This is a genomic window from Bradyrhizobium sp. NBAIM18 (genome assembly GCF_020193825.1).
Taxonomy (GTDB): domain Bacteria; phylum Pseudomonadota; class Alphaproteobacteria; order Rhizobiales; family Xanthobacteraceae; genus Bradyrhizobium; species Bradyrhizobium yuanmingense.
This window is the reverse complement of record NZ_JADYVO010000020.1, coordinates 1-112,251: the sequence shown is the minus strand read 5'-3', so window position 1 is coordinate 112,251 and position 112,251 is coordinate 1. Positions and strand designations below refer to the sequence as shown.

Genomic DNA, 112,251 nt, shown 5'->3' with positions numbered 1-112,251 from the left:
GAAGGGGCCCATCCCATCGCCAGCAAGACGCTGTTCGAGGTGCTGCTGCCGGTTGCTCCGCCGCGGGCGCCTACCTAAATACGCGGGATGCACGCCACCACGTTGCTGACGACGCCCTCGATCACGGCATCCGAGTTTCGCTGCGATGCGGGCCCGGACGACAGGCCGTTTGCGGAATGCCGCACCGGCCATTCCATCGCCTATGTCCGCTCCGGCAGCTTCGGCTGCCATTGCCGCGCCGGCTTCTTCGAGCTGGTGGCGGGCTCGATGCTGATCGGCGCCCCCGGCGAGGAATACACCTGCACGCATGAGCACGTGTCCGGCGACGTCTGCCTCGGCTTCTTCTTCAGCGAGGACCTGGTCGACGCCCTCGGCGGGCGGCGCGAGGTCTGGCAGATCGGCGCGACGCCGCCGCTGCCCGAGCTGATGGTGCTCGGCGAGCTGGCCCAGACGGCAGCAGATGGCAACAGCGATCTCGGCCTCGACGAGATCGGCCAGATCCTGGCTGGCCGTTTTGTCGACGCCGTCTCGGACAAAGCGCGCAAGCCGGCCACGCCCACCGCACGCGACCGCCGCCGCGCGGTGGAGGCGGCGCTGTGGATCGACGACAATTCGCATGCCGAGCTCGACCTCGAGCAGGCAGCGAAGCAGGCGGGATTGAGCCCGTTTCATTTCCTGCGGCTGTTCTCGGCCGTGCTCGGCGTCACCCCGCATCAATATCTGGTGCGCTCGCGGCTGCGCCACGCGGCACGGCTGCTCGCCGACGACGACATCGCCGTCACCGACATCGCCTATGACGTCGGCTTCGGCGATCTCTCCAATTTCGTCCGCACCTTCCATCGCGCCGCCGGCGTGTCGCCGACCAAGTTCCGGCAGGCGTCGAAGGGGGAGCGCAAGATTCTCCAAGAGCAGCTTGCCCTCAACTGACTAGGGTCGTCTCCGGCGCGTGCCCTTCGCGGCACGCTTCTTCGCAATGGAGACGAACATGTACGACCACATCGGATTGCGCGTTGCCGACCTCGACGCCGCCACGCGCTTCTACAGCGCAGTGCTGGCGCCGCTCGGCTTTGTCCTGTGCTCGAGCGGCGACGGTTATGCCGGCTTCGGGCCGAAGGGCGAGCCGGCGCTGTGGCTGCACCTGAACAAGGGCCGCAAGGCAGATGGCGTCCACATCGCCTTCCGCGCCCGGGATCATGATGCGGTCAAGGCATTTCACAGCGAAGGCCTCAGGAGCGGCGGCCGCGACAATGGCGGCGCCGGCCCGCGCAGGGATTACAGCCCGACCTATTACGCAGCGTTCCTGATCGATCCTGATGGCAACAATGTCGAGGCTGTTTGCGTGTGAGCGCTAGCCACTCGCTCCGTCATTGCGAGGAGCCCGTGACAAAATTGCGAAGCAATTTTGCACTGGTGCGACGAAGCAATCCAGACTGCTTCCGCGGAAAGATTCCTGGATTGCTTCGCTACGCTCGCAATGACGGTGTTTGTTGCAATCACTGGACATCATCAAGGACACCTTCATGGCCTCCATCCACAACGACACCTCCCTCCCCGCCCCCGCGCGCGACGTCTGGGACGCGGTGCGTGATTTCGGCGCGCTGCATCAGCGGCTGGTGCCGGGCTTCGTCACGGCGTGCACGCTCGACGGCGATGCGCGCATCGTCACCTTCGCCAACGGCTCGGTCGCGCGCGAAGTGCTGGTCGACTGCGACGATGCGCGGCGGCGCCTCGTCTATGCCATCAGCAACGAGCGGCTGAGGCATTACAGCGCCTCTGTGCAGGTCATTGCCGAGGGCGAGACGAGCTGCCGTCTCGTCTGGATCATCGACATGCTGCCGAACGAGCTCGCGCCTTACGTTCAGGGGCAAACCAAGGAGGCGGTGGCCGCCATGCATAAGGCGTTTCCGCCCGCTTCGGCCTGATCATTCACTGTGAGTTGTCTCACAGAAGCCCGTCCTCGCCGGCCGTAACCATGTCCGCGTGCGTCCGGTTGGCTCTGCTCTCCCGGCGGCGCCACGCACGCGAGGAGCATGCCATGAGAGGTGCGGACAAGGTGATCTGCCAGGCGGCCGCCGTGCTGCTGCTGTTTTCGATCTCGAGCGTGCCGGCAAAGGCGCAATTCCTCGGCGGCGGCGGTGCCGGCGGCGAGGACATGATGACCCAGATGGCGCCGATGCTGGAGATGATGAAGGCGAAGATGGGCAAGCGCCGCTTCGCCATGCTGATGCAGACCATGGGTCCGATGATGAGCCGCATGATGGAGAACGGCGGCGGCGGGCTCGGCGGCATGATGGGCGGCGGCAATTTCGGCGGCGGATTCGGTGCACCGAGCTATGGCGGCTACACACCGATGGGCGGCGGCACCATGCCGGTCGGGATCGGCAGCATGGGCGGCGGCGACATCATGGGCATGCTCGGCGGCAGCGGCGGCAGCGACATGATGGCGATGATCCCGCAATTGATGCGGCTCGCCAATACCGGCGGCGGCCATCGCCGCCACAAGCACCGTTAATCGGCAGCCGAAAGCGCCGGCTTGATCGCAGGCGTCTCGCGCGGTCCCCAGCGTGTCAGCACGACGCTGGAGCACGACAAGAGGCCGAGCACGACCATCGAGCTCGCGGCGAGCCAGAAGAAGCTCTGCGCGCTGGCGCCGTGCGTCGACAGCCACCAGCCGATGCCGGCGATGTAGATCAGCCGCGCGGTCTGCGCCAGCACGGGGCCGATCACCTTGGCCGCGCCTTGCGAGGAGAAATACATCGTCGTCGCAAGGCCGAAGAAGGCGTAGAACGGCCCGACCGTCGAAAGATATTGATGGCTCGCCGCGCGCACCGCCACACTGTCGGTGAACATGTTGACCCAGAGATCGGGGAAGATCGCAACGAGGCACGCCGGCACGCCGACCGCCACGAAAGCAGCAACGCTGGCGGTCCAGGCGATGCGCCGGGCCCGCGCGATGCGGCCGGCGCCGATCGCCATCCCGACCATCGGCACGCAGGCGATGCCGAACGAGAACGCGATCGAGGTCAGCAGGAATTCGAGCCGCGCGCCGACGCCATAGCCGGCGAGGATCGCCGTGCCGAACTGCGCCAGCATGTGCGTGAAGATCGAGATCGTCAGCACCGATTGCAGCGGCGAGAAGCAGGCGATGGCGCCGACCTTGAGGATGTCGAAGAACATCGCCCATTGAATGCGCAGGCCGCGCAGCTTCAGCGTGATCCGCGCGCGGCCGGAGAACAGGTACCAGCTCATGATGCCGATGTTCATAGTATAGGCGATCAGCGCGCCGGCGGCGACGCCGCGCATGCCGAACTGCGGCACTGGCCCGAGCCCGAGACCGAGCGTGCCGCCGAGCACGATCTGCCAGGCCGCGGAGTTGAGGATCAGGAAAGACGGCAGCTTCATGTTGCCGGTGCCGCGCAAGATGCCCGCCATGGTGTTAAGCAGCCAGGGCAGCACGGCGCCGCCGAAGAACACCTGCGTGTAGGCGATCGCATGCGTCAGTACATCGCCGCGGCCGCCGAGCATCTCGAGCAGCCTCGGCCCGAAGATCAGCATGCCCAGCATGAAGACGAGGCCGAAGCTGATACCGATCAGCATCGCGTGCACGGCCAATGCGCCGGCACGCTCGCGGTCCCCGGCGCCGAGCGCACGCGCGATGGCCGAGGCCACCGCGCCGCCCATGGCGCCGCCGGACATCGTCATGGTCAGAATGATCGTCGGAAACACCAGCGCCATCGCGGCCAGCGCCTCGACGCCGAGCCGGCCGACATAGGAGGTCTCGGCGATCACCACGCAGATACCGGCCGACAGACCGATCGCGTTCGGCCAAGCGAGCGAGAGCAGCGTGCGCAGGATCGGCCCGTCGGTCAGGGCGCTTCTGATCGGCGGCGGAGGCGGCGGCAGCGGGCGCTCTTGCTCATCGACCGGGATTTCGGCGATGTCGGACATGTCCTCTCCCGGGCGCAGGCGCCGTTTGCGGCGCAGCAATCACTTGGTGTGCCAATGGCGTCGTTCGTGCGAATGCCGCGGCTGAGGCGTGTTAGCACGGCGTGCTCCGATTCTGCCTGCGCCCGATGCAGGCGTGCCCTGCGGCAGCGCATTTCAAGCGGTGGAATTACTCGATCGTCCACACCAGCGGCGGCCGCCCGCCTACCGCGGTGCGCATCTGCACGCCGATGTGCCGGCCGCAGCCTGCGGCGAGACCCTCGAACAATCCCTCCAGCACCTTGGCGCAGGCGCGATGATAATCGGCGATGTCGTCCATCAGCTTCCAGCTCTGCTGCCGGATCTCGAACGTGCCTTCCGATTGCGTCATCTCGGCCGCATCATCCTGCGCGACGAGCAGCGCGTTCAGGAACGATGCGAATTCTCGCGCGCCGCCGCGGGTCGTCGCCAGTGCCGCTGCGACCTCGTCGAAATATTGCATGCCGATCAGCTTGCCGGTGAGGTGCAGCAGATAGCCGGCATCCTCCGGGCCGAACAGCTGCACCATCACGGGCGCGGCGGTGCGGACATATTCCATCGCGTAATTGCGATAGGCCTTTTCCAGCCGCGGTCTTGGCCAGCTCGCGACCGGCAAGGCGGGCGCCGTCTTCGCATCGAACAAAGGTGCTTCAAGGTGGCGCGCGAACACGAGGCGCTGGTCGAGCTCGAGCGGATGGTCGTAGAGATGGTAATAGCCTTCGAGCCCGTCCTGGCCGTCGACGCTCTGCTTGGTGCAGACGAAGCCGAGCCTGAGGTCGCCGAGGGCCGCGCCATTGTTGGCGTGCCAGCCGCGCAGCATGGCGCGTGAGACTTCGCCCGGCACGCCACAGATCGCAGTGCCCTTCCAGATCCAGCGCGGCGGCGGATAGCGGATCCAAGCCTTGGTGTCGCTCTCGTACATGTATTCGACATGCACGCCGCCGATCCAGTTGGAGAGATAGTGGTATTGCGCAGCCGCGACCGCCGGCGGCAGATGGTGGATCCCGAGCTTCCTGAGCCCCGGCAGGAAACGCTCCTGCTGCTGGCGACGAAACACGCGGAAGACGAATTCTGCGGCATCCGCCGTGCCGCGGCGCGTGACGACGGTGAGGATCAGCCCGGTGAAACAGGCGTGATAGAGATCGGCGATCGCACGCCAGCGCTTCCATTGCGCTTCCTGCGCGAGGTCTGGTGCGGTGGTCATGTTCGCTCCCTGATCATGGTTTTGATGGAGTGTGTCACCGCCGCCGGTGACAGGCAACATGACGCGCGTGCAGGCCTCCCTGCGCGGCTTTCCGTCAATTCCGCATCACGAATTTCGCGCCGCCTTGGCCGTCCGTTCGCGCTCAACGCGCTCCGTGACGTCGCGAGCCATCGCCACCGATCCCTGCACCGCGCCATCGTTGTCTCGCACCAATGCGAAGGTCATCTCGATGTAGAGCTTGCGCCCGCTCTTGTGCAGCGCGCGAGTCAGCGTCGGCTTGCCCGCAAGCTTCATGGTGCCGCTCGCGAGCGCGGCGTCGAAGCCTTTCCAGTGCGCGGCGCGAAGATGTTCGGGAATGATCAGATCGAGGTTCTCGCCGAGCGCTTCGTCGGCCGTGAAGCCGAACAGCGCGGTCGATGCGCGATTCCAGCGTGTGATCGTGCCGGAGCGATCGGAATAGATCAGCGCGTCCGCGACGTCGTTGATGATCTGTGCGTCGAGTTGGGATGGCTCAATCATGTCACCACCTTGTAGCCCGGATGGAACAAAGCGTAATCCGGGATCGCGCCACAAGTGAGACCTTCCCGGATTACGCTTGCGCTCCATCCGGGCTACAGGATCGGGCTACACCCGAAAATGCTTCGAGAGCTTGAGGCCTTGCGCCTGGTAGTTGGAACCGATGCGCTGGCCGTACATCGCGTCGGGGCGGGCCAGCATCTTTTCGTAGACGAGGCGGCCGACGATCTGGCCGTGCTCGAGGATGAACGGCACCTCGCGCGAGCGCACCTCCAGCACGGCGCGCGATCCCAGCCCGCCAGCGCCGGCATAGCCGAAGCCGGGATCGAAAAATCCGGCATAGTGCACGCGGAATTCGCCGACCAGGGGATCGAACGGCACCATCTCAGCGGCGTAATCGGGCGGCACCTGCACCGCTTCCTTGGAGGCGAGGATATAGAACTCGCCGGGGTCGAGGATCAGGCTGCCGTCGGGGCGCGCCGAAATCGGCTCCCAGAAATCCTCCACCGCGTAGCCCGCGCGGCGGTCGACATCGACGACGCCGGTGTGGCGCTTGGCGCGGTAGCCGACGAAGCCGCTCGCCTTCTCGCCGGAAAGATCGACCGAGACGGCAACGCCGCCCGAGAGATCGGCATCGTCGATGTCGACGAGACGCTCGCTGGCGTGCAGCGCATCGAGCTCGTCGGCATTGAGGATGGCATCGCCGGTGCGGAAGCGCACCTGGCTGAGACGCGAGCCCTCGCGCACCAGCACCGGAAACGTCTTCGGGCTGATCTCGGCATAGAGCGGGCCGTGATAGCCGGCGCCGATCATGTCGAAGCGGCGGGTGCCGTCGGCGATCACGCGGGTGAAGACGTCGAGCCGGCCGGTCGAGCTCTTCGGATTGGCGGCAGCGACGATCTCCGGCGGCAGCGCGAGGCTCTCGAGCAGCGGCACGATGTAGACGCAGTTGGTCTCGAGCACCGCGCCGTCGGCGAGGCTGAACTCGTGCAGCTTCAGCTCGTCGATGCGCTCGGCCACGGTGGCACCGGGCCCGGGGAGGAAGCTGGCACGGACGCGATAGGCGATATCGCCGAGGCGCAGATCGAGGCTCGCCGGCTGGATCTGGCTCTCGACGAAGTCGTACGCGGGCAGGATGAGACCTTCTTCCGCCATCGCCGCGATCATGCGGTCGGGCAGGATACCATTGGCGTCGGCGGCGACCGTGAACGTCAACCGGAGGGTCCTCATCAGGGGTCGAATGCATCCGGACATGCCGGAAATACAAGTCTTTTACGGCTATCCGATGGACGCCTTGACGGAAAGGGCATTGCGGAATATGAGCATCACTTATCCCGTGGTGATTTGAGCCGGCCGGCTTGCAGCCACGTTAAATAAGTCGCTAAACAGGCCGGGGACCTCTGTGATCCCGGCCCGTGGAGATATCCAGGCCGGTTTTTTTGTGACCGTTTTCGCCTCGACGGTCATGTCGGAGAGGGTCCTATGTCGAAGTCGTCTGCCACTTATCGTCCCGAAACCCGCCTGGTCCATTCCGGCACCCTGCGCTCGCAATATGGCGAGACCTCGGAGGCGCTGTTCCTGACGCAAGGCTATGTCTACGCCAGCGCGGAGGAGTGCGAGGCGCGCTTCAAGGGCGAAGATCCCGGCTTCATCTATTCGCGCTATTCCAACCCGACGATTGCAATGTTCGAGCGCCGCATGATCGAGCTCGAGGGCGCCGAGGCCGCGCGCTCGGCGGCAACCGGCATGGCGGCGGTGACGACCGCGATCCTGGCGCCGCTCAAGGCCGGCGATCACGTGGTCGCCTCCCGTGCGCTGTTCGGCTCCTGCCTCTACGTCATCCAGGACCTGTTGCCGCGCTACGGCATCGAGGCCACGCTGGTCGATGGGCTCGATCTCGACCAGTGGCAGCGCGCGCTGAGGCCCAACACCAAGACGTTCTTCCTGGAGAGCCCGACCAACCCGACGCTGGACGTGCTCGACATCCCCTCGATCGCCGAGATCGCGCACAAGGGCGGCGCGCGGCTCGTCGTCGACAACGTGTTTGCAACCCCGATCTGGCAGAGCCCGCTCGCGCTCGGCGCCGACGTCGTCGTCTACTCTGCGACCAAGCACATCGACGGCCAGGGCCGCTGTCTCGGCGGCATCATCCTGTCCTCCGAAGCCTTCATCGCCGAGCACATCCACAATTTCATGCGCCAGACCGGCCCGTCGATCTCGCCGTTCAATGCCTGGGTCCTGCTCAAGGGCCTGGAGACGCTGGGCGTGCGCGTGCGCGCGCAGACCGACACGGCCGCGCGCGTCGCCGAGGTGCTGGCGAGCCATCCCAAGATCTCGCGACTGGTCTATCCCGGCCGCGCCGATCATCCGCAGGCGGCGCTGGTGAAGAAGCAGATGCGCGGCGGCTCGACGCTGGTCGGCTTCGAGGTGAAGGGCGGCAAGGCGGCGGCGTTCCGTGTGCTCAACGAATTGAAGCTTGCCAAGATCTCCAACAATCTCGGCGACGCCAAGAGCCTCGTCACGCATCCGGCGACGACGACGCATCAGCGCCTCAAGCCGGAAGACCGCGCCGCGCTCGGCATCAGCGAGGGCTTCATCCGCTTCTCGGCCGGGCTGGAGCACGCGGATGACCTGATCGAGGATCTCACCGCGGCGCTGGAGAAGGCGTAGGGGCGAATGGCGAATAGTGAGTGGCGAATAGATCAAACCCTATTCGCTACTCGCCATTCCCTCCTCGCCTCTACATCGGCCGATACGTTCTCACATCGGCGGGCACGCTCACACCGAGCTTGATCTGGCCGACGGAGCGGATGATGTCGTCGCCGAGCAGCTGGGCGAAGCAGGCATAGCCCCAATCGTTCATGTGCAGGCCGTCGGCGATGACGAAGCCCTCGACCGGGATCGACTGGTTCTCGTGCCAGTCGCGCATCACCTCGAAGCGGGGGAAGATGCCGACCTTGCGGAGCTCGGCGACGTTGCCGAGCAGCTTGATCATCTTGCCGGCGCTCTCCTTGCGCTGGTTGACGGCCGGCGAATATTGCGGATCGACCAGCACGATGTCGGTGCCACCGGCGGCTTGAATGCGGTTGATGCCGTCCTCCACCAGCTTGACGGTCTCGCCGGGATCGAGATTGCGCAGCACGGCGTTGGTGCCGACCTGCCAGATCACGAGATCCGGATGCCTGTCGATCACCTGCGTCTGCAGACGCTTCATCATCTCGGGGGCGTCCTCGCCGCCGACGCCGGCATTGATGACGCTGATGTCGGCGGTCGGATAGTGCCGGCGCAGCTGCGCGGCAAGACGATTGGGGTAATTGAACTCCGGCGAGCTCGCGCCGAACCCTTGAGTCGACGACGAGCCGAACGCGACGATGACGACGGGCTGGCCGGCGACCAGCTTGCTCGCGACATGCGGCAGCGAGCCCATCGCCTTGGAGCCGCCCTTCGGCGGCAGGCAGGGCACCCGGCTGAAGATGTCGGCGGCGGACTTCGCGACCTCCTTCACCTTGTCGATGGCACGCGAGGTGACGCCACGCTGCTCGGGCGACCTCGCGGCGACGGTGGTCTGGGACGGCGCAGCGGGCGCGGGATCAGGCGACTGGGCGGGTGCGGGGGTCGCCGGCTGAGCGGCCGGCGTCTGCGCATGCGCGGCGGGCGTCAGCAACAACAGCACTGCTGTTGCAGGCACGGCCAGCCATGACGTCAGGCAAAAAGGGCGGAGAGAACTCATTAACGCTAGACCTCAATTTTGCTGCTGGGCCGGCTCCAGATGGGCAGCGTCAATCACGAACTGTGCCAACGCCCGGCCAAGGCAATCATGGACCTGCTTCGCCAGCTCAGGCCCGCGGGACGGGTTGAACAGGTCGAACTGGCCCTGTTCATTCCACTGCCGCATGATCGCGAAACGATCGAACAGCGGGATGTCGTGCTCCTGTGCCACGACGCGCATATTATCGAGAAAAGGCTGCGCCGAGATCATCGTCTCGGTGCGCGGGCTATATTGCAAATTCATCAAGACGACGTCCGCCCCTGCCTTTTGCAGCGCAACAACCCCGTCGGTCACCGCGCTACGAAATTCGTCGGGATCGATGGATCGGATAGCATCCACGGTCCCGGTCTGCCAAATGACCAAAGTAGGCGTTTTTGCTTCCATCAGCTTAACGAAGGTGGACGCGGTCTCCTCTGCCGTTTTCTTGCTCTGTATTTCTACGGAGACGTGCACCGGCTCGGAGGGCGGCAGCTTCTCCTTGAGGATCGCCTCCATGCGCGCCGGATAGGAGCTGCTCTCCGACGACGGAATCGTGGTCGAGCGGCTGCCGATCACCAGGATGTCGAGCGGTTTGCCGGCCTTGATCGCCTCGGCGACCTTAGGCAGCTGGCTTTCGCTGGTCAGCAGATAGGACGGCAGTTCGCAGGCCGCAGGCATAGGGGATGCGGCAGACGCGGCATCGCCCGCGCGCGCCGTGGGCGCGGCGAGGTTACCGCATAGCAGGACCAGGCTCAGGAGAACCTTCGCCTTCATCAGCCCCCTCCCGCCAGATCGGCGTTGCCGACGGCGTTTTTCGTTTTCGCACCGCTCTTGTCAGCCACACGCTTGTACCACGAAATGACCCAGGCCACCCCCCACATGATCAGGATTCCGGAGAGGCTAATCAACGCATGCATGACCGGCCCGCCGGAGATTTCGGCGAGGACGAAATGGCCGGCAAAGGCCAGGAAGACGCCGAGGCAGAAGATCTCGAGCGAATGCTGACCACATAGAATCAATGGTCGCAGCCAGCGCGATTTCAAGCCCGGCCAATCGCGGGGCAGGAAGCGCACGGTCAGCGCAGCCAGCGCCAGGAAGTGCGCGAAGCGCAGCACGTCGAGGTCGGTCTTGTCGATCGGATACATCCATTGCTCGATCTGCTTCGGCATGAACTGGGAGAGCTGGGGCACGTACCAGGTCAAGGTCACATAGAACGCCGCGATGAGGTAGGCGATCGAGATCCACATCGTCACGGGCGAGGCCAGGATGCCCGACATGCGACGCGCACCTCCGAGCGCGCACCAGGCCCCGAACACGAACAGCAATTGCCAGGCGAAAGGATTGAAGGCCCAGAAGCCGTTCGGATAGGCCGACAGGTAAAGGTCGTACTCCCAGGTCACCGCGTAGAGCAGGACCGACAGCCCGAGCGTGACGTCCGGCCGCCATTTCATCGACCACAGGATCAGGGGCAGCGCCAGCATCAGCACGATGTAGAGCGGCAGCACATCCATGTTGACGGGACGGAAGCGCAGCAGCAGCGCCTGCACGATGGTGACGTCGGGCTGCTTGAGGAAGTCCATGATGCCCATCTCTTCGGTGTAGAGCGGGTTCTCGAACCTGGTCGCGACATAGGAGATCTCGGCGAGGAAGATCGTGAACAGGAAGACGTGGGCGACGTAGATCTGCCAGACCCGGCGCAGGATGCGCGCGGTGGCGATGAGAACGCCGCTCTCCAGCATGGCCCGGCCATAGACGAAGGCCGCGGTGTAGCCGGAGATGAAGATGAAGATCTCGGTGGCGTCGCTGAGGCCGTAATTGCGGATCGTGAACCAGGTCAGCAGACTGGGCGGTAGATGGTCGATGAAGATCAGCCACAGCGCGAGCCCGCGGAACAGATCGAGCCGGAGCTCGCGCTCGCCGATGGCGGGCAGCGTGATGGCCGGCGCTGCGGCGCGCGCCTTGGTCCCTGCGGGCTTGGCGCCCGCGGTTCCTGCGATGGTCGATCCCGTCACTTGGTCGGCAATGGTCATCGGGGCCTGGAAACCCTTCCGCAAATCGCGACGTTGAAGCAGTGTAATGGTCCGGCTGTCGTCTCGCAAAGCGTCCGGATCACATCAGGGTGTCTCCCTCGGTGGTGTGCTTTCCCGCCAATTCTGGCGGGACGATGTCGCCAAGGCGCCCGCGGGGGGTTTGGTTCCCGGGGCGGATTTCGGTATGATGACAGCCATGTACCGCGCCGTGACCCGCCAGATCGAAGTGACCGTCGAGCCGAACTTTGTTCCGGAGCAATCGTCGGCCGACCGCTCGCGCTACTTTTGGTCCTACACCATCGTCATCACCAATTCGGGCGAGGAGACCGTGCAGCTCAAGACGCGGCACTGGATCATCACCGATGCCTCCGGCCGCCAGCAGGAGGTGAAGGGCGAAGGCGTGGTCGGCGAGCAGCCGATCCTGGCCCCCGGCGAGCGCTTCGAATACACCTCCGGCGTGCCGCTCTCGACCGCCTCGGGCTTCATGACCGGCCGCTACCAGATGGTCAGCGAAACCGGCGAGCGTTTCGAGATCGACGTGCCGACGTTTTCGCTGGACAGCCCCGACAACAAGCGGGTGTTGAATTAGAGAGGCGAGTTCGCCGTAACACTCACAACTGTCATGCCCCGGCTCGACCGGGGCATCCAGTACGCCGCGGCCTCTCGTTTCGATCAGCATCGTCTCGGAGTACTGGATCGCCCGATCAAGTCGGGCGACGACACCGCGCGTGTGGCAGCTCCACTCGACATTGCGAGTGCAGCGACGCGGGTAGGCTCAGGCGTCCTCGACGCCCGCCTCGTGCGGCGTGAACTGGTACACCGACGAACAGAATTCGCAGGTGACGACGACCTTGTCGTCCTTGACCATGGCGGCGCGGTCGTCGTGCGAGAAGCTCTTGAGCATCGCAGCGACCGCATCGCGCGAGCAGGAGCACCGCGCCTCGAGCACCTGCGGATTGAACACGCGCACGCCGCGCTCGTGGAAGAGGCGGTAGAGCAGCCGCTCGCCGGAGAGCTCGGGATCGATCAGCTCGACGTCTTCGACCGTCTCGATCAGCGAGCGTGCCTCGACCCAGGCATCGTCTTCCGCGACGCTGTGCACCTCGGTGCCGTCAGGCGCATCGCCGGGATGCAAGTCCGCCTGCCGCGCGCGCTCCGGCGCCTTCGGCAGAAATTGCATCAGCATGCCGCCGGCGCGCCAGCGATGCTTGCCGCCATCGCTCGAGCGCCACTCCTCGCCGACCGCGAGGCGCACGCGCGTCGGGATCTGCTCGGAGCGCAGGAAATATTCGTGGGCGGCGTCTTCCAGGCTGCCGCCGTCGAGCGCAACCAGGCCCTGGTAACGGCTCATGTCGGGGCCCTGGTCGATGGTCATGGCGAGATGGCCGCGGCCGAGCAGCGTGCCGGAATCCTTGGCCGTGCCCAGGCGCGAGGCATCGAAGCGCGCATAGGCGCGCAGGCGGTCCGGGGCCTTGTAGTCGACCACCAGGAACGACACCGGACCGTCGGTCTGGGCCTGAAGAATGAAGCGGCCCTCGAATTTCAGCGTCGAGCCGAGCAGCGTCGTCAGCACGATGGCCTCGCCGAGCAGCTTGCCCACGGCTGCGGGATAATCGTGCTTGGTGAGGATGTCGTCGAGCGCAGGACCAAGCCGCACCAGGCGCCCGCGCACGTCGAGCGCGTCGACCTCGTAAGGCAGCACGGCGTCATCGATCGGAACCGATGATGGCGCGCGAACCGGGCCTTCAGGCCCGGTTTTCATGTCAGGAGATTGGGAAACCATGGCGCTTTATCTGGGGTCGGAGGGCGGAAATGGAAGGGGGCGCGTTCCGGATGCGATGAGGGTGCACAACGCTACAGCAAACTCGGTGTCGTCCCCGGGCGCGCAACGCGCGAGCCCGGGACCCATAACCACAGGACCACGTCATCGAGCGAGATGGCAACTCCGAGTCTTCGCCAAACGACTTCCTGTGGTTATGGGTCCCGGATCTGCGCGCGCTTTTGGCGCGCTTGTCCGGGACGACAATTGCGTGTGAGGCCGCAGCGGGGCCTCTGGCGGGCCTACTTCACCGCGTCGAAGCACCAGGCCAAAATGCCCTTCTGCGCGTGCAGGCGGTTTTCGGCCTCGTCGAACACGACCGATTGCGGCCCGTCGATCACCTCGTCGGTGACCTCCTCGCCGCGATGGGCCGGCAGGCAATGCATGAACAATGCGTCCGCCTTGGCCAGCGACATCAGCTTGGCATTGACCTGGTAGGGCTTGAGCACGTTGTGGCGGTGCTCGCCCTCCTTGTCGCCCATCGACACCCAGGTGTCGGTGACGACGCAATCGGCGCCGCGCACGGCGGCTTCCGGATCGGTGCCGAGCACGATCGGCGCGCCCGTCGCCTTGATCCAGTCGCGCATGGCCTTTTTCGGTGCGAGCTCCGGCGGCGTTGCGACATTGAGCTGGAATTTGAAGCGCTCGGCGGCATGGGCCCAGGACGCCAGCACGTTGTTGTCGTCGCCGGTCCAGGCCACCGTCTTGCCCTCGATCGGGCCGCGATGTTCCTCATAGGTCATGAGGTCGGCCATCACCTGGCAGGGATGCGAACGCCGCGTCAGGCCGTTGATGACGGGCACGGTGGCGTTGGCCGCAAGCTCCAGCAGCGCATCATGGTTGAGGATGCGGATCATGATGGCGTCGACATAGCGCGACAGAACCCGCGCGGTGTCGGCGATGGTCTCGCCGCGGCCGAGCTGCATCTCGGCGCCGGTGAGCATGATCGCCTCGCCGCCGAGCTGGCGCATGCCGACGTCGAACGAGACGCGGGTGCGGGTCGAGGGACGCTCGAAGATCATCGCCAGCGTCTTGCCTTCGAGCGGCCTGACCGGCTGCTGCGCCTTCTGCTTCGCCTTCATCGCCGAAGAGGCGGCGAGCATGCTCTTGAGCTCCGAGAGCGGCAGCTCGTTGATGTCCAGGAAGTGCTTGGGAGCTTTGTTGGGCGTCGTGCTCATCAGCTTGCCGCCCGCTTGGTCTGGCTGGACGAGATCGCAGTGCAGGCACGCTCGAGCCTGATGACGCTGTCCTCGATCTCCGCTTCGGTGACGATCAGGGGCGGCAGGAAGCGGACGACATTGTCGCCGGCCCCGACGGTGAGCAATTTCTCGGCGCGCAGCGCCGCAACCAGATCGGCGGAGGGCACCACGGCCTTGATGCCGATCAGGAGGCCCTCGCCGCGCACCTCGCTGACGACATCAGGGTGACGATCGATCACGGAGGCGAGCTTCTGCTTGAGCAGCAGCGACATCTTCTGCACGTGGTCGAAGAAGCCGGGCTTGAGCATGACATCGAGCACGGCGTTGGCAGCCGAGATCGCGAGCGGGTTGCCGCCGAAGGTCGAGCCGTGCGAGCCGGGCCCCATGCCGGCCGCCGCATCCGCGGTCGCCAGCACCGCGCCGATCGGAAAGCCGCCGCCGAGCGCCTTGGCGAGCGACATCACATCCGGTGTGACGCCGGTGCGCTTGTAGGCAAAGAGCTCGCCGGTGCGGCCCATGCCGGTCTGCACCTCGTCGAAGGCGAGCAACAGGCCGCGCTCGTTGCAGAGTTCGCGCAGCGCCCTCAGGAAGGCGTGAGGTGCAGAACGAACGCCACCCTCGCCCTGGATCGGCTCGATGAGAATGCCGGCGGTGTGCGGACCAATCGCCTTCTTCACGGCGTCGAGGTCGCCGTGCGGCACCTGATCGAAGCCGTCCATCGGCGGACCGAAGCCCTCGAGATATTTCGCAGAGCCGGTGGCGGCGAGCGTCGCCAGCGTGCGGCCATGGAAGGCACCCTCGAAGGTGATCATGCGGTAACGCTCCGGATGCCCCTTGGAGAAGTGATGGTGGCGCACCAGCTTGATCACGCCTTCCAGCGCCTCGGCGCCGGAATTGCAGAAGAACACGAAGTCCGCAAAGCTCTCATTGCAGAGGCGGCTTGCGAGCTTCTCGCCGTCAGGGCTCTGGAACAGGTTCGACATGTGCCAGAGCTTGGTCGCCTGCTCCTGCAATGCCTTGACCAGCGCGGGATGGACATGGCCGAGCGCATTCACCGCGACACCCGAGGTGAAATCGAGATAGCGATCGCCGTTGGTCGCGATCAGCCAGCAGCCTTCGCCGCGCTCGAAACCGAGGTCGGCCCTGGCGAAAACGGGGAGCAAATGCGGCGCTGCGCTGTTAGTCATGACGTCACTTGAATGTTGCGGACGGTGTGAGGCATGCATTGCGCGACGCACCATCGACCGGCCCCGGAAAACGAAACGTGCCGCCTTTTAAGGGCGGCACGTGGCACTATCTTATGCCTGGCAAGACGGGTGTCAATGCCGGCCGGAAAGCCTCGCGAAACGCTGATTCCGTAGTCTTGCGGTGCCGATTTTGCGGGTTTTTCACCACGGAACATGTGGAAGCGAGTCGGCGGACTCTTGCGCGGGAGTCACGCCATATTGTAGCGTTTGGACTGTCAGATACGACATCTCGTGCAGCAGTTCTGATCCCAGAAGTCCTCATGTACCGGCGTAAACGTTCGGGCGTCTTGAGCGCGCCCGGCGAGCCTTAAGGGATTCTGACGGCACGGGTTTTTCAAGGCTAAAGCATTCGCTGCGAAGGCCCCAGGATGGCAGGCGCGCAGCGAGGGAAAGGGTGCAATGACGGTTTTGACCTGGTCCGATGATCGCGTCGAGCAGCTGAAGAAGCTCTGGGAGGCCGGACTTTCGGCCAGCCAGATCGCGGCGGAGCTCGGCAATGTGACCCGCAATGCCGTGATCGGCAAGGTGCACCGGCTCGGCCTGTCCGGCCGCGCCAAGAGCCCTTCATCGGCAGCGCCGCGGCCGCGCAAGGCACGGCCCGCGCAGCATATGATGCGGGTGACCCGCCCCGTCGCGCGCGGCAACACCGCGTTGGCGCAGGCCTTCGAGGTCGAGTTGGAAGCTGAGCCGGTTACCTACGACAACGTGGTGCCGATGAGCCAGCGGCTGTCGCTGCTGGAATTGAACGAGGCGACCTGCCACTGGCCGGTCGGCGATCCCTCGAGCCCGGATTTCTTCTTCTGCGGCGGCAAGGCGCTCTCCGGCCTGCCCTATTGTGCCCAGCATTCGCGCGTGGCCTATCAGCCCGCAGCGGATCGCCGTCGCGCAGCACCGAAACCGGGCACGCGGTGAGCTTGCGGACTTAGTTGATCGCCAAGCTTGATCGAAGACTGCAGCCGTCACACGATGACGGCACCAATCACTCGGTGTCATCCCCGCCTAGTGCGCGATTGCGCACAGGGGGCGGGGATCCATAACCACAGGGCGCAATCGTTGCGCCAGATGGTCACTCCGAGTCTTCGTCAAACCACGTACTGTGGTTATCGCGACGAGCGCAAGCGCTCGCGCTGAGATCCCGGGCTCGCGCTGCGCGCGCCCCGGGATGACGGCCTAGATTTGTAGCCGCAGCTCGCTAAACCAGCTTACGTCTGCTCAGCCTTCGCGAAGCGATCGTCCAACGCGTAGCCGGCGCCGCGGACGGTGCGGATCGGGTCCTGCTCGCGGCCAAGATTGAGCAGCTTGCGCAGGCGGCCGATATGGACGTCGACGGTGCGCTCGTCGATGTAGATGTCGCGGCCCCAGACGCTGTCGAGCAGCTGCTCGCGCGAGAACACGCGGCCGGGATGCTCCAGGAAGAACTCCAGCAGGCGATATTCGGTCGGACCGAGATCGATCGGCCGGCCCGAGCGCGCCACGCGGCGCTTGTCGCGGTCGAGCTCGATATCGCCATAGGCGAGCACGGTGGCGAGGCGCTCGGGACTCGCACGCCTGAGCAGGCCCTTCACGCGCGCAAGCAGCTCCGGCACCGAGAACGGCTTGACGATATAATCATCCGCGCCGGTCGCGAGCCCGCGCACCCGTTCGCTCTCCTCGCCGCGCGCGGTGAGCATGATGATCGGCAGCTGCTTGGTCTCGGGGCGGGTCCGAAGCCGCCGGCACAGCTCGATGCCTGACAGGCCCGGCAGCATCCAGTCGAGCACGATCAGATCGGGAATGTGCTCCTTGAGGCGGGTGTCGGCATCATCGCCGCGCATCACCGTCTCGACGTCATAGCCGTCGCCTTCGAGGTTGTAGCGAAGAAGCTCGGTGAGAGCTTCCTCGTCCTCAACCACCATAATGCGTGCGCCCATGTGGTCGTAGCTCCTTAAGTCGTCAGGTGTTCGGCAGCGTCGTGGCGAAGGTCGTCATGTCGCCCTTCGGCCGCTTGTCGGTGATCGCCTGGCCCTCGATCATGTAGAACACGGTCTCGGCGATGTTGGTGGCGTGGTCGCCGATCCGCTCGATGTTCTTGGCACAGAACATCAGGTGGATGCAGAACGAGATGTTGCGCGGATCTTCCATCATGTAGGTGAGGAGCTCGCGGAACAGCGAGGTGCAGATGGCGTCGACTTCCTCGTCGCCCTTCCACACCGCCATCGCCGCCGGCAGGTCGTGCGCGGCATAGGCGTCCAGCACCGACTTGACCTGCTGCTGCACGAGGTCGGTCATGTGCTCCAGGCCGCGGAACAGCTTGAGCGGATGGAAATCCGTCTCCAGCGCCGCGACGCGCTTGCCCATGTTCTTGGCGAGATCGCCGATGCGCTCGAGATCGGTCGCAACGCGCATCGCGCCGACGATCTCGCGCAGGTCGACGGCCATCGGCTGGCGGCGGGCGATGGTGAGCACGGCGCGCTCCTCGATGCGCTTCTGCAGCGCGTCGAGTTCGACGTCGGTGGCGACGACGCGCTGGCCGAGCGCGACGTCGCGGCGGATCAGCGCGTCGACGGAATCGACGATCATGCGCTCGGCGATGCCGCCCATCTCGGCGACCAGGCGGGTGAGCTCCTGAAGGTCGCTGTCGAAAGCCTTTACGGTATGTTCAGAACCCATGTTCCGTCTCCTCAGCCGAACCGGCCGGTGATGTAATCCTGCGTGCGCCGATCGCTCGGCGACGTGAAGATCTTGCTGGTGTCGTCGAACTCGATCAACTCGCCGAGATACATGAAGGCGGTCTTGTCGGAAACGCGCGCCGCCTGCTGCATGTTGTGGGTGACGATCGCGATCGTGTAGTTCTCGGACAATTCCTGGATCAGCTCCTCGACCTTGGCGGTCGAGATCGGGTCGAGCGCCGAGCAGGGCTCGTCAAACAGGATCACCTCGGGCCGCACCGCGACGGTGCGGGCGATGCAGAGGCGCTGCTGCTGGCCGCCGGAGAGCGACAGGCCGGAGGCATTGAGCTTGTCCTTGACCTCGTTCCACAGCGCGCCACCGCGCAGCGCCTTCTCGACGCGGTCGTCCATCTCGGACTTGGAGATCTTCTCGTAGAGACGAATGCCGAAGGCGATGTTCTCGTAGATCGTCATCGGGAACGGCGTCGGCTTCTGGAACACCATGCCGACCCGGGCGCGGAGCAGGTTGAGGTCGAGCTTGGGGTCGAGGATGTTGGTATGGTCGAGCAACAGCTGACCGTCGGCGCGCTGGCCCGGATAGAGGTCGTACATCCGGTTGAAGATGCGCAGCAGGGTGGACTTGCCGCAGCCGGACGGGCCGATGAACGCCGTGACGCGGTTGGTGCCGAGCGCCAGGTTGATGTTCTTCAGCGCGTGGTGGTCGCCGTAGTAGAAGTTGAGATTGCGCGCCGTGACCTTGGCGGGCGCCTCGGGCAGGGGCTGCGAGCCGGGATGAACGGTCGGTGCGGTGACGGAAACAGACATTTCACTCATTTTGCAGTCCTCTCGGCGCCAAGGATGCGCGCGCCAATGTTAAGGGCAAGCACGGTCAGGGTGATCAACAGCGCGCCGCTCCAGGCGAGTTGCTTCCAATACTCGTAGGGGCTCTGCACGAAGTTGTTGATGGTGACAGGCAGGTTCGCCATCGTCTTGTTCAGGCCGAGGCTGAAGAACTGGTTCGACAGTGCCGTGAACAACAGCGGCGCGGTCTCGCCGGCGACGCGGGCGGTCGCCAGCAGCACGCCGGTGATGAGGCCGGAGCGCGCGGCACGATAGGCGATGCGCTTGATCACCAGCGAGCGCGGCAGGCCGAGCGCGCTGGCTGCCTCGCGCAGCGGGTTCGGCACAAGCAGCAGCATGTCTTCTGTGGTGCGCACCACGACCGGGATCACGATCACGGCGAGCGCCAGCGCGCCGGCGATGGCGGAGAAGCCCCGCATCGGCATCACCACCGCGCCGTAGATGAAGAGGCCGATGATGATCGAGGGTGCCGACAGGAGAATGTCGTTGATGAAGCGGATCACCGAGGTCAGCTTGTCGTTGCGGCCGTACTCGGCGAGATAGGTGCCGGCGAACAGGCCGAGCGGCGCGCCGATGCCGACGCCGATCACGGTCATGATCAACGAGCCGACGATGGCGTTGCGCAGGCCGCCCTCGGTCGATCCGGGCGGCGGCGTGTCAGCTGTGAAGACCTGGAGGTTGAGCCCGGCCAGGCCGTTGTAGAGCAGCGTGACCAGGATCAGCGCGAGCCAGGTGACGCCGAAGGCGGCGGCTGCGACGCAGAGACCGCGAATGACGATGTCCCAGCGGCGGCGGCGCGAATAGATCGGGTTCATGGCTTCACTTCCCGGCCTTGGTTTCGAGGCGCAGCAGCATCAAACGGGCGGCAGCGAGCACGAAGAACGTCAGCACGAACAGCAGGAGGCCGAGCAGGATCAGGCCGGACTGGTGCAGGCCGTCGCTCTCGGCAAATTCGGAGGCGATCGCCGCCGAAATCGTCGTGCCCGGCGCGAAGATCGACGAGGAGATCCGGAACGAGTTGCCGATGATGAAGGTCACCGCCATCGTCTCGCCGAGCGCCCGGCCCAGCGCCAGCATGACGCCTCCGATGATGCCGACGCGGGTGTAGGGGATCACCACGCTGCGGACGACCTCCCAGGTGGTGCAGCCGACGCCGTAGGCGGCTTCCTTCAGCACCGGCGGCACCGTCTTGAACACGTCGACCGAAATCGAGGTGATGAAGGGCAGCACCATGATGGCGAGGATCAGCGCGGCGTTGAACAGGCTGAGATAGGACGGGGGCCCTGCGAAGATCGCGCCCAGCACGGGGACGCCGTCGAACACCCTGATCATGAAAGGCTGGAAGGTGTTGGCCAGGAACGGGCCGAGCACGAAGAAGCCCCACATGCCGTAGATGATCGAGGGGATGCCGGCGAGCAGCTCAACCGCCATGCCGATCGGGCGGCGCAGCCATTGCGGGCAGAGCTCGGTGAGGAAGATCGCAATGCCGAGACCGACGGGAATGGCGATCAGCATCGCGATGAAGGAGGTGACGAGCGTGCCGTAGATCGGCCCGAGCGCGCCGAGCACCGGCGGATCGGCCGAGGGCGCCCAGCGCTGCGTCCACAGGAAGGAGATGCCGAACTCCTGGATCGCCGGGAAGGCGCCGACGATCAGCGAGATGATGATGCCGCCGAGAATCAGCAGCACCGAGATCGCGGACAACCGCGTGATCCAGTAGAAGGTGACGTCGCCGAGCTTGAACGCGCTCAAGGCCTTGGCGCGATCATATGGACCGGCAGCATCAATCACATTGCTCTCAACAGCCATCTCAGCCACGCCGATCCCCTATACCCGTTTTATGTACGCTTGTTGTTGGTGGCGCGCTCCGGATGCGGCAGGAGGCCGATCCGGAGCGGAGATCTTGCAGCGTCCCGGAACCGTGTCCGGGACAAATAGCGCCTTAGCTCTTGATCTCGGCAGCCCAGGTCTTCTCGATCTGCTGGACGACGCTGTCCGGCATCGGAATGTAGTCGAGCTCCTCGGCCATCTTGCCGCCGTTCTTGAAGGCCCAGCGGAAGAACTTGATCGCTTCCTGCGCGGCCGCCTTGTCGGTGGCGGACTTGTGCATCAGGATGAAGGTCGCCGCCGTGATCGGCCAGGACTTCTCGCCGGGCTGCTCGGTCAGGATGACGTAATAGCCGGGAGCCTTGGACCAATCGGCGTTGGAGGCGGCCGCCTGGAAGGCCTCGACGGTCGGCTGCACCGGCTTGCCGGCCTTGTTGACGAGACCGGCGTGGGTGAGCTTGTTCTGCTTGGCATAGGCGTATTCGACATAGCCGATCGAGTTCTTGGTCTGGCTGATGTTGCCCGACACACCCTCGTTGCCCTTGGCGCCGACGCCGACCGGCCACTCGACCGCGGTGCCCTCGCCGACCTTGCTCTTCCAGTCCGCGCTGGCCTTGGAGAGATAGTTGGTGAAGTTGAAGGTGGTGCCCGAGCCGTCCGAACGACGGACCACGGTGATGGCCGCCGACGGCAGCTTCGCGCTGGGATTGAGCTTCTTGATCGCGGCATCGTCCCACTTGGTGATCTTGCCGAGATAGATGTTGGCCAGGGTCTCGCCGTCGAACACCAGCTCGCCCGGCTTCACGCCCTCGATGTTGACGACGGGGACTATGGCACCCATCACCATCGGCCACTGGACGAGGCCGTCCTTCTCGAGCTGCTCGGCCTTGAGCGGCGCGTCGGTGGCACCGAAGGTCACGGTCTTGGCCTGGATCTGCTTGATGCCGCCACCCGAGCCGATCGACTGGTAGTTCAGACCGTTGCCGGTCTCCTTTTTGTAGGCGTCAGCCCACTTCGAATAGATCGGGAACGGGAACGTCGCGCCGGCACCGGTGATGTCGGCCGCAAAGGCTACCGTCGTCGATGCGGCGACCAAGCCGGCAGCGACCATGGTTTTGAGGAAATTCATGCTGGTCTCCATACAGGGGAGCGAAGCGCCATCCGCGCCCGATCGCGCTCCCCGCGCCGCCGCTTTAGGGGCGGCCGGCTGTGCTTTTACGAAGGTTTCGTGACAGTTGGATGACGACACCAAGCAATTGAAATTGCTTGCGTTTTCGATCAAGCCGGAGCCTTGCCCTGGGGAAAACAGGCAGTGAACGTGGCGCCCTGCCTGGGCACGCTTTCGATCAAAAGGCGGCCGCGATGACGGTTAAGAATATGTTTCACCAGCGATAACCCGAGCCCGGTGCCGCCTTGCGAGCGGCTGTCGCCGACGTCGACCCGGTAGAAGCGCTCGGTCAGCCGCGGCAGGTGCTCCGGCGCGATGCCCGGGCCGAAATCGCGGACCATGACCCGGATTTCCTGAGTTCCGTCAGCGGCGGCGCTCGAGGTCAGCGACACGATGACGCGCCCGCCGGAGGCGCCGTATTTGAGCGCGTTCTCGATCAGGTTCTCGAACAGGCGGAGCAGCTCCTCGCGATCCCCTGCGATCATCACCGGCGGCTCCGGCAAGTGGATTTCCACCTCGACCTGACGCTCGCGCGCCAGCGGCTCGAGCCCATCGGCGACCTGACGGATGATCGGGACGAGATCGACCAGGGTGTCGGGCCGGACATGGGCCGACAGCTCGACCCGCGACAGCGACAAGAGATCGTCGATCAGGCGCGCCATGCGCGTGGCCTGGTTGTGCATGATGCCGAGAAAGCGCTCGCGCGCCTTGGGATCGTCCTTGGCCTGGCCCTGGAGCGTATCGATGAAGCCCGACAGCGCCGCCAGCGGCGTGCGCAGCTCGTGGCTGGCATTGGCGACGAAGTCGGCGCGCATCTCCTCGACCCGGCGCAGCGGCGTCTGGTCGTGGAAGGTCATCAGCATGCATTTGTCGGCGCCGCCGAAGCTGGTCGGCACCGGTACCGGCGTGATGATCAGCTCCATCCAGCGATCAACCGGAACATGATCGAGATAGGTCGCGCGCCGCGGCTCGGTGGTCGCGATGGCCTCGCGCAGCGCGGTGATGATCTCCGGCGAGCGCAGCGCGAACTGGGCGAGCTCGTTCTTGCGCAGCGCCGGCGCGAGCTGGGCGGCGACGGCGTTGAGGTGGATGACGCGGCCGGCCCGGTCGAGCAGCACCGCCGGATCCGGCATGCCGGCGACCACTGCGGCCACCGCCGCGCTCTCGACCGGGTTGATGCGTCGGACGTCGTCGCGGGAGGTGGCGGGATCGTGCAGCCGCCACGGGATCAAGGCAGCCGCAGCGATGCAGAGGAACACGATTGCAGCGTGCAGCGCCGACAATTCGCCGAGCGAGACCACGACGGACAGCGCCAGCGCCGCGGCGATCAGGATGATGGTCGAGTGCCGCAGCCGATCGGACCAGGGCTGGGCGGAGGGAGAAGAGGGGGCGTCGATCGCCATCGGGGCGGACTTCTCCTGGGGACTGTCCTTAAGGACCTGACACCGGTCAGGCGCCGCTGTCTCTGCGCTCTCTCACATAGGCGGCTTCAGGCGCCGGGCCGGGGTCCAGCTTGAGCGCCGCCTGTTGCAAGCGCTTCGATCGGGCGCCGATTATAACCTCTCGAAACGTCAGCAAGATTACAGATAAGACGAACGGAGACAGATAATAGAGGACGCGGAACAGGAGCATGCCGCCCAGCAGCTCCTCGCGGTCCATCTGCCAGAGCCCGACCAGCATGGCGGCATCGAACACCCCCAAGCCTCCGGGTGAATGGCTGGCGAAGCCGAGCAGGGTCGCCGAGACGAAGATCACCGCGACCATCACGAAGCCGAGATTGGGCTCGTCGGGGACCAGCACATACATCGCCAGCGCGCAGAAACCGAGATCGACGATGCCGATCGCGATCTGGAGCAGCGTCAGCGGGCCGCCCGGCAGCACCACCGTCCAAGGGCCGCGGCCGACCACCCGCGGCTGGCTCCAGACCCAGATCACGTAACCGATCAGCGCCACGATGATCATCAGCGCCAGTGTCCGGTTCAGCCATACCGGCAGCTGGTCGATCGAGGCTGCCGCCTCCGGATGGTAGGCGATGCCGAGGCCGAGCACCGCGGCATTGCCCAGCCAGAAGGTCAGGCCGGCGAGAAAGCAGATTTTTGCGACGTCGATCGCGTTGAGCCCATAGGCCGAATAGATGCGGTAGCGCACCGCCCCGCCGGTGAAGACGGAGGCGCCGACATTGTGGCCGATCGAATAACTGGTGAAGGCCGCGAGCGCGTTGATGCGATAGGGCACATGGGCATGCCCGATCGCGCGCGTGGCGAAGAGGTCGTAGAAGGTCAGCGTGAAATAGCCCGCAGTGACGAATAGCGCCGCCATCGCAATCTGGCTCGGCTCAGTGCTCTTGATCGCTTCGAGGACCTCGTTGAAATCGATGCCGCGCAGCATGTGGTAGAGCACGTAGCAAGCGATGCCGATGACCGCGATGCTGATCACGACTCCAAGCTTATGCAGGACTTGCTTCTGGCGCAGAAACGTCGTCGCCCTGCGTATGGCTTCCAGCATCTAGACCTCGAACAACGCTTCAGCGGCCAGGGTGGCCGGCGGACAGGCGGACGCGCAGGCATTCAACGAACCCTCGCCGCCGGCGCCGGAATCGCGCATGCCCCCTGCCCCTCCACTAGCGCGTTTTCGGCCGAAGTGGAATTCGCCAATTCGAACAAAAACACGTGCCTTCAATATTTTAGGCAGGGTTGCAGCTCCCAGTGCAGGGTTTGGCGCTTTCGTCGGCAAGGCTTGGCGCGAATCTCCAGGCGATCCTGCGCAGGGGCCATGAAGTTTTGATGATTTCGGCCGCACAATGTTCCGTCACGCCTTAAGCCAACGTCAATCTATGGAGCCGGCCTGCCTGTTGAAAGAGGGGTGACTGGAGCGGCCAGGTCCCGGTTTTCCAATGCGCCGAAAGGCCGCGGCGGAGCACACCCCGCCCCGCGCGTGAGGGTGCATAGCAACATCACACAGCGGCTGGCGGCGCGGTACGCGAGACCACCCGATCGCGCAGCCACGCTCCGATCGTGCCGCCGACGAGATAGCAGGCGAACATGATCAGGCCGAGGTCGAGCCAGTAGCCGAAGCGACCGGGGACCACATGGGTGAGAGAGGCCGCGACCAGGGCGGCGGCAAGCACTGCGAGCCACCGCGCAATCACCTTCGAGGTGCCGTTGCCGCGCTGGACCACCGAGATCCAGCCCATGCAGAAGCCCAGCAGCAGCGAGCCGATCAGCCAGCCCAGATGGAACGAGACGAGATAGGGCATCGTCACCTCACCAGAAATTCGATGCGGCGGTTCTGCGCCCTGCCTTCATCGGTGTCGTTGCCGGCGACGGGCTGCGTGCTGCCATGGCCGACCGCGGTGAAGCGGCTGGCAGGAAGGCCCGCCTTGACCAGATAGTCGATCACCGCCTGCGCGCGCTTTTCCGAAAGGGCCTGGTTGAAGGCATCCTCGCCATCGGCGTCGGTATGTCCGACGACCTCGATATTGGTGGTGGGGCAGCGCAGCGCGGTCTCGATGAGGCGATCGAGAATGCCGGCCGAGTCAGGATCGATGTCCGCGCGCCTGTTCGCGAAACGGATCTTGCCCTTGGTCAGAAGCTCCGAGAACAATTGCTGGCACACGGTGCCGTCGACCGGGCCTGCGGCGGGCTTCACCGTGATCTCCGGCTTGTACTGCCAGTTCTTCGGGAAGTCCTTGCCGAGGCCTGCGCGGATCTCGTTGGCGGCGGCCTCGTAGAGCGCATCGCCCGAGAGCTTCACCTCGCGGTCGGAGACGACCAGCGTGCCGGTCGACAGCCGCGACAGCGCGCCGAGCGCAGCGATAACAGCCGTGCTGAAGGAGCCGGGGGCGCCGATGCTGGCCTTGAGATTGTCGACGACCTTTTCGGTGAAGAACTTTCGCGAGGCGCTGGTGCCGATCGCGGCGTGGACGTTGTTGTCCGGAACATAGCCGGTCAGCGTCACCGTCGCAGCCACCGGATCCTTGTAGGCCTGGAAGATGTAGGGCGGCGCCTTGATCTCGTTGGCCGCAATAGAAAAACCCTCGGGCAGGTTCTTCAGCGCAGCGGCGATCGCCTCACGGCCGCCGAGCTCGCGCGCCATGCCCGACAGATTGACCTTGGTGTCGGTGATCGTGATCTTGCCGTCCTTCAGCTTGCCGATCTGATCCAGCAGCAGCATCGCGGCGGCTTCGAACCGAGGCGGCGCCCCGCGCGCCAGTCCCATCTGGTCGGCGACCTCGACGCCGCCGACTTCCTTGCGGGCCGCCTCGGTCAGCCGGGCCCTCATCGATGGAAGCGGCGCGGAGCCCGACAGCGTCACCCGCACCACGTCGCGCTCGGCATTCCAGACGAAGGGCTTGGCCTCGGCAACGAGGCGAGTCCGGTCGTCGACCAGCCGCACGCCGGGCACAATTTCGACCGCCATCACGGCGTCGCGGCGCCCCTCCTCGGAGAAGGCGTCCGCGGCCAGGCTGACGTCGCGGCCGTCGACCGCGATCCGGGTCTTGTCCAGAACGGTGTCCTTGAGCGCAGCCGAGCTGCGGGCCGACAGATCAGCCTCGACCGGTAAGGTATTATTCCAGGCCGCAAATCCCCACATGACGGCAAGGGGGATCAACCCCGGCCACCATTTGCTGGCCCACGAGAAAAGCTTCTGCATTCGACGACCCGAACTCTGGAAACGGAGACAAAACAAACCCTTGGCAGGCTGTCAAACCGGAAATGGCCCTGGTCCCAAGGCCCGGGTGGGACAATTGGAATAACTTTTTCTTCAAGGGTTCTTCCGTAAGTTGAGGCCGGAATGCCAAAGTCCCCCACCCGGTCATGAAACAACTGCGTAACAACGTCATCCGCGCCGGGCTGGGAGCACTCTATTTCAGCGGGGCGCACCACCTGTTGCGCCCGCTTTTGTCGGGCGTGGGCGCCATTTTCATGCTGCACCACGTGCGGCCGGCGCGCGAGGCCGCGTTCCAACCGAACCGGCATCTCGAGGTCACCCCCGACTTCCTGCGCGCCACGCTGTGCCATTTGCGCTCGCGCGACATCGACATCGTCAGCATGGACGAGCTCCATGAGCGGCTGGTGCAGGGCCGGTTCGACCGTCGCTTCGCCGCCTTCACCCTCGACGACGGTTACCGCGACAATCTGGATTACGCGCTGCCGGTGCTGCGCGAATTTGACGCGCCGCTGGCAGTCTATGTCACGAGCGATTTTGCCGACGGCACCGGGCGATTGTGGTGGAAGGCGCTGGAGGCCGTGATCGCCAAGGCCGAGCAGATCGACATTCAGATCGGCAATTCCGCCCTGCGGCTCGATGCGACCAGTGTCGCGGCGAAGCAGGCGGCGTTCGACCGCCTGCACGACTGGCTGCGCGCGCTGCCGGGCGAGCACGATCTTGCGCGCGAGATCGGGGCGCTGTGCAGGACTCACGGCGTCGACATGGAAGCGCTGTGCCGCGGCCTCTGCCTGTCCTGGGCCGAGCTCAAGTCCTTTGCCGCCGATCCGCTGGTCACGATCGGCGCGCACAGCGTCAGCCATTGCAACCTCGCCAAGCAGACGGAAGGCATCGCCGCCCAGGAGATGGCCGCGAGCCGCGCGCGGATCGAGCAGGCGCTGGAGCGCCCCGTGCTGCACCTCGCCTATCCCTATGGCGACCGCGACGCCGCGGGCGCGCGCGAATTCGCCCTTGCCGCATCCGCCGGTTTCAAGACCGCGGTGACGACGCGGCCCGGCATGCTGTTCGCCGAGAACGCCGACCACATGACCGCGCTGCCCCGCGTCTCGCTCAATGGCAATTATCAGGACGCGCGGATCCTGCCGGTGCTGACCTCGGGCGCCGCGACCGCGATGTGGAACGGCTTCCGCCGCATCGCGGCGGCGTAGGCCTCAATCTGCACTGGTCGAGGACAAGCGCGCCTTTCTTGACTCCCCTCCCTGCTCCGCCCACAACCGGCGGCAACCAAGGGAGGAACGCATGTTCAACGATCTGTTCTCGCTCAAGGGCCGCATCGCGCTGGTGACCGGCGGCTCGCGCGGCATCGGCAAGATGATCGCGGCGGGATTTCTCAGCGCCGGCGCGGCGAAGGTCTACATCACCGCGCGCAAGGCCGGACCGTGCGAGGCCACCGCCAAGGAGCTCAGCGCACAGTATGAAGGCGAATGCATTGCGCTGCCGATCGACATGTCCACGGTCGCCGGCTGCGAGCTGCTCGCGAGCGAATTCAAGAAGCGCGAATCCAGGCTCGACATCCTCGTCAACAATGCGGGCGCCGCCTGGGGCGCGGAGTTCGACGAATTCCCGGAGAGCGGCTGGGACAAGGTGATGAACCTCAACGTCAAGGCGCCGTTCTTCCTGACCAAGGCACTGGCGCCGACGTTGCGCGCCTCGGCAAGCGCGGAACGGCCGGCGAAGGTGATCAACATCGCCTCGATCGACGGCATCTTCGTCAATCCCGGCGAGACCTATTCCTATGCCGCGAGCAAGGCCGGGCTGATCCACCTGACGCGGCGCATGGCGGTGAAGCTCATCCCGGACCACATTGTGGTCACCGCGATCGCGCCGGGCCCGTTCCAATCGGACATGAACCGCGCCGCGCGCGACCACGCCGACGAGGTTGCAACGCGCGTGCCCGTGGGCCGCATCGGCACCGACGAGGACATGGCAGGCGCTGCGATCTACCTCGCCTCGCGCGCCGGCGACTATGTGGTCGGAGCGACCATCGCGGTGGATGGCGGCATCGTCTATGCGAACCCCGGGATCAAGGGCAGCGGGTGGGATAGCGATTGATCGGCGATCTCCCGAACCAAAATGTCGAAAACAACCCCATGCACAGTAGAAAGGCTCTTGATCGGCAAGGGATTTTCGAGCGTCACAGGTGACGACGATTGCAGCCGCGATGCGGTTGACACGTCGGGCAAAACACGTGTCGAGCTGGGACGTATACTCATCCGCATCGATGCAGGCACAGCGACGTCCGCTTTCCGCTCGAAAACGCATTGGCGGCCCCAGATGTGCGTGTCCGCTAAGGGCCCACAAGCAGAAAGGACGACTTCGGTTCACTATTCAGCGGTTGAAGGGAGAAGCCCACCGTCCGTCGTGAAATTGGACCGGCACGGGGCCCCATCGACTTGGTTGTCGTTCGCAGTGGATCCGAGAGCTCCTGGATTCCTGCTTAGCGGTGCGTTGCGACGGAGACGGACAGACAGGGCGCGCGGCTCACGACTTCGAAGGTGTTGCGAAGCATGAGGTGCCGAGCATAATGCATGCGGACCGCGCACCTTTCGCTCTGCTTTTTCGACTAAACCTCGAAGATCTTCCAACTCTGCGAGCTCAGAACTGAGGTTGCTAAGTCGTTGGGCGTAAAGCATTGACCGAGAGCTTCGCATAAATGTCCTCCCCAGCACAAATTGGTAATATCGGCTTTCAATAAGATCAGGCTCACTGGTTCAGCGAGGGATGACGCCTTCGAACGCCTGCAACGACGCGATTCTAATTTCTGATGGCATCAGAAACCTTGCACGGCTTAAGACCGCGCAACCAGCCTTTGATCTCCTCGGACTTCTTGGGGTCTTTAACAGCGCCCACTGAATGGCGAGACGACACGGTATTTAGGGCATCCGACACACACCGTCAGCTCAAAGGCGCACCAATTCTCAGCGGCAGATTTGGATAAATGCCTGACGCACATAACCCAAGGTAGCTCGGATACGCCCATACGTTCCTCAATCCTTACCGGTCTGCGCCGGAGCTCTACGGTTTTTCCTGCGAGCGATCGTTGTTGCAGGCTACTTGCAAGCCATGGCATGCGTGGCAGTCAGGACAAGATTCCCGCACCTTCTCGATGGCACGGCGACCTAGATTGATCGGGTTCTCTTGGCCGTCAGCCGCCGAGGCCAAAATCCTCTCAGCGAGGCACGCCATCAAGGAAGGTGTCCGTTTGGCTTCGGGGATAGTCTTTGCAGCGTCCGCCAGAACGCCCCGCAATACGGCGTGAGGATAACTTTGCGACCAATCGCTCTTCGTCGGCACCATCGGCTCCTCCACAGGCAGACTACTTAAAACGAGAGTTCTCTGTTGAGCTTCTCACGGATTCATACGGTAGGCGTGTGTGCGATGTAGAACGATCCTCAACGGCCAAATTCTGCAGACATTGCTCAGATTTTGATTCACACTGGCTGATCTAGATCACAATCCATCACTTGATTGGGATTTGCTACCCGGCACATGACATGACGAGGGGCCCGTTTGATTTGGATCATGGATCTTCCAGAATACCCGCTCAGCCAGTCGCCGGTGGTTCGCACCCGCGATTCGGATGAAATGACGAATGCGCTGTTTGCGGTGTATGGAGCAACTGGATCTAAGGGCGCCAAACCGGCCGACTTGACGGTTGTCGGACAACGTGACGAGGTTGGCTGTGGGCCAATACCAGTAGTCAGGCATCCAGCCTTGCAAGTTCGTCGCGGTCGAGCAGTTCGACCCGTCGCTGGGTCGCCCCGCCTAAACGCAAGAGATTCTGGTCTCGCAATATGGAAAGGGCGCGAGAAACGGTTTCCAGCGTCAGCCCGAGATAGTCGCCGATGTCGCGGCGGTTCATCGGCAAGATCATCATGTCGGGGTGATCCTGCCGCTGGTCCATTTCAAGCAGGAATGCCGCAACCTTCTCCAGAGATGTCTTCCGGCCCAGCAGCAGCATGCGGTTCTCGGCGTGCTGGAGGTTTTGCGTGACGAAACCGATGAGGTTCATTGCACCCTTCTCTCGGCTTGTCATCGCGTCTAGCACGCTGCGTCGCCGCGTGATCCGCACTGACGTTTCAATGATCGCTTCGGCGTTGAAGCGATGCGTTGCCCCGTTCTCAAAACCAAACATGTCCCCGGGTAGATGAAACGAGTTGATATGACGACGACCATCGGGAAGCATTTTGCAAGTACGCACTGCGCCGGAGGTGATCTGGTAGACGTACTCCGCGTCCTCGCCTTCGCCGAAAATCTCCATGCCCCGACGGTATTTGAACTCGCTGCAGAAAGTGCGCTCGCCCGTCAGTGCTGCAAGATGTCCGTCGATGGGACGACGGCTTGCCGGGTTGATCCGCACCAGCATTCGGGTTCTCCCTTTTTCCCGCCAGAGTACGGAACTCGGAGTGGCCGGATTTGATGTAGCGCAACTTTGGCGGCCCAGGTATTTGCATGTAGGTCGCACGGCCAACACGGCCGTCCGGGGCGAAAATGAGCCGCCAGCCCTTGGGGAAACTGACGGCTCACGGGTAGGGCTCGTAGTTGGGGACTACGCAGTATGCACATACGCCTGCAACAAAACCGCATATTGATCAGGGTCAATAGTCGCAGCCATGTGTTGGGCAGCTCGCTTAGCCGAGGCCTCGCGTCGCTCTCGAACTAAGGTCGCCACGGGCCAGAACGAGACATCACACTTGACGGCGAGCTCCAGCGAAGGTGCTTCGAGCCAAGGCGCGCAGATATTCGAGCTTGGCTTGTAGCTCCAGGAGCTCGTTATTCAATTCACGCCTCCGTTCACCCGCAGGACAGCTCGCGATCAAGCTGGCAGTCCGAACGAGGGAAATGTCGAGAAGGAGGATGGCGCGCCGAACATCTCCTTCCAAGTCGGGGCGAGGGCGCGTGCCTGGAAACTGCACTACGTTGTACATAGCTAATCTCTGACACTAGGTTACCAGGTATTTCGCCGTCCTGATCAACTCGACCCGCTGTTCAGGTTCGGGAAGTTTGGCCAGTTCAGCTGCAAGACGGTCGAGTATTCTGCTGCGCATTTCCGGGTGCCTTTCCCTGCTTAATTGTTCTCTGAGCTGGCTGACGTTTGGAGTAGCCGGGAAAGTATCGTCCACCGCGCAAACAACGTCGCTTCTCCCTTTCGGATCACCAAGAATGCTAAGCAAGTTCGGGCCACAGCGAACAGCCATCCAAGATCGCTCCGCTAAGTGTGCTAAGTTAAGCAGCGCGAAGCGCTCACCGTTGAAGTTGCGGAAAAATGGACCGTCGAAAACATTCGACGGTCAGTGTTTCGTTCGGTGCAGCCATGCCAAAGCCGTCAGCGGACGAAATGAAAATATTATAGTTAGGTCATCGAAAGCTGTTTCGGTTTAGCCAAGTCCGTAGGAACACTGCTATTCACTGCTGAGAACGCAGGCGCGCTCTTGCAGAACTCGCAAGGTCACCGGAGCCGGATGTTGTATGAGCACCCCCGCTCCATCCCGTAAGCATCTCTTACCTGCTACGCCGGCACAACGATTTCTCATGGCCTAATTCTGCAATCATTGCTCAATTTCGGCATCGAAGCACTTCTTGATCCAGATCAGTGCCAAATGCGTTTCCTGATCAAAAGATCACCAATTGATCCGGCTTTGCGATTGTCAAATGGATGAAATCGATTACCCGCTTAACCGCTCTCCGGTCGTGCGCACACGCAACCCCGAAGAGATGAGGGATGCGCTGCGCACCGTCTATGGAGCAACCGGTTTTTCTGTCGCGAATTCAATCGATTTCGAGGGGGTGGCAAATTACCTGATATTGCCCCATATCGGGCTCGGCTTTTGTGGATATGCTGCCAAAACGATCGTCGATTTTCCCGAAGGCGATTTTGCAAGACTCCAAGTCGGTCTCAAGGGGAAAGCGAGCGTCATTTTAGACACCGCGACGACGGTGCCCGTGGACGAGCAGCACCTCGGCATCACCTCGCCGGGGCAGCCGAGTACCATCATATTCGAAGCGGGGTTTGAGCAGTTAATCCTTCGTATCAAAACGGCTGCGCTCGATAAGGCGTTAGCAACACTCCTCGGAGCGCCACCTCGTGGGACGCTGTTGTTCAACTCCACCACGCCGCCGAAGCAGCCTGCGGCCCATCTGTTGCGTCAGCTGACCATGTTCTTGGCCGACCAGCTGAATTCAACGGCAGCGCAGCTCCCTAAACCGGCGCTGGTCGAGCTCGAGCAAGCGCTCATCATGACCTTCCTCTCGGCTCACAGACACAACTACACGGAATTGTTGGAGAGTCCCGCCACCGAGCCAGCGCCTCTCGCAGTCCGCTTGGCCGAGGAATACATCGAAGCAAATTGGGCTCGTGCTGTTCTCGTCGAGGAGTTGGCAGCACAAACGAACACCAGCATCCGCAGTCTTTATGCAGCTTTCAAGAAGAATCGCGGATATTCGCCGATGCAATTTGCAAAGTCCGTGCGGCTCCGACGCGCCAGGCAAATGCTCCTGGAAGGAAATCCGAGAACATCAGTGTCTCAGATCGCCTTCAAATGCGGCTTCGCCAATCTAGGCCATTTCGCCAACGACTTCCGGAAAATGTTCGGAGAACTTCCATCGGAGGTCTTCGCGCGGGGACGGCGTTTGAAATAGCAGCTGTCAGCTAAGGGGCCGCAAGCTGACGTTCTCGCAGCTTTCGAATATGCCCGCTCCATTTTCCGAAACCGGACGTCACGCGTCTAGGAGTACACGTCCTAGGCTCCTCCACGTCACGCGCCGCTCGGCCCGGACAAGCGAACGAGGTGAGCGCAGATCCCGGACCCATAGCCACGGGTCAGCGTGTGACAGGAAGTCCCACTCCGAGCCCTCGGCGAACTCCTTCCTGTGGGTCTGGGTCCTCGATCTGCGCAAAGGCCTGGCAATGCGATGCGTTGCCAGGCCTTTGCTTGTAGGGGGGACACTGAGAGTGTGGAGCAGCGTCGTAGCCCTCACGACTCGATCTTCACGTACTCGAAATCGCCGGGCTTGTTGTCGATACCGACCTTCGGCGGCGAGATCCAGGAGGCGAACTGGCCGATCTCGGTAACGGGCTGCATCAGCGAGGTGATGAAGTCGCCATCGCTCGCCGACGGCAGCCATTCGTCCTTGCGCTTGGCCCAGGTGGCATCGTCGATCAGGATGCCGTCGGGCGTCGCGTGCACGTCCTTGAACTCGCCGATGTGGCGGTGGAAGGCGACGTTGGGCAGCGTCAGCTTGAAGTCGTAGCCGGCGGTCGAGATCACCTTGTTCCAGCGCAGCATGCCCTTGACGCAATCCTGGCTGTAGTCGTCGCGCAGGCGCATGTTGAGCGCGGTCAGCGCGGGCTCGTCGACCAGCTTGATCTCGCCGTTGATCAGCTTGAGCACCGGATAGGTGGAGTTCTTGAGCTGGTGATCGTCGTCGATCTGGGTCTCGTGATAGCGGCCCTTGATGCCCGCGTTGAACGCGTTGGCCGCGTTGGTCGAGACTTCCGAGCCGAACAGATCGAGCGACAGCGTGTAGTGCAGGTTCAGCTTCTTCTGGATGGTCGGAAGATCGATGACGCCGAGCGCGCGGACCTTCGCGATGTCGTTGGGATCGGTGATGCCGGCCGCGCGCATCGCATCGCAGGTGCGCTGCACGACGCGGGTGATGCCGGTCTCGCCGACGAACATGTGGTGCGCTTCCTCCGTCAGCATGAAGCGGCAGGTGCGCGACAGGGGATCGAAGCCGGACTGCGCCAGCGAGTGCAGCTGCATCTTGCCGTCGCGGTCGGTGAAATAGGTGAACATGAAGAAGGACAGCCAGTCCGGCGTCGCTTCGTTGAACGCGCCCAACATGCGCGGCGCGTCGGCATCGCCGGAGCGGCGGCGCAAGAGATCGTCGGCCTCCTCACGGCCGTCGCGGCCGAAATACTTTTGCAGCAGGTAGACCATCGCCCAGAGGTGACGGCCTTCCTCGACATTGACCTGGAACAGATTGCGCATGTCGTAGAGCGAGGGCGCGGTCTTGCCGAGATGGCGCTGCTGCTCGACCGAGGCCGGCTCGGTATCGCCCTGGATCACGATCAGGCGGCGCAGCATGGCGCGATGCTCGCCCGGGACTTCCTGCCAGGCCGGCTCGCCATAGTGCTCGCCGAACGGCACGACGCGGTTCTCCTCCTGCGGCGCAAGGAGAATGCCCCAGCGATATTCGGGCATGCGGACATAGTCGAACTTGGCCCAGCCGCGCGGATCGACGGAGTAGGCGGTGCGCAAATAGACCAGGGATTCCTGGAAGCCTTCCGGCCCCATGTCGCTCCACCAGTCCATGTAGCCGGGGTGCCAGCCCTCCAGCGCTTTGAGCACCTGGCGGTCTTCGGCGAGATTGACGTTGTTCGGAATCTTGGTCGAGTAGTCGACGTTCATGATGTTCATGTTCATGGCCGTGCTCCTTGATCGGTCTCGTGTCCCGGACGCAGTGCGGCGCGAAGTGCTGCACTGCTGAGCCGGGACCTATTGTCTCGTCTTGCTGGGTCCCGGTTCGGCGCAGCGTCACTTCGTGTCGCAGCGCGCCCGGGACACGATCGTCATCAAACCCGCGTCATATCGAATTTCGGTTTCTGGCCGCTGCCGTAGCGGCGCAGCGCGCCTTCCTCGCCGACGGCATTCGGGCGCTGGAAGATCCAGTTCTGCCAGGCGGTGAGGCGCGCGAAGATCTTCGATTCCATCGTCTCGGGGCCGACGAAGCGCAGGCTCGCTTCCATGCCGGTAAGGCTGTCGGGCGAGAAGCTGGCGCGCTCCTCGAGGAACACGCGGACCTCGTCGTCCCAGTCGATGTCGTCGAGCGCGAAGGTAACGAGGCCGAGTTCTTCGGCCTGCTCCGCATCGAGGCTGGTGCCGAGCGTTGCTTCCGCGCGCTCCAAATCGGACGGATCGGCCTGAAAGCGCGATTCCAGCCGTGTCAGGCCGTGGCTCATCGGATAGGGGCCGAAATTCATGGCGGACAGCTCGATCGACGGCGGCGGACGATTGTCGCCCTGGCGGGTGCCGATCAGCATGTAGGAGCGGTCGGCGGCAAAGACGAGCTCGGCGAGCGTGCCCGCAAAGCAGGAGCCGGGCTCGACTAGCGTCACCAGCGTGCGCGAAGTGACGTCGACGCGCTTGAGCACGCGCTTCCAGTAATGCCTGATCTCGTTGACCAGCCAATGCGCCTTGTTGGCTTCGAGGAAAGCATCGCTGGCGAGCACATGGGCGCGGTCGCCATGACTCTTGAAGACGAGCATCGCGATCTCGAGCTCGTTGATGCGTAAGTGCAGGATGGCGTCGTCGAGCTCGCGCGCCACTTGCAAGGGCCAGAACGAGGCGCCTTGCGCCATCATGCCGTCGATGTCGGCGGGCGGCGCGGTCTCCGGCGCCTTGATCGAGATGGTGGCGATGCGGGCGGTGCGATCGATGTCGACGGTGACGAAGCCGTAGCGGATGCTGTTTTGGTCGATCAACCGCTTGAGCGGCGTCAGCGCGATGCCCTTGCCGCTGCCCTTGCGCTTCGATTGGCCTGCGAATTCCTTGGCCCGCTCGGCGATCTTGGCCTCGAGCTTGGAGTTCGGCGCGATCTCGTCGACGAGGCGCCATTGCACGGCGCGCTTGCCCTTCACGCCCTCTTCGATGGTGCAGAAGACATCGGCGTGGTCGCGCCGCACCTTGCGCTTGTCGACCACCCGCGTGAGACCGCCGGTGCCCGGCAGCACCGCGAGCAGCGGCACTTCGGGCAGCGCGACGGCGGACGAGCCGTCGTCGGCGAGGATGATGTGATCGGTCGCGAGCGCCAGCTCATAGCCGCCGCCGGCGGCGGAGCCGTTCACCACGGTGATGAAGCGCTGGCCGGAATTCTCCGACGAATCTTCCATGCCGTTGCGGGTCTCGTTGGTGAACTTACAGAAGTTCACCTTGTGCGCGTGGGTGGAGCCCGCGAGCATGCGGATGTTGGCGCCCGCGCAGAACACGCGGTTCTTGGCCGAGCGCAGCACCACGACCTTCACCTCGGGATGCTCGAAGCGCAGGCGCTGGATCGCGTCGGCGAGCTCGATGTCGACGCCGAGATCATAGGAATTAAGCTTGAGCTGGTAGCCCTCGAACAGGCCGCCGTTCTCGTCGACGTCCATGGTCAGCGTCGCGACGTTGCCGTCGACCGCGAGCTTCCAATGCTTGTAGCGGGACGGTTCGGTCTGAAAATCGATGAATGTCGCGCCGCCTGCGAGGCGCCGATCTTCCCCGGCCATGAGCCACCCTTAGCTTGGTTATGCATTTGGAGCGTTAGATGCACAATAGTGCATCTTACTGGGTTAGTCTAGCCCGAATCGCGACCTCATATGCACTTTGCTTCATCTAGGCGCATCGGTTTCATGCAGCCTGAAGCCCCGGATCGTCCCGCAAGGCGGCTTTTGCGAACTGCATGATGGCATCGAGGGTCGGCCCCGCGGCCTCGCGATGCGGGGAATGCGCCGCGCCGGCAATGAGTTTCAGGTCGACCGGGCAGTAACATTCCTCCTGCGCGATCTCGGCCTGGCGCAGGGTCCCATATTGATCATCTGCGCCTTGCACGATCATCACGGGCACGCGGATGTAGGCGAGGTATTCGGAGATATCCCAATCGCGGAATTTTGGATCGAGCCAGGCGCCGTTCCAGCCATGGAAGGCGTTGTCGACGTCCTTGTGCCAGCGCGCGAGCTTTGACCTGAGGTCCGTGGTCTCGAACGTCGTCTTGATCGCAGCGATCGATTTGATCGAGATGTCCTCGACGATGAAATGCGGCGCGATCAGCACGAGCCCATTGAGGCGATGATCCTGATGCGCCCCGGCATAGATGGCGGCGATCGAGGCACCGTCGGAATGGCCGAGCAGGAGGCCGCGCTTGAAGCCGATCATGTCGAGCAGCTGCGGCAGCACGTCCAGCGCCTCGCGATGCATGTAGTCGAGCGGCCGCGGCAGCGCGACCGGGCTGGATTGGCCGTAGCCGGCACGTGAATAGGCGAAGATGCCGGCGCCCGTGGCCTGCTGCAGCTTCTCCGGGAAATCGCCCCAGAGGCCGACCGAGCCGAGGCCCTCATGCAGCATCACGATGGTGGGCGCGTCGGGGACTGGCGGCGCGAGCCATCCGTATTCGAGGCTGGCACCGCCGATGTCGAGGAAGCCGGTGGGGGTGAGGTTGGTCATTTCTGCACTCTTCTCTCTCGATCGTCATGCCCGGGCTTGACCCGGGCATCCACGTCTTACGGCAATCGCGGTGACACGTGGATGGCCGGGTCAAGCCCGGCCATGACGAACCATCGTGCCTGGTCGATCAATGCGCGCCTTCCCGCAGCTTGAACCTTTGGATCTTTCCGGTCGCGGTCTTCGGCAGCGAATCCACCACATCGATCCAGCGCGGATATTTCCAGGGGCCGATCTTCTGCTTGACGTGCTCCTTGAGCATCTCCTGCAAGTCCGTCGTCTTTGCGCCCGGGCGCAGCACGACGAAGGCTTTCGGCTTTAGGAGTCCTTCCGGATCGGCCTCCGGCACGACGGCAGCTTCCAGCACCGCCGGATGCGTGATCAGCGCGCTCTCCACTTCGAACGGCGAGACCCAGATGCCGGAGACCTTGAACATGTCGTCGGCGCGGCCGCAGAAGGTGTAGCGGCCATCGGCGTCACGAATGTATTTGTCGCCGGTGCGGGTCCACGGCCCCTCGAAGGTGCGGCGGCTCTTGTGACGCTGGTTCCAGTAGCCCTCGCCGGCGGAGGGCGCATCGACCAGGAGCTCGCCGACCTCGCCGTCGGCGACGTCCTGGCCCGCTTCGTTGACGAGCCGCACCGCATAGCCCGGCACCGGCTTGCCGGACGAGCCGTATTTGATGTCGCCGGGCGCGTTCGACATGAAAATGTGCAACAGCTCGGTCGAGCCGACGCCGTCGAGAATGTCGACACCGAACCGTGCCTTCCAGCTGTGGCCGACGGATTCCGGCAGCGCCTCGCCGGCGGAGGTGCAGATGCGCAAAGCCTTGCCGCCGCGCTCGTTCTTCATGGTCTCGTCGTTGAGCATCGCCGCGAACAAGGTCGGCACGCCATAGAAGATCGAGGGATTGTAGCGGTTCATCAGGTCGAACATGCGCGCCGGCGTCGGCCGCTCGCTGTTGAGGATCACGCTGGCGCCGACCGACATCGGGAAGGTCAGCGCATTGCCGAGGCCATAGGCGAAGAACAGTTTCGCCGCGGACAGACACACATCGCTCTCACGGATGCCGAGCACCTGCTTGGCATAGGTGTCGGCGGTCGCCTGCAAATTGGAATGCAAATGACGCACGCCCTTCGGCATGCCCGTCGACCCCGACGAATAGAGCCAGAACGCCGGCTCGTCCGGATGCGTCACGGCGGTGGTGAACTGATCGTTCTCGCCAGCGAGCTCTTCGGCAAGCTGCTTGTGGCCGTTCTGCTTGACGCCGGAGACCACGACGTGCTCGAGATCCGGCATGCGGCCGACGACGTCCTTGATGACGGGATAGAGCGCTTCGGACACGAACAGCACGCGCGCGCGGCAGTCGGCGAGGATGTAGGCGTATTGGTCCGCAGTCAGCAGCGTGTTGAGAGGCACCGGCACGATGCCAGCACGGATCGCGCCCAGGAACACGATCGGGAAATCGATCGTATCCAGCATGATCATCGCCACGCGCTCCTCGCGGCGGACCCCTAACCGGCGCAGCATGTTGGCGGCGCGCCGGGTCTGTTGCTGGAGCTCGCCATAGGTGAGCCGCGAGACGGTGTCGTCGAAGGCGAGCTTGCTGCCCCTGCCCTCCTCGACATTACGGTCGAGCAGCCAGGTCACCGCGTTATAGGATCCCTCGCTCACGGACATCTCCCCGGAATTTAGAATTATAATTCATAGAAAGACACCACGGCGGCTTGCTGTCAATGCCAGCAGGCACTATGTTTCATTAAAACGCGCCGCAGGACCCCTGTAAAGAAGACTCATGACCGAAAGTCCCGACGCCGAAGCCCGCTTCCTCGAACAACTCGGCCAGCGTGTGCGCACCATGCGCGCGCTGCGCGGCATGTCGCGCAAAGTACTCGCCAAGGTGTCGGGAATTTCGGAGCGCTACATCGCGCAGCTCGAGAGCGGCAAGGGCAATGTCTCGATCGTGCTGCTGCGCCGCGTCTCCGATGCGATGGGCGCGCATCTCGAAGATTTGCTCCCCTCGCCCGATCCGACGCCGGACTGGCAGATGTTTCGCGACCTCCTGCGCAAGGCGACGCCCGCGCAGATTGCGCAGGCAAAGGATCTGCTCGCCGGCGGCAGCGCCTCCGCGCCGCGGCGCGCGCCATTCTGCGGCATCGCGCTGATCGGCCTGCGCGGCGCCGGCAAGTCCACACTTGGGCGTATGCTGGCGAAGAAGATCGGCTGGAGTTTCGTCGAGCTGAACAAGGAGGTCGAGCAGCAGAATGGGCTCTCGGTCGCCGAGATCATCGCGCTGTACGGCCAGGAAGGCTTTCGCCGCATGGAGCAGGCGGCGCTGCAACAGCTGCTCGCGCGCAACGAGCTGATGGTGCTGGCCACCGGCGGCGGCATCGTCTCCGAGCCTTTGACCTTCGACCAGGTCCTGAGCTCGTTCTACACGATCTGGCTGAAGGCCGAGCCCGAGGAGCACATGGCGCGCGTGCGTCGCCAGGGCGATCTACGCCCGATGGCGGATGATCGCTCGGCGATGACGGAGCTGCGCAACATCCTGCTCAGCCGCGAGCCGCTATATTCACGCGCAACCGCGGTGGTGGATACCGCGGGGCTGTCGGTCGACGCCGCCGCCGTGCGCCTGATCGATGCGGTGCGGCCGGTGCTGCAGAACGAAGCCCGCAGCTTCGGCCTGCGCAGCGTGGCGCTGTAGGTGCTTGGACCTCGCTAAAGCGACACACTCGGCTGTCGTCCCGGACAAGCGTAAGCGCAGATCCGGGACCCATACCCCCAGGGAGAAGTTGTTGCGCAAGCTGGCAACCACGAGTCTTCGCAAAACAACTCCCTGTGGTTATGGGTCCCGGATCTGCGCGCGCTTAGGGCGCGCTTGTCCGGGACGACAGCGAGGGCTTTGCGCGACCTCCGGCAACACTATATCGACGCCGAACAGCAAGCCTTGGAATCAATGATGACGTCCACCGACATCACCACCTCCATGTTCGAGCGGATCGGCGGCCGTGCCACGATCGACGCCCTGGTCGACCGCTTCTACGACCGCATGGACACGCTGCCGGAGGCGAAGATCATCCGGGCCATGCATGCGGACGACCTTGGCCTGATCAGGGACGTGCTGAAGCGCTATCTCACCGAATGGACCGGCGGCCCGCGCCTCTATACGCCCGAGAAGGGTCATCCGCGGCTGCGCCAGCGCCATTTCGGCTTCGCCATTGGGGACGCCGAGCGCGACGCCTGGATGCTCTGCATGCGCGGCGCGCTGGAGGAGACGATCACCGACGCCGCCGCGCGCCAGGATCTCGACAAGGCGATAGCGGGCCTGGCCGACTGGATGCGCAACCGGCCGTGACGGGGCGGCAGCGCTTCGGCGCAATTCGACGGCGTGCCACGCACCGGGTCATTTGAGTTCCGCTGCGATCGCCTGCTAAGCTCCAGGCATGACCGACATGCTCCGCAACACCATACGCATGGAGCGCGAAGCGACGGAGCGTTAGCGCGTGATGGACGCACCTCCCGATGTCATCCGTCGACCGCCCTCGCCGCGTCTTGCGCGGCTGATCTCCAGCATTTCCTTCTACCGCGAGCGCGGGATCGGCTTGGCCGCCTTCCGCCACGCCGCGCCGCTTGCACTGCCTCTGCTGGTGAATTTGGGGACGCCCTTCCGCATTGCGCTCGGACACCGACCGGACACCGCCGATGCGCGGCCGAGTTTCGCAGCGGGTCTGTTTCCCGGGCCGGTCGTGATCGAATCCGACGGGCGCGCCGAATGCGTTCAGGTCGATTTCACGCCGCTTGGGGCGTATCGCTTCTTCGGAGGCGCCGTGCCCGATCTGACCGCGCGGATCGTCGGCCTCGACGACATTCTGGGACGGCACGGCAGGGAGCTCCGCGCCAGGGTGGCCGAGGCGGCCGGCTGGCAGCGACGATTCGAGATCGTCGAAGACTTCGTGCTTCGCCGCGCCATACACGAGCCCTCGCCTGAGGTCGCTTTCGCGCTGGACACGCTCTGGCGAGGCGCGGGCGCGGTCAGGATCGCCGACATTGCCTCCGACATCGGCTGGAGCCGCAAGCATCTCACGCGCCGCTTCCACCACGAGATCGGCGTTCCCCCAAAGGTGCTGGCGCAGATGCTGCGCTTTCATCGTGCTTGCGTCCTGGCCCGGACGGATGGCGCAGGCGGCTGGGCGGCCATTGCCGCGGACGCCGGCTATGCCGACCAGGCACATCTTGCTCGCGATTTCCGGATGTTCAGCGGAGAGACGCCGACCGGATGGGCCGCGCGGCTCGATGTCGTCGATTCACGCCTGATGCGGGACGGCGGGGGCTAGCGCCAAAACAGCGGCAAGACGGCGCGAGGCACGGTCAGGTCCCATTTGTTCAAGCCGGCCGCCATGATCCGAACTAGGGTCGGCTTCGCAACAAGCTTGCACCGAACCTGGAGAGTGTCATGAACCAGCCGAACGGCTACGAAGCGCCGCGCCTCTACCACACCATGCGCTGCAAGGATGCCGAGGCGATGATCGCCTGGCTGAAGAACGTTCTCGGCTTCACCGAACGGGTGGTGTACCGCAAGGAGGGCACGGTCGTTCACGCCGAGCTGGCGTTCGGATCGTCAATCCTCATGCTGGGCGCGCATCGCGACGACGCCTACGGCAAATTGGTTGGCGACATCGGCGGCCGGCGGACGGATGCCGTCTATCTGGCCGTGGAGGATCCCGACGCCCTCTTTCAAAAGGTGAAAGCCGCCGGGGCGCAGATCGAGATGGAGCCCTACACGACCGATTATGGCAGCCGCGATTTCGCCGCACGCGATCCGGAGGGCGGGCTCTGGAGCTTCGGCACCTATTGGCCCAAGGTCGGCGAGCAGCCGCTCGCCGGATAGCGGGGGCTCGCGTCTGAGAACGCTCGGCCACCGCTCGAGCCAGCCGCATTCGCGCCGAGCATGCGAGCTGGCCGGCCGTTTCCCCGCTAGACCGACCAGTAATGCGGATGCGGGTACGGCCGCGAGCGGTCGCCCCAGTCGAACGCGTCGCCATCGAACTCGCACGGGCCGCTGCTGAGTTCGTCCAGCGTCTGCTCGGTCTGGAACGCCTGCCGTGCTGGATCGTATTTCAGCGCGCTCCACTGCAGCGGATAATGGTGACGCGTACCGAGCAGCCCGCCGGTCTTGATCACGGCATAGGCGACCGTTCCGCTCATCTTGTCGAGCATCAACCGCTCGATCGTGCCGAGCTTCGTGCCGTCGCGTCCGTAGACGGCGACGTGCTCCACGCGATCACTGGGAACCATGGTGTGGTTCATGGTGTCCTCCCTGTTCTCGTCTGTTCACGATATTATAGCACCGGTTTCGCGGCGGCGGGAGCAGCTACAACTGCTGTAAGCGGCCCGCACCGACCACCAGAGCGTCACTTCAGCCGAATCGTGTCGATGCGACGGCACTGGACGCAATGATAAACGTGCTCCGCAGGCAGCGTGACTATTCCAGGTAGTGTCGCCAGGAACTTCATTGGCCGCCTGCATTTTGAGCAGATGAGGATCGGCGGATCGTCTTGGCGATCGGAACTCATACAATAACCGGGGCTGAAGGCCGCCCGCACGTTACTGCCGCGCTGCGCGCGCTTCATCCCGGGAGAACTACCGGCCTTGATCGGAATCCGATCGGCCCCGTTCGGCGCGCTGCTTCACGCCCGCGTGAGGCGACTTCTTCCGGACTGCTGCGACGACATCGCGCCGCCCCCGGACGAAGTCATTTTCCTCACCCGGCGAAAAACGCCGGAAAGGCAGGCGGTCTAGAATTCTCTGCATTGATCAACAACGGAGTTCGGTCATGTGGGGTCAACTTTTCAGCCTGATCTATCGCCTGTCCTGCCGGACCACCCTGATGGAGATCGGCGCGCACCGCCTCGCGCGTTAGGTCCATGAAGCCCAGGGGAATTGGGTAAGATCGATTGACCAGATGACGGGGATTGCCATGCGCAAGCTAATCCTGATCGCCGCGATGTCGCTGCTCGCAAGCCAGGCCCATGCCGGAGGCTCGCGGAGCCTTAGTCTGGCGGCCAGCAATGCAAGCCAGCAGGCGGAACAGCCGGCCACTGCGACGCCAATTCCAGCGCAGACGCCTCAAGCCCCGCCAACAACGAATGGGCCGACGGCGACCGCACCAGCTGCATCGACGGCGCCTGCCTCGGCAATTCCGGCCGCCACAACGTCGGCCCGGTCCGCAACGGCGTCGAGGGCCGAAACCGCCAAGCCGAAGCGCCGGCAGCCGTCCACCGAGGCGCGCGTGATCCGCGAGCTACATCGGCATGGGATCTATTGGTGAGAGATCGCGTCTATCTCTTCCCGCATTGCGCTGCGGTTGGAGCGGAGCTCAAATTCCCAGATATTTGTGCTGCAGGTCCGGCGCGGCCATCAGCTCGTCGGAGGTGCCGCTCCACACCGTCTTGCCGCGCTCGATGATGTAATGGCGATCGCAGATGCGGGCGAGATGGTCGACGTTCTTGTCAACGACCAGGATCGACTGTCCGCGGCTCTTGAGCAGCGACAGGCAGCTCCAGATCTCCTCGCGGATCAGCGGGGCGAGGCCCTCAGTCGCTTCGTCCAGGATCAGCAGCTTCGGATTGGTCATCAGCGCGCGGCCGATCGCGAGCATCTGCTGCTCGCCGCCGGAGAGCTGGTTGCCCATGTTGGACGCGCGTTCGGCGAGGCGAGGAAACATCACGTAGATTGCGGCCAGCGTCCAGGGATTATCGCTGTTGAAGCGATCCGCCGCGGCCGCGACCAGGTTTTCGCGCACGGTGAGGTTCGGGAAGATCTGGCGTCCCTCGGGCACGAGACCAACGCCGAGTTTGGCAATTCGGTAGGACGGGAGCTGCCGCACCTCCGCGCCCGCGAAGCGAATGGTGCCTGCACGCGCCGGCGTCAGGCCCATGATGGAGCGGATGGTCGTGGTCTTGCCCATGCCGTTGCGGCCCATCAGCGAGACCATCTCGCCGGGCTTGATCGACAGCGACAGGCCGAACAGCACCTGGGACAGGCCGTAGCAGGTCTCGATGCCGTCGACCTCGAGCAGCGTGTCAGCCATGATGCGTCACCACATGCTGATCGCCGAGATAGGCGCGCTTGACGTCCTCGTTGGCGCGGATCGCGGCCGGATCGCCGGAGGCGATGACGCGGCCATAGACCAGCACGGTGATGCGGTCGGCGAGCGCAAACACCGCCTGCATGTCGTGCTCGACCAGCACGATCGACACTTCCTTCCGCAGCTCCTGGAGCAGCTTCACCATGCGCTGGGATTCGGTGACGCCGAGGCCGGCCATCGGCTCGTCCAGCAGCAGCAATTTCGGCTTGCTCGCGAGCGCGACCGCGAGCTCGAGCTCGCGCCGCTCGCCATGACTGAGCCTGGAGACCACGACGTCGGCGCGATGGCCGAGGCCGACGCGATCGAGCACGGCGTGGGCGGCATCGCGCAGACCCTTCTCTTTCCGCGCATTGGCGAAGAAGCGGAACGAGGTGCCGGCATGCGCCTGCGCCGCCAGCGCGACATTGTCCGCGGCGGTGAAGTCGAGCAGCAGCGAGGTGATCTGGAACGAACGCGCCAGGCCCAACGCGCAGCGGCGATAGGCCGGCAGATAGGTGATGTCGCGCCCGGCCAGCGAGACGCTGCCGGAATGCGGTTCGAGATGCCCGGTGAGCTGGCTAATCAGCGTGGTCTTGCCGGCGCCGTTCGGGCCGATGATGGCGTGCAGCTCGCCGGATGCGACGTCGAGCGAGACGTGGTCGGTGGCGATGATGCCGCCGAAGCGGCGCACCAGTTTTTCGACGCGGAGCAAGGGTTCAGCCACGGCCAGCCCTCCCGAGTGCGCCCATGATGCCGCCGCGGCCGAACAGGACGATGAGCAGCAGCAGCGGGCCCAGGATCAGCGCCCAATATTCGGTGATCTGCGACAGCAGTTCTTCCAGTAGCAGGAACACCACCGCACCCATGACCGGGCCGAACAGCGTGCCCATGCCGCCCAGGATCACCATCACCATGAGATCGCCGGAACGGGTCCAGTACATCACGGCCGGGCTGACGAAATCGGTGTTGTTGGCGAGCAGCGCGCCGGCAAGGCCGCACATCGTGCCTGATATGACGAAGCAGACCAGTTGGTAGCGCTTGGCCGGGAAGCCGATGGCCTGCATGCGCTGCTCGTTGGAACGCAGGCCCTGCACGACAAGACCGAAGCGCGAGTTGACGATGCGCCATATCAGGAGCATGACGCCGAACAGGCAGGCGAGGCAGAGATAGTAGAACTGCGTGCGGTTGCCGAGATCGATCAGGCCCGAGAAGTCGCTGCGCTTGTAGATCGTGAGGCCGTCATCGCCGCCGTAGCGGGCCAGCCCCGAGGCGACGTAATAGGCCATCTGGGCGAAGGCCAGCGTGATCATGATGAAGTAGACGCCACGGGTGCGCAGCGACAGCGCGCCGATCACCAGCGCATAGATCGCCGAAGCCGCGACCGCGACCGGAAACTGGATGAAGCCGGATCCAACGCCTTCCTGCGCCAGCATGCCGACGGCATAGCCGCCGATGCCGAGATAGGCGGCATGGCCAAAGCTCATCAGGCCCGCAAATCCCATGATGAGGTTGAGGCTCGCCGCCGCCAGCGCCAGGATGATGATGCGGGTGAACAGCGTCAGGATGAAGATGTTGCCGGTCAGCTGCGAATAGAGCGGCAGCAGCACGAGGCCCGCCAGCATCAGGGCCGTGACGGCCTTGCTCACGCTCAAACCCTTCATCGACGATTGGCCGGAAACAGCCCCTCCGGCCGCACCACCAGCACGATCGCCATGAGCAGATAGATCAGCATGGACGAGAGTGCGGGCGCAGCGGTGGAGGCGGCGGCGCCGCTCAGCACCTGGCGGAGCAGGTTCGGAAGGAAGGCGCGGCCGAGCGTGTCGATCATGCCGACGAAGATCGCGGCGAGGAAGGCGCCGCGGATCGAGCCGATGCCGCCGATCACGATGATGACGAAAGCGAGGATCAGGATGTTCTCGCCCATGCCGATCTGCACGGTCAGGATCGGCGCCTGCATCAGCCCGGCAAGGCCGGCGAGCGCCGCGCCCAGGCCGAACACCAGGGTGTAGAGCAGCTTGATGTTGATGCCGAGCGCGCCGATCATCTCGCGGTTGGAGGCGCCGGCGCGGATCAGCATGCCGATGCGGGTGCGCATTACGCCGAGATAGAGCAACAGCGCGACCAGCAGCGCCACGACGATGATGGCGAGGCGATAGGCGGGATAATGAATGCCGGGCAGGATCGGCACCGGCACGGTCAGCCAGGCCGGCAGCGGCAGCGCCAGGCCCGCCGGGCCCCAGATCAGCCGCACGGCTTCATTAAAGAACAGGATCAGGCCGAAGGTCGCGAGCACATGGTCGAGATGGTCGCGGCCATAGAGATGCCGCAAGGCCGTCACCTCCAGCACGATGCCGAGCACGAGCGTGGCGCCGAGCGCCATCAGCGCGCCGAGCAGGAAGCTGCCGGTCCAGGCCGCGAAGGTCGCGGCGAAATAGGCGCCCATCATGTAGAGCGAGCCGTGCGCGAGGTTGACGAGATCCATGATCCCGAACACCAGCGTCAGGCCGGCGGCGAGCAGGAACAGCAGCAGACCGAACTGCAACCCATTCAAGAATTGTTCGACGACGAGCAGCATCAGGGCTCTTTCAGGCGCATACAGGCGCGCGCCGATGTTCGAACACTGTCGCCATCAGTGAAAGAGCTCCCCCTGCCTGTTCAAGGCCGAAAAATGGGTAATGGCAGTATCGTTCCGAGGCAAGAGCGATTCGACATCAAACATGCACTTTGTTGCATCTCGGCACGTGCGGATTGCGCGTAGCAGCACGATCTGGAAAACATTTTAGGCTTAAAACAATTCGGGGCAATAGAGTATTTTAGGCATCCGCGCTTCTTCATGCAGCAAAGGGGCGCCGATGTGCGTCTCGCAATGCGAAAAGGCCGTCGCGCGGCATGAGGCGACCTGCCGCACCCCCATGGCGGCACCCTCTCTCCGGCTGGCGGTGAGAGGGTGCGATCGTCCTGGACGAGAGCAGCGTTGCGCCTAGTGCGACGTCATCTGCTGGGAAAAGTCATCAGGTTCGGCGAGCACGCTGTTTGCGGTCGATGCCTCCAGGGCCGCCATCCGAAACAGATAGGCAAGCGTCGTCAGCCCGGTGTCCTCCGCCATTTGCGCCAGCTCGAGCGCCATGTCGGACATGTAGCCGAGATTCTCGTCTTGCATTTGCGCCATGATCTGGCTGTCCCGCATTATGTTCGACATCTCAGGCGCTCTTTCGTTGCGCGGCAACATGACCGCAGAGGTTGGCACGGGCGACGGCATCCAGATGCGGGCCGTCCTGGCGCACGACCGAAGTCATGCCGATCCGACGATGCAGGGCATCGAGCGTCTCCCGGCGAATGTCGATGGTCGCCGCCATGGTCCATGCGTTCTCGACCAGCGCTGGCAGGCCGAGCGGAGTTACGACGAAGCCGGCTTCATGGAAGCGCGGCAACCACCAGGTCTCCATGATCGCGCTGACCTGCGCGATTCCCTGACCGAGACAGAACTCCTGCACCGCAGCCATCAGTTCCAGGTTGAGCGCGCCGTCGCGGCGATCGCGCACGACGAAGTAGCGCGACCATTCCCACACCAGCGGATCGGCGGGCCAGCCGCGAACCGAGGCCAGATGCGGAAACACCTCACTCATCATCGAGGGCTTGGTGGTCGGATAGAGCCGATGACCGCCCACGACGCGGCGGCCTTCCAGCGCCAGCAGATAGACGGTGTCCTCGTCGTCGTAGGAATCGATCTCACGGCCATCCGGCCTGCGCAGTGTCTCCCAGCGCCGCTCCTCGACGAAGATGTCGTGACGCAGCCGGAAATGCTGCTCGATTACGTCTTCATAAAGGTGGCGATTTACCGCGGAAACTGCGTGAATCATGAAACCCCCCATTCATCCTCAATGGAGGGAGATTCTGCGAAAAGACGCAGCTTCGGTATTGGGAAATTTCCCAGTAAGGCGGCTTAAGGATTGATGATCTTGTTCCGAATCGCCAGCGCAACCGCATGCGTACGGTTGACCGCGCCGAGCTTGCGCGCAGCAGTTGCAAGATGCTCTTCGGCGGTGCGCTGGGTGATGTGCAGGATCTCGCCGATTTCCCAGGCCGACTTCCCCTGCGAAGCCCAGGCGATCACCTCGCGCTCGCGCGGAGTGAGGCGCGTCGACGAATGGGGGATCGGCTCGAGCAGACGGCGAATGTGGTCGAAGCCATACATCGCCATCAGGTGCAGCGCCGGCTTGCTGCGCGCATTGAGGTCGAGATGGACGCCGCCGAGCGAGACGGCTGCCTCGTAGCCGGTGAGCCCGTGGATCGGCACGATGAAGCCGCGCGACATGCGGAACTCGCTGGCGCGGTTCATCACCTCGGCTGCATTCGGCTCGAGCTCCGCATCATAGGGCGCTTCCGACCACTCGAACGGATTGACCGACTGCCGGCACAACCGCACCACGGGATCGAAGCGATCGTAGTTCTTCTCGGTGTAGAGGCTGAACCATCCCGCAGGCCAGCGCTTGGCGAGCACCATCTGCGCAAACTGCTGATCGGGATTGGGCAGCCCCGTCACGATGATGGTTTCGAAGCCGAAGCGGCCGAACGCGGCTTCGAGTGCATTCATGGCCTCTGGCACCTTGCGGTAGGTCTGCAGGCCTTCGATGAAGTCGAGCGCCTCCCGGCCATAGTCTACGGCGGACATCGTACGTTTCCTGACCCTCGCCGCTTCCGTATAGCACGTATTCGCAGACTGCCTCAATTCGCCGTGGCCGTAGTTTCCCGGTGCTCAACCGATCTGAAGATTTAACTACTTGTGGCAGAATTGACGCCACGATACACCTGAAAGCGTCCGAAGCGGGAAACCAACGATGGAAGACGAGGACATCGCCCTCAACAGCGTGCTCGGCCTGGAATTGAACCGCGTGTTTTTTTCCGTCCGCGAGACGGCGAACAAGCAGAAGATCATCGAGTTTGCGCGCGAGGTGCTGCAGAGCGAGCGCACCGAGCTGGCCGAGAGCGTGTCGCCGGAAGGGCCGGCGAGCTGAGTTGTGTCGTGTGATGTTGAGTGCCGTCACGCGCGAACCTGCGCATGCCTGTCGATACAGGCGCATCGAGTCGATTGAAGAAGCTCGGCAGCTATTTTACCTTTCGGGCTCACACCCGCCCGACGAAGAGGACGCGGACGTGGCCGTCCCAACCAGACGCGGCAAGGCCGTATGTTCACTAATGAACGAACAAAGCTGAACCTGCTATTTGCAATCTAGCGTCGGCTGAGATGATTGGCTCGCGCGCACGCTATTGATGCGGGGGGAGCCTGGCCAACGGCGATCAACCGCATTTGTTCCGTAGCAGGGGCGACAAATTTGCAGAAGTCCCCCTCTATGCGGGCTGCCATTCTTTGCTTAGAAAATGCCCGGAACCAGGACAGGGCATGACTGAAGGCATCACGAAATCCGCAACTGGCATCGACGGCTTTGACGATCTGACACTTGGCGGCCTTCCCACGGGACGGCCAACGCTTGTCTGCGGCTCGGCCGGCTGCGGCAAGACATTGTTCGCTTCGACCTTCCTCTTCAACGGCGCGAGGCTGTACGACGAGCCCGGGGTCTTCGTGACCTTCGAGGAGCGTCCGGTCGACATTGTCGCGAATGTGGATTCGCTCGGCTTCGATCTCCAGGGGTTGATCGACCAGTCGAAGATCCATATCGAGCATATCGAGATCGACCCATCCGAAGTCGCCGAGATCGGTGACTATGATCTCGAGGCGCTCTTCCTGCGGCTCGAATTTGCGGTCGACCAGATCGGCGCCAAGCGCATTGTGCTCGACACGATCGAGAGCCTGTTCTCCGCGTTCTCCAATCCGGCGATCCTGCGTGCCGAAATCCGCCGCCTGTTCGACTGGCTCAAGCAGAAGGGCCTGACGGCGGTCATCACCGGTGAGCGTGGCGATGGCAGCCTGACGCGGCAAGGTCTCGAAGAATACGTCTCTGATTGCGTCATCCTGCTCGATCACCGCGTCGACAATCAGATCTCGACGCGGCGCCTGCGCATCGTCAAATATCGCGGCACAGCGCACGGCACCAACGAATATCCGTTCCTGATCGACGAGGACGGCTTCTCGGTGCTGCCGGTCTCCTCGCTCGGTCTCGGCCACAAGGTCTTCGACGAGCGCATCTCGACCGGCGTACCAGACCTCGACGCCATGCTAACCGGCGGCGGCTTCTACCGCGGCAGCAGCATCCTGCTCACCGGCGTCGCCGGCTCCGGCAAAAGCTCGCTCGCCTGCATGATGGCGGACGCCGCCTGCACATGCGGCGAGCGCGCGCTCTACCTGTCCTTCGAGGAGTCCGAGGCGCAGACCGTTCGCAACATGAAGTCGATCGGGACTGATCTCGCCAAATGGCTGAAGAACGGTCAGATGCGGTACATCGCAGCGCGCCCGACTTTCTATTCGCTGGAGATGCATCTTGCGATCATGTTGCGTGAGATCAGCAAATTCAAACCGCAACTCGTCGTGCTCGATCCAATCTCGGCTTTTACCGGGTCGGCCGACATCAGCGAAGTTCAGGCGATGCTCTTGCGCATCGTCGACTACCTCAAATCCAATGGCATCACGGCCGTCTTTACCCACCTTGCCAGTGTCCAGCAGGCTGAAACCGACGCGGGCCTGTCGTCACTGATGGACGGATGGATCCTCCTGCTGAACCGTGAAGCGAACGGTGAGTTCAACCGGGAACTCTACTTGCTGAAAGCGCGCGGCATCGCCCATTCCAACCAGGTTCGCGAATTCGTCATGTCAAGTGACGGCATCCATTTGCTCGATCCATATCTGGGCGAAGGCGGTGCCCTGACGGGCTCGGCGCGACGGAACGAGGAGGCGCGAGCACGGCGGGCGGAGATCGCCAGACAGACCGAGGTCGCGCGCCTGCAGGATCAGGTGACGCAGCGGCGGCGGCGCGCCCTCGCGCAGATCGAAGCGCTCAAGGCCGACATTGACGCCGACGAGGCCGAACTCAACCGCCTCGTTAAGGCCGAGAAACATCATCTTCAGCAGAGCCGGGATGACGCCGCCGCGATGGCGCGGGGACGCGGAGTCGACCTCCCTTCCGGCAAGACAAATCAGGACTGAGCCATGTCCCATGCACACAACGAGCCCGTAAAGCTCGTCCTTTACGTCGCCGGCGAGACGCCGAAATCGCTCGCCGCTATCCGCAATCTCGAAAAGATTTGCTCCGAGCATTTGGCCGGCAAGTACAAGGTCGAAGTCGTCGATCTCAAGAAGCAGCCGCAGCTGGCACGGGAGCACGGCATCGTCGCCATCCCCACGCTGGTGAAAGAGCTTCCAGTCCCTATCCGCAAGATCATCGGGGATCTTTCCGACACTCAGAAGGTTCTCGTTCATCTGTCGGTTGAGGGATAATCACGTTGGCATCGCTCGTATCCGCGTTGACCCGGGACGAACTCGAAGCTCGGCTCTATGAGGCCGAGGAGACGCTCCGGGCGATTCGCGAAGGCGAGATCGATGCCGTCGTCATCAAGGGCGGAGCAACCGAGCAAGTCTTCACGCTTGAGGGCGACGGACATTCCTATCGCACCTTCATGGAGGCGATGGATATCGGTGCCGCGGCCTTCGATGCAGAGGGCCAGTTGCTCTACGCCAATCAGGCATTGCACAAGCTGCTCGACCTGCCGTCGGGCGCTTTGTCGGGCCAGGCCCTGATCGCCATTCTCGATGCCGTCAATCAAACCACGTTCCGTCGCCTGCTGACACAGGCGATGAAGGATCGCCAATCCTCTGAAATCCACGTTCGAGTGGGCGACAGCGAGCGCAGCTTTCTTCTCACGGGAGCCCCGATCGATTTTGGCATCGTAAGGGGCGTGGCGGTCACCTTCACAGACATCAGCGAGCGCGAGCAGATCGCGGCCGCGAAGGAATCGGAGCGATTGGCGCGGTCCGTGCTCGCCTCCGCCAACGAGGCCGTCATCGTCTGCGACCGCTCTGGCACCGTCACTCACATCAATGCGGCTGCGGAACGAATCTGCGCGGAGGCTCCGATCGGAAAGCCGTTCGGAGAGGCGATCGAGCTGACCTTCGCCGATGCTGCCGAACTGATGTCAGGCGCGGACATCGTCACGATGGCCGCCAGTGGCACTCCGGTGCAGGGGCTCGAAGCCGCCGTCAAGACCTCGGCCGTCGATGTCACGGACGTCATGATCAGCGCAGCGCCGCTCGTCGTATCAGGCGAGCGAACACAGGGCTGTGTGGTCACGCTGATCAACTTGTCGCAGCGCAAGGCCGCCGAGCGCCGCCAAGCCCTCCTGATGGGCGAACTCGACCATCGCGTCAAGAATACGCTGGCGATGGTGCTGGCGATCTCTGCTCGCACCGCATCGCACGAACGTACGATCGAGGACTTTCAAAAATCCTTCTCCGGCCGCATCCAGGCGCTCGCCGCGACCCACACGCTGCTGTCCAATGCGTCTTGGGAGAACCTCCAGATCAAGGACGTGCTTCGCGTCGAGCTTGCACCCTATGCAACGCTCTCCAGTGGGCGCATCACGATGGAGGGATTGGACGTCTCCATCGATTCCAAGACGGCCGTCTCGCTCGGGCTGGTGTTCCACGAACTGACCACCAACGCGGTGAAATACGGCGCGCTTTCGACCCGATCCGGCAAGCTGTCGGTGCGGCGGATCGGCCTGCTCGACGATGGCGCCCTGCAGATCGAGTGGGAGGAGCGCGATGGGCCTCTGGTTACGCCGCCGACGGCATCGGGCTTTGGGCAGACCTTGATCTCGCGCAGTCTTGGCAGCGGTCCCAACGGCGGCACCAAGCTCGAGTACCGTCCGACCGGCGTGGTTTGCCAAATCGTGATTCCGAAATACGGCCACTTCGCCGCATGAATCTTGCCGCTGGATGACGGCGCCCCTTCCGTGACATGATCCCGAGAGAACATTCGGGACAGCCAAGGCCATGATGACGCTGCGCCAGGTCGAAGTGATCCGTGCCGTGATGGTGACGGGCACCATCGGCGGTGCGGCGAAGCTGCTCAACGTCTCGGCGCCCGGGATCAGCCGTCTCGTCAAATACACCGAGCGGTCGCTCGGCATCCGCTTCTTCCAGCGCCAGAACGGGCGCTACTTCCCGACGCCGGAGGCCGAGAACATCTTCGAGCAGATCAACGGCGTCTACAAGAAGGTCGACGACCTCTCCGAGATCATCTCCAAGATCGGCCGCGGCGGCCTCTCGGAGCTGCGCATCGGCTCGGTGCCGAGCATCTCGCAGGTGATGGTGCCGCGTGCGATCGAGCGCGTCCGCCGCCGCTATCCCGATCTCGGCATCGACATCAACATCCTCAAGCTCGAGGAGGCCATCGACTACCTGATGCTCGGCCGCGGCGAGTGCGTGGCGATGAGCTATCGGCTCGAGCATTCCGGGCTCGACTTCATGCCGCTCGCTTTGGGTGAGCTCTATTGCATCGTGCCGCCCGGCCACGAGCTCTCCGGCCGCAAGCAGGTCTCCGCCGCCGAGATCACGCGCTATCCGCTGATCGGCATCGATCCCAACGATCCTTACGGCCGGATCATGGCCGGGATCTTCGCGCGCCACCGGCTCGACTACAACATCACCATCCGCGCGCGCTTCGGCACCACGGTCTGCGCGCTGGTGAAGGCGGGGCTCGGCATCGCCATCATCGACCAGTTCACGGTCGCCCATGGCGGCTATCCCGGGATCGAGCTCTTGAAGATCGCCGAGCCGACGCGGTTCGACACCTACATCGCAGTCAAGCGCGGCACGCCGTTGTCGCTGCATGCGGAGTACTTCATCGAATCTCTGCGCACCGAGATGCGCGCGGTCGAGCCGTCCCGCGGCAGTGGCAAGACCGCCCCTGCCCGCGGGCGGAAGAAATAACATGATGTTAGGTTTGCCAGATAAAAGGGTAATTGTGTTAGGCGGGGGAAAGGCTATCGTCGCAGCTGGAGTTGCACGGATTTCCCCGCTAATGGCCGGGGCCGGACGCTCCCTTTGAGACGATAGCGAACCATGTCGAAACGCGGATACGCCGCCAGCAAGAAGCTCCTCACCGGCCTGATCGGCGCCCCGATCGCGCATTCCGCCTCGCCCGCCATGCATGAGCGCGCCGCCGAAGCGCTCGGCCTGCGCGGCCATTACCAGCTTATCGAAGTCGCCGGGGCCGATGCGGCCGGGCTGCGCTTGATGCTTGAGGGCGTCCGGCGGCTCGGCTTTGCCGGCGTCAATGTCACCTACCCCTACAAGGAAGCGGTGGTGCCGCTGCTCGACGCGCTGGCGCCGGGCGCAGCCAGCATGGGCGCGGTCAACACCGTCGTCGTCAGGGATGGCCGGCTGACCGGCCACAACACCGACACCACGGGTTTCGCGCGCGCGGTGACGCCATTGCTAGCGCCCTCCGGCAACGCCATCGCCCTGATCGGCGCCGGCGGCGTCGGCAAGGCCATCGCGTTTGCGCTGACGAGCCAAGAGATGGCTGACATCCGCATTTTCGACAGCGAGCCGGCGCGCGCCGAGAAACTGGCCGCCATGCTCGCCCCGCGCGGCGCCCGCGTTGCCGCCAGCGTCGAGGATGCGCTCGAGGGCGCGACCGGTCTCGTCAACGGCACGCCGGTCGGCATGCTGCCGAACCGTGACACGCCGGTGCCGGCGGGACTGCTCAGGGCGGACCTATGGGTCGCCGACGCCGTCTATTCGCCGCTGATCACGCCGCTGCTGGCCGCAGCGCGAGAGAAAGGCGCGAAGATCATGACCGGCCGCGACCTCGCGATCTACCAGGCCGCCGACGCCTTCGAACTGTTCACAGGCCTTGCCCCATCCACCGAGATCATGGGAGAGGCTTTCGACGCCGTGATGGCAGCGCGCAGCGCCGCCTATCAGGCAGCTTGAGGCGAAGCGGCCGGATACAAGGCTGCTTGCAAGATTTGAAACGGGAGGAGAGGACGATGAAATCAACGCTAGTGGTGGGCGCATTGCTCACCGTCATGACCGCAACGGGCGCCTTTGCCCAGGCAATCAAGCTCGCCAACGTCGCGGAGCTCTCGGGCGGCGGCGCCACCGTCGGCACGAACTGGAAGAACGGCATCGACCTCGCGATCGAGGAGATCAACGCCAAGGGCGGCGTGCTCGGCCGCAAGCTCGAGGTCAGCCACGCCGACTCGCAGTCCAACCCCGGGGTGGCGCGCGCCCAGGTGCAAAAGGCGCTCGACGCCGAGCCCTATGTGCTGCTCGGGCCCGGTTATTCCGGCTCGGTGAAGGTGACCGCGCCGCTCGCGGCCGAAGCCGGCATCGCGCAGATCATGGGCGGCGAAGCCGCCGAGCTGACGCAGACAGGAAACAAGTTCCTGTTCCGCACCTCCTTCGGCCAGCAATCCTCAATGCCGAAGGTCGCAAAGTACATCCACGACGAGATGAAGGCGAAGACCGTTGCGGTGGTCTGGGTCAACAACGACTTCGGCCGCGGTGGCCGCGACGTCGTGGTCAAGGAGCTCGACCGGCTCGGCTCCAAGGTCGTCGCCGATCTCTCCACCGAGGCGGGTCAGGCCGACTTCGCCGCCGACGTCGGCAAGATCAAGGCCGCCAATCCCGACGCCGTGTTCGTCTATCTGAATGAAGAAGAGAGCGCGCGCATCCTGAAAGAGCTGAAGCGCCAGGGCGTCACCGCGCCGCTGATGGGCGAGACCACACTGATCGGCCAGAAGGTGATCGAGCTCGCGGGCGATGCCGCCAACGGCGCGCGCGGCCATGTCGGCCTCACCACCGACGCGCCGGTCGATCTGGTCAAGGCGTTCCGCGAGAAGTTCTCCAAGAAGTACAATTACGTCCCCGATCATAACGGCCTGAAGGGTTACCTCGCCGTCTACATGGTGAAGGCCGCGACGGAAAAGATGGGCAAGGTCGACCCGAAGAAGTTCGCCGACACGCTGCACGGCCTCACCATCAAGGCCGCGGACGAGCCGGGCATTTTGATGGACGTCACCTTCAGCGACACCGGCGACATCGACCGCCAGAGCTTCCTGGTCGAGGTGGTCGAAGGCAAGCAGGTGGTGAAGCAGGTGCTGCCCAAGGTGAAGTGAAGCGTGGCCCTTCTCCCTCGCCCCGCTCTTCGCGGGGAGAGGGTCGGGGTAAGGGGTGCTCCTGCGAGTTCAACTGCCAACGAGCTTGCCGAGACAGCCCCTCACCCCGCCCTCTCCCCGTGAGAACGGGGAGAGGGAGACGATGGAGAGGGCATAGGGACACGAGAGGGGAACATGTCCAACCTATTCGATCTACTGGTCGCGGGGCTCGCCACCGGCGCCATCTACGCGCTGGTCGCGGTCGGCTTCACGCTGCTGTGGCAGACCTCGCAGACCATCAATTTCGCGCAAGGCGAGTTCGTGATGCTGCCGGCGTTCCTGATGCTGGCCGCGATGCATGTGGGCGCGCCGTTCTGGCTCGCGATCATCCTCGGCATCCTGCTCTCGCTGATCCTGCTCGGGCTCGCCTTCAAGATGCTGCTGGTGGACCCGATGATGCGCCACGGTGTGCTACCGCTGGCGATCGCGACCATGGCGCTCGCGATCGGCATCAAGGAATCGGTCAAGCAGTTCTACAGCGCGGAGGCTTCGCCCTTCCCCTCGATCGTGCCGACCGGCGACATCTCGATCCTCGGCCATGCCGTGTCCCTGCAGAGCATCGGCGTGCTCACTGTTGCCATCCTCGCCGTTCTCGGCCTGACCACGCTGCTGAGCCGTACCTCGCTCGGCCACCAGATGCAGGCGGCGGCGCAGAACCCGACGGTGGCCCGCATCATCGGCGTCCCGGTCGAGCGCATGATCCTGCTGACCTTCCTGATCAACGCCTTCCTGGTGGCGCTGGCCTCGCTGCTGATCACACCGATCTACCTCGCAAAATTCTCGTCCGGCGAGGTGCTGGGCCAGGCCGCCTTCATCGCCGCGATCGTCGGCGGCTTCAACCAGGTGCGCGGCGCCATCGCCGGCGGCCTGCTGATCGGCGTGCTGGACAATCTCGCGGCGGCCTATGTGTCGACGCAGTATCGCGCCGCCGTGCCGATGATGTTCCTGATCGCCGTCATCCTGTTCCGGCCGCAGGGCTTGCTCGGCCGTGCCGAGGAGCGCACCGTATGAGCGGCATCGCCAAACCCCTGAAGATCGCGCTCGGCCTTGCCATCATCGCCGCGCTGATCATCGTCCCCATGAACTTCAACCGCTACGGCCTGTTCATCCTGAGCCAATGGGCGGTGATGAGCATCGCCGCCATGGGGCTCAATCTCACGCTCGGCTATGCCGGCCAGGTCTCGCTGGCGCAAGGCGCCTTCGTCGGCATCGGCGCCTATGCGGCCGCGATCATGACCACGCATGGCTGGCCACTGCCGGCGGCGATCCTGGTGGCGATCGTCTTGAGTTTTGCGATCGGCTGGGTGCTCGGCTATCCCGCACTGCGCGTGCAGCACCATTACCTCGCCTTCGTCACCCTCGCCTTTTCCACCCTCGCCTTCCTGGTGTTCCGCAACGAGAGCTGGCTCACCGGCGGCATCTACGGCATCTCCAACATTCCGCGTCCGCACATCTTCGGCATCGCGACCAACAAGCCGCTGCCGTTCTACTATGTCTGCCTCGGCTCGCTCGCGATCGTCTCGCTTGCGGTGTGGTGGCTGATCCGTTCGCCCTGGGGCCGCGCCTTCATGGCGTTGCGCGAGAATCCGTTGCGCGCGCAATCCCTCGGCGTCGACACCCGCCGCTACACGCTGATGGCCTTCGCGATCGGCTCGGCGCTCGGCGGCGTCGCCGGCGCGCTCTATGCGCCGCTGACGCAATATATCGATCCGGTGCCGTTCAACCTGTCGCTCTCGCTCGACCTCCTCTTGATGGTGATCGTCGGCGGCGCTGGCTTCTATTTCGGCCCCTTCCTCGGCGCGATGATCGCGGTGCTGCTGCCGGAATGGCTGCGCTTCACGGAAGGCTACTACCTGATGCTCTACGCCGTCGCCGTGATGCTGCTGCTGATCTGGTCGCCGACCGGCATTCTCGGAATCCTCGACCGATATCTCGCCGAACGCCGCACCAAGGCGGCGTCCGCGCTGCGCGCCGTCGCAAAGTCGCGCCTGGAGACGGCGCAATGAGTGCGGTCCTCGAAGTCACCGACATCAAGAAGAGCTTTGGCGGCATCCACGCCGTCAACGGGGTCTCGTTCGACGTGCGCGAGGGCGAGATCCTCGGCCTGATCGGGCCGAACGGCTGCGGCAAGTCCACGCTGTTCAACTGCATCCTCGGCCAGCTCACGCCGACAGGCGGCGAAGTGAAGCTCGACGGACAGGTCGTCACGGGCCTGCGCCCCTCCGAGCTCAACATTCTCGGGGTCAGCCGCACCTTCCAGCTGTTGCAGGTGTTCCCAAAGCTCTCGGTGCGCGAGAACCTGATCCTCGCCGGACAGGAGCACCAGGGCAACATGGCCTCGCGCCTGGTCGGCCGCTCCGACGCCGGGCTGACGGAGGCCGCGAACCAGATGATCGGCTTCTTCAAGCTCGACCATCTCGCCGACGAGCCGGCTGGGGGTCTCTCTTATGGTCAGCAAAAACTGCTCGATGCCGCCATGGCCTTCATGGGAGGCTCGCGCCTGGTGCTGCTCGACGAGCCAGCCGGCGGCGTCAACCCGTCGATGCTGGCGGACCTCAAGGAGCGCCTGGTCGCGATCAACCGCGAGAAGAACGCCACCTTCGTCGTGATCGAGCACAACATGGAGTTCGTGATGTCGCTGTGCTCGCGCGTGATGGTGATGGCGGAAGGCAAGGTGCTGGCGATGGGCCGGCCCGACGAGGTCCGCAAGAACCCCGCCGTGATCGAAGCCTATCTCGGACATTAGGAGCGCCTAATGAGCGATCCCATTCTCTCGGTCCACAATCTCGTCGGCGGCTACGGCAAGATGACGATCTTGAACGGCACGACGTTTGCCGTGCCGTCAGCCACGATCACGACGATCATCGGCCCGAACGGCGCCGGCAAATCGACGGTGTTCAAGGCCATCTTCGGCCTGCTCAAGCTGCGCGAAGGCAAGATCAGCTTCGCCGGCCGCGACGTCACCAATTTGAGCCAGCGCGCGCTGCTCAACGCCGGCATCTGCTACGTGCCGCAGGGCCGCAACATCTTTCCCGAGCTGTCGGTGCGCCACAATATCGAGCTCGGCGGCGTCGCCGCCGACAAGGACCTCGACCTGCCCAAGCGGATCGAGGCGGCGCTCGACCTGTTTCCGGCATTGCGGCGCAAGTCCGCGCAGCAGGCCTCCACGCTATCAGGCGGCGAGCAGAAGCAGCTCGAGATCGCCCGCTCGCTGCTGCTCGAACCGAAGCTGGTGCTGGTCGACGAGCCTTCGATCGGCCTGTCACCGCTGATGGTGCAGCAGACCTTCGACATCCTCAAGAGCTTGCGCGATCGCGGCGTCACCATCCTGATGATCGAACAGAACGCGCGCTCGGCGCTGGAGATCTCCGACATCGGCATCGTGCTTGAGCTTGGCCAGACCCGCATGGTCGATGACGCCAGGCGCATTCTGAACGATCCGCGCATCGGGCAGCTCTTCCTCGGCGGCGCCATGGAGGAGAGCGCGGCATGAGCGCGAAGATGCGGATCGCCGTGGCCGGCGCCGGCCTGATCGGCCGCCGCCATATCGAGTTGATCGAGTCCGCCCAGGATTGCGTGCTCGCCGGCATCGCGGACCCCTCGCCCGCCGCGAAGGACTATGCGCTGGCGCATGGCGTGCCCTGCTACGCGGACCATCGCGCGCTGCTGGCAGAAGAGAAGCCCGACGGCCTCATCATTGCCTCGCCCAACACGTTGCACTTGCCGATGGCGCTCGACTGCGCCGAAGCCGGCGTGCCGGCTTTGATCGAGAAGCCGGTGACCGAGACGGTTGCCACCGCGCAACGCCTGTGCGCGGCGGTGAGACGCACCGGCGTGCCGATGCTGGTCGGCCATCATCGGCGGCACAATCCCATCATCAAGTCGGCCCGCAAGGCCGTGACGAACGGAAAGCTCGGCCAGCTCACGGCCGTGGTCGGGCTATGGCTCCTCAAGAAGCCCGACGATTATTTCGAAGTCACCTGGCGGCGCGAGGCAGGCGGCGGGCCACTGCTGATCAATCTCATCCACGACATCGACAATCTCCGCTTCATCTGCGGTGAGATCGTCGAAGTGCAGGCGCTGACCTCGAACAAGGTGCGCGGCCTCGCGGTCGAAGACACCGCCGGGCTGCTGCTGCGCTTTGCCAACGGCGCGCTGGGCACGGTGACCGTGTCGGATGCGACGCCGGCGCCGTGGAGTTGGGAGCTCGCCTCGGGCGAGAACCCGGCCTATCCCAGGCAGGATCAGCCCTGCTACATCTTCGCAGGGACTGCGGGTTCGCTCTCCGTGCCGAACATGGAGCTGTGGTCATACATGGAGCAGCCCGGCTGGTACGCGCCGCTGTCGCGCGCGACCATCGCGCCGCCCGCGTTCGATCCGCTGGTCGAGCAGCTCCGGCATTTCTGCGCAATGATTGCCGGCCGTGAACAGCCGCTGATCTCGGTCGAGGACGCGATGGGGACGCTCGCCGTCGTCGAAGCCGTCAGCGCGGCCGCGCGTACCGGGCAAACGATCTCGCCGGGGCAGATCATGGAGCAGGCCGCATGAACAAGCGCTCGATCGCCACCGTCTCCCTCTCAGGCAGCCTCGACGAAAAGCTCCGCGCCATCGCCGCCGCGGGCTTCGATGCGGTCGAAATCTTCGAGAACGATCTGCTGTCGTTCGGCGCTGGCCCACGCGATATCGCGAAGATGTGCGCGGACCTCAATCTCGAGCTCTGTGCGTTCCAGCCGTTCCGCGATTTCGAGGGCATGCCGGAGCCGCAGCGTGCGCGCAACTTCGCCCGCGCGGAGCGGAAGTTCGATCTGATGCAGGAGCTCGGCACCGATCTGTTGCTGATCTGCTCCAACGTCTCACCCGCCGCGCTCGGCGGCATCGACCGCGCGGCTGACGATTTTCGCGAGCTTGGCGATCGCGCCGCGAAACGTCGTTTGCGCGTCGGCTATGAGGCGCTGGCCTGGGGCCGCCACGTCAACGATTACCGCGACGCCTGGGAGATCGTGCGCCGCGCCGATCATCCCGCGATTGGCGTCATCCTCGACAGCTTCCATGCGCTGGCACCTGGCTTTCCGACCCGCGCCATGGCCTCGATCCCCGGCGACAAGATCTTTCTGGTGCAGCTCTCCGACGCGCCAAGGCTCGAGCTCGACATCCTGTCGTTGAGCCGGCACTTCCGCTCCTTCCCCGGCCAGGGCGACCTGCCGGTCGGCGCGTTCATGGCGGCGATCGCAGCGACCGGCTATGCCGGACCGCTGTCGCTGGAGATCTTCAACGACCAGTTCCGCGCCGGCTCGGCCGCACAGACCGCCGTCGACGGCCTGCGCTCGCTCATCCTGCTGGAGGACCAGCTCGCACCGGACTGGCCGAATTTCGCCGGCAAGGCGCTGGCCCCGAAGGCGAAGAGCCGCGGCACCGGCTTCATCGAATTTGCCGTGAACGAGAGCAAGGCCGGCGAGCTTGGCCGCCTGTTCTCACAGCTCGGCTTCCGCAAGAGCGGCCAGCACCGCAGCAAGGCGGTGGAGCGCTGGTCGCAGGGCAAGGTCGAGCTCGTCATCAATTGCGAGACCGACGGCTTTGCGCATTCGCACTATGTCACCCACGGGCCCGGCGTCTGCGCCATCGCGCTCGACGTCGACGATGCCGGCCGCGCCATGCAGCGTGCCGAGACGCTGAAGGCGCGCACCTTCTACCAACCGGTCGGACCGGGTGAACTCGAAATTCCCGCGATCCATGGCGTCGGCGGCAGCCTGCTCTATTTTCTCGACCAAGCCGGCAAGAACTGGGACACCGATTTCGAGCCTGTCGCAAGCGACGCCAGCGCCGATGCGCTGGTCGCCGTCGACCACATCGCGCAGTCGATGCCCTATGACGAGATGCTGACCTGGCTGCTGTTCTACACCGGCATTCTCGATCTGAAACGCCTGCCGCAGATGGAGATCGCCGACCCCAGAGGCCTCGTGCAGAGCCAGGCCGTCATCAACGCCGACCAGAGCCTGCGCTTCGTGCTCAATGGCTCCTCCGCCAACCGCACCCTGCCGGCGCGCTTCATCTCCGAGTTCTTCGGCTCGGGCGTGCAGCATGTCGCCTTCGCGTGTCAGGATATTTTTGCGACCGTCGCCGCGATGCGCCAGCGCGGCGCGGGCTTCCTGGATATCCCCGACAATTACTACGACGACATCGAAGCCAAATACGATCTTGGGCCCGAGCTGATGGCGCAGCTGCGCGCCAACCACATCCTCTACGACCGCGAGGGCGACGGCGAGTTCTTCCAGGTCTACACCCACATCTTCGACGAGCGCTTCTTCTTCGAGATCGTCGAGCGCAGGGATTATCAGGGTTTTGGCGCCGCCAACGCCGGCATCAGGCTCGCAGCGCAAGCGCGCGAGGTGCGCCCGGCAAGCATGCCGAGGGTGTAGGACACTCTCTCCACACCGTCATTGCGAGGAGCTCTTGCGACGAAGCAATCCAGAATCTCTCCGCGGAAAGATTCTGGATTGCTTCGCGGAGCCTGTCATCGGGCCGGGCTACGCGCGGACCCGTTAGCTCGCAATGACGGAGGAGATAGCTAGGAGACCCTCTCCCCGCTTGCGAGGAGAGGGAGAGGCAAAGCCTCACTTCATCTTGCACTTCTCGTGGAAGCGATCCTGATCGTTCTCGACGATGGTGGCGACGGTCTTCAAGGCGAGCTGGCCTTCGGAATCCTTGACCACGTCCTGCAGATAGAAGTTCTGGATCGGGATGTGGTTGTTGCCGAACTTGAACGCGCCGCGCACCGACTTGAAGTTGGCCTTCTCCATCTCGGCCTTCATCTCGTCCTTCTTGGAGGTGTCGCCCTTCACGGCGACGACGGCGCTGTTGATCAGGTTCGCGGCGTCATAGGACTGCGCGCCGTAGAAGGTCGGGCGCAGGCCGGGGTACTTCTTGCGGTAGTCGGCGACGAAGCGCTTGTTCTGCTCGTTGGGGAGGTCGTTGACCCATTGCTGCGCACCGGGCACCCCGAGCGCATTCTCCTTCTGGAGCGGCAGCGAGAGCTCGTCGATGGTGAAGGCGGTGTAGAGCGGCATCGTGCTCTTCAGCCCGGCCTGTGCATATTGGTTCAGGAATTGCACGCCAGCAGCACCCGGGTAGAACACGAAGATCGACTCGGCGCCGGAGGCACGCGCCTTGGAGAGCTCGGCGGAGAAGTCGAGCTGGCTCGGCCACACCGTATATTCCTCACCCACGACCTGACCCTTGAAGGTGCTCTTGACGCCGGCCAGCATGTCCTTGCCGGCGGCATAGTTCGGGCCGATCAGGAACACCGACTTGACACCCTTCTGGTTCATATAGGTGCCGACCGCCTGCGGGGTCTGGTCGTTCTGCCAGGAGGTCGAGAACACGTAAGGCGAGCACAGCTCGCCCGCGAGCTGCGACGGCCCGGCATTGGCCGAGATCAGGAAGGTCTTCGAATCGACCGCGGTCTTGAGCGAGGCGAGCAGCACGTTCGACCAGATATAGCCGACGATGAAGTCGACCTTGTCCGACTGCACCAGCTTCTCGGTCTTCTGCTTGCCGACGTCGGGCTTCTGCCCGTCGTCCTCGTAGATCACCTCCACCGGCTTGCCGCCCATCTTGCGGCCGAGATGATCGAGCGCGAGCTCGAAGGAATTGCGCATGTCGTTGCCGATCACGGCGGTCGGGCCGCTGAAGGTCGAGACGAAGCCGATCTTGATGGTGTCTCCGGCGAATGCCTGATTTGCCAGCACCAGCGCCGCTGCGCCCGCCAGCCAGAATGCCGTCCTCATAACACTCCCTCCTTAATTATCGGTCCTGGAAGCGGGGTGATCGCCGCTCCAGGCCTGTCTCTATTGAACGCAAAATCTGTCGCGCCGCCAATGGCTCAGCGCCCGCCCTGCACCATATTTCGCCCCGATCTGAGATGGCAAGAATTATAATTCTACTCACTTCGACCGAGGCCGGCCCAGGTTGCGGCGCTTTTTCGCACCGGATCGATACATCAGGCCTATGCGACGATTGATGACCTCTATTGGACCGCGGCGCCCAATCCGCACTTAAATGAAGGCGAGCAGCAGCGAGATTCGAGGGTTAAATCATGGCCGCAAATCCCCATCGCGTCGTCATCGTCGGCGCCGGCTTCGGCGGGCTGGAGGCGACTTACCGGCTTGCGGGCGCTCCCGTCGAGATCACGCTGATCGACCGCCGCAATCATCATCTGTTCCAGCCCCTGCTCTACCAGGTCGCGACCGCCTCGCTCGCAACCAGCGAGATCGCCTGGCCGATCCGTCATCTCATGCGCGACCGGCGCGAGGTGACGACGCTGTTCGCCACCGTGAGCGGCGTCGATGCCGAACGACGCTGCGTGCTGATCGACGACGGCAGCGAGGTGCCCTACGACACGCTGGTGCTGGCCACGGGCGCGCGGCACGCCTATTTCGGCCACGATGAATGGGAGCAGTTCGCGCCCGGCCTGAAGACGCTGGAGGATGCGACCACCTTGCGCCGGCACATCCTGGTGGCGTTCGAGCGCGCCGAGCGCGAGATCGATCCGAAGCGACGCGCGGCACGGCTGACCTTCGTGATCGTCGGCGCCGGCCCGACCGGCGTCGAGCTCGCCGGCACCATCGCCGAGATGGCGCATCACACCCTGCCCGCCGATTTCCGCAACATCGACACGCACAAGGCCCGCGTCGTGCTGATCGAGGCCGGCCAGCGCGTGCTCGCCGGCTTTCCCGACGAGCTATCAGCCTATGCGCAGGCCTCGCTGGAAAAGATCGGCGTCGAGGTCGTGCTCGGGCAGGCCGTCACCGAGATCAATCGCGAGGGCGTCGTGTTCGGCGGCAAGCTGCTCGAGGCCAAGACACGGATCTGGGCCGCCGGCGTGCGCGCCTCGCCCGCGGCCGAATGGCTCGGCGCGCCCAGCGATCGCGCCGGGCGCGTGCTGGTCGAGGCCGACCTCACCATATCAGGCCATCCCGAGATCTTCGCGATCGGGGATACCGTCAGCATCAACGCCTGGGACGGCAAGCCGGTGCCCGGCATCGCGCCGGCCGCCAAGCAGCAGGGCCGTCACGTCGCGGAGACCATCAAAGCGCGCCTGCGCGGCGCTGCAGCGGGTCCGTTCCGCTATAAGCATTCCGGTAACCTCGCGCAGATCGGCAAGCGGCTCGCAATCATCGATTTCGGCAAGATCAAGCTGCGCGGCACCATCGCGTGGTGGATCTGGGGCATCGCCCACATCTACTTCCTGATCGGCCTGCGCCACCGCCTCAGCGTCGCGCTGAGCTGGCTGTGGATCTACGCGCGAGACCAGCGCGCAGCGCGGTTGATCACGCAGGGGTCGAGCAAGGTGGTGTAAGGGCGCTGACGCAACGCGGCCCTCTTACCCTCCCCTGGAAGGGGAGGGTCGGCTCACATGGAGCGCCAGCGACATGTGAGACGGGGTGAGGTGACGGTCTCTCCACATCCAACACTGCCCGAGTGGAGAGATCACCCCACCCCGCTCGCGCTGCGCGCGATCGACCACGGGCGAGCTACGCTCGTCCCGGACCCCTCCAGGGGAGGGTGAAGGAAGATCGCGCTCGCCGCTCCTACTTCACCAGCTCGCATCCGCCCTCCGCCAGCGGGCGGAACGCCTGATCGGCGGGAATCGTCGCGACCAGCTTGTAATAATCGTACGGATATTTCGACTCCTCCGGCTTCTTCACCTCAAACAGGTACATCGGATGCACGACGCGACCGTCCTGACGGATCGCGGTGTCGCCGAACAGCTTGTCCTTGCCCTTGAACTTCTTCATCTCGGGCACGACCTGCTTGGCATTGTCGCTGCCGGTGGCGGCGACGGCGTTGAGATAAGCGAGCGTGGAAGCATAGACTCCGGCCTGATTGCCGCTCGGCATCTTGCCGTTCATGCCGGGCCGTGCAGCAAAACGCTTGGCGAACGCGCGGGTATCATCGTTCATGTCCCAGTAGAAGGCTTCCATGAGCTGGAGGCCCTGCGCGACCTTGATGCCCATGCCGTGAACGTCGTTGATGAAGAGCAGAAAGGCGACGAGCTTCTGCCCACTCTGCTGGATGCCGAATTCGGCGGCCTGCTTCACCGCATTGATGGTGTCGCCGCCTGCATTGGCGAGCCCGATGACCTGCGCCTTCGAGCTTTGCGCCTGCAGCAGGAAGGACGCGAAATCGGAGGTGCCGAGCGGATGCTTGGACGAGCCGATCACCTTGCCGCCGTGACCCTCGATGTATTTCTGCGCCTCCGCCTCGATGCCCTTGCCGAGCGCGTAATCGACCGTGAGGAAATACCAATCCTTGCCGCCGCGCGACACCATGGCGGCTGCGGTGGTGTTGCCGGTCGCCCAGGCGTCGTTGACCCATTGGATCGTGTTGGGCGAGCAGGCCTTGCCGGTGAGGTCCGAGCTTGCGGTCGAGGACGCCAGGAAGGTCATGCGGCTGTCGCGCAGAAGCGCGTTGATGGAAAGACCGACGGCCGAGTTCGGCACGTCCACGATCGCGTCGACGCCTTCGACGTCAAGCCATTTGCGCGCGATGGCGTTGCCGACATCGGCCTTGTTCTGGTGATCGGCATAGACGATCTCGACCTTGATGCCCTTGCCGCCGCCGTTGAAATCCTCCGCCGCCATCCGCGCGGCCTCGACCGAGCCCATGCCATTGGTGTCCTGGAAGATGCCGGAGATGTCGTTGAGCACGCCGACGCGCACGACATTGTCCGATATTTCGGCGCTCGCCGCGCCGGTCACCAAGCTCGCAGCCAGCGCGAGCGTCCACTTCAGATGTTTCATCATTCCCTCCCTGTTTGATATTTTGAAGATCCGACGGCTTGGCAGATCAGACCTGCCGCTCTGGCAACTTCAGGACGAGCCCATCGAGATCGGGCGTGATCGTGATCTGGCAGGACAGCCGGCTCGTCGGTCGCCGCTCAGCGGCGGTGCCGTCGAGCAGCGCATCCTCGTCGTCGGCCATCGCAGGCAGGCGCGCGAGCCAGCTCTCGTCGACATAGACATGGCAGGTCGCGCACATCGCGTTGCCGCCGCATTCGGCCAGAATGCCGTCGAGGCCGTGACGGGTCGCGGCCTGCATGACGCTCTCGCCGCCTGCGGTCTCGACGCGATCGGACTTGCCGTCGGGATGGATGAAGGTAATGGCAGGCATAAAGCTCCTCGTCAGGCCGGGGTGATCGTCACAGGCAGGCTGTCGAGCCCGCGCAGCGTGTTGTTGAAACGGCGCTTCGGCTCGCCCGTGATCTCGAGCTTTGCGATGCGCCGGGCCAGCGCGGTCAGCATCACTTCGCCTTCCAAGCGGGCGACGAGCTGGCCGACGCACATGTGGATGCCGGAGCCGAAGCCGACATGGCCGGAGGTGCGGCGGGTGATGTCGTACCTGTCGGGGGCATCCCAGCGCCGCGGATCGCGGTTGGCGGCGGCAAGGAACATCAGCACCTTCTCGCCCTCACCGATTCGCGCACCGGAGAGCTCGACCTCACGGGTGGTGGTGCGGAAGAAGGTCTGCACCGGGCTCTCGAAGCGCACGGCCTCCTCGAAGGCACCGCGCGCGAGCGTGAGGTCGTCGCGCAGCCGCTGCCATTGATCGGGAAAGCGCGCGAGGCAATACACCGCAGCGCCGATGCCGTTGACCGTCGTGTCGAGTCCGGCCGACAGCAGCGAGCGCACCAGCAGCGGCGCTTCGGTGGGCATGATGGCGCCCTCGTCGACCTGTGCATGGATGCAGGCGCCGAAGCCGCCGGGCGCCAGATTCTCGCGCTGGCACTGCTCGGCGACATAGGCCTGATGCGGCGCCGATCGTTCGATCGCCTGCTGGCGCAACTGGTTGGGTGGGCCGAACGCGTTGAATACCACGCTTGCGTAGGGAATCAGATGCTCGCGCCCTTCCGGTTTCAGGCCCAGCGCCTCTGGAAAGATCGACAGAGGATAGGGCTCGGCGAGATCCGCGATCGCATCGAAGCTGCGCATCTGCAGCAGGGCATCGACACGCGCCTCGGCCGCCTCGGCAAAGCGGTCACGGACCTGCTTCATCACGGTCGGCGACAACACTTTTGACAGGACGGCGCGGGTGCGGGTGTGCGCCGGCGGATCGGCCTCGAGGATCAGGCTCGGCGGCCGCCACGGCGTTTCCTTCTTGAAATCGGACAGACCGACGCCGCGGCTGGAGCAGAAGGTTGCGGGATCGTTCAGCACAGCGTGGACCTCGGCATAGCGCGCCACGCCATAGACGTTCCACTTGTCGAGATAGACCACGGGGCCGGCTTCCCGCAGCAGCTCATGCGCCGGATAGGGGTCGGCAAAAAAGCTCATGTCGAAGGGGTCGACGTCGAGATGCGGGACGCCCGATCCCGCAGCACCGGATGCGGTCATGGAAGACCTCCCTCATTTTGATCTTGTGAAAGGGCGGCGCATGCCCTTAGGTCTTTGGGCCCGCCGCGAGTCAGAAACCCGATATGCCGCCGTCTTCGACCAGAGCCCGCCAGAAGCCCGCACCCAGTGATGCCGGACCGACGCTCGATCTCGACCGTTACGTCCCGGCGTTCATCACCTTCATCGCCAACAAGCTGTCGAACAGCGCGACGGCGTTCTATCAGAAGCAATTCGGCGTCAACGTCACCGAATGGCGGATCATGTCGCTGCTGGCGATCGAACCCGGCATTCCCGCCTCGCGCATCTGCCACGTCATCGGCTTCGACAAGGGGCCGGTGAGCCGGACGCTTGCCGGCCTCGAAAAGCGCGGGCTGGTGTCGATCCGCACCGACCCGAACGACGGCCGCACCCACTCGATCTCGTTGACGGCAAGGGGCCGCGCCACCCATGACAAGGTGATCGTCGCTGCGTTCGAACGCGAGCGGCGGCTGTTGTCCTGCCTCAGTAAGGACGAACGCGAGGTGCTGATCGATCTCTTGCGCCGGCTGCACGAAAATCTCGGCGCGGTGACCGGCAGCATCGACACTTGACGGGTCGTGCCCGGCGCGCAAGCTCCCGTCACTCCCGATCATGCGCCGGCATTTGCCGACGGCACCCCTTCTGCCGCGCATTGCTTCCTCCAGAAAAGAACGCGGCGTTCGTCCGCCGTCATCCCTGTCTGGAACGGTTCGCACAAGTTAGTTGCTTAGGCAACAAAAGAATCGGCAGGATATTGCGACAGGGTTGTTGGCGTATCCCACTCGTCATTCCGGGGCGCGCGTAGCGCGAACCCGGAATCCATCGTGCACCACCCCTACGGTGAAATGGATTCCGGGCTCGCGCCAAGAGGCGCGCCCCGGAATGACAGCGGAATATGGCGTCGCTAACTCGGCCTTTACAATCCGATCCACTCTCCCGACGCGTCATCGTTCAGCCGCGCCACCGCATCGGCGCGGCCCGTCAGCACGGCGCGCTGGTTGATGTAGCCCTTGTCGGTGATCTCGCCGCCGTCGACCGACGGTGGCTCGGCGAGCAGCAGCGCGCGGGTGGCGTGACCGGAGGAGTTGGCGCTCTGCTGTTTCAGCTTCGCCAAACCCTGCGCGATGGCGCTGCGGACCTTGTCGTGTGCCAGCACGTCGCTGGCCGCCGCCGTTTCGGGCAGGCCGGCATGGGCGCGGCAGGCCACGATGTTCGGAAACACGAGGAAACGCACCTCGTCACCGCCGTGGCCAGCGACGACGATGTCCTGAGCCAGCGGCGCCAGCGCGGCGATGCCGGCAACGCGCAAGCCGCCGACGCTGACCCATGTGCCGGAATTGAGCTTGAAGTCTTCGGCAACGCGGCCGTCGAAGAACAGGCCGCGCTCGGGGCGCGCGCTATCGGCAAGCTTCACCGCATCTCCGATCAAGTAAAAGCCCTCCTCGTCGAACGCTTGCCTGGTCAGCTCGGGTGCCTTCCAATAGCCGGGCGTGACGTTGGGGCCGCGCACCCGCACCTCCAGCTTGTCGCCGGAGGTGACGAGCTTCAGCTCGGTGCCGGGAATGGGCACGCCGATGTTGCCGGAGCGCTCGGCGAGAAAATGACAGTCGGTGGCGAGCGGTGAGGTTTCCGTCGAGCCCCAGGCCGAGACCATCGGCAGCTTGCGGCCGACCGTCTCGAGCGAGAGCTCTTCGAGAGCATCCCACAGATTCTGCGGCAATGCCGCGCCGGCATAGAACGCGAATTTCACCTCGTCGAAGAAGCGGCGGCGCAATTCCTCGTCGCTGCGCAGCGCGGCGATCAGCATGTCGAAGCCGCGCGGCACGTTGAAATAGACCGTCGGCATCACGCTTCTAAGGTTGGCGAGCGAGGTCGCGAACAGGCCGGGCGCGGGCTTGCCGCCGTCGATGTAGAGCGCGCCGGCGTTGCGCAGCACGAGGTTGAAATTGTGGTTGGCGCCGAAGGTGTGGCTCCAGGGCAGCCAATCGAGAATGACGAGATCGCGGCTCCGTTCGAGGAAGGTCCAGGTCTGCGCCTTGGCCTGCTGGCTCGACGTCAGCATGCGCTGGGTGTTGATGACGGCTTTCGGCGTGCCGGTCGAACCCGAGGTGAACAGGAATTTTGCGATCGTATCAGGCGTCACCGCGGCGAAGGCTCTTGCGACGTCAGGCGTCTCGGGCGTTGCCGCAATGGCGTGGAACGCGAGCGCGTCGACGTCATCGGCATTGCCGCTGATGATGTGTGCGCTGTGCAACGGCTTGATGGCGGCCAGCGCTGGCGCGAACGGCTGGAGCGCAGAGACGTAGATCGCGCCCGGATCGAGCAGCGCAATCATGCTCTTGAGCTTGTCGAAATCTTTCGACATCAGCGAATAGGCCGGCGAGATCGCCGCCGAGGGCACGCCGACATGCTGGGCGGCGAGCGCGAGCAGCGCATGATCGATGCTGTTGTCCGAGAGGATCGCGACGGGGCGGTCCGCGCTGAGCCCTTGCGCCAGGATCCAGGACGCGGCGGCGCGCACCTTCCGCAGCGCCTGCGCATAGGTGACGGTGGTCCAGGGCATTTCGACGTTGCCGCGCTCGGCCAGGAAGATCGCATCCGGCCTTTGCTGCGCCCATTGCTCCAGCCAATCGCCGGTGCAGCGCGCAGTCTCGCCGAGAGGCTCGGGCGAGCGCAGAACGATGCTGCCGTCGGGCCGATGCTCTGCGACGGTCCTTGGCGTTGCGAACAGGCCTGCAACGTCACCATGTGAGGCGACTGTCATGTGTTTCCTCCTCCATCCCGGTTACAGGATCGGCCGCGGCCTCGTTCCGGGCTGCTTTGGCCTATAATGTTGGGCACGCCAATTGTTGTCGTCAACAACAATCTTTCGCTCCGGGTCCAAGGGCGCTAGGGTTGCGCGACAGGAGACACGACGTGACAGCCACAGCATCCCGGGCCGACGGCCGCCACGCCCCGCGCAAGCGCGCCGGCAACGGCGCAGCACCACGCGATGGTGCCGACGACATCGGCCTCGACGCACTGGTCGGCCACGCCGGCTATGCGGTACGGCGCTTCCAGATCTGGATCTTTCAGGACTTCATCAAGACGCTCGGCGAGGTCGACATCAGGCCGACGCAATATTCGGTGCTGACCGTGATCGGCGCCAATCCGGGCCTGTCGCAGATGGCGGTGGCAAAACGCCTCGGCATCGAGCGTGCCCGGCTGGTGCACCTGCTCGACAGCCTCGAACAGCGCAAGCTGGTGAAGCGGATCAAGTCGAAGCAGGACCGGCGTTCGCATGCGCTGCACCTCACCGCGCAGGGCGAGACGGCGCTGACGAAATTCAAGCGGCTCGCAGCCGAGCACGAGCGGCACGTCGAGGCGAAGATCGGCAAGGAGAACCGGGCACAGCTGCTCCGGATCCTCTCCGGCTTCACCTGATCCCGACTGCCTATGATTTGGGCAGATAGGTCACTGAGGCGACCGGCCGGGCGCCGGCCGAAATGTCCCCCAAGCCACTGATCGCACGATAGGATCCGGCACGATCATCCTGTCCGGATTCTGTACACAATGGCACATCGCTTGCTTCACTCCGGGCGAGGACGAATTGCCGGAGTTTTGCCGCCATGGGGGCCGAGCAGCCTGAAACGATCGCCGCGATTGTGGCCGCGCACCGCGCGGGGACGCTGACGCCGGCGCAGACGGTCGCGCGGACCTATCAGCGCATCCGCGATCACGACGATCCTGCCGTGTTCATCAGCCTGCGCGACGAGAAGGACGCGATCGCGGAAGCGGAGAAGCTCGCGGCCCGGGCGGATGCTGCCAGCCTGCCGCTTTACGGCGTGCCGGTCGCGGTGAAGGACAATATCAACGCGCTCGGCTTTCCGACTACAGCGGCCTGCCCGGCGTTCTCCTATACGCCCACGCACGACTCGACCGCCGTCGAGCGCCTGCGCGCGGCCGGGGCGATCATCATCGGCAAGACCAATCTCGACCAGTTCGCGACCGGCCTCGTCGGCGTCCGCTCGCCCTACGGCATTCCCCGGAATTCGATCCGCGAGGATCTCATTCCCGGCGGCTCGAGCTCGGGCTCGGCCACCGCGGTCGGCGCGGGGCTCGTGCCGTTGTCGCTCGGCACGGACACCGCCGGCTCGGGCCGCGTGCCGGCGATGCTCAATAACATCGTCGGGCTGAAGCCGAGCCTCGGCATGATCTCGACCGCAGGCCTGGTGCCGGCCTGCCGCACGCTCGACTGCATTTCGGTGTTCGCACTGACGGTGGACGATGCCGCACTCGCACTATCGGTGATGGCCGGCCCCGACCAGGCCGATCCATTCTCGCGCGACCGGCCGCTCGGCGCGATCACGCCGATGCCGGCAAACCTGCGCCTGGGTGTGCCGCGCAACGGGCAGCTGATCTTCTTCGGCGACAAGAAAGCGGAAGCCGCCTACAACGATGCGCTGAAGCGATGGACCGCGCTTGGGGCAACGCTGGTCGAGTTCGACCTCGAGCCGTTCTACGAGACGGCGCGGCTGCTCTATGAGGGTCCCTGGGTCGCCGAGCGTTACCTCGTGATCAAGAACCTGCTGGCGTCCGCGCCTGACGCGATCCACCCCGTTACCCGCGAGATCACCGCGGCCGGCGCGCGGCTCACGGCCGCGGAAACCTTCTCCGCGCTCTACCGCCTGCAGGGCCTGCGCAAGATCGCAGAGCGCACGTTCGCCAACATCGACGCGCTGGTGCTGCCGACGGCGCCGACGGCCTATACGACCGCGCAGGTGCTGGCCAATCCGATCGAGCTCAACAGCCGGCTCGGCACCTACACCAATTTCGTCAACCTGCTCGACCTCTGCGGCCTCGCCGTGCCGGCTTCGATGCGCAGCGACGGCATTCCGTTCGGCATCACGCTGCTGGCGCCCGCAGGGCGCGACGCGCTGCTCGCGAGCATCGGCCGGGTGTTCCATGCCGATACCAAACTGACGGTCGGCGCGAAGGGTGTGGCACAGGCCCCGCTCGCGCCACTGCCCGCAAGCAATGGCGATGAAATCCCGATTGCGGTGGTCGGCGCGCATCTCACTGGCATGGCGCTGAACGGGGAATTGACCGCGCTGAATGGCAAGCTGATCGAGGCGACGAAGACCGCGCCCGACTACAAGCTCTATGCGCTCAAGACGACGCCGCCGAAGCCGGGCATGCTGCGCGTCGAGACCGGCACGGGCGCGGCCATCGAGCTGGAGATCTGGTCGCTGTCGTCGTCCGCTTTCGGCAAGTTCGTCAACGCGATCCCCGCGCCGATGGCGATCGGCACGATCAGGCTCGCCGACGGACGCGGCGTGAAGGGATTCCTCGTCGAGCCGGAAGTGCTGGGCGATGCGCGGGACATCACAGCGTATGGCGGCTGGCGGAAGTTTATGGCTGAAGCTACGACGGCGTAGACAGCGACCGCGGCCTCACACCGACTTGCGCCAGGCGGCTTCGTTCTTCTTCTCGTAGTCGTCGAACGCCTTGACGAGGCCGGACAGCACCTCTGCGGACGTTTCGAACATCGCGGTGAGCTGGGGCTCGTCGACCTTGCGGATGTCTTCGCGCAGATGCGTCACCGTCTCCTGTAGACGCTGCTTCATCTTCTGGGTGTGATGGCGGGGATCTTTCTCGGAGGAGGCCATGGTGTTTTCTCCTTATCGGATCGATGAGAGGAAACGATCGGTGCAAAGCCGGGTTCCTGAGAACCGACGCCTCTCCTTCACCTCGTGGTGAACACGCAACTCACACCGACACCGCGTAGATCTCATACTCCCCGCGCACCAGCTCGATGTGCGCACGCATGGCAGCGGCGGCACCCTGCTTGTCGCCGCGCATGATGGCGACGACGACGCGGTCGTGCTCGGCCTGCGACTTGGCGAGGCGGCCGAGGTTGCGGAACTGGGCGCGGCGGAACGGCTGCACGCGGACGCGGGTCGCGAGCGTGATCTCGGCGATGTAACCGTTCTGCGAGCCGGCATAGATCGCGTTGTGGAAGCGCTCGTTGACCTCGTGGAAGCGCTCGGGATTGCCGGTATAGCTCAGCACCCGCAGCTCCTCGTGGACGGCCTCCAGGCCGTGACGCTCGGCCGGCGACATGCGTTCGGCGGCAAGACCGGCGCACAAGGCCTCGAGCTCCGCCATCGCCTCGAACATGCCCTTCAGCCGCTCGACGGATGGCCGCGCCACCACGGCGCCGCGATGCGGCCGCGCCTCGACGAGGCCGCTCGCCACCAATTGGCGCAGCGCCTCGCGCACCGGCGTGCGCGAGACGTTGAAGCGCCGCGCGATGTCCGTCTCGTCCAGCGGCGAGCCCGGCGCCAGCGTTCCCCGCACGATCTCGTCGGCAAGCTGCAGCCGCAGCTCCTCGGCGCGCGTGACCTTCAGCAGCGACGGCGATGCACGGTCGACGCGCGGCACCACCGGCTCGGCCGGCAATGCGCCCTGCGGAAGATCATCAAGCGTCATACGGTCTCTTTCGGCTCGTCGATGATGCTGACATGAGCGGCGACGACGCGCCAGCCCTCCGGGAAACGTATCCACGTCTGCATCTGCCGGCCGACCTTGCCGGGAGCCGTATCGCGATAGAACAAGGTGGACGCCACGGCCGTGTCGCGGCCATAGCTGGTGATCACGGTTTTGGCGGTGCGGCGGTTCAGCCCGACCGGCGAACGGCCGGCGCGGAAACCGGCGATTGCCTCGTAGCCATAGAGGTTCTCGCCGATGCCGTAGCGCAAGGTGCGCGGATCGTTGCGGAAGAGCTCGCCGAGCACGGCGACGTCGTTGCTGACGAGGGCTTGCTCATAGCGCTCGAACGCGGCTTTCACTTCCGCGATCACGTCGGGGAGATCGATCTGCATCTTACAATCCTCTCGGCGCGGGCGCAGCGACGACGCCCATCTTCTCCAATGCGTGCGCGACGCGCAGCGCGATGTCCTCGCGCCAGGGCGCACAAATGATCTGCACGCCGATCGGCAGCGGCTCGAGCGGCACGGGGACCGCGACCACCGGCAGGCCGATGAAGGAGATCGGCTGGGTGTGGATGCCGATATTGGCGCGGACCGGCAGCTCGACGCCGTCGAGATTGAAGTTCACCTGGCCGAGCTTCGGCGCGATGCAGGGCGTTGCCGGCGCCAGCAGAACATCGACCGATTTGAAGATCTCGGTGAGTTGCGCGCGATACCAGCGACGGAATTTCTGGGCGCGATCGACCAGCGCGGCCGGGACCATGGCGCCTGCGATCAGCCGGTCGCGCACCGCCGGGTCGAAATCGCCAGGGCGCTTGCGCAAGCGATCGAGATGGAGCGAAGCGCCTTCGGTGGTGGTGATGACATAGGCGGCGGCGCGGGCGCGCGATGCTTCGGGAACATCCACCACTTGCGTCGCGCCCAGCGCCTTGGCGGCGCGGCTGACGGCTTCGACCGCTTCCGGAAACACGTTCTTCTGGAAGTGGCCGCCGGCGATCGCAACGCGCAGGCCGGAAATGGACCCATCGAGCAGCGGCGTGACGGGCTCCAACCCGCGCGTGGTGCAGGCGCCGTCGTCTGCGTCCGGACCCTGCATCGCGTCATAGGCGAGCGCGAGATCGGCGGCCGAGCGCGCAAACGGGCCGAGATGATCGAGGCTCGCCACGAACGGGAACGAGCGCGCGCGTGACAGCCGACCATAGGTCGGCTTCAGACCGAAGATGCCACAGAACGAGGACGGCACCCGGATGGAGCCGTTGGTATCGGAGCCGAGCGCGATCGGCACCAGCGCGCCGCCGACGGCGCTGCCCGAGCCACCGGAGGAGCCGCCGCTCATCCGCGTGGTGTCGTGCGGATTGCGCGAGGGACCATCATGGATGTTCTCGCCCGTGAAATCGTAGGCGTACTCGCCCATGTTGAGCGCACCGACGAGAACGGCGCCGGCCGCCTCCATCCGCTCGATCAAGGTCGCATCGCGCCTGGCGGGCGCGAGGTCCCGGTTGATCTTCGAGCCGGCGCGCGTTGGCAGGCCCGCGACATCGAACAGGTTCTTGACCGCGAAGGGTACGCCGGCGAGCGGACCGATTGTCCTGCCCGCAGCGATGTCGGCATCTATCGCGCGCGCTTTCGCGCGGGCGCGTTCGGCGGTGACGTCGGTGAAGGAATTGAGGATGCCGTCATGCCGCTCGATGCGCGCGAGCGCGGCTTCGGTGGCATCGAGCGCGGACATCTTGCGCCCCGCAACCGCACTTGCGATCTCGGAGGCCGTCATCTCTGGCTTGGCGGACATGGCGTCAGGCCGTGAAGATCGGCGCCGGCTCGGTTTCGTCCGGCAGCGCGAATTCGTCGACCAGACGGCCAAGCCGCAACGAGACCTCGAGGTTGGCGCGAACGGCAGGCCGCCAAGCCTCCTCGATCGGCAGCGCCAGCGCCTTCGATACGGCGTCGATATAGTCGTCCAGGGGTTCGGCCATCACGCTCTCAAGCAATCAGTGCAGTCTTAGTGTGTCGGCAACGGCGGATGCGGGATCGCCGTCAGCAGCTCCTTGGTGTAGTCGTCCTTGGGATCGCCGAGAACCTGCTCGGAAGAGCCCTCCTCTACGATCCGTCCCGTCCGCATCACAATGACACGATCGCACAACAAGCGCACCACGTTCAAATCATGCGAGACGAACAGATAACTCATACCTAGCCGCGCCTTGAGGTCCTGCAGCAGGTTGAGCACGACAGCCTGCACGGAGACGTCCAGCGCCGCGGTCGGCTCGTCCAGGACGACGAGCTTGGGATGCAGCGCGATCGCCCGGGCGATGCCGACACGGGCCTTCTGGCCGCCGGACAATTGGTGCGGGAAGCGGTCGAGCAGATTGTGCGGCAGGCCGACCATGGTGGCGAGTTCCTCGCAGCGGGCGCGCAGCGCGTCGCGTCCCCGGATATCGCCAAGCTGCATGATCGGATCGGCGATGGCGCGCGCAGCAGTGAAGCGCGGATTGAGGCTGTCGGTGGGGTCCTGGAACACCATCTGGATGCGGCTGCGCTGCGGCAGCCGGGCGAAGGCGGCAGGCTGAATGCCGCCGATGTCCTCGCCGTCGAACTGGATCAGGCCGGAGGTCTGGTCGAGCAGGCGCATCACCATCATCGACGTGGTCGATTTGCCGCAGCCGGATTCGCCGACGAGACCGACGCTCTCGCCATGACCGATCGAAAAGCTGATGCCGTCGACGGCGCGGAACACGTCCGGCTCGACCGGCGGCTTGCGGCCGAACAGCTTGCCGAGCACGGCGGTCGCACCCTGGCGGGGATATTCCTTGACGAGCTTTTCAACGCGGAGGAGGAGCCTTGGATTCTCGTCACCCCCGGGCTTGACCCGGGGGTCCATCGATCGAGACGAGTCTTGCGAAGCGTGATGGATGGCCGGGTCAAGCCCGGCCATGACGGAAGAGGATTGCGAGGCGCTCGCCTCCTCTTCCGGCAGCAGATCGCGCAAGCTCACCCCGAGCCGCGGCGTCGCGCGCATCAGCTTCTTGGTGTAGGGGTGCTGAGGGTTGGCAAAAATGTCGTCGGCGGTGGCAGTCTCGACGACGCGGCCCTTCTCCATCACGACGACGCGGTCGCAATAGGCGGCAGCGAGGCCGAGATCGTGCGTGATCAGGATGGTCGACATCGCGCGGCGTTTCGTCAGCTCGACGATCAGGTCCATCACCGCCTTCTGCGTGGTGACATCCAATCCGGTCGTCGGCTCGTCGGCGATGAGCAGCTGCGGATTGCAGGCCAGCGCGAGCGCGATGACGACGCGCTGGCACATGCCGCCCGACAGCTCGAACGGATAGGCGTGATAGCGCTCGCGCGGGCGGGCGATCTTGACCTGCTCCAGCGCCTCGATCGCCTTCTCGCCGTGATCTGCGACCTGGGCCTGCTGCACATGGGTGCGCAGGACGTCCTCGATCTGGTCTCCGACTTTGCGGATCGGGTTGAGCGCGGCGCGCGGGTTCTGGAAGATCATCGAGACTTCGCGGCCGCGCAAATCGCGCATCTGGTCTTCGGTCGCCGCCTTGACGTCGATGCCGGAGAACATCACCGAGCCCTCGGCGATTTTGCCGGCGCGATCGAGGATGCGCATCACCGCGTAGGATGTCACCGACTTGCCGGAGCCGGACTCGCCGACGATGGCCAGCGTCTCGCCCTTGGCCACGGAGATGTTGACGTGCTGCACCGCCTTGACGATGCCCCGGCGGGTGGTGAATTCGACCGTGAGATCCTGGACGTCGAGCAGCGGCTGGGCGGTCATGGACGGCTCCCGTCACTCAAACGGTCGAAAACAACCCCATGCACAGTAGAATGGCGACTGAAATCATTGGAGAATTTCTGACGTACGTCTGCCATCACGTCCTCCGCTGGGGATCGACGATGTCGCGCAGGCCGTCGCCGAGGAGGTTGAAGCAGAACACGGCGATCATCAGGGCAAGGCCGGGGAAGAGCGCGATCCACCATTCGCCCGACACCATGAAGCCTGCGCCTTCGGCGACCATGATGCCCCATTCCGCGGTCGGCGGGCGGACGCCGAGGCCGATGAAGGAGAGGCCGGCGGCGTTGAGGATGGCGTAGCCCATGGTCAGCGACATCTGCACGATCATGATCGGCATGATGTTCGGCAGGATGTGCACCAGGAGGATGCGGAATTCGCCGTTGCCTGACAGACGCGCGGCCTGCACGAAGCCGGCATTGCGGCGGACATTGGCTTCCGCGCGCGCGACGCGGGCATAGAGCGGGAAGTTCACGATCGCGGTGGCCAGGATGATGTTCTGCACGGTGTTGCCGAGCGCGGCGACGATGCCCATCGCGAGCACGAACAGCGGGAAGGCCATAATGGTGTCGGCGATGCGGCCGACGATGCGGTCGGTCCAGCCGCCGAAATAGCCGGCCGCGATGCCGGCAAGGCCGCCCATCAGGAACACCAGCGCGACCGAGGCGATCGCGATGAAGAAGTCGAGGCGCGTGGCGACGATGACGCGGCTGAAGATGTCGCGGCCCAGCTGGTCGGTGCCGAACCAATGCGCCGCCGACGGCGGCTTCAACGCAGCCGCGGTGTCCGAAGCGAGCGGGTCGTACGGCGCCACGTAAGGGCCGAATAGCGCGGCGAACACGATGATCAGGAGCAGCGCAAAGGCAAAGCCCGTGACCTTGTTCTCGCCGAGGACATAGCGGGTCTGTTCAAGGATCGCGACGAGGCCCGACGTGCGGGCGGGGCCGACAGGTTCAACAGCAGGCGCTACGGAGCTCATAGCCTAGCCCTCCAACCGCACGCGCGGGTCGATCACGCCGTACAAAATGTCGATGATCAGATTGAGCAGCACGTACATCACCGCCATGGTCAGCACGAAACCCTGCACCGGCGCGAAGTCGGAGGAGATCAGCGCTTCCACCGCGTAGGAGCCGATGCCCGGCCATGCGAACACTTTCTCGACCAGCACGTTGGCCCCCAGCAGGAACGAGAACACCATGCTGAGCGTGGTGATGACCGGCAGCATCGCGTTGCGGAACGCGTAGGTGACGATCACGGTTGCCGGCGACAGGCCGCTGGCGCGCGCGGTGCGGACGAATTCGGACGCGAGCACCGCGAGCATCGAGGCGCGGGTCATGCGCGCGATCGGCGCCAGCGAGAAGATTGCGAGCGTCGTTGCGGGAAGAATGAGCTGGCTCAACGCCGAGCGGAACGCCTCGAGATCGCGCGCGATCAGGGTGTCGATCAGATAGAAGCCTGTCACCGTCGGCGGCGCGCTGTAGAACACGTCGAGACGGCCGAGCGGCGCCGGCGACCAGCCGAGCCGGAAATAGAAGACATAGACCAGCACGAGGCCGGTGAAGAACACTGGCAGCGACACGCCGGCCGTGGTCGTGATCCGACAGAGATGGTCGATCCATGATCCCGGCCGCGTTGCCGCGAGCACGCCGAGCGGAATGGCGATCGCAACGGACACGAAGAGGCCGAGCAGTGTCAGCTCGGCTGAGGCCGGCAGGCGGTTGCGGATCTCGGTCGCGACCGGCTGGCCCGTCGTCAGCGAGTTGCCGAAATCGCCGTGCGCGAGATCGTTGGCATAGCGGAAGAACTGTTCGACCAGCGGCTTGTCGAAGCCGAGTTTTTTCCGGATCTGCTCGACGGCTTCCTTGGTCGCGGCGGGGCCGGCGAAGTATGCCGCGGGATCGCCCGGCAGCGCGCGCGTCAGCAGGAAGGTGACGATGACGACGCCGATCAGCGAGGGGATCGCGAACATCAGGCGCTTGCCGATCATGGTCAGCATGGTGCTCGCTCCGCTCGCGCGAATGGCGAATAGCGAGTGGCGAATGGATATTCGCTCCTGTCGACCATCACGTCCCCCTATTCGCTATTCGCCACTCCCTATTCGCTTTCCTCACCCCTTCGCCATCGCGCGGTAATCCAGCCGCCGGTGGAACCAGTATTGGTAGCCGCTGATGTTCTTCTGCATCGCGACGTTGACGAACGGCTGATACAGCGGGATGCGCGGGACGTCGGCGAAGGCGAGATCGACGAAGCCTTTCACGTCGGCATCGTAAGCGGCCTTGTCGCCGGTGGCGGCCGCCGTGCGCGCACCGTCGATGAACTTGTCCATCGCCGCCGACTTGTAGCTCATGGTGTTGAAGACGGAATTGTTGCCGTGATAGCACCAGTAGAAGAAGTACTCGGGGTAATCGAGCCAGCCCGAGAACACGTTGGTGAACAGCGGCATCTCCTTCTTGTTGAGCTCGGTGCGCCAGTTGGCGCCGGGCACCTTGTTGATGGTGGTCTTGATGCCGAGCTGGGCGAGGCTCTCCTGCACGAGGATGCAGAGCGGTTCGTTGACGCCGGCGAAGTTGAGATCGAACGAGATCGTGGTCTCGAAGCCGTTGGCGTAACCGGCCTCAGCCAGCAGCGCCTTCGCCTTCTCCATGTCGGTGTTGTACTTGTGCGGCTGCGGCCAGGCGACTTCGGTGGCCTTGTCCTTTGCGCCGAACATGGGATTGCCGAGGCCGAACAGCACGGCGTCCATGATCTTCTGATACGGCATCGCATACGCTATGGCCTGCCGCACTTTCGGATTGTCGAAGGGCGGCTTGGTGACGTTCATGCCGATATACTGGATGCCGTTGGAGAACGGCAGCGACACCACGTTGAGCTTGCCGTTCGCCTTCATCTCCTGGAAATCCTTGAACGGCAGTTCATAGGAGATGTCGGCGTCGCCGCGCTCGAGCAGGGCACGGCGGTTGCCGGCCTGCGGCACCATGCGCCAGATCACGCGCTTGATCTTGGGAAGCGGACCGCCGACCCAATCCTCATTGCGCTCCATGATCACTTCGGTGCCGGCGGTCCACTTCGTCACCTTGTAGGCGCCGGAGCCGGCGGTCTGCTGTTTTGTAAACTCGAGACCCCAGGGATCCTTCTCGCTGGCATTCTTCTTCACCAGCTCGGAATTGACGATGCAGGGCACGATGACGGCGAGATCGGGGATCGTCAGCCTGTCCTTCTTCAGGAAGTCGACGCGCACGGTGTGATCGTCGACCACGACGAACTGCTCGGCCTTGGTGAGCGAACCCGCGCTCATCTGGAAGGTCGGGAAGCCGCCGACGCTGACGGCGCGGTCGAGCGACCATTTCACGTCTTTCGCGGTAACAGGCGCGCCGTCGTGGAATTTGGCGTTCTTCTTCAGCTTGAAGGTGACCGACATGTCGTCGATCTTCATGTCGTCGGCGAGCTCGCCCTTGAACTTGTCGCGGTCGTAATAGGGCACGCCGCCGGGACCGCTCTTCATCTCGTGGCTGATCAGGCGGTCGTAGCAATTCCAGGAGACTTCATAGCCGGGCACGTTGGTGCCGATGCCATGGATGTCGAGATTGTTCGGGCCGCCTTCGGAAACGATCAGCAAGGTCTCCGAGCGGGCATCGGCCTTGGCCGGGGAGATCACGGACGGCATGGCCGGAAGCGCCGCGCCAGCGGCCAACCCGGAAACGGATTTGAGGAAATCGCGGCGCTTCATGAAATCGCTCCAACACAAAGGTTTTTGGCTGGAACTGGATTCGCAAGGTTTGTGCCAAGGCTTAATAGGAGACTAAAGGCCATCTAAGCCGCTGATATCACAAATTATTCCTGTTCTCGCCACTCTGCACCGCAACGCGCAATTGCATACAAAGACGCACAATTGCGTAAAACTTAGGCTGATCGACTTGAGGGATCATTATGGAGGCAGCCGCCGGCGCTCACCCCGGCCCCCAGAGTCATTCCGGGGCGATGCGCTCAGCCCGGCCAGATCAGGTCCTGGAGCTCGAGGAGATCGGCGGCCCGCTCCTGCCAGCCCTCGATGCAGATGTGGCTGTTGAGGTCGCTGGCGCGGTGCAGCAGCATCAGGGCCATCAGGCGGCGCTTGAGGGTGAAATCCAGCGTCGTATAGCCAAAGCCTTCGAGCAGGCTCTTCACTCTGCCCGGACGGCCCGCCGCCATGAAGGCGCTGGGGCCGAGCAGATCGTAGTCGCGCCACCCTGTGAGCACGTCGCCGAAATCGAACAGACCTGCGAGCGACCATTGGCCGTCGTCACAGGCGAGCAGAAAGTTCTCGGGGATGTATTCGCCGATCAGGATCACGGGCGGCGCGTCCATCGGGATCAGCTTCGGGGCGTCACCTAGGAGGTCGTCGAGGCCTTCGAGGAATTTTGGTGCGAGGCCGAGACGCGTGTGCCGCGCGCGGCAGCCCTGCATCTGGGCGCGCATGAACGCATTCCAGCGCGGCTCGATGGACGCGAGCTCTCCGAGCGGAACGCGCTGCACGGCGGCGATGGTCTCGCCTATCTGGCGCAGCAGGCGTTCCTTCTGATCTTCCGGCAGTTGCGGCCACACCTCGGAGCCGAGCGTGCCGGCAAGGCGCGTGACGATCAGGTACGGCCAGCCGTCGTGCGTTCCTTCGGCGACGATCTCGGGGATCGGCAGGTGCAGACGGCCTTTGAGCTGCGCCAGCGACGCGCGCTCCGAGACGAATTGCGCTGCGAGCAGCGGCGGAAAGATCTTCAGGATCAGCGTCTCGCCGAGGTCGACCACGAGATTGGTGCCGGTCGCAAACACATGCGGCGAGCCGGCATCGAGGCCGTGGCTGCGCGCGATGTCGAGAGCGACCGGCAGCCATTGTGAGGGATCGGAACGAAAGGCGCGGAAGCTTGCGGCGTCGGTGAGGTGAGGCAATGTCAGCGACATCGCGTGCTTTATGCGTTTGAGTTCGTCATGCCCGGGCTTGTCCCGGGCATCCACGTTCTTCGTACCGCGCGGCAAGGCGTGGATGGCCGGGACAAGCCCGGCCATGACGCGGTGGAAAGATCGTGCGCGCTGACATCAAGCTTCATTCGCAGCGCCGCCACCCTACCTGTCCGGACTGGCGCGCTCGAACTGGCGCAAGAGCTTGTTGCCGCGCTCGACGGCGGAATCGAGCGCTGATTGCGCGCTCTTGTGGCCGGCGAAGGCCTGCTCGAGCTCGTCCTCGATCACGCCGCGGATCAGGACGAAGGAGCCGAGCCGGATGCCCTTGGAATTCTCGGTCGGCGGATTGAGCGTGATCTGCTCGAACGAGATCGCCGAGCCCGGATTGCGCTCGTAGAACCCTTGCGAGCGCGTCAGCTCGAAGGCGGCGCGGGTCACGGGGAGATAGCCGGTGTTCTGGTGCCAGGCGGCCTGCACGCCGGGCTGGGACAGATAGGCGAAGAAGCGCGCCACGCCCTTGTATTCCTCGCGCGGACGGTCGCGCAGCACCCACAGCGTGGCGCCGCCGATGATCGAGTTCTGCGGCGCGCCCTTCACGTCGGGCCAATAGGGCATCATGCCGTAGCCGATCTCGAACTTCGAATTGGCCTTGATGTCGGCGCGCGTCGCCGAGGAGCCGATGAAGATGCCGCACTCGCCCTTCTGGAAGCGCGGCTCGGCCGACTGCCCACGGCCGCTATAATCGAACAGCCTGGTCTTCTGCCACTCGCTGAGCGCCGCGACGTGATGCACCAGTCTCGGATTGTTGATGGTCAATTCCGCATCCAGCCCGGCGAAGCCGTTCGCCCGGCTCGCGACCGCGAGGTTATGGAAGGCGGCGAAATTCTCGACATGGATCCAGGACGGCCAGGACGTGGTGAAGCCGCAAGCAGCGCCGCGGTCGCGCAGGCGCTTGGCGGCCGCTCCCAGTTCCGGCCAGGTCTTCGGCGGCGCCTCCGGATCGAGGCCGGCGTCGCGGAACATGGTCTTGTTGTAGTACAGGATCGGGGTCGAGGAATTGAACGGGAACGACAACAGATTGCCGGCGGCATCGGTGTAATAGCCGGAGACCGCCGGCAGATAATCGTCGAGCGAGAACGGCTCCCCCTGGTCCCGCATCAGGCTGAACACCGGATAGATCGCGCCCTTGGCCGCGGTCATGGTGGCGGTGGCGACCTCGTTGACCTGCACGATGGCGGGCTGGCTGCGCGAACGGAAGGCGAAGATCGCCGCCGTCACCGTCTCGGTGTAATTGCCCTTGTAGACGGGCACGATGCGGTAATCGGATTGCGAGGCATTGAAGTCGGCGGCGAGCTTTTCCAGCTGCCGGCCGAGCTCGCCGGACATGGCGTGCCACCAGGCGATCTCGGTGGCAGCCCGCGCAGGGGCGGCCAATGCGAGGGCCGCAAAGGCGGCAGCGAGCTGCAAGAGGCGCAAGGCTGACATCAGGATGGCTCTTCCCAGGCCGCGGTCGACGTGGCGGCTGTCCTGCTTAAGGCCCGGCAGTGGCCGTTTCAACCGGGAATGAACGCCGGCCGCGCCGCACAATCAGCCCGCTGGCCGGGGGCGGGATGGGCCTTCCCTTAACATCTGCTGGAGCCCCGTTCCGGTCGGAACGGGTTCTAAATTATTAATTTGACGGGTTTTCTTTACCCGAACCGGTATCCACTTCGCTTGAAAACGCTTTAGATTGCATTGAACCTTTTCCTTCCGCCATAGACTCCACCACTGAGGGGTTGAGTGTGCCAGTGTTGAGCCGTGCCGAACTCTCGCGGACCGGGGTGGTCTTCGTCGTGCTTCTGCTTGCCGCAGTCTCGTCGAGCATGCGCGCGACGAGTGCGGTTGCGCGCGAATTTCGCGCCGCCGACACCCAAGCCGAGGACTACCCGACCGTCCAGGCGCTGCGCTACATGGGCGCCCTGATCGCCGAGCGCACCAAGGGCCGCCACGAGATCAAGGTGTTCCACTCCCGCCAGCTCGGGGAGGAAAAGGAGACCATCGAACAGACCCGGGTCGGTGCGATCGACCTCAACCGGACCAATGTCGCCCTGATCGGCAATTTCGTCCCGGCGATGAACGTGCTGGCGATGCCGTTCCTGTTCCGGTCCATCGAGCACATGCAGAAGGTGCTGGACGGACCTGTCGGCAGCGAAATCCTCGGGAGTTTCGAGCCCTACGGCTTCGTCGGGCTCGCCTTCTACGATTCGGGTGCGCGGTCGATCTATAACGGGGTCCGCCCGGTGAAGACCATCGCGGACCTCAAGGGATTGCGGATCCGGGTGCAGCAGTCGGAGTTGATGAGCCAGATGATGCGCGCGCTCGGCGCCGAACCGGTCGAGCTGCCCTACGGGCAGGTGCTCACCGGGCTTGCCAACCATCTGATCGACGGCGCCGAAAACAACTGGCCATCCTTCGTGACCACGAACCATTACAAGCATGCCGGCCATTACACGCTGACCGAGCACACGATGAGCCCGGAGGTGCTGGTGATCTCTCTGAAGGCCTGGAACAGCCTGTCGGCGGAGGAGCAGACGATCTTTAAGGAGGCCGCGCAGCGCTCCAGCCGGTTCATGCGCGAGAAGTGGCACGACCTCGAGGAACAGTCGCAGCGCAAGGCGCAGGAAGCCGGCGTGACCATCATCAGGGACATCGACCGCAAGCCGTTCGAGGACGCCATGGCCGCAATCTACGCCAAGGCCGCGCGCGACCCCGCGGCGGCCGCGCTGATCGAACGGATTCGCAAGGTGGAGTGAGGCCTGTTGGCTGCGCTTGGACATAGCGATCACGCGGACAAGCCACCCGGCCCGATCGGGCAGCTGCGCGCGCGCATCGTCGGCCTCTTGCGGGCGGTGCCGATCCGCTGGCGCATCCTGTCGATCGCCGCGCTGAACTCCGCCGTGGTCGTGGTGCTGGTGGCGATGATCTGGAACGGCGCCAAGGTGCTCGGCTCGGCCTGGGACGACGTGCGCCAGGTGCGCGAGTCCGACCGGATCCTGGCGCTGCTCGAGAGCGAGACCGGGCGGCTGCAAAACCTGATCCACCGCTACATCAACCAGCCGAGCCCCGACCTGTTCGCCGAGATCCTGTTGCTGCGCGAGGCGGTGCTGGGCACGCTGACCAATCGCGCCGCCAAGGACCCGATGCTATCAGGCTCGGTCGAGGAGCTGGAGCGCACCACCGACCGCTTCCTCAACGGCTTCGGCGAGCTGCGCAGCGTGCAGTCCACCATCGCCAAGACCTATGAGGAGCAGGTGCAGGGCCCGGCCAGGGACATGGCGGGCCTCTACTCCATCATCGAGGGTGCCACCGGCCATCGCGACGCGCTGATCTGGCCCTCGCTCGGCAAGTCCCGCGAGGCCTTCACCGCGATGCTGGTCGCGGCCAATTCCTATTATCTGTCGCAGTCGTCGGGCGCCGCCGACGACGCGCGCCGCCACACCGAGACGATCGAGAGGACCATCCCGGTCATGATCGATCTCGCCGACAACGACCTGCAGAAAATGGCCTTGCGGCGGCTCGCGGCCCGCACCGCCGCGCTGCGCGAGGGTTTTGCAAAACTCTCCGAGCAGCTTGCGAGCCGCACCGAGCTGCTCCGCAACACCATCGACGCCAGCCAGGCCGAGGCGATTGGCGCCATCGACGACCTCTCGACCAAGATGCGCCAGCGCGAGCAGAAGGCGCAGGAGGTGTTCGACCGCACGCTGGCGGATATCTCACGCCGGGTGCTGTCGATCGCGGTGATCTTCCTCGGCATCATCCTCACCGCGGGCGTCCTGATCGCGCTGTCGATCCGCCTGCCGCTGCAGCAAATCATGACCGCGATGCGCGCGATCACGCTCGGCGACCTCGACCGCGAGGTGCAGGGCACGAAAGCGCGCGACGAGGTCGGGGCCATGGCGCGCGCGGTGGAGGTGTTCCGCGAGAACGCGATCGCCAAGCGCCGGACGGAGGACGAGCTGCGCGCGTCCAAGGAAAAGGCCGAGAGCGCCCTGCTCGAGCTCAACACCGCGCAGCAGAACCTGATCGACGCCGAGCGGCTGGCCGCGCTCGGCGGCCTCGTTGCCGGCGTCGCGCACGAGGTCAACAACCCGATCGGCATCAGCCTGACGGTGGCTTCGAGCTTTGCCCGGCGCACCGAGATTTTCGAAGCCCAGCTCAAGGGCGAGGGCGGCCTGCGCCGCTCGCAGCTGGAGGAGTTCGTGCAATCCTCGCGCGACGCCTCGCAGCAACTCGTCGCCAATCTGACCCGCGCCGGCGAGCTGATCCAGTCGTTCAAGCAGGTCGCGGTCGACCGCTCCCATGCCGAGCGGCGGCAATTCTCCTTGAGCGAAGCCACCGACCAGATCATCGCCAGCCTCAAGCCGGTGCTGAAGCGGTCGCCGATCACGCTGGAGGTCGACGTGCCCGAGGGCCTGCTGCTCGACGGCTATCCCGGCTCCTACGGCCAGATCCTGACCAACCTCTTCCTCAACGCCGCCAACCACGCCTTCGCCGACGGCCGCGCCGGCCGGATCGCGATTTCGGCGCGGCCGCGCGGCACCGAGGACATCGAGATCAGCTTCTCCGACGACGGGGCCGGCATGACCCCGGACGTGCAGCGCCAGGCCTTTGACCCTTTCTTTACCACCCGGCGCAATGAAGGCGGCACGGGACTTGGCCTTCATATCGTCTATAACCTCGTCACCCAGCAGCTCGGCGGCCGGATGATGCTGGAATCCAAGCTGGGACAAGGCACTACTTTTCGCATTATCATGCCCCGCGTCGCCAAGGGCGGCGCGCAAAGCACAGAAAGTGACGGGACTTCTCAATGGCCGAACAGGACGATGTCCTCCACCTGATCGACGATACCGGTACCGCGTCGGAGGATGCCAATGCCCGGAAATGGAAGATCGCCGTCATCGATGACGATCCGGCCGTGCATGACGGCACGCGTTTCGCGCTATCGGACTACAGCCTGAACGGCCAGAGCCTGGAGATCCTGTCGGCCTATTCCGCGGCGGAAGGCCGCAAGCTGATGGCCGAGCACCGCGACGTCGCCGCCGTGCTGCTCGACGTCATCATGGAGACCGACGTCGCCGGCCTCGAGCTGGTCGAGTTCATCCGCAACGAGATCCGGAACGAGACCGTGCGCATCATCCTGCGCACCGGCCAGCCCGGCCAGGCGCCGGAGCGGCGCGTCATCGTGCAGTACGACATCAACGACTACAAGGCCAAGACCGAGCTCACCGCCGACAAGCTGTTCACCTCGCTGACCGCGGCGCTGCGCTCCTACCAGCAGCTCGAGCGCATGGTGCAGACCCGGCGCGGGCTGGAGATCATCATCGACGCGGCCTCCACGCTGTACGACTTCAAGTCGATGCAGCGGCTCGCCGAGGGCGTCCTGACCCAGCTCGCTTCGCTACTCAACGTCGATTGCGCGGGCATCCTGGTGCTGCGCGACAATGGCGGCATCGACCCCGAGCTCTCGGTGCTCGCCGGCAGCGGCTGCTACAGCCGCTTCATCGGCACCACCTCATCGAAGGCGCTCGACCCCGAGCTGCGCGAGATGGTGGAAGCCGCGTTCCAGCGCCGCAAGAACGAATTCGCCGACCACCGCAGCGTGATCTATTTGCGCACCGGATCGGGCCGCGAGGTCGTGGTACTGCTCCAGGCCGAGCGCGAGCTGTCGGAGACCGACCGTTCGCTGGTCGAGATCTTCTCCTCCAGGCTCTCGATCGCCTTCGACAACGTCATCCTCTACCAGCAGCTGCAGGACGCCAATACCCAGCTGGAGGACCGCGTCGCCCAGCGCACCCGCGCCCTGATGCAGGCCAACCGCCGCCTCTCGGCGCAATGGCTGCGGTTGCAGCGCGCCAACGGCTTCAAGAACGAGATTCTCGGCACCGTCGCGCACGACCTGAAGAACCCGCTCGGCGTCATTCTCGGCCGCACCGAGATGCTCAAGGAGCTGATCTCGACCGGCGCCTCGGAAAGCGGGGTCGTCGCCCAGGTCGACCACATCCGCGACGCCACCAAGCGCCTGACCACGATGGTCGATCATTTGATCTCGGACGCGATGGCCGATGCCTTCGACATCACCATCCGCCGCGAGCCGGTCGACGTCGCCGCCCTGGTCAAGGAGGTCGCCGAGGCCAACCAGCCGCTCGCGGTCAACAAGCAGCAGGCGATCAGCGTCACCGCGCCGCCCAACATCGTCACCATGTGCGACACCGACCGCATCCGCGAGGCGATCGACAATCTCATCAGCAACGCCATCAAATACTCACCGATCGGCGGCAAGATCGACGTCACCGTGGTCCACGAGGGCAGCGACACCATCGTCAGCGTCAGCGACGAGGGCGCCGGCCTGTCGCCGGAGGATCTCGGCCGCCTGTTCGGCCGGTTCCAGCGGCTGTCGGCCAAGCCGACCGCCGGGGAGAGCTCGACGGGACTTGGGCTCTCCATCGTCAAGCGTATCATCGACATGCACGGCGGCGAGGTGACCGCCGAGAGCGAGGGCCCCGGCAAGGGCTCGACCTTCACCATCACCCTCCCTGCGACTGAAGCGCCGTGATGTCAAAGCCCGTGATGCAAAGCCCATGATGCAAAGACCATGACCCAAAGCCAGCACATCATGATCGTCGACGATGAGGCTCCGGCCCGGGAGATGGTCGGCGATTACCTCAAGATGCACGGCTTCACCGTGACGCTGTGCGACGGCGGCAAGTCCTTGCGCGCCGCGATCCAGGGCAGCATGCCCGATCTCGTCGTGCTCGACCTCAACATGCCCGAGGAAGACGGGCTCTCGATCATCCGCGACCTCAAGAGCCGCATCAACGTGCCCGTCATCATGCTGACGGCGACCGCGAGCCCGATCGACCGCGTCGTCGGCCTCGAGCTCGGCGCGGACGATTACGTGGCAAAGCCCTGCGAGCTGCGCGAGCTGATGGCGCGCATCCGCTCGGTGCTGCGGCGGAGCGGGCCGGCCAAGACGGCAGAGGCGTCGGCGGCGAAGTCGCACAAGGAGCAGCTGGTGCGCTTCGGCACAAAATGGCTCGACCTCGAAGCGCAGGCCTTGCGCGACGACGAGGGCAACGAGCATCCGCTGACCGCATCCGAGTTCGGGCTGCTCAAGGTGTTCGCGGCCAATCCGAAGCGCGTGCTGTCGCGCGAGCGCCTGCTCGAGCTTGCCAACGCCCGCGACGCCGAAGCCTTCGACCGCGCGGTCGATCTGCGCATCATGCGCATCCGCCGCAAGATCGAGCCCGATCCTGCCAAGCCCGCGGTGATCCGCACCATCCGCGGCGGCGGCTATCTGTTCTCGCCGCAGGGCGAGAAGGCGTAGTCAAAACCGCACTCCGCCGTCCTCCCGGGCGCGCGTCGCGCGAGCCCGGGATCCATAAGCACAGGCTGGGGTTGGCGAAGACTCGGAGCGGGCAGCTCGCCCCGCGACTTCTTCCTGGGGCTATGGGTCCCGGGCTCGCTTCGCGCCCAGGGACGACAGCGGTAGGTGCGGCGCGACCAAACGCAATCCCTCTAAATTCGTTCCGCGGCGCGCCCGTCCGACCCCGAATCCCCACCCCCGTATTTTCCGTACGTTGAAATCACAAGGTTTTTTGCCCCGAATGTTTCGTCGCGCCCTGTCCGGCGAAACAATTTGACGGCGCACGAAACCATTTTCCGCTTTTCGTGCAGACGTCCCGAAACGTTGGCTCATTAACACTTTGACCCAAGGAAACGCCGCTCGGTTGCGGCGCTACGGGGAGCCAAGTCCATGCCGAACGTCATTGCCATCAACGCCCAAGCCAGCCAGAGCATCATTGCCGCTCAGGCGACCTCGGACGACATGCTCCTCGCAAGCATTGCCGACGGCAACCGGACGGCCATGCACATCCTTTACTGCCGGCACAATGTACGGGTGTACCGATTCATCCTGCGCATCGTGCGCGACGCCACCACGGCGGAAGATCTGGTCAGCCAGGTGTTTCTGGACGTGTGGCGGACCGCCGGCCAATTCCAGGGCCGCTCGCAGGTGTCCACCTGGCTGCTCTCGATCGCCCGCTTCAAGGCGCTGACCGCGATGCGCCAGCGCCGCTTTGAGGACATCGATCAGGAGGACGTGCGTCAGATCCCTGATGGTTGCGACACGCCGGAGACTTCGCTCGACCGCAGCGACACCAGCGCCATCCTGCGCGCCTGCGTGCAGAAGCTGTCGCCGGCGCATCGGGAGATCATCAACCTCGTCTATTACCACGAGAAGTCGGTGGAGGAGGTCGGCCAGATCATCGGCATCCCCCAGAGCACCGTGAAGACGCGGATGTTTTACGCCCGCAAGCAACTCGCCGATTTGCTTAAGGGCGCCGGCGTCGATCGTTTCGCCGCTTAACAATAATGATTTCAAGGGGATAGGACCTCCGTTTTGGCCCTCTCCCCGGACACGGAAGCGTTACCACTGACGAAACAATTGAAACAAACGACAACATCAGGCGGAAAAACTTCCCCTCTATAAAGCTCCCATACGGTTTCGTTAAACCTCCCAAGACCTCCAGCGACCCGGACGATGCCCCGTCCGGGTCGTTTTTATTGGGGGGCGGCGCGGACCTTTCGTCTCCTTGTAAGACGGGCAGGCTCTCTCATTCCCTCCCCCTTGTGGGGAAGGGAGCGCACCGCCGTGTCGGTGGCACAGCTGGCTCACAACCCGAGGCCCCGTCACGAAGTCGTGACGCTGCGTAACGACCGCCCCACCGCGCGCGAACAGCCCTCGTGACCTCCCTCACGAGTGCCTCATGCTCGACCTGCTCTTTGCTCTCCTCGCCGGCATCCTCACCATCGCCGCGCCCTGTACGCTGCCAATGTTGCCGATCCTGCTCGGCGCCTCGATCGGGCGCGCGGGGCATCTGCGACCCGCGATGATCGCGCTCGGCTTCGTCTTTTCCTTCTCGGTGGTCGCGCTGGCGCTCGGCGCGATCACGCGGGCCTTCGATTTCGATCCGAACGTGCTGCGCGAGGCGGCAGCGGTCCTGCTGCTCGGCTTCGGCCTGTTGATGCTGTGGCCGGCGCCGTTCGAATGGCTGTCGATCCGGATCAACGGTTGGCTCGATCTCGGCAACATCGGCGCCACGCAGCGCGACGGCGCACTCGGTGGGCTGATCCTCGGCACCACCTTGGGACTGGTCTGGACGCCCTGCGCAGGGCCCGTGCTCGGCTCGATCCTGACGCTGGTGGCGACGTCGAAGAACGTTGCCTGGGCCGGCACGCTGCTGGTCGCCTATGCCATTGGGGCTGCGATCCCGATGCTGGGAATAGCCTATGGCGGACAGGCCGCGACCACGCGCGTACGCAGCCTGGCCCGGATCTCACCGCGGCTGCAGCAGGGCTTTGGCGTCGTCGTGATCGGCTTCGCGGTCGCCGCCTATTTCCAATACGACACGCTGATCTTGGCGTGGCTCACCGGCTTCTACCCCACCGGCCAGATCGGCCTGTGATCCCACCTCATCTTCACCGGAGGACGCTTTCCATGACTCTCAAGCTGCTCGCAATGTCTGCTGCACTGATCGGCATCACAGTGACCGGCGCCGTCATCCCCGGCATCTGCGACGAGGCCGCACGCGCCGCGCCTGTCGTCACCGCCGCCGCGAACCAGCAGGCCGCGCCCGACTTCACCGGCATCACCAACTGGTTCAACTCGAAGCCGCTTCATATCGCCGATCTCCGCGGCAAGGTCGTGCTCGTCAATTTCTGGACCTATGGCTGCGTCAACTGCGTCAACACGCTGCCGCATGTCACCGGCCTCTACGCCAAGTACCGGGATCGAGGCCTCGTCGTGGTCGGCGTGCACACGCCGGAATTCCCGTTCGAGCGCTCGGCCGCCAACGTGCAGGCCGCGCTGAAGCGCCATGGCATCACCTATCCGGTGGCGCAGGACAATGAGTCCAAGACCTGGAGCGCCTATCGCAATCAATACTGGCCGGCGCAATACATCGTCGACCAGAGCGGCAAGATCGTGTTCCAGCACGCCGGCGAAGGCAGCTATGACGAGATCGATCGCACGGTGGCCAAGCTGCTGAACGCGAGCAGCTGACCCCGCGCAGCCATCGCGGCGGCAGTTGTCGCCCTTGTTGCTTGACTCCACGGAGCCGTCCGTGGAGTTTCGCACCGACGCAATCAGCCCCCGCAATGGACGCGACCACCAGCACCGACATTCGCCTTCGTGAAGGCTCCTCGATCGCGCAGCGACTGGTCGTGGCCGGCTGTGCGGCTGCCGTCGCACTCTGCTTCACGCCGGGACTGTTCACGAAGGACGTCCTGGAAATCGCGATATCGTCCGTGGCGCTGCTGGTGGGGGCCGGGTTCGTCGTCATCATCATGATGGCGCCGGCCGTGGTGTGGATCATCACCCCGGACGAGATCCTGATCGGCCGGCAGCGGCCGTTCGGAAAGCTCCGGACGCGCCTCGTCGGCAAGGACGAGATCGCCGCGCTACAGGTCCCCGGCAGCAAGCGGGTGAAGGCCCGCTTCCAGCTCGTCTTCACCCTGGCCTCGGGCGAGCGGCTGACCTCGCCGCCGATTTCCGATGTCACCCATGTCCGCGACACCGTCGCGTGGATCGCGGCGCATTTCGACGTTCCCAATGTCGAGGCGCCGAGCAACCCGCTCGATGCCAGCAATCCCGAGATGCATCTCGGCGAGCCTCTCGAGGCGTTTCCTGCACGGGAGATCCGCATCGTCGCACTGATCGCGGTGGCTTTGTCCGCGGCCCCCTATGCCTACAAGCTGTGGCGCGGCCTTTCCCCCAGCCATGTCGATATACTGCTGCTGCCGCTGGGTGCGATCGCGGCATTCACCATCTATCGCTATGCCAACCTTGCGACCGGCGCGTTCTGGGTCATTCGACCGAACGATATTCGCGTCGAGCGCCTGTGGGGCGACGGCAGCCTGCGCGCCGACCAAATCACCGGACCCGACGTCAAGTCGATCACGGTCGAGCGTCGCGGCCGCTCCGAGGACGAGCATTGCGTCGTGGTGATCCGGCTGCATTCGGGGCGGCGGTTTCGCAGCCCCCGCATCGGCTCGCGCGTCGAAGCCCGCGCCGTGGCGACGGAGATCGTCCGGCGGCTTGGGATCCCGGCGAGGAGCAACAAGATCTGACTCGGGTGTGGAAGATTGGGCATGGAAGCTTCCACATCGTCATGGCCGGGCTTGTCCCGGCCATCCACGTCTTGGCCCTTGGCAGGAAGTACGTGGATGCCCGGGCCTTCGCCTCGCCGAAGCGGCTTCGGCCGCGCAGGCGGGACAAGCCCGGGCATGACGGCATCTGTAAACGCAATCTCGGGCATCTTCCCGGCGAGGATGTCGCAATCACTGCTTTTCGCGCCATCCCCTGTTCGTGGCATTGCGCCGGGCCCGTCAAAAAACCAAAGCATTCTCGTGACATGCCAGGAAGGCGCGCCATCAACTTGCCATGAACTTGCCCCTCAGGTTTGATGGTTCCGAATGATTTGCGCTGTGGCAGCGGGGAGAGCTTGAAATGACGGATTTTCGTCGCCTGACCGGGATTTTCGTGGCTGCGATGGGACTGGCCCTGTCCACACCGCACGCCTTCGCCCAGCAGCCGGACCGCGGCGACGAGCCGGGCCTGATCGCCGATGACGGATACCAGCTCGAGCCGGAATGGCAGAAGCAGGTGGTCTACTTCCGCACCACCGAGCCGCCGGGCACGATCATCGTCTCGACGGCCGAGCGTCACCTCTATTTGGTGCAGCCCGGCGGGCGCGCCATCCGCTACGGCATCGGCGTCGGCCGCGACGGATTCCAGTGGCAGGGGCTGGTGACCATCACCAACAAGAAGGAGTGGCCGGACTGGACACCGCCGCCGGAGATGATCCAGCGCCAGCCCTATCTGCCGCGCTTCATGGCCGGCGGCCCGGGCAACCCGCTAGGGGCCCGCGCCATGTATCTCGGCACCACGGTCTACCGCATCCACGGCACCAACCGTCCCGACACGATCGGCACCAAGGTGTCGTCGGGCTGCTTCCGCCTGGTCAACGCCGACGTCGCCGACCTCTACGATCGCGTCCCTGTCGGCACCAAGGTGGTCATCCGGCAGAAGCCCGAGCTCTAAGGTTCATGATCCCGGCATGATTGCTTCGGACGGCCGCAGCGTGCCTTGCGCCAACGCGGCCGTCCGGATCCGGATCATGCACTCCGTCCTCGCCTGATTCCTTTTCCCGATTTTTCGAGAGAGCAACATGATGCGCACTTTTCGTGGCGGCCTGCTGATCGGGGTCGCCATCGCCGTGCTGGTCGCCATCGGCGCGATCATCTACGAGTTTTACGACACCCGCACCCTGAGGCGCACGGTTCGCCGCGGTGAGGTGCTGTGCGGCGTCAACAAGGGCCTGCCGGGCTTCTCGATCCCCGACGACAAGGGCAACTGGACCGGCTTCGACGTCGATTTCTGCCGCGCGGTGGCCGCTGCGATCTTCAACGACCCCGGCAAGGCGAAGTTCGTTCCGCTCGACGCCAACGAGCGTTTCAAGGAGCTGCAGAGCCGCAAGGTGGACATCCTCTCGCGCAACACGACCTGGAGCATGGCGCGCGAGCTCGACTACGATTTGTATTTCCCGGCCGTGGCCTATTACGACGGCGTCGGCTTCATGGTGCCGCGCACGCGCAACAAGGAGACCTCGCTCGACCTGGCAGACAGCAAGGTCTGCGTGCAGAACGGAACCACGACGACACTCAACGTCGCCGATTACTTCCGCATCAACAACATGAAGTATGAAGAGGTGAAGTTCGATAACCTCAACGACGTGGTGAAGGCGTACGACACCGGCAAGTGCGACACGTTCTCCGCCGACGTTTCTCAGCTCTATGCTCTCAGGCTGAACCTGACGAAGCCCGGCGACCACATGATCCTGCCGGACATGATCTCCAAGGAGCCGCTCGCCCCCGTCGTGCGCCAGCGCGACGACGACTGGATGATGATCGTGAAGTGGACGCTTTACGCGATGATTAACGCCGAGGAGCTCGGCGTGACCTCGGAGAACATCGACGAGGCCTTGAAGTCGAAGAAGCCGGAGGTGATGCGCCTCGTCGGCACCGAAGGCCGTTACGGCGAGCAGCTCGGCCTCACCAAGGACTGGGCCGCGCGCATCATCCGCCACGTCGGCAATTACGGCGAGATGTATGATCGCAACATCGGCGAGAAGTCGAAGTTGAAGATCCCGCGCGGCATGAACCAGCTGTGGAACGCAGGTGGCGTGCAGTACGCACCGCCGATGCGGTAAGGGGTGTCTCCGGGGAACGTCGTAGGGTGGGTTAGCCTTGCAATTGCGCTAAGCGCAATTGCTCGGCGTAACCCACCATGCTTCCGCGTTTGCCGGACGAAGATGGTGGGTTACGCACTGCAGATGCGCTTCGCGCTTCTGCAGTGCTAACCCACCCTACGAGAGCATCTCAATACCCCCGCGCGCGCGCCAGCTGCTCGGTGTGGTAGTTCGCATCGCCGAACAACTCCTCGCAGACGCGGGCGCGCTTCATGAAGAAGCCGATGTCGAACTGGTCGGTCATGCCCATGCCGCCGTGCATCTGCACGCCTTCCTGCACCGCGCGCGTGGCGGTGGTGCCGGCGCGCGCCTTGGCGACGGCGACGGCGGGTGCGGCCTTGGCAATGTCGGCGTCCAGTGCCTGCAGCGCCTTCATGGTGGCGGCACGGGTGATCTCGATGTCGATGTAGAGCTCGGCGGCGCGATGCTGCAGCGCCTGGAATTCGCCGATGAGCTTGCCGAATTGCTTGCGGCTCTTCAGATACTCGACGGTGCGGCCAAACACCTCGTCGCTGAGACCGACCATTTCGGCGGCGACCGCGCCGCGGCCGATGTCGAGCACGCCATCGAGCAGGCCGGCCGCCTGGTCGACCTCGCCGAGCACGCTGTCGGCGGTGACCTCGACATTGGCGAATTCAATCCGCGCCGCATTGTGCGCATCGACCATGATGGTGCGCTCGATCGCAACGCCCTTGGCCTTGGGGTTGACCAGGAACAGCGTCAGGCCCTCGCGTTCGCCGGCAGAGCCCGCGGTGCGCGCGGCGACGATGAGGAGATCGGCGACATGACCGTCGATCACCAGCGCCTTGGCACCGGAGAGCTTGAAGCCGTTGCCGGCGCGCACAGCCTTGAGGCTGGTCTGCAGCGGGCGATGCTTGGCGCCCTCGTCGATCGCGAGCGTCGCGAGCAGCGAGCCGTTCGCGATCTTCGACAGATATTCCGATTTCTGCGCGGCATTGCCGGCGCGGGTCAGCACTGATGCCGCCACCACTGACGTCGCGAGGAAGGGCGATGGCATCAAGGTGCGGCCGATCTCCTCCATGATAATTCCGGCTTCGACGAAACCGAGACCGCTGCCACCGAACTCTTCCGGCACGAGCAAGCCGGCAAACCCCATCTCGGCGAAGGAATGCCAAAGATCCTTGGAGAAGCCGGTGGGGTCCTTGCTGTCGCGCAAGTGGCGCAGGTGCGACACCGGCGCCTTGTCGCTGATCAGCCCGCGCGCGGAGTCGCGGAGCATGGATTGTTCTTCGGTGAGGACGAGGGCCATGTGCGTGTTTCCGATTCGAAATCTATCTGGTTCGTCATTCCGGGATGCGCCGCAGGCGCAGGCCCGGAATCCATCGGGCGGCAGAGGGGGAGGATGAATGGATTCCGGGCTCGCGACTTCGTCGCGCCCCGGAATGACGGAAACCTCACGCCCCCGGCAGATCCAGGATGCGCTTGGCGACGATGCCGAGCATGACCTCGGACGTGCCGCCCTCGATCGAGTTGGCCTTGGTGCGCAGCCAGGCGCGCGGGCGCGCGCCCTGCCTGGAGCGCTCGCTCTCCCATTCCAGCGCATCGACGCCGCCCGCCGACATCAGGATCTCGTGGCGGCGCTTGTTGAGCTCGGTGCCGTAATATTTCATCGCCGAGGAGAACGCCGGATGCGCCTGCCCGGCCTTGGCGAGATCGACCGCGCGCTCGGCGCAGGCCGCCAGCGCGGCTTCATCGACGTCGAAGGTCGCGATTCTACCGCGCAGCATGGCGTCGTCGAGCCTGCCCTGCCCATCGGTGCCGACGGAATCGGCCGCGATCTGGCCGAGCGGCCGGCCGACGCCGCGCTCGCCCATCCCCGAGATCATCGCGCGCTCGTGCTGGAGCAGGTATTTTGCGACGTCCCAGCCGCGGTTGATGGTGCCGACCACATGCGACTTCGGCACGCGGACATTGTCGAAGAAGGTCTCGCAGAACGGCGAGTAGCCGGAGATCAAGAGGATCGGCTTGGTCGAGACGCCCTTGGACGTCATGTCGAACAGGATGAAGCTGATGCCGTCATGCTTCTTCGCGGCCGGGTCGGTGCGCACCAGGCAGAAGATCCAGTCGGCGTAATTGGCGTAACTAGTCCAGATCTTCTGGCCGTTGATGATGAAGTCGTCGCCGTCGCTCTCGGCGCGGGTCTGGAGCGAGGCGAGGTCGGAGCCGGCGTTCGGCTCGGAATAGCCCTGACACCAGCGGATCTCGCCCGCGGCGATCTTCGGCAGATGCTCCTTCTTCTGGGCCTCGTTGCCGTACTTCAAGAGCGCCGGCCCAAGCATCCAGATGCCGAAGCTCGACAGCGGCGGCCGCGCGCCGATCCGCGCCATCTCCGCACGCAGCACCTTGTGCTCGGCAGCGCTTAAGCCACCGCCGCCATACGCCTTCGGCCAGTCGGGCACGGTCCAGCCCTTGTCGCGCATGCGCTCGAACCAGACGCGCTGCGGCTCGGACGAGAATTTTGCGTTGCGTCCGCCCCAGAACACGTCGGCATCGGACGTTGCGGGCTTGCGCATCTCCGGCGGGCAATTGGCCTCCAGCCAGGTGCGGGTCTCGTTGCGGAATGTTTCGAGATCGGCGGATTCAGAATCGCTGGTTTTGAGATCGGTCATTGGTCGTTTCCATCACCCGAAATTCGAATTGTTGCCGCCGAGTCTGGGCCAAGCCCCCGCGGAATTCAACCACTTATCGGTTATAGTCATTGCTGCGGCGAGCCTTGAAAACAAAGAGGAAACGACAATGCGCCTAAAACTTCTTTCGCCTGGCGAAATGAACGAGAGCCAGCGGCAGACCTATGACGAGTCGATCGCCGGCAAGCGCGGCAAGCCGCCGCCGCCGATGATGGCCTGGCTCAATAGTCCCGAGATGGCACGGCACGCCACGCGGCTCGGCGAGGTCATGCGCTTCGACACGATCTTCCCGGCCAAGCTTTCAGAGATCGCGATCCTGGTGACGGCGCGGCACTGGACGGCGCATTACGAATGGTATGCGCACAAGCGCCTCGCGCTAGCCGGCGGCATGAAGCCCGAGATTATCGACGCGATCCGCGACCGCCGTACGCCCGACTTCGAAGATGCCAAGGCTAAGATGATCTACGATCTCGCTAAGTCGCTGCACGAGGGCCACGGCGTCGAGAAGGCTCTCTACGACGACGCCGTGAAGTTGCTCGGCGAACGCGGCGTGGTCGAGGTGATCGGGCTGTGCGGCTATTACACGCTGGTGTCGATGACGCTGAACACGTTCGAGTTCGGCCTGCCCGAGGGCGAGGTGTCGGAGCTGGCTTAGTTTCCCATTCAGAAACGATGGGTTTCGAGTTTGGCCGTGGCACTGTCGGGCAACCGGGCTTACGTGCATGTTTTCGAGGGAGCATTCACATGTCGCAAAGCCCCGCCATTCCCGCCGGCACCAGGATCGGCCACGTCCATCTCAAGGTCGCCGATCTCGATCGTGCGCTCGGCTTTTATTGCGGCGTGCTCGGCTTCGAGCTGATGCAGCGGATGGGCTCGGGCGCGGCCTTCATCTCGGCCGGCGGCTATCACCACCACATCGGGCTCAACACCTGGGAGAGCAAGGGCGGCTCACCGCCGCCGCCTGATGCGACCGGGCTCTATCACACCGCGATCCTGTTTCCGACGCGCCCCGCGCTGGCGGATGCGCTGCATCGGGTGCTCGCGGCCGGCATTGCGCTCGATGGCGCCAGCGACCACGGCGTCAGCGAGGCGCTCTACCTGCGCGACCCCGACCAGAACGGCGTGGAGCTGTATTGGGACAAGCCGCGGGAGCAATGGCCGTTCGGGCCTGACGGGAAGCTCGCGATGTTCACCAAGCGGCTGGATGTCGAAGCGCTGTTGCGGCAGCGGCAGGGGTGAGATGGGCCCGGCGCCACCAGCGCCGTTGCCCCACCCTGCATGCGCCGCGTGATCAGCGCCCTGCGTCCATATCGCCGGCCTCGCGCTGGCCGCTGAGCCAGAGCGCGAGCAGGGTCCAGAACGCGCCGGACAGCAGATACGCGCCCGAGGCGATGACGCCGAGATTGGTGGCGAGCAGCAGCGCGACCAGCGGGGCGAAGCCGGCGCCGAACAGCCAGGCCATGTCGGAGGTCAGCGCCGACGCCGTGTAGCGATAGGCCTGCCGGAAGTTCGAGGCGATTGCACCCGACGACTGGCCGAAGGACAGGCCGAGCAGGATGAAGCCGATCACCATGTAGATGGTCTCGCCGAACGCGCCGGCGTCGAGCAGTTGCGGCGCGAAGCCGCTATAGACCGCGATCGCGATCGCCGATCCCATCAAGAGCGACTTGCGCCCGACGCGGTCGGCAATGATGCCGGAGGCCACGATCGCGGCGACGCCGAACACGGCGGCGACGATCTCGATGATCAAAAAGCGCACCGGGCTTTCGTGGGTGAACAGGAACACCCAGGACAGCGGGAACACCGTGACCATGTGAAACAGCGCGAAGCTCGCCAGCGGCGCAAAGGCCCCTAGCATGATGTTCTGGCCTTCGCGCGCGACCGTCTCTGAGATCCGCGCCGGCTGGAGTTCGCGGGTCTCGAATAGCGTAGCGTATTCTTCCGTCGTCACCATGCGCAGACGCGCGAACAGCGCAACGACATTGATGGCGAAGGCGACGAAGAACGGATAGCGCCAGCCCCAGTCGAAGAAGTCATCGGCCGAGAGGAGGCCGGCGAAATAGGCGAACAGCGCGCTCGCCACGATCAGCCCGAGCGGGGCGCCGAGCTGCGGCACCATGGCATACCAGCCGCGCTGCGAGGCCGGCGCATTCAGCGCCAGCAGCGAAGCCATGCCGTCCCAGGCGCCGCCCCAGGCCAGACCCTGCGCGATGCGCGCCAGCGCAAGCAGCCAGATCGCGGCGACGCCGATCTCCTGATAGCCGGGCAGGAACGCGAGCGCGACGGTGGCGGTGCCGAGCAGGAATAGCGCTGAGATCAGCTTGGCCGTCTTGCCGTATTCGCGGTCGATCGTCATGAAAATGACGGTGCCGATCGGCCGGGCCATGAAGGCCAGCGCGAAGACCATGAAGGAATAAAGGGTCCCGGTCAGCTCGCTCGCGAACGGAAACACCAGGCGCGGAAACACGATCACCGAGGCGATCGCGAAGACGAAGAAATCGAAGAATTCCGAGGTGCGGCCGATGATGACGCCGATGGCGATCTCGCCGGGACTGGCCTGGTCGTGGCCATGCTCGCCGGTGGGGAGATCTGTCATTGCGGGGGTCTGTGCCGTCGCCATCCGTGCGCCCTTAACGTCCTGAAAACCAAAGCCGACCGCCCGGCGGGGCGCCAGGCAATCTGACCCTGTCTGGCCCAAGCTCCCGCACTGCAACATTGGACAAATTGTCCAATGTCCGGATTGTTGCGCCGCAGCTACCCGTTGGCCCCGCAAAGGAAACTCATTCTCATAAGGCTCGGCCCGTGTCTCGTCTCAAGATCCTGGCGCTACTACCTCTGGCTGCTGCGCTCAGCGGCTGCGACTACGTCGTGCTGGCGCCAGCCGGCGACATCGCAGCGCAACAGCGCGACCTCGTCATCATCTCCACCGTCCTGATGCTGCTGATCGTCGTGCCCGTGATGGCACTGACGGTGCTGTTCGCCTGGCGCTACCGCCAGTCCAACACCGAGGCCCGCTACGAGCCGGACTGGGACCACTCGACCAAGCTCGAGCTGGTGATCTGGTCGGCGCCGCTCTTGATCATCGTTTGCCTGGGCGCGCTGACCTGGATGGGCACGCATCTGCTCGATCCCTATCGCACCCTCGGCCGCATTCATGCCGAGCGCGCCGTGGACAAGTCCAAGGCCCCGCTCGAGGTCGACGTCGTCGCGCTCGACTGGAAGTGGCTCTTCATCTACCCGGACTACGGCATCGCCACCGTCAATGAGCTCGCAGCTCCGGTCGATCGCCCCATCACCTTCCGCATCACCGCGTCCTCGGTGATGAACTCGTTCTACATCCCCGCGCTCGCCGGCCAGATCTATGCGATGCCGGGCATGGAGACCAAGCTCCACGCCGTCGTCAACCACGCCGGCACCTACAAGGGTTTTTCGGCGAACTATAGCGGCGCCGGCTTCTCCGGCATGCACTTCAATTTCAAGGGGCTCGACGACAAGGGTTTTGACGCCTGGATCGCCAGCGCCAAGTCGGCCGGCGGCTCGCTCGGCCGCGCCGAATATCTTCGGCTGGAGAAGCCCAGCCAGAACGAGCCGGTGCGGCGCTGGGGCGCCGTCGATGCCGATCTCTACCGCCTGATCCTCAACATGTGCGTCGAGACCGGCAAGATGTGCCAGAGCGAGATGATGGCGATCGACGCCAAGGGCGGCAACGGCCATCAGGGCCTGAACAACACCCTGCCGCTCGCCTACGACAAGTATGCCCGCCGCGGCACGGTGCTCGGACCCGAGCCGACCTTCGTCGCCGGCACCTGCACGCCGGATGCGCCGCAGGGGCAGACCACCGCGTCGATCAAGGCTCCGACCGATTTCGCGCCGCTCTTAGGTGCCGGCCTGAAGCGGCCGTCGTTCACGCCGCTGAAGTCCTCGTCCTTCTTCCTCGGACAGCGTCCCAAGTCCGATTCCTGAAGTCAGATTCCTAAAGAGAACGCGCATGTCTCCTGATCTTCTCAAGCTCATCTTCGGCCGGCTCGGCCTCGAATCGCTGCCGCTGCACGAGCCGATCGTGGTCGGCACCTTCGTGGTGGTCGCGCTCGGCGGCGCCGCGCTGCTCGGCAGCCTCACCTATTTCCGCCTCTGGGGCTATCTCTGGCGCGAATGGTTCACCACGGTGGACCACAAGCGCATCGGCATCATGTACATGATCCTCGGCATCGTGATGCTGCTGCGCGGCTTTGCCGACGCGCTGATGATGCGCGGCCAGCAGATGCTCGCGTTCAACGGCTCCGAAGGCTATCTCAACGCCCATCACTACGACCAGATCTTCACCGCCCACGGCGTGATCATGATCTTCTTCGTGGCGATGCCGCTGGTCACCGGCCTGATGAACTATGTCGTGCCGCTGCAGATCGGCGCGCGCGACGTCTCGTTCCCGTTCCTGAACAATTTCAGCTTCTGGATGACGGTCGGTGGCGCGGTGCTGGTGATGGCCTCGCTGTTCATCGGCGAATTCGCCCGCACCGGCTGGCTGGCTTATCCGCCGCTGTCGAACATCGGCTACAGTCCCGATGTCGGTGTCGACTATTACATCTGGGCGCTGCAGGTCGCCGGCGTCGGAACGACATTGTCAGGCATCAACCTGATCTGCACCATCGTCAAGCTGCGCTGCCCCGGCATGACCATGATGAAGATGCCGGTGTTCACCTGGACCTCGCTCTGCACCAACGTGCTGATCGTCGCCTCCTTCCCGGTCCTGACCGTGGTGCTCGCGCTGCTGTCGCTCGACCGCTATGTCGGCACCAACTTCTTCACCAACGATTTCGGCGGCAGCCCGATGATGTACGTGAACCTGATCTGGATCTGGGGCCACCCCGAGGTCTACATCCTGGTTCTCCCGGCATTCGGCATCTTCTCGGAGGTCACCTCGACCTTCTCGGGCAAGCGGCTGTTCGGCTACACCTCGATGGTCTACGCCACTGTCGTCATCACCATCCTGTCCTACCTCGTGTGGCTGCACCACTTCTTCACGATGGGCTCGGGTGCCAGCGTCAACTCGTTCTTCGGCATCACCACGATGATCATCTCGATCCCGACGGGCGCGAAGATGTTCAATTGGCTGTTCACGATGTATCGCGGCCGCATCCGCTACGAGCTGCCGATGATGTGGACCATCGCCTTCATGCTGACCTTCGTGATCGGCGGCATGACCGGCGTGCTGCTCGCGGTGCCGCCGGCCGACTTCGTGCTGCACAACAGCCTGTTCCTGATCGCGCACTTCCACAACGTGATCATCGGCGGCGTGGTGTTCGGCGCGTTCGCCGGCATCAACTACTGGTTCCCGAAGGCGTTCGGCTTCAAGCTCGATCCTTTCTGGGGCAAGATGTCGTTCTGGTTCTGGGTCACGGGCTTCTACCTGGCCTTCATGCCGCTCTACGTGCTCGGCCTGATGGGCGTGACCCGCCGCCTGCGCGTGTTCGACGATCCGTCCCTGCAGATCTGGTTCGTCATCGCCGCGATCGGTGCCGTGTTCGTCTTCATCGGCATTCTCGCGATGCTGATGCAGTTCGCGGTCAGCCTGCTCAAGCGCGAGCAGCTCAAGGACGTCACCGGCGATCCCTGGGACGCGCGCACGCTGGAATGGGCGACCTCCTCGCCGCCGCCGGACTACAACTTCGCCTTCACCCCGGTCGTTCACGACAATGACGCCTGGTGGGACATGAAGCGGCGCGGCTATCAGCGTCCGCTCACCGGGTTCAAGCCGATCCACATGCCCAGCAGCACCGGCACCGGCATCATCCTCGCCGGCTTCGCCACCGCGATGGGCTTTGCTCTCGTCTGGTACATGTGGTGGCTCGCAGCCCTGAGCTTCATCGCGATGCTCGCCGTCGGGATCGGCCACACCTTCAACTATCACCGCGACTTCGACATTCCGGCTGATGACGTCATCCGGACCGAGGACGCGCGCACCAAGCTGCTCGCCGGAGCCAAGTAAATGACCGTTGCCGTCAATCCCTCGCAGACCGGCGAGCCGGTCTTCTACCTCGCTGACGAGCATCCGCATCCGGAAGGCTGGAGCACCTCGCTCGGCTTCTGGATCTATCTGATGAGCGACTGTCTCATCTTTGCGATCCTGTTCGCCACCTACGGCGTGCTCGGCGGCAACTATGCCGCCGGCCCCGCACCGAAGGACCTGTTCGACCTGACCCTGGTCGCGGTGAACACCTCCATGCTGCTGCTGTCGTCGATCACCTACGGCTTTGCGATGCTGACGATGCAGCAGAACAAGGTCGTGCAGACGCAGGTTTGGCTCGCGATCACCGGCCTGTTCGGCCTCGCCTTCATCGGCATCGAGCTCTTCGAGTTCGCCCACATGATCCACGAGGGCGCCACGCCGCAGCGCAGCGCCTTCCTCTCCGCCTTCTTCACCCTGGTCGGCACCCACGGCCTGCACGTCACCTGCGGCCTGATCTGGCTGGTGACGCTGATGGTGCAGGTCGGAAAGTTCGGCCTGATCGAGGCCAACCGCCGCCGCCTGATGTGCCTGTCGATGTTCTGGCACTTCCTCGACGTGGTCTGGATCGGCGTCTTCACCTTCGTCTATCTCCTGGGAGTTCTGCGATGAGCACCGATACCCACGCAGCCGGCGCGCACGACCATCACCACGAGGGAGGCCATTCCCACAGCACGTTCTCGGGCTACATGCTCGGCTTCGTGCTCTCGGTCGTGCTCACCGCGATCCCGTTCTGGCTGGTGATGAGCGGCGCGCTGCCGAGCAAGCAGATCACCGCGCTGGTGATCATGGCCTTCGCGATCGTGCAGATCGTCGTGCACATGGTCTACTTCCTGCACATGAACACGACGTCCGAGAACGGCTGGACCATGATGGCGTTGATCTTCACCATCGTGATGGTGGTGATCGCATTGTCGGGGTCGCTGTGGGTGATGAGCCACCTCAACAGCAACATGATGCCGATGCACCAGATGAGCGGCAAGAAGTGAGCGAAACCGGGACCGTGACGGGTGAGGACGGAGATGCGCGCAGCAAGGCAGCGCGGTCGCCGTCCTTGTGGCTCACGATCCTCTCGCTCATTGCTTTCGTGCTTCTGATCGCGCTTGGCGTCTGGCAGATCGAGCGCCGCGCCTGGAAGCTGGCGCTGATCGACCGGGTCGAGCAGCGCGTCCACGCGCCGGCTCAGCCGATCCCCTCGCCCGCTTCGTGGTCCACCGTCAGCGCCGCAAGCGACGAATACAGGCACGTCAGCCTCAGCGGGCGCTTCCTGCATGAGAGCGAGACGCTGGTTCAGGCCGTCACCGAGGAAGGTCCCGGCTATTGGGTGCTGACGCCGCTTCAGCGCGACGACGGCACGCTGGTCCTGATCAACCGCGGCTTCGTGCCGTCCGAGCGTCGCGACGCCTCGACGCGCCGGGACGGCAATCCGCAAGGTCGGGTCGAGATCACCGGCCTCCTGCGCATCACGGAGCCGAAGGGCGGTTTCTTGCGGACCAACGTGCCCCAGCACAACCGCTGGTACTCGCGGGACGTCGCCGCCATTGCGGCGGCGCGCGGTCTTGGCGAGGTCGCGCCCTTCTTCGTGGACGCCGACGCCGGATCACAAATCGCTGGCGGGCCGATCGCCGGATTGACCGTGATCCGCTTTCCCAATAACCACCTGATCTACGCGCTGACGTGGTTTGCCCTGGCTTTCATGCTGGCCGGCAGACTTATCGTCACATTCGGCGGCGGGCTGTTCCGCCGCAAGCGCTTCGTCCAAGACAAGGCCGGCGGCCCCGAGGCCTCCGCCCGCAGGACGGGATCAGATGCTGGAACGATCGTCGAGCCGACCTGACGACGGGAAGACGCTTTCCCAGACGCTTGGGCGTGACGGGCAAGCCGTCACGCTGCAATCGCAGGCCGATGCGCGCAGCGAGCTGATCGGCACCATGCCGACCGAGGACGAGACCAACCGCAAGAACATGGTGCTGCTGATCCAGCTGCGCTGGACCGCGGTGGTCGGCCAGATCGTGACCATCGGTGCCGTGCATTTCGGCCTCGGCATCCCCCTGCCGCTGGAGCGGATGGGCGCGGTGATCGGCGCGCTGGTGCTGCTCAACGTCTCCAGCCTGGTCTGGGTGCGCCATCGCGCTGCGATCACCAACAACGAGCTGTTGGTCGCCTTGATACTGGACGTCGCCGCGCTGACCGCGCAGCTCTATCTCTCCGGCGGCGCCACCAATCCCTTCACCTCGCTGTTCCTGCTCCAGGTGACGCTCGGTGCGGTGCTGCTCGATGCCCGATCGACTTGGTCGCTGGTGGCGCTGACCTGCGCCAGCTTCGTCTGGCTGACATTGGCCTACCGGCCGCTCGATCTGCCGCCCAATCCGTTGAGCGAGACCTATACGCTCACCGTAACAGGCATGCTCCTGGGCTTCGTGCTCAACGCCGTGCTGCTCGTCGTGTTCGTCACCCGCATCAACAGGAATTTGCGCGAGCGCGACGCGCATCTGGCGGCGCTGCGCCAGCATGCCGCCGAACAGGACCATATCGTGCGCATGGGCCTGCTCGCCTCCGGTGCGGCGCATGAGCTCGGCACGCCGCTCGCCTCGCTCTCGGTGATCCTCAGCGACTGGCGCCGCATGCCCGATCTTGCCGCCGATCAGGAGCTCGCCGAGGACCTCGCGGAGATGGAGACCTCGTTGCAGCGCTGCAAGTCGATCGTGACCGGCATCCTGGTGTCGGCGGGCGAAGCCCGCGGTGAAGGTTCCTCGCCGACGACGGTGACGGCCTTCGTCACCGCGCTGGTCGACGAATGGCGCAATGCGCGCTCCGCCCGCACGCTCTACTTCGTCAACACCTTCGGCGAGGACGTCGCGATCGTCTCCGACGTCGCGCTGAAGCAGGTGATCTTCAACGTGCTCGACAACGCCTATGAGGTCTCGCGCGAGTGGGTCGAGCTCGTCGCCGAGCGCGAGGGCGACAATCTCGTGCTGTCGATCTCCGACCGCGGCCCGGGCTTTGCGCCGGAGATGCTGGCGCAGCTGGGCAAGCCCTACCAGTCCAGCAAGGGCCGCGCCGGCGGCGGGCTCGGCCTGTTCCTGGTGGTGAACGTCGTGCGCAAATTGGGGGGCACCGTGAGCGCCAAGAACCACAGGAAGCGCGGCGCCACGGTGCGCCTCACGCTGCCGCTCGCAACATTGGCGATCGGAGGGAATTTTGACGCCTGACCGTTCGCTGATCGTCGTCGAGGACGATGCGGGTTTTGCCCGCACGCTGAAGCGCTCGTTCGAGCGCCGCGGCTACGAGGTGGTACTCGCCGCCTCGATCGAGGAGGTGCGCCAGGTGCTGGAGGAACGCTCTTTCGGTCATGCCGTGGTCGACCTCAAGCTCGGCGGCGCCTCGGGCCTTGCCTGCGTCGAGCTCCTGCACACGCATGACCCGGACATGCTGATCGTGGTGTTGACCGGATTTGCCAGCATCTCCACCGCGGTCGAGGCGATCAAGTTAGGGGCCTGCCACTATCTGGCAAAGCCGTCGAACACCGACGACATCGAGGCCGCCTTCCACAAGGCCGAAGGCAACGCCGAGGTCGCGCTCGATGCGCGGCCGACCTCGATCAAGACGCTGGAATGGGAACGCATCCACCAGACCTTGATCGAGACCGACTTCAACATCTCGGAAGCGGCGCGCCGGCTGGGCATGCACCGGCGGACGCTGGCGAGGAAGCTCGAGAAGCGCCCCGTGAAGTAGGAGGAGCGCGTCGAGGCTCCTCCTGCTATTTGCCGAACTGCGCGATCAATTCGGCCAGCGCGACGTGGCCTGTGCACGATCCCGTTCCCGGATCAGAGCCGCCGTCCTCCAGAGCGGTGGCGTAGAGGACCGCGGGATCGGCTTCGAGGCGAGCTCGCAGCGCTGCCAGCTTCGGCCAGCGGCTCTTCTCCGCAACCGCATGAAAGTCGAGCCAGCGCGCGACGCCGACAAGCACGGCGTCGGCAAGGGTCGGCCGGTCCCCGAGCAGGAATTGCCGTGTTTCGATCATTTCTTCGAGCTTGTCATGGCGCTCGATGACCCTTGCTGTGCCAAAGGCACGCAGGACCGACTTCGCGGCAGGCTCCATGGCTTCGGCTTCCATTGCCGCCCACAGCGGCGCGAAGGCGCCGGTGAAACCGGTATTCACGAATGCCATGAGCTGATGCATGCGATCGGCTTGCCGCGACGAGGGATCGAAGCTGATGCGGCGTTCGACATCCCTGGCCTCTAGCCAGGCCGCGATCGCCATCGTTTCCGTCAGCACCTCGCCCTGCCCGGTGATGAAGACCGGCGTCTCGTGTCGCGGATTGATACGGGCGTATGACGGGTTTCGCATCTCGCCCAACATATCGATCCGACAGAGCCGATATGGCTTGCCCAGCCATTCGAGAGCCGCAACGAGCCCCATGGAGCTTCCCTTCGGAAAGCCGTAGAGTAGAATTGGGTCCATGATCCATTCTCCGTGATTTCTGATGATCACGCTGCGCAGCGGTGATGCGACCCTAGCCGCTCGCCGCATCAAGTAAATTACGAACTTTTTTGTAACCTGGAGGCGCCGATGAAGGATCTCGTGTCGAGATGTCCGATCGAGGAAGTGATGCAGATTCTGAGCGGTCGCTGGCCGACGCTGCTGATCTATTATTTGAAGCAGGGCACCAAGCGCTTCAGCGATCTGCGCCGAGACAATCCGACCATCTCGCACAGGATGCTCGCGCTCGAGCTCCGCAAGCTGGAGGACGCCGGCATCGTCAGCCGCACGGAATTCGGCGGTTATCCGTTGCGCGTGGAGTACGATCTGACGGCCGCCGGTCACGCGCTCGTGCCGTTGATCGATGCGTTGGGGAACTGGTGGACGTCGGTTGCGGCAGCGGCTGACGGAGAAGGCCGCCGGAATGAAATCAGCGTCTCGGCAAGGGAGCAGCGAACCAGCGGCTGAAGGCCAAGTGTGGAGACTGTGAGGAGACTGCCGTGACAATGCTCGTCGAGCGCTTCAACCTGCCGGCTGCGGCTTCGCCCGCGCCGATCGAGCGCGATGCCGAAACAGTTCAGTTCGCACAGGCCGCGCTGGCGTCCGCCAAGCGGGAGGGCCTGCAACTTGCGGTGCGGGCGCGCTATATCGCCCTGGTCGTCATTGGCTGCCTGATCATGGCGATCAACCCGGCCTGGGAGCAGCTCTACTACGTGGCGCTGCTCGGCTTGTTCGCACTGATCGGCTGGGCCCAGGTCAGGGTTGGGC

Annotated in this window: 107 protein-coding genes and 1 riboswitch (1 of these 108 only partly in view); of the genes, 53 read left to right on the top strand and 54 right to left on the bottom strand. The window is 64.5% G+C overall.

Translation table 11 applies throughout. From position 1 onward, the window contains the following. The 5 genes from I6F17_RS30725 to I6F17_RS30705 all read left to right on the top strand — a co-directional run. A protein-coding gene (locus I6F17_RS30725) for a methylated-DNA--[protein]-cysteine S-methyltransferase (RefSeq protein ID WP_225128391.1) crosses the window boundary here: on the top strand, positions 1–78 show its 3' portion. Its footprint begins 501 nt before the window's first position; 78 of the gene's 579 nt are visible here — the last part of the coding sequence; its start codon lies beyond the left edge, outside the window; it ends in the stop codon at positions 76–78. Between the two features lie 9 nt (positions 79–87). After that, a complete protein-coding gene (locus tag I6F17_RS30720; RefSeq protein WP_225128390.1) occupies positions 88–927 on the top strand; it encodes a helix-turn-helix domain-containing protein in 840 nt (279 codons plus the stop codon). A 58-nt stretch (positions 928–985) separates the two neighbouring features. Then, positions 986–1,345, top strand: a complete 360-nt coding sequence (locus I6F17_RS30715; RefSeq protein WP_225128387.1) for a VOC family protein — start codon at positions 986–988, stop codon at positions 1,343–1,345. A gap of 175 nt (positions 1,346–1,520) precedes the next feature. Next, positions 1,521–1,922, top strand: a complete 402-nt coding sequence (locus I6F17_RS30710; protein WP_225128422.1) for an SRPBCC family protein — start codon at positions 1,521–1,523, stop codon at positions 1,920–1,922. Between the two features lie 113 nt (positions 1,923–2,035). After that, the gene (locus I6F17_RS30705) at positions 2,036–2,512 is read left to right on the top strand and encodes a hypothetical protein (protein ID WP_225128385.1); all 477 of its coding nucleotides are present in this window, start codon (positions 2,036–2,038) and stop codon (positions 2,510–2,512) included. Here I6F17_RS30705 and I6F17_RS30700 read toward each other — a convergent pair. The 4 genes from I6F17_RS30700 to I6F17_RS30685 form a co-directional block, all read right to left on the bottom strand. Continuing rightward, positions 2,509–3,948: an MATE family efflux transporter gene (locus I6F17_RS30700; RefSeq protein ID WP_225128383.1), complete on the bottom strand. Its 1,440-nt coding sequence runs from the start codon at positions 3,946–3,948 to the stop codon at positions 2,509–2,511. The genes I6F17_RS30705 and I6F17_RS30700 overlap by 4 nt on opposite strands. Before the next feature lie 166 nt (positions 3,949–4,114). Next, positions 4,115–5,167, bottom strand: coding sequence for a hypothetical protein (locus tag I6F17_RS30695; protein ID WP_036042739.1), 1,053 nt, complete (start codon positions 5,165–5,167; stop codon positions 4,115–4,117). 105 nt (positions 5,168–5,272) lie between these two features. After that, positions 5,273–5,686 (bottom strand): PAS domain S-box protein, encoded by a 414-nt coding sequence (locus I6F17_RS30690; protein WP_036042740.1) that lies wholly within the window; start codon positions 5,684–5,686, stop codon positions 5,273–5,275. 105 nt (positions 5,687–5,791) lie between these two features. Continuing rightward, a complete protein-coding gene (locus I6F17_RS30685) occupies positions 5,792–6,898 on the bottom strand; it encodes a 2'-deoxycytidine 5'-triphosphate deaminase (protein ID WP_035996377.1) in 1,107 nt (368 codons plus the stop codon). A 111-nt stretch (positions 6,899–7,009) separates the two neighbouring features. Further along, a riboswitch (SAM riboswitch) is annotated at positions 7,010–7,089 on the top strand. A 76-nt stretch (positions 7,090–7,165) separates the two neighbouring features. Here I6F17_RS30685 and I6F17_RS30680 point away from each other — a divergent pair. Beyond that, positions 7,166–8,353 carry an O-succinylhomoserine sulfhydrylase gene (locus I6F17_RS30680; protein ID WP_036042741.1) on the top strand — a complete coding sequence of 396 codons (1,188 nt, stop codon included), beginning with the start codon at positions 7,166–7,168 and terminating at the stop codon, positions 8,351–8,353. 70 nt (positions 8,354–8,423) lie between these two features. Here the strand turns inward: I6F17_RS30680 and I6F17_RS30675 are convergent, their stop codons facing one another. Genes I6F17_RS30675 through I6F17_RS30665 form a run of 3 tightly spaced genes read right to left on the bottom strand, consistent with a single transcriptional unit; the run spans position 8,424 to position 11,461 of the window. Next, the gene (locus tag I6F17_RS30675; protein WP_036042742.1) at positions 8,424–9,413 is read right to left on the bottom strand and encodes an SGNH/GDSL hydrolase family protein; all 990 of its coding nucleotides are present in this window, start codon (positions 9,411–9,413) and stop codon (positions 8,424–8,426) included. Between the two features lie 12 nt (positions 9,414–9,425). Next, positions 9,426–10,205 (bottom strand): lipolytic enzyme, encoded by a 780-nt coding sequence (locus I6F17_RS30670; RefSeq protein WP_036020422.1) that lies wholly within the window; start codon positions 10,203–10,205, stop codon positions 9,426–9,428. Continuing rightward, the gene (locus I6F17_RS30665) at positions 10,205–11,461 is read right to left on the bottom strand and encodes an OpgC domain-containing protein (RefSeq protein ID WP_036020420.1); all 1,257 of its coding nucleotides are present in this window, start codon (positions 11,459–11,461) and stop codon (positions 10,205–10,207) included. The genes I6F17_RS30670 and I6F17_RS30665 overlap by 1 nt, the downstream gene beginning before the upstream one ends. Before the next feature lie 196 nt (positions 11,462–11,657). Between I6F17_RS30665 and apaG the strand changes: the two genes are divergently transcribed. Then, positions 11,658–12,050: a Co2+/Mg2+ efflux protein ApaG gene (apaG, locus tag I6F17_RS30660; protein WP_024337101.1), complete on the top strand. Its 393-nt coding sequence runs from the start codon at positions 11,658–11,660 to the stop codon at positions 12,048–12,050. 186 nt (positions 12,051–12,236) lie between these two features. On the opposite strand, the gene I6F17_RS30655 is transcribed toward apaG, so the two are convergent. From I6F17_RS30655 to I6F17_RS30645, 3 genes are all read right to left on the bottom strand, one after another. Continuing rightward, the gene (locus tag I6F17_RS30655) at positions 12,237–13,223 is read right to left on the bottom strand and encodes an Hsp33 family molecular chaperone (protein WP_225128378.1); all 987 of its coding nucleotides are present in this window, start codon (positions 13,221–13,223) and stop codon (positions 12,237–12,239) included. A gap of 299 nt (positions 13,224–13,522) precedes the next feature. Next, positions 13,523–14,458: an ornithine carbamoyltransferase gene (gene argF, locus I6F17_RS30650; RefSeq protein WP_036042744.1), complete on the bottom strand. Its 936-nt coding sequence runs from the start codon at positions 14,456–14,458 to the stop codon at positions 13,523–13,525. Further along, positions 14,458–15,666: an aspartate aminotransferase family protein gene (locus tag I6F17_RS30645; RefSeq protein WP_036042745.1), complete on the bottom strand. Its 1,209-nt coding sequence runs from the start codon at positions 15,664–15,666 to the stop codon at positions 14,458–14,460. The genes argF and I6F17_RS30645 overlap by 1 nt, the downstream gene beginning before the upstream one ends. A 459-nt stretch (positions 15,667–16,125) precedes the next feature. On the opposite strand from I6F17_RS30645, the gene I6F17_RS30640 reads away from it, so the two are divergent. Continuing rightward, entirely contained in the window at positions 16,126–16,638 is a 513-nt protein-coding gene (locus I6F17_RS30640) for a GcrA family cell cycle regulator (RefSeq protein ID WP_036001664.1), read from the top strand. 290 nt (positions 16,639–16,928) lie between these two features. Here I6F17_RS30640 and phoB read toward each other — a convergent pair whose 3' ends face one another. The 10 genes from phoB to I6F17_RS30590 form a co-directional block, all read right to left on the bottom strand. Then, positions 16,929–17,636, bottom strand: a complete 708-nt coding sequence (gene phoB, locus I6F17_RS30635; protein ID WP_008143479.1) for a phosphate regulon transcriptional regulator PhoB — start codon at positions 17,634–17,636, stop codon at positions 16,929–16,931. Positions 17,637–17,658: 22 nt separating this feature from the next. Further along, positions 17,659–18,375 (bottom strand): phosphate signaling complex protein PhoU, encoded by a 717-nt coding sequence (gene phoU / locus I6F17_RS30630; RefSeq protein WP_225128376.1) that lies wholly within the window; start codon positions 18,373–18,375, stop codon positions 17,659–17,661. A gap of 11 nt (positions 18,376–18,386) precedes the next feature. Then, complete coding sequence (gene pstB, locus I6F17_RS30625) at positions 18,387–19,208, bottom strand: phosphate ABC transporter ATP-binding protein PstB (protein ID WP_225128365.1); 822 nt, start codon at positions 19,206–19,208, stop codon at positions 18,387–18,389. Beyond that, on the bottom strand, positions 19,205–20,050 hold the full coding sequence (gene pstA / locus I6F17_RS30620; protein ID WP_225128363.1) for a phosphate ABC transporter permease PstA: 846 nt from the start codon (positions 20,048–20,050) through the stop codon (positions 19,205–19,207). Before pstA ends, pstB begins: the two co-directional genes overlap by 4 nt. A 4-nt stretch (positions 20,051–20,054) precedes the next feature. Then, positions 20,055–21,044 (bottom strand): phosphate ABC transporter permease subunit PstC, encoded by a 990-nt coding sequence (gene pstC, locus I6F17_RS30615; RefSeq protein ID WP_036001678.1) that lies wholly within the window; start codon positions 21,042–21,044, stop codon positions 20,055–20,057. Between the two features lie 133 nt (positions 21,045–21,177). Further along, a complete protein-coding gene (gene pstS / locus I6F17_RS30610) occupies positions 21,178–22,191 on the bottom strand; it encodes a phosphate ABC transporter substrate-binding protein PstS (RefSeq protein ID WP_225128361.1) in 1,014 nt (337 codons plus the stop codon). Between the two features lie 149 nt (positions 22,192–22,340). Further along, entirely contained in the window at positions 22,341–23,633 is a 1,293-nt protein-coding gene (locus I6F17_RS30605) for an ATP-binding protein (protein WP_225128359.1), read from the bottom strand. A gap of 46 nt (positions 23,634–23,679) precedes the next feature. After that, positions 23,680–24,735, bottom strand: coding sequence for a lysylphosphatidylglycerol synthase domain-containing protein (locus tag I6F17_RS30600; RefSeq protein WP_036042749.1), 1,056 nt, complete (start codon positions 24,733–24,735; stop codon positions 23,680–23,682). 448 nt (positions 24,736–25,183) lie between these two features. Beyond that, positions 25,184–25,486 (bottom strand): hypothetical protein, encoded by a 303-nt coding sequence (locus tag I6F17_RS30595; RefSeq protein ID WP_036001688.1) that lies wholly within the window; start codon positions 25,484–25,486, stop codon positions 25,184–25,186. A gap of 2 nt (positions 25,487–25,488) precedes the next feature. Then, positions 25,489–26,883 carry an OmpA family protein gene (locus tag I6F17_RS30590; RefSeq protein WP_225128357.1) on the bottom strand — a complete coding sequence of 465 codons (1,395 nt, stop codon included), beginning with the start codon at positions 26,881–26,883 and terminating at the stop codon, positions 25,489–25,491. Between the two features lie 164 nt (positions 26,884–27,047). On the opposite strand from I6F17_RS30590, the gene I6F17_RS30585 reads away from it, so the two are divergent. Both I6F17_RS30585 and I6F17_RS30580 read left to right on the top strand, forming a co-directional pair. Continuing rightward, complete coding sequence (locus I6F17_RS30585; protein WP_225128355.1) at positions 27,048–28,106, top strand: polysaccharide deacetylase family protein; 1,059 nt, start codon at positions 27,048–27,050, stop codon at positions 28,104–28,106. Positions 28,107–28,197: 91 nt separating this feature from the next. Beyond that, positions 28,198–29,010, top strand: a complete 813-nt coding sequence (locus I6F17_RS30580) for an SDR family oxidoreductase (protein WP_225128353.1) — start codon at positions 28,198–28,200, stop codon at positions 29,008–29,010. 1,648 nt (positions 29,011–30,658) lie between these two features. On the opposite strand, the gene I6F17_RS30575 is transcribed toward I6F17_RS30580, so the two are convergent. Both I6F17_RS30575 and I6F17_RS30570 read right to left on the bottom strand, forming a co-directional pair. Beyond that, positions 30,659–31,324 (bottom strand): helix-turn-helix domain-containing protein, encoded by a 666-nt coding sequence (locus I6F17_RS30575; RefSeq protein WP_225128351.1) that lies wholly within the window; start codon positions 31,322–31,324, stop codon positions 30,659–30,661. Positions 31,325–31,901: 577 nt separating this feature from the next. Then, positions 31,902–32,156: a hypothetical protein gene (locus tag I6F17_RS30570; protein WP_225128349.1), complete on the bottom strand. Its 255-nt coding sequence runs from the start codon at positions 32,154–32,156 to the stop codon at positions 31,902–31,904. A gap of 454 nt (positions 32,157–32,610) precedes the next feature. Between I6F17_RS30570 and I6F17_RS30565 the strand changes: the two genes are divergently transcribed. Next, on the top strand, positions 32,611–33,597 hold the full coding sequence (locus I6F17_RS30565; protein ID WP_225128348.1) for an AraC family transcriptional regulator: 987 nt from the start codon (positions 32,611–32,613) through the stop codon (positions 33,595–33,597). Between the two features lie 335 nt (positions 33,598–33,932). Here the strand turns inward: I6F17_RS30565 and boxB are convergent, their stop codons facing one another. From boxB to I6F17_RS30545, 4 genes are all read right to left on the bottom strand, one after another. Further along, positions 33,933–35,384, bottom strand: coding sequence for a benzoyl-CoA 2,3-epoxidase subunit BoxB (boxB, locus tag I6F17_RS30560; RefSeq protein ID WP_225128346.1), 1,452 nt, complete (start codon positions 35,382–35,384; stop codon positions 33,933–33,935). A 149-nt stretch (positions 35,385–35,533) separates the two neighbouring features. Continuing rightward, positions 35,534–37,222 carry a 2,3-epoxybenzoyl-CoA dihydrolase gene (gene boxC, locus I6F17_RS30555; protein ID WP_225128344.1) on the bottom strand — a complete coding sequence of 563 codons (1,689 nt, stop codon included), beginning with the start codon at positions 37,220–37,222 and terminating at the stop codon, positions 35,534–35,536. A 121-nt stretch (positions 37,223–37,343) separates the two neighbouring features. Next, the gene (locus tag I6F17_RS30550; RefSeq protein ID WP_225128342.1) at positions 37,344–38,156 is read right to left on the bottom strand and encodes an alpha/beta hydrolase; all 813 of its coding nucleotides are present in this window, start codon (positions 38,154–38,156) and stop codon (positions 37,344–37,346) included. A 127-nt stretch (positions 38,157–38,283) separates the two neighbouring features. After that, entirely contained in the window at positions 38,284–39,825 is a 1,542-nt protein-coding gene (locus I6F17_RS30545) for a benzoate-CoA ligase family protein (protein ID WP_225128340.1), read from the bottom strand. Positions 39,826–39,946: 121 nt separating this feature from the next. Between I6F17_RS30545 and I6F17_RS30540 the strand changes: the two genes are divergently transcribed. The 4 genes from I6F17_RS30540 to I6F17_RS30525 all read left to right on the top strand — a co-directional run bounded on the left by I6F17_RS30540 (position 39,947) and on the right by I6F17_RS30525 (position 43,039). After that, positions 39,947–40,855 carry a helix-turn-helix transcriptional regulator gene (locus I6F17_RS30540; protein WP_225128337.1) on the top strand — a complete coding sequence of 303 codons (909 nt, stop codon included), beginning with the start codon at positions 39,947–39,949 and terminating at the stop codon, positions 40,853–40,855. 255 nt (positions 40,856–41,110) lie between these two features. Further along, the gene (locus tag I6F17_RS30535; protein WP_225128419.1) at positions 41,111–41,506 is read left to right on the top strand and encodes a group II truncated hemoglobin; all 396 of its coding nucleotides are present in this window, start codon (positions 41,111–41,113) and stop codon (positions 41,504–41,506) included. Between the two features lie 151 nt (positions 41,507–41,657). Next, positions 41,658–42,485, top strand: coding sequence for a helix-turn-helix domain-containing protein (locus tag I6F17_RS30530; protein ID WP_225128418.1), 828 nt, complete (start codon positions 41,658–41,660; stop codon positions 42,483–42,485). 119 nt (positions 42,486–42,604) lie between these two features. After that, positions 42,605–43,039, top strand: coding sequence for a VOC family protein (locus tag I6F17_RS30525; RefSeq protein WP_036042786.1), 435 nt, complete (start codon positions 42,605–42,607; stop codon positions 43,037–43,039). Between the two features lie 86 nt (positions 43,040–43,125). Here I6F17_RS30525 and I6F17_RS30520 read toward each other — a convergent pair whose 3' ends face one another. The 8 genes from I6F17_RS30520 to I6F17_RS30480 all read right to left on the bottom strand — a co-directional run bounded on the left by I6F17_RS30520 (position 43,126) and on the right by I6F17_RS30480 (position 49,949). Then, a complete protein-coding gene (locus I6F17_RS30520; RefSeq protein WP_036001758.1) occupies positions 43,126–43,458 on the bottom strand; it encodes a PRC-barrel domain-containing protein in 333 nt (110 codons plus the stop codon). Between the two features lie 1,069 nt (positions 43,459–44,527). Then, positions 44,528–45,241, bottom strand: coding sequence for an ABC transporter ATP-binding protein (locus tag I6F17_RS30510; RefSeq protein WP_225128335.1), 714 nt, complete (start codon positions 45,239–45,241; stop codon positions 44,528–44,530). Continuing rightward, positions 45,234–46,001, bottom strand: a complete 768-nt coding sequence (locus I6F17_RS30505) for an ABC transporter ATP-binding protein (RefSeq protein WP_225128334.1) — start codon at positions 45,999–46,001, stop codon at positions 45,234–45,236. The genes I6F17_RS30510 and I6F17_RS30505 overlap by 8 nt, the downstream gene beginning before the upstream one ends. Next, complete coding sequence (locus tag I6F17_RS30500) at positions 45,994–46,938, bottom strand: branched-chain amino acid ABC transporter permease (RefSeq protein ID WP_225128332.1); 945 nt, start codon at positions 46,936–46,938, stop codon at positions 45,994–45,996. The genes I6F17_RS30505 and I6F17_RS30500 overlap by 8 nt, the downstream gene beginning before the upstream one ends. Further along, positions 46,935–47,852 (bottom strand): branched-chain amino acid ABC transporter permease, encoded by a 918-nt coding sequence (locus tag I6F17_RS30495; protein WP_036042790.1) that lies wholly within the window; start codon positions 47,850–47,852, stop codon positions 46,935–46,937. The genes I6F17_RS30500 and I6F17_RS30495 overlap by 4 nt, the downstream gene beginning before the upstream one ends. Before the next feature lie 405 nt (positions 47,853–48,257). After that, on the bottom strand, positions 48,258–48,476 hold the full coding sequence (locus I6F17_RS30490; RefSeq protein WP_036042791.1) for a hypothetical protein: 219 nt from the start codon (positions 48,474–48,476) through the stop codon (positions 48,258–48,260). A 1-nt stretch (position 48,477) separates the two neighbouring features. Then, positions 48,478–49,137 carry an acyl-homoserine-lactone synthase gene (locus I6F17_RS30485; protein ID WP_225128328.1) on the bottom strand — a complete coding sequence of 220 codons (660 nt, stop codon included), beginning with the start codon at positions 49,135–49,137 and terminating at the stop codon, positions 48,478–48,480. Positions 49,138–49,220: 83 nt separating this feature from the next. Then, on the bottom strand, positions 49,221–49,949 hold the full coding sequence (locus I6F17_RS30480) for a LuxR family transcriptional regulator (RefSeq protein WP_225128326.1): 729 nt from the start codon (positions 49,947–49,949) through the stop codon (positions 49,221–49,223). A 166-nt stretch (positions 49,950–50,115) separates the two neighbouring features. Here I6F17_RS30480 and I6F17_RS30475 point away from each other — a divergent pair, with 166 nt between their 5' ends. The 13 genes from I6F17_RS30475 to I6F17_RS30415 all read left to right on the top strand — a co-directional run bounded on the left by I6F17_RS30475 (position 50,116) and on the right by I6F17_RS30415 (position 63,810). Beyond that, positions 50,116–50,292: a hypothetical protein gene (locus tag I6F17_RS30475; protein ID WP_225128324.1), complete on the top strand. Its 177-nt coding sequence runs from the start codon at positions 50,116–50,118 to the stop codon at positions 50,290–50,292. Positions 50,293–50,678: 386 nt separating this feature from the next. After that, positions 50,679–52,376: a circadian clock protein KaiC gene (kaiC, locus tag I6F17_RS30470; protein WP_225128322.1), complete on the top strand. Its 1,698-nt coding sequence runs from the start codon at positions 50,679–50,681 to the stop codon at positions 52,374–52,376. Between the two features lie 3 nt (positions 52,377–52,379). Continuing rightward, positions 52,380–52,667 carry a circadian clock KaiB family protein gene (locus I6F17_RS30465; RefSeq protein ID WP_225128320.1) on the top strand — a complete coding sequence of 96 codons (288 nt, stop codon included), beginning with the start codon at positions 52,380–52,382 and terminating at the stop codon, positions 52,665–52,667. Between the two features lie 5 nt (positions 52,668–52,672). Continuing rightward, complete coding sequence (locus I6F17_RS30460; RefSeq protein ID WP_225128309.1) at positions 52,673–54,151, top strand: HWE histidine kinase domain-containing protein; 1,479 nt, start codon at positions 52,673–52,675, stop codon at positions 54,149–54,151. Positions 54,152–54,221: 70 nt separating this feature from the next. Further along, a complete protein-coding gene (locus I6F17_RS30455) occupies positions 54,222–55,160 on the top strand; it encodes a LysR family transcriptional regulator (RefSeq protein ID WP_225128307.1) in 939 nt (312 codons plus the stop codon). 132 nt (positions 55,161–55,292) lie between these two features. Beyond that, on the top strand, positions 55,293–56,168 hold the full coding sequence (locus I6F17_RS30450; RefSeq protein WP_225128305.1) for a shikimate dehydrogenase: 876 nt from the start codon (positions 55,293–55,295) through the stop codon (positions 56,166–56,168). A gap of 56 nt (positions 56,169–56,224) precedes the next feature. Further along, on the top strand, positions 56,225–57,355 hold the full coding sequence (locus tag I6F17_RS30445; protein WP_225128303.1) for an ABC transporter substrate-binding protein: 1,131 nt from the start codon (positions 56,225–56,227) through the stop codon (positions 57,353–57,355). Between the two features lie 174 nt (positions 57,356–57,529). Further along, entirely contained in the window at positions 57,530–58,405 is an 876-nt protein-coding gene (locus I6F17_RS30440) for a branched-chain amino acid ABC transporter permease (RefSeq protein WP_036042799.1), read from the top strand. Next, a complete protein-coding gene (locus I6F17_RS30435; RefSeq protein ID WP_036020342.1) occupies positions 58,402–59,400 on the top strand; it encodes a branched-chain amino acid ABC transporter permease in 999 nt (332 codons plus the stop codon). The genes I6F17_RS30440 and I6F17_RS30435 overlap by 4 nt, the downstream gene beginning before the upstream one ends. After that, positions 59,397–60,140 (top strand): ABC transporter ATP-binding protein, encoded by a 744-nt coding sequence (locus I6F17_RS30430; RefSeq protein ID WP_225128301.1) that lies wholly within the window; start codon positions 59,397–59,399, stop codon positions 60,138–60,140. The genes I6F17_RS30435 and I6F17_RS30430 overlap by 4 nt, the downstream gene beginning before the upstream one ends. A gap of 9 nt (positions 60,141–60,149) precedes the next feature. Continuing rightward, the gene (locus tag I6F17_RS30425) at positions 60,150–60,887 is read left to right on the top strand and encodes an ABC transporter ATP-binding protein (RefSeq protein ID WP_036042801.1); all 738 of its coding nucleotides are present in this window, start codon (positions 60,150–60,152) and stop codon (positions 60,885–60,887) included. After that, a complete protein-coding gene (locus tag I6F17_RS30420; protein WP_225128299.1) occupies positions 60,884–61,942 on the top strand; it encodes a Gfo/Idh/MocA family oxidoreductase in 1,059 nt (352 codons plus the stop codon). Before I6F17_RS30425 ends, I6F17_RS30420 begins: the two co-directional genes overlap by 4 nt. After that, the gene (locus tag I6F17_RS30415) at positions 61,939–63,810 is read left to right on the top strand and encodes a sugar phosphate isomerase/epimerase and 4-hydroxyphenylpyruvate domain-containing protein (RefSeq protein ID WP_225128297.1); all 1,872 of its coding nucleotides are present in this window, start codon (positions 61,939–61,941) and stop codon (positions 63,808–63,810) included. The genes I6F17_RS30420 and I6F17_RS30415 overlap by 4 nt, the downstream gene beginning before the upstream one ends. Positions 63,811–64,005: 195 nt before the next feature. On the opposite strand, the gene I6F17_RS30410 is transcribed toward I6F17_RS30415, so the two are convergent. After that, positions 64,006–65,178 (bottom strand): ABC transporter substrate-binding protein, encoded by a 1,173-nt coding sequence (locus tag I6F17_RS30410; RefSeq protein WP_036020328.1) that lies wholly within the window; start codon positions 65,176–65,178, stop codon positions 64,006–64,008. 308 nt (positions 65,179–65,486) lie between these two features. On the opposite strand from I6F17_RS30410, the gene I6F17_RS30405 reads away from it, so the two are divergent. Further along, positions 65,487–66,749, top strand: a complete 1,263-nt coding sequence (locus I6F17_RS30405; RefSeq protein WP_225128295.1) for an NAD(P)/FAD-dependent oxidoreductase — start codon at positions 65,487–65,489, stop codon at positions 66,747–66,749. Between the two features lie 232 nt (positions 66,750–66,981). Here I6F17_RS30405 and I6F17_RS30400 read toward each other — a convergent pair whose 3' ends face one another. The 3 genes from I6F17_RS30400 to I6F17_RS30390 are packed head-to-tail and all read right to left on the bottom strand — an operon-like array spanning position 66,982 to position 69,783. Next, on the bottom strand, positions 66,982–68,193 hold the full coding sequence (locus I6F17_RS30400) for an ABC transporter substrate-binding protein (RefSeq protein WP_128266029.1): 1,212 nt from the start codon (positions 68,191–68,193) through the stop codon (positions 66,982–66,984). Positions 68,194–68,239: 46 nt separating this feature from the next. Beyond that, positions 68,240–68,563, bottom strand: coding sequence for a 2Fe-2S iron-sulfur cluster-binding protein (locus tag I6F17_RS30395; RefSeq protein ID WP_036001831.1), 324 nt, complete (start codon positions 68,561–68,563; stop codon positions 68,240–68,242). 11 nt (positions 68,564–68,574) lie between these two features. Beyond that, a complete protein-coding gene (locus I6F17_RS30390; RefSeq protein ID WP_225128293.1) occupies positions 68,575–69,783 on the bottom strand; it encodes a cytochrome P450 in 1,209 nt (402 codons plus the stop codon). An 83-nt stretch (positions 69,784–69,866) separates the two neighbouring features. Between I6F17_RS30390 and I6F17_RS30385 the strand changes: the two genes are divergently transcribed. Next, the gene (locus tag I6F17_RS30385; protein ID WP_225128290.1) at positions 69,867–70,373 is read left to right on the top strand and encodes a MarR family transcriptional regulator; all 507 of its coding nucleotides are present in this window, start codon (positions 69,867–69,869) and stop codon (positions 70,371–70,373) included. 344 nt (positions 70,374–70,717) lie between these two features. Here I6F17_RS30385 and I6F17_RS30380 read toward each other — a convergent pair whose 3' ends face one another. Next, positions 70,718–72,565, bottom strand: coding sequence for a feruloyl-CoA synthase (locus I6F17_RS30380; RefSeq protein ID WP_225128288.1), 1,848 nt, complete (start codon positions 72,563–72,565; stop codon positions 70,718–70,720). Between the two features lie 152 nt (positions 72,566–72,717). On the opposite strand from I6F17_RS30380, the gene I6F17_RS30375 reads away from it, so the two are divergent. Both I6F17_RS30375 and atzF read left to right on the top strand, forming a co-directional pair. Continuing rightward, a complete protein-coding gene (locus I6F17_RS30375; protein ID WP_036020367.1) occupies positions 72,718–73,224 on the top strand; it encodes a MarR family winged helix-turn-helix transcriptional regulator in 507 nt (168 codons plus the stop codon). Positions 73,225–73,409: 185 nt separating this feature from the next. Beyond that, positions 73,410–75,218 carry an allophanate hydrolase gene (gene atzF, locus I6F17_RS30370; RefSeq protein WP_036042809.1) on the top strand — a complete coding sequence of 603 codons (1,809 nt, stop codon included), beginning with the start codon at positions 73,410–73,412 and terminating at the stop codon, positions 75,216–75,218. 15 nt (positions 75,219–75,233) lie between these two features. Here atzF and I6F17_RS30365 read toward each other — a convergent pair whose 3' ends face one another. The 11 genes from I6F17_RS30365 to ugpB form a co-directional block, all read right to left on the bottom strand. Continuing rightward, entirely contained in the window at positions 75,234–75,449 is a 216-nt protein-coding gene (locus I6F17_RS30365; RefSeq protein ID WP_036042810.1) for a hypothetical protein, read from the bottom strand. A 100-nt stretch (positions 75,450–75,549) separates the two neighbouring features. Further along, positions 75,550–76,272: a GntR family transcriptional regulator gene (locus I6F17_RS30360; RefSeq protein ID WP_036042811.1), complete on the bottom strand. Its 723-nt coding sequence runs from the start codon at positions 76,270–76,272 to the stop codon at positions 75,550–75,552. After that, positions 76,269–76,664, bottom strand: coding sequence for an oxalurate catabolism protein HpxZ (gene hpxZ / locus I6F17_RS30355; protein ID WP_036042812.1), 396 nt, complete (start codon positions 76,662–76,664; stop codon positions 76,269–76,271). Before hpxZ ends, I6F17_RS30360 begins: the two co-directional genes overlap by 4 nt. Before the next feature lies 1 nt (position 76,665). Beyond that, complete coding sequence (locus I6F17_RS30350) at positions 76,666–78,060, bottom strand: AtzE family amidohydrolase (RefSeq protein WP_225128286.1); 1,395 nt, start codon at positions 78,058–78,060, stop codon at positions 76,666–76,668. 4 nt (positions 78,061–78,064) lie between these two features. After that, positions 78,065–78,244 (bottom strand): DUF4089 domain-containing protein, encoded by a 180-nt coding sequence (locus I6F17_RS30345; RefSeq protein ID WP_036001861.1) that lies wholly within the window; start codon positions 78,242–78,244, stop codon positions 78,065–78,067. 26 nt (positions 78,245–78,270) lie between these two features. Beyond that, positions 78,271–80,055, bottom strand: coding sequence for an ABC transporter ATP-binding protein (locus I6F17_RS30340; protein WP_225128285.1), 1,785 nt, complete (start codon positions 80,053–80,055; stop codon positions 78,271–78,273). A gap of 94 nt (positions 80,056–80,149) precedes the next feature. Then, a complete protein-coding gene (locus I6F17_RS30335) occupies positions 80,150–81,049 on the bottom strand; it encodes an ABC transporter permease (RefSeq protein WP_225128283.1) in 900 nt (299 codons plus the stop codon). Between the two features lie 3 nt (positions 81,050–81,052). Beyond that, on the bottom strand, positions 81,053–82,066 hold the full coding sequence (locus tag I6F17_RS30330; protein ID WP_036042816.1) for an ABC transporter permease: 1,014 nt from the start codon (positions 82,064–82,066) through the stop codon (positions 81,053–81,055). 111 nt (positions 82,067–82,177) lie between these two features. Next, positions 82,178–83,797, bottom strand: a complete 1,620-nt coding sequence (locus tag I6F17_RS30325) for an ABC transporter substrate-binding protein (RefSeq protein ID WP_225128281.1) — start codon at positions 83,795–83,797, stop codon at positions 82,178–82,180. 257 nt (positions 83,798–84,054) lie between these two features. Then, positions 84,055–85,002: an aminoglycoside 3'-phosphotransferase/choline kinase family protein gene (locus I6F17_RS30320; RefSeq protein ID WP_225128280.1), complete on the bottom strand. Its 948-nt coding sequence runs from the start codon at positions 85,000–85,002 to the stop codon at positions 84,055–84,057. A gap of 162 nt (positions 85,003–85,164) precedes the next feature. Then, positions 85,165–86,487, bottom strand: coding sequence for a sn-glycerol-3-phosphate ABC transporter substrate-binding protein UgpB (gene ugpB, locus I6F17_RS30315; RefSeq protein ID WP_225128278.1), 1,323 nt, complete (start codon positions 86,485–86,487; stop codon positions 85,165–85,167). 296 nt (positions 86,488–86,783) lie between these two features. Between ugpB and I6F17_RS30310 the strand changes: the two genes are divergently transcribed. From I6F17_RS30310 to I6F17_RS30265, 10 genes are all read left to right on the top strand, one after another. Continuing rightward, the gene (locus I6F17_RS30310) at positions 86,784–87,794 is read left to right on the top strand and encodes a TRAP transporter substrate-binding protein (protein WP_346657032.1); all 1,011 of its coding nucleotides are present in this window, start codon (positions 86,784–86,786) and stop codon (positions 87,792–87,794) included. 54 nt (positions 87,795–87,848) lie between these two features. Next, entirely contained in the window at positions 87,849–89,879 is a 2,031-nt protein-coding gene (locus I6F17_RS30305) for an ATP-binding protein (RefSeq protein WP_036042826.1), read from the top strand. Continuing rightward, the gene (locus I6F17_RS30300; RefSeq protein ID WP_225128266.1) at positions 89,849–91,594 is read left to right on the top strand and encodes a DUF3369 domain-containing protein; all 1,746 of its coding nucleotides are present in this window, start codon (positions 89,849–89,851) and stop codon (positions 91,592–91,594) included. The genes I6F17_RS30305 and I6F17_RS30300 overlap by 31 nt, the downstream gene beginning before the upstream one ends. A 39-nt stretch (positions 91,595–91,633) precedes the next feature. Next, positions 91,634–92,365 (top strand): response regulator, encoded by a 732-nt coding sequence (locus I6F17_RS30295; RefSeq protein WP_225128264.1) that lies wholly within the window; start codon positions 91,634–91,636, stop codon positions 92,363–92,365. A 429-nt stretch (positions 92,366–92,794) separates the two neighbouring features. Continuing rightward, positions 92,795–93,406 carry a sigma-70 family RNA polymerase sigma factor gene (locus I6F17_RS30290; RefSeq protein ID WP_036020284.1) on the top strand — a complete coding sequence of 204 codons (612 nt, stop codon included), beginning with the start codon at positions 92,795–92,797 and terminating at the stop codon, positions 93,404–93,406. A gap of 400 nt (positions 93,407–93,806) precedes the next feature. Further along, positions 93,807–94,505, top strand: a complete 699-nt coding sequence (locus tag I6F17_RS30285) for a cytochrome c biogenesis CcdA family protein (protein WP_036042829.1) — start codon at positions 93,807–93,809, stop codon at positions 94,503–94,505. Positions 94,506–94,537: 32 nt separating this feature from the next. Further along, positions 94,538–95,101 (top strand): thioredoxin family protein, encoded by a 564-nt coding sequence (locus tag I6F17_RS30280; RefSeq protein ID WP_225132063.1) that lies wholly within the window; start codon positions 94,538–94,540, stop codon positions 95,099–95,101. A 95-nt stretch (positions 95,102–95,196) separates the two neighbouring features. Further along, positions 95,197–96,168 carry a hypothetical protein gene (locus I6F17_RS30275; RefSeq protein ID WP_225132064.1) on the top strand — a complete coding sequence of 324 codons (972 nt, stop codon included), beginning with the start codon at positions 95,197–95,199 and terminating at the stop codon, positions 96,166–96,168. Between the two features lie 379 nt (positions 96,169–96,547). After that, positions 96,548–97,141, top strand: coding sequence for a L,D-transpeptidase (locus I6F17_RS30270; protein ID WP_128266048.1), 594 nt, complete (start codon positions 96,548–96,550; stop codon positions 97,139–97,141). A gap of 130 nt (positions 97,142–97,271) precedes the next feature. Beyond that, entirely contained in the window at positions 97,272–98,309 is a 1,038-nt protein-coding gene (locus tag I6F17_RS30265) for an amino acid ABC transporter substrate-binding protein (RefSeq protein ID WP_036001959.1), read from the top strand. 169 nt (positions 98,310–98,478) lie between these two features. Here the strand turns inward: I6F17_RS30265 and I6F17_RS30260 are convergent, their stop codons facing one another. Together I6F17_RS30260 and I6F17_RS30255 are read right to left on the bottom strand one after the other, a co-directional pair. Beyond that, complete coding sequence (locus tag I6F17_RS30260) at positions 98,479–99,618, bottom strand: acyl-CoA dehydrogenase family protein (RefSeq protein WP_225132065.1); 1,140 nt, start codon at positions 99,616–99,618, stop codon at positions 98,479–98,481. A 145-nt stretch (positions 99,619–99,763) separates the two neighbouring features. Further along, entirely contained in the window at positions 99,764–100,978 is a 1,215-nt protein-coding gene (locus tag I6F17_RS30255) for an acyl-CoA dehydrogenase family protein (RefSeq protein ID WP_225132066.1), read from the bottom strand. A gap of 127 nt (positions 100,979–101,105) precedes the next feature. On the opposite strand from I6F17_RS30255, the gene I6F17_RS30250 reads away from it, so the two are divergent. Next, the gene (locus I6F17_RS30250) at positions 101,106–101,651 is read left to right on the top strand and encodes a carboxymuconolactone decarboxylase family protein (RefSeq protein ID WP_225132067.1); all 546 of its coding nucleotides are present in this window, start codon (positions 101,106–101,108) and stop codon (positions 101,649–101,651) included. Between the two features lie 89 nt (positions 101,652–101,740). Continuing rightward, positions 101,741–102,235: a VOC family protein gene (locus I6F17_RS30245; RefSeq protein ID WP_036042835.1), complete on the top strand. Its 495-nt coding sequence runs from the start codon at positions 101,741–101,743 to the stop codon at positions 102,233–102,235. Between the two features lie 52 nt (positions 102,236–102,287). Here the strand turns inward: I6F17_RS30245 and I6F17_RS30240 are convergent, their stop codons facing one another. Beyond that, positions 102,288–103,616: an MFS transporter gene (locus I6F17_RS30240; protein WP_225132068.1), complete on the bottom strand. Its 1,329-nt coding sequence runs from the start codon at positions 103,614–103,616 to the stop codon at positions 102,288–102,290. A gap of 182 nt (positions 103,617–103,798) precedes the next feature. Here I6F17_RS30240 and cyoA point away from each other — a divergent pair, with 182 nt between their 5' ends. From cyoA to I6F17_RS30205, 7 genes are read left to right on the top strand one after another with little or no spacing between them, the layout of a single operon-like run. Beyond that, the gene (cyoA, locus tag I6F17_RS30235; RefSeq protein WP_225132069.1) at positions 103,799–104,959 is read left to right on the top strand and encodes a ubiquinol oxidase subunit II; all 1,161 of its coding nucleotides are present in this window, start codon (positions 103,799–103,801) and stop codon (positions 104,957–104,959) included. A 25-nt stretch (positions 104,960–104,984) separates the two neighbouring features. Further along, on the top strand, positions 104,985–106,982 hold the full coding sequence (gene cyoB, locus I6F17_RS30230; protein ID WP_036042841.1) for a cytochrome o ubiquinol oxidase subunit I: 1,998 nt from the start codon (positions 104,985–104,987) through the stop codon (positions 106,980–106,982). Next, on the top strand, positions 106,983–107,612 hold the full coding sequence (cyoC, locus tag I6F17_RS30225) for a cytochrome o ubiquinol oxidase subunit III (RefSeq protein ID WP_225132070.1): 630 nt from the start codon (positions 106,983–106,985) through the stop codon (positions 107,610–107,612). Continuing rightward, positions 107,609–107,989 (top strand): cytochrome o ubiquinol oxidase subunit IV, encoded by a 381-nt coding sequence (gene cyoD / locus I6F17_RS30220; RefSeq protein ID WP_036042845.1) that lies wholly within the window; start codon positions 107,609–107,611, stop codon positions 107,987–107,989. The genes cyoC and cyoD overlap by 4 nt, the downstream gene beginning before the upstream one ends. Further along, positions 107,986–108,837: an SURF1 family protein gene (locus I6F17_RS30215; RefSeq protein ID WP_036042847.1), complete on the top strand. Its 852-nt coding sequence runs from the start codon at positions 107,986–107,988 to the stop codon at positions 108,835–108,837. Before cyoD ends, I6F17_RS30215 begins: the two co-directional genes overlap by 4 nt. Next, a complete protein-coding gene (locus I6F17_RS30210) occupies positions 108,809–110,212 on the top strand; it encodes an ATP-binding protein (RefSeq protein WP_036042848.1) in 1,404 nt (467 codons plus the stop codon). The genes I6F17_RS30215 and I6F17_RS30210 overlap by 29 nt, the downstream gene beginning before the upstream one ends. After that, entirely contained in the window at positions 110,202–110,735 is a 534-nt protein-coding gene (locus I6F17_RS30205) for a response regulator transcription factor (protein WP_225132071.1), read from the top strand. The genes I6F17_RS30210 and I6F17_RS30205 overlap by 11 nt, the downstream gene beginning before the upstream one ends. 25 nt (positions 110,736–110,760) lie before the next feature. Here I6F17_RS30205 and I6F17_RS30200 read toward each other — a convergent pair whose 3' ends face one another. Further along, positions 110,761–111,465 carry a glutathione S-transferase family protein gene (locus tag I6F17_RS30200; protein WP_225132072.1) on the bottom strand — a complete coding sequence of 235 codons (705 nt, stop codon included), beginning with the start codon at positions 111,463–111,465 and terminating at the stop codon, positions 110,761–110,763. A gap of 108 nt (positions 111,466–111,573) precedes the next feature. Between I6F17_RS30200 and I6F17_RS30195 the strand changes: the two genes are divergently transcribed. Both I6F17_RS30195 and I6F17_RS30190 read left to right on the top strand, forming a co-directional pair. Continuing rightward, on the top strand, positions 111,574–111,951 hold the full coding sequence (locus tag I6F17_RS30195) for a helix-turn-helix domain-containing protein (protein ID WP_225132073.1): 378 nt from the start codon (positions 111,574–111,576) through the stop codon (positions 111,949–111,951). Between the two features lie 32 nt (positions 111,952–111,983). Beyond that, the coding region (locus tag I6F17_RS30190) for a hypothetical protein (protein WP_225132074.1) at positions 111,984–112,251 on the top strand (268 nt) is incomplete at its 3' end.

Excerpts from the sequence above, each read along its gene's own strand:
- I6F17_RS30720 (WP_225128390.1), top strand. The coding sequence starts at position 88 with ATGCACGCCACCACGTTGCTGACGACGCCCTCGATCACGGCATCCGAG.
- I6F17_RS30715 (WP_225128387.1), top strand. The coding sequence starts at position 986 with ATGTACGACCACATCGGATTGCGCGTTGCCGACCTCGACGCCGCCACG.
- I6F17_RS30710 (WP_225128422.1), top strand. The coding sequence starts at position 1,521 with ATGGCCTCCATCCACAACGACACCTCCCTCCCCGCCCCCGCGCGCGAC.
- I6F17_RS30705 (WP_225128385.1), top strand. The coding sequence starts at position 2,036 with ATGAGAGGTGCGGACAAGGTGATCTGCCAGGCGGCCGCCGTGCTGCTG.
- I6F17_RS30700 (WP_225128383.1), bottom strand. The coding sequence starts at position 3,948 with ATGTCCGACATCGCCGAAATCCCGGTCGATGAGCAAGAGCGCCCGCTG.
- I6F17_RS30695 (WP_036042739.1), bottom strand. The coding sequence starts at position 5,167 with ATGACCACCGCACCAGACCTCGCGCAGGAAGCGCAATGGAAGCGCTGG.
- I6F17_RS30690 (WP_036042740.1), bottom strand. The coding sequence starts at position 5,686 with ATGATTGAGCCATCCCAACTCGACGCACAGATCATCAACGACGTCGCG.
- I6F17_RS30680 (WP_036042741.1), top strand. The coding sequence starts at position 7,166 with ATGTCGAAGTCGTCTGCCACTTATCGTCCCGAAACCCGCCTGGTCCAT.
- I6F17_RS30675 (WP_036042742.1), bottom strand. The coding sequence starts at position 9,413 with ATGAGTTCTCTCCGCCCTTTTTGCCTGACGTCATGGCTGGCCGTGCCT.
- I6F17_RS30670 (WP_036020422.1), bottom strand. The coding sequence starts at position 10,205 with ATGAAGGCGAAGGTTCTCCTGAGCCTGGTCCTGCTATGCGGTAACCTC.
- I6F17_RS30665 (WP_036020420.1), bottom strand. The coding sequence starts at position 11,461 with ATGACCATTGCCGACCAAGTGACGGGATCGACCATCGCAGGAACCGCG.
- apaG (WP_024337101.1), top strand. The coding sequence starts at position 11,658 with ATGTACCGCGCCGTGACCCGCCAGATCGAAGTGACCGTCGAGCCGAAC.
- I6F17_RS30655 (WP_225128378.1), bottom strand. The coding sequence starts at position 13,223 with ATGAAAACCGGGCCTGAAGGCCCGGTTCGCGCGCCATCATCGGTTCCG.
- argF (WP_036042744.1), bottom strand. The coding sequence starts at position 14,458 with ATGAGCACGACGCCCAACAAAGCTCCCAAGCACTTCCTGGACATCAAC.
- I6F17_RS30645 (WP_036042745.1), bottom strand. The coding sequence starts at position 15,666 with ATGACTAACAGCGCAGCGCCGCATTTGCTCCCCGTTTTCGCCAGGGCC.
- I6F17_RS30640 (WP_036001664.1), top strand. The coding sequence starts at position 16,126 with ATGACGGTTTTGACCTGGTCCGATGATCGCGTCGAGCAGCTGAAGAAG.
- phoB (WP_008143479.1), bottom strand. The coding sequence starts at position 17,636 with ATGGGCGCACGCATTATGGTGGTTGAGGACGAGGAAGCTCTCACCGAG.
- phoU (WP_225128376.1), bottom strand. The coding sequence starts at position 18,375 with ATGGGTTCTGAACATACCGTAAAGGCTTTCGACAGCGACCTTCAGGAG.
- pstB (WP_225128365.1), bottom strand. The coding sequence starts at position 19,208 with ATGAGTGAAATGTCTGTTTCCGTCACCGCACCGACCGTTCATCCCGGC.
- pstA (WP_225128363.1), bottom strand. The coding sequence starts at position 20,050 with ATGAACCCGATCTATTCGCGCCGCCGCCGCTGGGACATCGTCATTCGC.
- pstC (WP_036001678.1), bottom strand. The coding sequence starts at position 21,044 with ATGGCTGTTGAGAGCAATGTGATTGATGCTGCCGGTCCATATGATCGC.
- pstS (WP_225128361.1), bottom strand. The coding sequence starts at position 22,191 with ATGAATTTCCTCAAAACCATGGTCGCTGCCGGCTTGGTCGCCGCATCG.
- I6F17_RS30605 (WP_225128359.1), bottom strand. The coding sequence starts at position 23,633 with ATGGCGATCGACGCCCCCTCTTCTCCCTCCGCCCAGCCCTGGTCCGAT.
- I6F17_RS30600 (WP_036042749.1), bottom strand. The coding sequence starts at position 24,735 with ATGCTGGAAGCCATACGCAGGGCGACGACGTTTCTGCGCCAGAAGCAA.
- I6F17_RS30595 (WP_036001688.1), bottom strand. The coding sequence starts at position 25,486 with ATGCCCTATCTCGTCTCGTTCCATCTGGGCTGGCTGATCGGCTCGCTG.
- I6F17_RS30590 (WP_225128357.1), bottom strand. The coding sequence starts at position 26,883 with ATGCAGAAGCTTTTCTCGTGGGCCAGCAAATGGTGGCCGGGGTTGATC.
- I6F17_RS30585 (WP_225128355.1), top strand. The coding sequence starts at position 27,048 with ATGAAACAACTGCGTAACAACGTCATCCGCGCCGGGCTGGGAGCACTC.
- I6F17_RS30580 (WP_225128353.1), top strand. The coding sequence starts at position 28,198 with ATGTTCAACGATCTGTTCTCGCTCAAGGGCCGCATCGCGCTGGTGACC.
- I6F17_RS30575 (WP_225128351.1), bottom strand. The coding sequence starts at position 31,324 with ATGCTGGTGCGGATCAACCCGGCAAGCCGTCGTCCCATCGACGGACAT.
- I6F17_RS30570 (WP_225128349.1), bottom strand. The coding sequence starts at position 32,156 with ATGGCTGTTCGCTGTGGCCCGAACTTGCTTAGCATTCTTGGTGATCCG.
- I6F17_RS30565 (WP_225128348.1), top strand. The coding sequence starts at position 32,611 with ATGGATGAAATCGATTACCCGCTTAACCGCTCTCCGGTCGTGCGCACA.
- boxB (WP_225128346.1), bottom strand. The coding sequence starts at position 35,384 with ATGAACATGAACATCATGAACGTCGACTACTCGACCAAGATTCCGAAC.
- boxC (WP_225128344.1), bottom strand. The coding sequence starts at position 37,222 with ATGGCCGGGGAAGATCGGCGCCTCGCAGGCGGCGCGACATTCATCGAT.
- I6F17_RS30550 (WP_225128342.1), bottom strand. The coding sequence starts at position 38,156 with ATGACCAACCTCACCCCCACCGGCTTCCTCGACATCGGCGGTGCCAGC.
- I6F17_RS30540 (WP_225128337.1), top strand. The coding sequence starts at position 39,947 with ATGACCGAAAGTCCCGACGCCGAAGCCCGCTTCCTCGAACAACTCGGC.
- I6F17_RS30535 (WP_225128419.1), top strand. The coding sequence starts at position 41,111 with ATGACGTCCACCGACATCACCACCTCCATGTTCGAGCGGATCGGCGGC.
- I6F17_RS30530 (WP_225128418.1), top strand. The coding sequence starts at position 41,658 with ATGGACGCACCTCCCGATGTCATCCGTCGACCGCCCTCGCCGCGTCTT.
- I6F17_RS30525 (WP_036042786.1), top strand. The coding sequence starts at position 42,605 with ATGAACCAGCCGAACGGCTACGAAGCGCCGCGCCTCTACCACACCATG.
- I6F17_RS30520 (WP_036001758.1), bottom strand. The coding sequence starts at position 43,458 with ATGAACCACACCATGGTTCCCAGTGATCGCGTGGAGCACGTCGCCGTC.
- I6F17_RS30510 (WP_225128335.1), bottom strand. The coding sequence starts at position 45,241 with ATGGCTGACACGCTGCTCGAGGTCGACGGCATCGAGACCTGCTACGGC.
- I6F17_RS30500 (WP_225128332.1), bottom strand. The coding sequence starts at position 46,938 with ATGAAGGGTTTGAGCGTGAGCAAGGCCGTCACGGCCCTGATGCTGGCG.
- I6F17_RS30495 (WP_036042790.1), bottom strand. The coding sequence starts at position 47,852 with ATGCTGCTCGTCGTCGAACAATTCTTGAATGGGTTGCAGTTCGGTCTG.
- I6F17_RS30490 (WP_036042791.1), bottom strand. The coding sequence starts at position 48,476 with ATGTCGAACATAATGCGGGACAGCCAGATCATGGCGCAAATGCAAGAC.
- I6F17_RS30485 (WP_225128328.1), bottom strand. The coding sequence starts at position 49,137 with ATGATTCACGCAGTTTCCGCGGTAAATCGCCACCTTTATGAAGACGTA.
- I6F17_RS30480 (WP_225128326.1), bottom strand. The coding sequence starts at position 49,949 with ATGTCCGCCGTAGACTATGGCCGGGAGGCGCTCGACTTCATCGAAGGC.
- I6F17_RS30475 (WP_225128324.1), top strand. The coding sequence starts at position 50,116 with ATGGAAGACGAGGACATCGCCCTCAACAGCGTGCTCGGCCTGGAATTG.
- kaiC (WP_225128322.1), top strand. The coding sequence starts at position 50,679 with ATGACTGAAGGCATCACGAAATCCGCAACTGGCATCGACGGCTTTGAC.
- I6F17_RS30465 (WP_225128320.1), top strand. The coding sequence starts at position 52,380 with ATGTCCCATGCACACAACGAGCCCGTAAAGCTCGTCCTTTACGTCGCC.
- I6F17_RS30455 (WP_225128307.1), top strand. The coding sequence starts at position 54,222 with ATGATGACGCTGCGCCAGGTCGAAGTGATCCGTGCCGTGATGGTGACG.
- I6F17_RS30450 (WP_225128305.1), top strand. The coding sequence starts at position 55,293 with ATGTCGAAACGCGGATACGCCGCCAGCAAGAAGCTCCTCACCGGCCTG.
- I6F17_RS30445 (WP_225128303.1), top strand. The coding sequence starts at position 56,225 with ATGAAATCAACGCTAGTGGTGGGCGCATTGCTCACCGTCATGACCGCA.
- I6F17_RS30440 (WP_036042799.1), top strand. The coding sequence starts at position 57,530 with ATGTCCAACCTATTCGATCTACTGGTCGCGGGGCTCGCCACCGGCGCC.
- I6F17_RS30435 (WP_036020342.1), top strand. The coding sequence starts at position 58,402 with ATGAGCGGCATCGCCAAACCCCTGAAGATCGCGCTCGGCCTTGCCATC.
- I6F17_RS30430 (WP_225128301.1), top strand. The coding sequence starts at position 59,397 with ATGAGTGCGGTCCTCGAAGTCACCGACATCAAGAAGAGCTTTGGCGGC.
- I6F17_RS30425 (WP_036042801.1), top strand. The coding sequence starts at position 60,150 with ATGAGCGATCCCATTCTCTCGGTCCACAATCTCGTCGGCGGCTACGGC.
- I6F17_RS30420 (WP_225128299.1), top strand. The coding sequence starts at position 60,884 with ATGAGCGCGAAGATGCGGATCGCCGTGGCCGGCGCCGGCCTGATCGGC.
- I6F17_RS30415 (WP_225128297.1), top strand. The coding sequence starts at position 61,939 with ATGAACAAGCGCTCGATCGCCACCGTCTCCCTCTCAGGCAGCCTCGAC.
- I6F17_RS30410 (WP_036020328.1), bottom strand. The coding sequence starts at position 65,178 with ATGAGGACGGCATTCTGGCTGGCGGGCGCAGCGGCGCTGGTGCTGGCA.
- I6F17_RS30405 (WP_225128295.1), top strand. The coding sequence starts at position 65,487 with ATGGCCGCAAATCCCCATCGCGTCGTCATCGTCGGCGCCGGCTTCGGC.
- I6F17_RS30400 (WP_128266029.1), bottom strand. The coding sequence starts at position 68,193 with ATGAAACATCTGAAGTGGACGCTCGCGCTGGCTGCGAGCTTGGTGACC.
- I6F17_RS30395 (WP_036001831.1), bottom strand. The coding sequence starts at position 68,563 with ATGCCTGCCATTACCTTCATCCATCCCGACGGCAAGTCCGATCGCGTC.
- I6F17_RS30390 (WP_225128293.1), bottom strand. The coding sequence starts at position 69,783 with ATGACCGCATCCGGTGCTGCGGGATCGGGCGTCCCGCATCTCGACGTC.
- I6F17_RS30385 (WP_225128290.1), top strand. The coding sequence starts at position 69,867 with ATGCCGCCGTCTTCGACCAGAGCCCGCCAGAAGCCCGCACCCAGTGAT.
- I6F17_RS30380 (WP_225128288.1), bottom strand. The coding sequence starts at position 72,565 with ATGACAGTCGCCTCACATGGTGACGTTGCAGGCCTGTTCGCAACGCCA.
- atzF (WP_036042809.1), top strand. The coding sequence starts at position 73,410 with ATGGGGGCCGAGCAGCCTGAAACGATCGCCGCGATTGTGGCCGCGCAC.
- I6F17_RS30365 (WP_036042810.1), bottom strand. The coding sequence starts at position 75,449 with ATGGCCTCCTCCGAGAAAGATCCCCGCCATCACACCCAGAAGATGAAG.
- I6F17_RS30360 (WP_036042811.1), bottom strand. The coding sequence starts at position 76,272 with ATGACGCTTGATGATCTTCCGCAGGGCGCATTGCCGGCCGAGCCGGTG.
- hpxZ (WP_036042812.1), bottom strand. The coding sequence starts at position 76,664 with ATGCAGATCGATCTCCCCGACGTGATCGCGGAAGTGAAAGCCGCGTTC.
- I6F17_RS30350 (WP_225128286.1), bottom strand. The coding sequence starts at position 78,060 with ATGTCCGCCAAGCCAGAGATGACGGCCTCCGAGATCGCAAGTGCGGTT.
- I6F17_RS30345 (WP_036001861.1), bottom strand. The coding sequence starts at position 78,244 with ATGGCCGAACCCCTGGACGACTATATCGACGCCGTATCGAAGGCGCTG.
- I6F17_RS30340 (WP_225128285.1), bottom strand. The coding sequence starts at position 80,055 with ATGACCGCCCAGCCGCTGCTCGACGTCCAGGATCTCACGGTCGAATTC.
- I6F17_RS30335 (WP_225128283.1), bottom strand. The coding sequence starts at position 81,049 with ATGAGCTCCGTAGCGCCTGCTGTTGAACCTGTCGGCCCCGCCCGCACG.
- I6F17_RS30330 (WP_036042816.1), bottom strand. The coding sequence starts at position 82,066 with ATGCTGACCATGATCGGCAAGCGCCTGATGTTCGCGATCCCCTCGCTG.
- I6F17_RS30325 (WP_225128281.1), bottom strand. The coding sequence starts at position 83,797 with ATGAAGCGCCGCGATTTCCTCAAATCCGTTTCCGGGTTGGCCGCTGGC.
- I6F17_RS30320 (WP_225128280.1), bottom strand. The coding sequence starts at position 85,002 with ATGTCGCTGACATTGCCTCACCTCACCGACGCCGCAAGCTTCCGCGCC.
- ugpB (WP_225128278.1), bottom strand. The coding sequence starts at position 86,487 with ATGTCAGCCTTGCGCCTCTTGCAGCTCGCTGCCGCCTTTGCGGCCCTC.
- I6F17_RS30300 (WP_225128266.1), top strand. The coding sequence starts at position 89,849 with ATGGCCGAACAGGACGATGTCCTCCACCTGATCGACGATACCGGTACC.
- I6F17_RS30295 (WP_225128264.1), top strand. The coding sequence starts at position 91,634 with ATGACCCAAAGCCAGCACATCATGATCGTCGACGATGAGGCTCCGGCC.
- I6F17_RS30290 (WP_036020284.1), top strand. The coding sequence starts at position 92,795 with ATGCCGAACGTCATTGCCATCAACGCCCAAGCCAGCCAGAGCATCATT.
- I6F17_RS30285 (WP_036042829.1), top strand. The coding sequence starts at position 93,807 with ATGCTCGACCTGCTCTTTGCTCTCCTCGCCGGCATCCTCACCATCGCC.
- I6F17_RS30280 (WP_225132063.1), top strand. The coding sequence starts at position 94,538 with ATGACTCTCAAGCTGCTCGCAATGTCTGCTGCACTGATCGGCATCACA.
- I6F17_RS30275 (WP_225132064.1), top strand. The coding sequence starts at position 95,197 with ATGGACGCGACCACCAGCACCGACATTCGCCTTCGTGAAGGCTCCTCG.
- I6F17_RS30270 (WP_128266048.1), top strand. The coding sequence starts at position 96,548 with ATGACGGATTTTCGTCGCCTGACCGGGATTTTCGTGGCTGCGATGGGA.
- I6F17_RS30265 (WP_036001959.1), top strand. The coding sequence starts at position 97,272 with ATGCGCACTTTTCGTGGCGGCCTGCTGATCGGGGTCGCCATCGCCGTG.
- I6F17_RS30260 (WP_225132065.1), bottom strand. The coding sequence starts at position 99,618 with ATGGCCCTCGTCCTCACCGAAGAACAATCCATGCTCCGCGACTCCGCG.
- I6F17_RS30255 (WP_225132066.1), bottom strand. The coding sequence starts at position 100,978 with ATGACCGATCTCAAAACCAGCGATTCTGAATCCGCCGATCTCGAAACA.
- I6F17_RS30250 (WP_225132067.1), top strand. The coding sequence starts at position 101,106 with ATGCGCCTAAAACTTCTTTCGCCTGGCGAAATGAACGAGAGCCAGCGG.
- I6F17_RS30245 (WP_036042835.1), top strand. The coding sequence starts at position 101,741 with ATGTCGCAAAGCCCCGCCATTCCCGCCGGCACCAGGATCGGCCACGTC.
- I6F17_RS30240 (WP_225132068.1), bottom strand. The coding sequence starts at position 103,616 with ATGGCGACGGCACAGACCCCCGCAATGACAGATCTCCCCACCGGCGAG.
- cyoB (WP_036042841.1), top strand. The coding sequence starts at position 104,985 with ATGTCTCCTGATCTTCTCAAGCTCATCTTCGGCCGGCTCGGCCTCGAA.
- cyoC (WP_225132070.1), top strand. The coding sequence starts at position 106,983 with ATGACCGTTGCCGTCAATCCCTCGCAGACCGGCGAGCCGGTCTTCTAC.
- cyoD (WP_036042845.1), top strand. The coding sequence starts at position 107,609 with ATGAGCACCGATACCCACGCAGCCGGCGCGCACGACCATCACCACGAG.
- I6F17_RS30210 (WP_036042848.1), top strand. The coding sequence starts at position 108,809 with ATGCTGGAACGATCGTCGAGCCGACCTGACGACGGGAAGACGCTTTCC.
- I6F17_RS30200 (WP_225132072.1), bottom strand. The coding sequence starts at position 111,465 with ATGGACCCAATTCTACTCTACGGCTTTCCGAAGGGAAGCTCCATGGGG.
- I6F17_RS30195 (WP_225132073.1), top strand. The coding sequence starts at position 111,574 with ATGAAGGATCTCGTGTCGAGATGTCCGATCGAGGAAGTGATGCAGATT.